This window comes from Paenibacillus apis, assembly GCF_018333295.1.
Lineage (GTDB): Bacteria > Bacillota > Bacilli > Paenibacillales > Paenibacillaceae > Fontibacillus > Fontibacillus antibioticophila.
This window is the reverse complement of record NZ_BORS01000014.1, coordinates 57,428-150,277: the sequence shown is the minus strand read 5'-3', so window position 1 is coordinate 150,277 and position 92,850 is coordinate 57,428. Positions and strand designations below refer to the sequence as shown.

Annotated in this window: 85 protein-coding genes, 1 tRNA gene and 3 riboswitches (1 of these 89 running past the window's edge); of the genes, 24 read left to right on the top strand and 62 right to left on the bottom strand. The window is 50.5% G+C overall.

Annotated elements, in window-relative coordinates; translation table 11 throughout:
• Positions 1–176 precede the first annotated feature (176 nt).
• A complete protein-coding gene (locus KI362_RS19460) occupies positions 177–464 on the bottom strand; it encodes a hypothetical protein (protein ID WP_301629619.1) in 288 nt (95 codons plus the stop codon).
• A 140-nt stretch (positions 465–604) separates the two neighbouring features.
• Between KI362_RS19460 and KI362_RS19455 the strand changes: the two genes are divergently transcribed.
• Complete coding sequence (locus tag KI362_RS19455) at positions 605–1,105, top strand: GAF domain-containing protein (RefSeq protein WP_301629617.1); 501 nt, start codon at positions 605–607, stop codon at positions 1,103–1,105.
• 1,191 nt (positions 1,106–2,296) lie between these two features.
• Here KI362_RS19455 and KI362_RS19450 read toward each other — a convergent pair.
• Complete coding sequence (locus KI362_RS19450; RefSeq protein WP_301629615.1) at positions 2,297–4,333, bottom strand: endonuclease MutS2; 2,037 nt, start codon at positions 4,331–4,333, stop codon at positions 2,297–2,299.
• A gap of 554 nt (positions 4,334–4,887) precedes the next feature.
• Here KI362_RS19450 and KI362_RS19445 point away from each other — a divergent pair.
• Complete coding sequence (locus tag KI362_RS19445; RefSeq protein ID WP_301629614.1) at positions 4,888–6,768, top strand: LTA synthase family protein; 1,881 nt, start codon at positions 4,888–4,890, stop codon at positions 6,766–6,768.
• Positions 6,769–6,867: 99 nt separating this feature from the next.
• Here KI362_RS19445 and KI362_RS19440 read toward each other — a convergent pair whose 3' ends face one another.
• Positions 6,868–8,283, bottom strand: a complete 1,416-nt coding sequence (locus KI362_RS19440; RefSeq protein WP_301629629.1) for an MATE family efflux transporter — start codon at positions 8,281–8,283, stop codon at positions 6,868–6,870.
• 396 nt (positions 8,284–8,679) lie between these two features.
• On the opposite strand from KI362_RS19440, the gene KI362_RS19435 reads away from it, so the two are divergent.
• From KI362_RS19435 to KI362_RS19420, 4 genes are all read left to right on the top strand, one after another.
• Positions 8,680–9,579: a helix-turn-helix domain-containing protein gene (locus KI362_RS19435; RefSeq protein ID WP_233500755.1), complete on the top strand. Its 900-nt coding sequence runs from the start codon at positions 8,680–8,682 to the stop codon at positions 9,577–9,579.
• 118 nt (positions 9,580–9,697) lie between these two features.
• Complete coding sequence (locus KI362_RS19430) at positions 9,698–10,567, top strand: DegV family protein (RefSeq protein ID WP_301629612.1); 870 nt, start codon at positions 9,698–9,700, stop codon at positions 10,565–10,567.
• 165 nt (positions 10,568–10,732) lie between these two features.
• The gene (locus KI362_RS19425) at positions 10,733–11,155 is read left to right on the top strand and encodes a hypothetical protein (protein ID WP_301629610.1); all 423 of its coding nucleotides are present in this window, start codon (positions 10,733–10,735) and stop codon (positions 11,153–11,155) included.
• Positions 11,156–11,221: 66 nt separating this feature from the next.
• On the top strand, positions 11,222–11,929 hold the full coding sequence (locus KI362_RS19420) for an AIM24 family protein (RefSeq protein WP_301629608.1): 708 nt from the start codon (positions 11,222–11,224) through the stop codon (positions 11,927–11,929).
• Between the two features lie 596 nt (positions 11,930–12,525).
• Here KI362_RS19420 and KI362_RS19415 read toward each other — a convergent pair.
• From KI362_RS19415 to KI362_RS19395, 4 genes are all read right to left on the bottom strand, one after another.
• Positions 12,526–13,683 (bottom strand): phosphodiester glycosidase family protein, encoded by a 1,158-nt coding sequence (locus KI362_RS19415; protein WP_374705685.1) that lies wholly within the window; start codon positions 13,681–13,683, stop codon positions 12,526–12,528.
• Positions 13,684–14,093: 410 nt separating this feature from the next.
• Positions 14,094–14,408, bottom strand: a complete 315-nt coding sequence (locus KI362_RS19405) for a rhodanese-like domain-containing protein (RefSeq protein WP_374705684.1) — start codon at positions 14,406–14,408, stop codon at positions 14,094–14,096.
• A 104-nt stretch (positions 14,409–14,512) separates the two neighbouring features.
• Positions 14,513–15,691 (bottom strand): glycoside hydrolase family 130 protein, encoded by a 1,179-nt coding sequence (locus KI362_RS19400; RefSeq protein WP_301629604.1) that lies wholly within the window; start codon positions 15,689–15,691, stop codon positions 14,513–14,515.
• A gap of 206 nt (positions 15,692–15,897) precedes the next feature.
• On the bottom strand, positions 15,898–17,055 hold the full coding sequence (locus tag KI362_RS19395) for an AGE family epimerase/isomerase (protein ID WP_301629602.1): 1,158 nt from the start codon (positions 17,053–17,055) through the stop codon (positions 15,898–15,900).
• 184 nt (positions 17,056–17,239) lie between these two features.
• On the opposite strand from KI362_RS19395, the gene KI362_RS19390 reads away from it, so the two are divergent.
• On the top strand, positions 17,240–18,313 hold the full coding sequence (locus tag KI362_RS19390) for a LacI family DNA-binding transcriptional regulator (RefSeq protein WP_301629600.1): 1,074 nt from the start codon (positions 17,240–17,242) through the stop codon (positions 18,311–18,313).
• A 61-nt stretch (positions 18,314–18,374) separates the two neighbouring features.
• On the opposite strand, the gene KI362_RS19385 is transcribed toward KI362_RS19390, so the two are convergent.
• The 15 genes from KI362_RS19385 to KI362_RS19315 all read right to left on the bottom strand — a co-directional run bounded on the left by KI362_RS19385 (position 18,375) and on the right by KI362_RS19315 (position 32,207).
• On the bottom strand, positions 18,375–18,866 hold the full coding sequence (locus KI362_RS19385) for a low molecular weight protein-tyrosine-phosphatase (RefSeq protein WP_301629598.1): 492 nt from the start codon (positions 18,864–18,866) through the stop codon (positions 18,375–18,377).
• Positions 18,866–20,092 carry a TraB/GumN family protein gene (locus KI362_RS19380; RefSeq protein ID WP_301629597.1) on the bottom strand — a complete coding sequence of 409 codons (1,227 nt, stop codon included), beginning with the start codon at positions 20,090–20,092 and terminating at the stop codon, positions 18,866–18,868. Before KI362_RS19380 ends, KI362_RS19385 begins: the two co-directional genes overlap by 1 nt.
• A gap of 26 nt (positions 20,093–20,118) precedes the next feature.
• Positions 20,119–21,408, bottom strand: a complete 1,290-nt coding sequence (locus tag KI362_RS19375) for an ABC transporter permease (protein ID WP_301629595.1) — start codon at positions 21,406–21,408, stop codon at positions 20,119–20,121.
• Positions 21,401–22,309 carry an ABC transporter ATP-binding protein gene (locus KI362_RS19370; RefSeq protein ID WP_301629593.1) on the bottom strand — a complete coding sequence of 303 codons (909 nt, stop codon included), beginning with the start codon at positions 22,307–22,309 and terminating at the stop codon, positions 21,401–21,403. Before KI362_RS19370 ends, KI362_RS19375 begins: the two co-directional genes overlap by 8 nt.
• Positions 22,310–22,324: 15 nt before the next feature.
• A complete protein-coding gene (locus KI362_RS19365) occupies positions 22,325–23,257 on the bottom strand; it encodes an ATP-binding cassette domain-containing protein (protein ID WP_301629591.1) in 933 nt (310 codons plus the stop codon).
• On the bottom strand, positions 23,254–23,667 hold the full coding sequence (locus KI362_RS19360; protein ID WP_301629589.1) for a GntR family transcriptional regulator: 414 nt from the start codon (positions 23,665–23,667) through the stop codon (positions 23,254–23,256). Before KI362_RS19360 ends, KI362_RS19365 begins: the two co-directional genes overlap by 4 nt.
• Positions 23,668–23,708: 41 nt before the next feature.
• Entirely contained in the window at positions 23,709–24,422 is a 714-nt protein-coding gene (locus tag KI362_RS19355) for a hypothetical protein (RefSeq protein ID WP_301629588.1), read from the bottom strand.
• A gap of 219 nt (positions 24,423–24,641) precedes the next feature.
• Complete coding sequence (locus tag KI362_RS19350; RefSeq protein WP_301629586.1) at positions 24,642–25,106, bottom strand: DUF420 domain-containing protein; 465 nt, start codon at positions 25,104–25,106, stop codon at positions 24,642–24,644.
• 13 nt (positions 25,107–25,119) lie between these two features.
• Entirely contained in the window at positions 25,120–26,031 is a 912-nt protein-coding gene (gene ctaG / locus KI362_RS19345) for a cytochrome c oxidase assembly factor CtaG (protein ID WP_301629585.1), read from the bottom strand.
• A gap of 99 nt (positions 26,032–26,130) precedes the next feature.
• Positions 26,131–26,451: a cytochrome C oxidase subunit IV family protein gene (locus tag KI362_RS19340; protein ID WP_044480235.1), complete on the bottom strand. Its 321-nt coding sequence runs from the start codon at positions 26,449–26,451 to the stop codon at positions 26,131–26,133.
• Positions 26,452–26,456: 5 nt separating this feature from the next.
• A complete protein-coding gene (locus tag KI362_RS19335; protein ID WP_212940125.1) occupies positions 26,457–27,083 on the bottom strand; it encodes a cytochrome (ubi)quinol oxidase subunit III in 627 nt (208 codons plus the stop codon).
• Complete coding sequence (ctaD, locus tag KI362_RS19330; RefSeq protein WP_301629626.1) at positions 27,080–28,930, bottom strand: cytochrome c oxidase subunit I; 1,851 nt, start codon at positions 28,928–28,930, stop codon at positions 27,080–27,082. Before ctaD ends, KI362_RS19335 begins: the two co-directional genes overlap by 4 nt.
• A 111-nt stretch (positions 28,931–29,041) precedes the next feature.
• Positions 29,042–30,100: a cytochrome c oxidase subunit II gene (gene coxB, locus KI362_RS19325; RefSeq protein WP_044480237.1), complete on the bottom strand. Its 1,059-nt coding sequence runs from the start codon at positions 30,098–30,100 to the stop codon at positions 29,042–29,044.
• A 1,031-nt stretch (positions 30,101–31,131) separates the two neighbouring features.
• On the bottom strand, positions 31,132–31,881 hold the full coding sequence (gene map / locus KI362_RS19320) for a type I methionyl aminopeptidase (protein WP_187375163.1): 750 nt from the start codon (positions 31,879–31,881) through the stop codon (positions 31,132–31,134).
• A gap of 137 nt (positions 31,882–32,018) precedes the next feature.
• Positions 32,019–32,207, bottom strand: coding sequence for a hypothetical protein (locus KI362_RS19315; RefSeq protein WP_044480239.1), 189 nt, complete (start codon positions 32,205–32,207; stop codon positions 32,019–32,021).
• Positions 32,208–32,563: 356 nt separating this feature from the next.
• Here KI362_RS19315 and KI362_RS19310 point away from each other — a divergent pair, with 356 nt between their 5' ends.
• Entirely contained in the window at positions 32,564–33,538 is a 975-nt protein-coding gene (locus KI362_RS19310; RefSeq protein WP_301629580.1) for a serine hydrolase domain-containing protein, read from the top strand.
• A gap of 342 nt (positions 33,539–33,880) precedes the next feature.
• The gene (locus tag KI362_RS19305) at positions 33,881–34,219 is read left to right on the top strand and encodes a DUF4870 domain-containing protein (protein WP_044480240.1); all 339 of its coding nucleotides are present in this window, start codon (positions 33,881–33,883) and stop codon (positions 34,217–34,219) included.
• 5 nt (positions 34,220–34,224) lie between these two features.
• Here the strand turns inward: KI362_RS19305 and KI362_RS19300 are convergent, their stop codons facing one another.
• The 4 genes from KI362_RS19300 to KI362_RS19285 form a co-directional block, all read right to left on the bottom strand.
• Positions 34,225–35,589, bottom strand: coding sequence for a nucleobase:cation symporter-2 family protein (locus tag KI362_RS19300; protein WP_301629578.1), 1,365 nt, complete (start codon positions 35,587–35,589; stop codon positions 34,225–34,227).
• A 74-nt stretch (positions 35,590–35,663) separates the two neighbouring features.
• A complete protein-coding gene (locus tag KI362_RS19295; protein ID WP_301629575.1) occupies positions 35,664–36,251 on the bottom strand; it encodes a xanthine phosphoribosyltransferase in 588 nt (195 codons plus the stop codon).
• Between the two features lie 162 nt (positions 36,252–36,413).
• Positions 36,414–36,513, bottom strand: a riboswitch (purine riboswitch).
• A 63-nt stretch (positions 36,514–36,576) separates the two neighbouring features.
• Positions 36,577–36,924: a hypothetical protein gene (locus KI362_RS19290; RefSeq protein ID WP_306432850.1), complete on the bottom strand. Its 348-nt coding sequence runs from the start codon at positions 36,922–36,924 to the stop codon at positions 36,577–36,579.
• Between the two features lie 96 nt (positions 36,925–37,020).
• The gene (locus KI362_RS19285; protein ID WP_301629573.1) at positions 37,021–37,833 is read right to left on the bottom strand and encodes a zinc ribbon domain-containing protein; all 813 of its coding nucleotides are present in this window, start codon (positions 37,831–37,833) and stop codon (positions 37,021–37,023) included.
• 167 nt (positions 37,834–38,000) lie between these two features.
• Here KI362_RS19285 and KI362_RS19280 point away from each other — a divergent pair, with 167 nt between their 5' ends.
• A complete protein-coding gene (locus KI362_RS19280) occupies positions 38,001–38,375 on the top strand; it encodes a hypothetical protein (RefSeq protein WP_301629571.1) in 375 nt (124 codons plus the stop codon).
• Positions 38,376–38,685: 310 nt separating this feature from the next.
• Here the strand turns inward: KI362_RS19280 and KI362_RS19275 are convergent, their stop codons facing one another.
• Complete coding sequence (locus KI362_RS19275; protein WP_301629569.1) at positions 38,686–38,934, bottom strand: hypothetical protein; 249 nt, start codon at positions 38,932–38,934, stop codon at positions 38,686–38,688.
• A 201-nt stretch (positions 38,935–39,135) separates the two neighbouring features.
• Here KI362_RS19275 and KI362_RS19270 point away from each other — a divergent pair, with 201 nt between their 5' ends.
• Positions 39,136–39,537, top strand: coding sequence for a hypothetical protein (locus tag KI362_RS19270; protein WP_301629567.1), 402 nt, complete (start codon positions 39,136–39,138; stop codon positions 39,535–39,537).
• Here KI362_RS19270 and KI362_RS19265 read toward each other — a convergent pair.
• The 4 genes from KI362_RS19265 to KI362_RS19250 form a co-directional block, all read right to left on the bottom strand.
• Positions 39,494–42,649, bottom strand: coding sequence for a DEAD/DEAH box helicase (locus KI362_RS19265; protein ID WP_301629565.1), 3,156 nt, complete (start codon positions 42,647–42,649; stop codon positions 39,494–39,496). The genes KI362_RS19270 and KI362_RS19265 overlap by 44 nt on opposite strands.
• 164 nt (positions 42,650–42,813) lie before the next feature.
• Positions 42,814–43,191, bottom strand: coding sequence for a RidA family protein (locus tag KI362_RS19260; RefSeq protein WP_301629563.1), 378 nt, complete (start codon positions 43,189–43,191; stop codon positions 42,814–42,816).
• 103 nt (positions 43,192–43,294) lie between these two features.
• Positions 43,295–44,764: a sensor histidine kinase gene (locus KI362_RS19255; RefSeq protein WP_301629561.1), complete on the bottom strand. Its 1,470-nt coding sequence runs from the start codon at positions 44,762–44,764 to the stop codon at positions 43,295–43,297.
• Positions 44,765–44,861: 97 nt separating this feature from the next.
• Positions 44,862–46,403, bottom strand: a complete 1,542-nt coding sequence (locus KI362_RS19250) for an HD-GYP domain-containing protein (RefSeq protein WP_301629559.1) — start codon at positions 46,401–46,403, stop codon at positions 44,862–44,864.
• Between the two features lie 477 nt (positions 46,404–46,880).
• On the opposite strand from KI362_RS19250, the gene KI362_RS19245 reads away from it, so the two are divergent.
• From KI362_RS19245 to KI362_RS19230, 4 genes are all read left to right on the top strand, one after another.
• Positions 46,881–47,786: an FMN-binding protein gene (locus KI362_RS19245; protein WP_301629557.1), complete on the top strand. Its 906-nt coding sequence runs from the start codon at positions 46,881–46,883 to the stop codon at positions 47,784–47,786.
• A 62-nt stretch (positions 47,787–47,848) separates the two neighbouring features.
• The gene (locus KI362_RS19240) at positions 47,849–49,723 is read left to right on the top strand and encodes an FAD-dependent oxidoreductase (RefSeq protein WP_301629555.1); all 1,875 of its coding nucleotides are present in this window, start codon (positions 47,849–47,851) and stop codon (positions 49,721–49,723) included.
• Positions 49,724–49,860: 137 nt separating this feature from the next.
• The gene (locus tag KI362_RS19235) at positions 49,861–50,316 is read left to right on the top strand and encodes a hypothetical protein (protein WP_301629553.1); all 456 of its coding nucleotides are present in this window, start codon (positions 49,861–49,863) and stop codon (positions 50,314–50,316) included.
• Between the two features lie 162 nt (positions 50,317–50,478).
• Positions 50,479–51,462 carry a polyprenyl synthetase family protein gene (locus KI362_RS19230; protein ID WP_301629552.1) on the top strand — a complete coding sequence of 328 codons (984 nt, stop codon included), beginning with the start codon at positions 50,479–50,481 and terminating at the stop codon, positions 51,460–51,462.
• A gap of 1,099 nt (positions 51,463–52,561) precedes the next feature.
• Here KI362_RS19230 and KI362_RS19225 read toward each other — a convergent pair.
• From KI362_RS19225 to KI362_RS19190, 8 genes are all read right to left on the bottom strand, one after another.
• Positions 52,562–53,437 carry a UbiA-like polyprenyltransferase gene (locus KI362_RS19225; RefSeq protein ID WP_044480260.1) on the bottom strand — a complete coding sequence of 292 codons (876 nt, stop codon included), beginning with the start codon at positions 53,435–53,437 and terminating at the stop codon, positions 52,562–52,564.
• Complete coding sequence (locus KI362_RS19220) at positions 53,421–54,761, bottom strand: aspartate aminotransferase family protein (RefSeq protein WP_301629624.1); 1,341 nt, start codon at positions 54,759–54,761, stop codon at positions 53,421–53,423. Before KI362_RS19220 ends, KI362_RS19225 begins: the two co-directional genes overlap by 17 nt.
• Before the next feature lie 108 nt (positions 54,762–54,869).
• The gene (locus tag KI362_RS19215) at positions 54,870–56,867 is read right to left on the bottom strand and encodes a peptidase U32 family protein (RefSeq protein WP_301629549.1); all 1,998 of its coding nucleotides are present in this window, start codon (positions 56,865–56,867) and stop codon (positions 54,870–54,872) included.
• Between the two features lie 85 nt (positions 56,868–56,952).
• A complete protein-coding gene (locus KI362_RS19210) occupies positions 56,953–57,759 on the bottom strand; it encodes an energy-coupling factor transporter transmembrane component T family protein (protein WP_044480263.1) in 807 nt (268 codons plus the stop codon).
• A gap of 3 nt (positions 57,760–57,762) precedes the next feature.
• Complete coding sequence (locus KI362_RS19205; protein ID WP_301629548.1) at positions 57,763–58,647, bottom strand: energy-coupling factor transporter ATPase; 885 nt, start codon at positions 58,645–58,647, stop codon at positions 57,763–57,765.
• Positions 58,623–59,465 carry an energy-coupling factor transporter ATPase gene (locus KI362_RS19200; protein ID WP_301629546.1) on the bottom strand — a complete coding sequence of 281 codons (843 nt, stop codon included), beginning with the start codon at positions 59,463–59,465 and terminating at the stop codon, positions 58,623–58,625. Before KI362_RS19200 ends, KI362_RS19205 begins: the two co-directional genes overlap by 25 nt.
• A 25-nt stretch (positions 59,466–59,490) precedes the next feature.
• Complete coding sequence (locus KI362_RS19195) at positions 59,491–60,045, bottom strand: Gx transporter family protein (protein WP_044480265.1); 555 nt, start codon at positions 60,043–60,045, stop codon at positions 59,491–59,493.
• The gene (locus KI362_RS19190) at positions 60,029–60,421 is read right to left on the bottom strand and encodes a NusG domain II-containing protein (protein ID WP_044480266.1); all 393 of its coding nucleotides are present in this window, start codon (positions 60,419–60,421) and stop codon (positions 60,029–60,031) included. Before KI362_RS19190 ends, KI362_RS19195 begins: the two co-directional genes overlap by 17 nt.
• Positions 60,422–60,651: 230 nt before the next feature.
• Here KI362_RS19190 and KI362_RS19185 point away from each other — a divergent pair, with 230 nt between their 5' ends.
• From KI362_RS19185 to nrdF, 5 genes are all read left to right on the top strand, one after another.
• On the top strand, positions 60,652–61,740 hold the full coding sequence (locus tag KI362_RS19185; RefSeq protein WP_301629543.1) for an FAD:protein FMN transferase: 1,089 nt from the start codon (positions 60,652–60,654) through the stop codon (positions 61,738–61,740).
• A gap of 958 nt (positions 61,741–62,698) precedes the next feature.
• Positions 62,699–62,857 (top strand): hypothetical protein, encoded by a 159-nt coding sequence (locus tag KI362_RS19180; protein WP_044480269.1) that lies wholly within the window; start codon positions 62,699–62,701, stop codon positions 62,855–62,857.
• A gap of 337 nt (positions 62,858–63,194) precedes the next feature.
• Positions 63,195–63,554 carry a class Ib ribonucleoside-diphosphate reductase assembly flavoprotein NrdI gene (gene nrdI / locus KI362_RS19175; RefSeq protein ID WP_301629540.1) on the top strand — a complete coding sequence of 120 codons (360 nt, stop codon included), beginning with the start codon at positions 63,195–63,197 and terminating at the stop codon, positions 63,552–63,554.
• On the top strand, positions 63,541–65,625 hold the full coding sequence (nrdE, locus tag KI362_RS19170; protein WP_301629538.1) for a class 1b ribonucleoside-diphosphate reductase subunit alpha: 2,085 nt from the start codon (positions 63,541–63,543) through the stop codon (positions 65,623–65,625). The genes nrdI and nrdE overlap by 14 nt, the downstream gene beginning before the upstream one ends.
• A 43-nt stretch (positions 65,626–65,668) precedes the next feature.
• A complete protein-coding gene (gene nrdF / locus KI362_RS19165; protein ID WP_301629537.1) occupies positions 65,669–66,628 on the top strand; it encodes a class 1b ribonucleoside-diphosphate reductase subunit beta in 960 nt (319 codons plus the stop codon).
• Between the two features lie 100 nt (positions 66,629–66,728).
• Here the strand turns inward: nrdF and KI362_RS19160 are convergent, their stop codons facing one another.
• The 8 genes from KI362_RS19160 to KI362_RS19125 form a co-directional block, all read right to left on the bottom strand.
• Positions 66,729–67,535, bottom strand: a complete 807-nt coding sequence (locus KI362_RS19160) for a glycosyltransferase family 8 protein (protein ID WP_301629535.1) — start codon at positions 67,533–67,535, stop codon at positions 66,729–66,731.
• A 166-nt stretch (positions 67,536–67,701) separates the two neighbouring features.
• A complete protein-coding gene (gene cysK / locus KI362_RS19155) occupies positions 67,702–68,631 on the bottom strand; it encodes a cysteine synthase A (RefSeq protein WP_044480275.1) in 930 nt (309 codons plus the stop codon).
• Between the two features lie 6 nt (positions 68,632–68,637).
• The gene (locus tag KI362_RS19150) at positions 68,638–69,759 is read right to left on the bottom strand and encodes a YeeE/YedE family protein (protein ID WP_301629532.1); all 1,122 of its coding nucleotides are present in this window, start codon (positions 69,757–69,759) and stop codon (positions 68,638–68,640) included.
• A 56-nt stretch (positions 69,760–69,815) separates the two neighbouring features.
• Positions 69,816–70,523, bottom strand: a complete 708-nt coding sequence (locus tag KI362_RS19145; protein ID WP_301629530.1) for a cytochrome c biogenesis CcdA family protein — start codon at positions 70,521–70,523, stop codon at positions 69,816–69,818.
• 18 nt (positions 70,524–70,541) lie between these two features.
• The gene (locus KI362_RS19140) at positions 70,542–71,090 is read right to left on the bottom strand and encodes a TlpA family protein disulfide reductase (RefSeq protein WP_301629529.1); all 549 of its coding nucleotides are present in this window, start codon (positions 71,088–71,090) and stop codon (positions 70,542–70,544) included.
• A 20-nt stretch (positions 71,091–71,110) separates the two neighbouring features.
• On the bottom strand, positions 71,111–71,371 hold the full coding sequence (locus KI362_RS19135) for a sulfurtransferase TusA family protein (protein WP_049894977.1): 261 nt from the start codon (positions 71,369–71,371) through the stop codon (positions 71,111–71,113).
• Positions 71,368–71,757: a rhodanese-like domain-containing protein gene (locus KI362_RS19130; RefSeq protein ID WP_301629526.1), complete on the bottom strand. Its 390-nt coding sequence runs from the start codon at positions 71,755–71,757 to the stop codon at positions 71,368–71,370. The genes KI362_RS19135 and KI362_RS19130 overlap by 4 nt, the downstream gene beginning before the upstream one ends.
• 20 nt (positions 71,758–71,777) lie before the next feature.
• A complete protein-coding gene (locus KI362_RS19125) occupies positions 71,778–72,794 on the bottom strand; it encodes a sulfurtransferase (protein ID WP_301629525.1) in 1,017 nt (338 codons plus the stop codon).
• Positions 72,795–72,955: 161 nt separating this feature from the next.
• Here KI362_RS19125 and KI362_RS19120 point away from each other — a divergent pair, with 161 nt between their 5' ends.
• Positions 72,956–74,017 (top strand): YVTN family beta-propeller repeat protein, encoded by a 1,062-nt coding sequence (locus tag KI362_RS19120; RefSeq protein WP_301629523.1) that lies wholly within the window; start codon positions 72,956–72,958, stop codon positions 74,015–74,017.
• Between the two features lie 34 nt (positions 74,018–74,051).
• Here the strand turns inward: KI362_RS19120 and KI362_RS19115 are convergent, their stop codons facing one another.
• The 8 genes from KI362_RS19115 to KI362_RS19080 form a co-directional block, all read right to left on the bottom strand.
• Positions 74,052–75,008 carry an EamA family transporter gene (locus KI362_RS19115; protein WP_301629521.1) on the bottom strand — a complete coding sequence of 319 codons (957 nt, stop codon included), beginning with the start codon at positions 75,006–75,008 and terminating at the stop codon, positions 74,052–74,054.
• Between the two features lie 105 nt (positions 75,009–75,113).
• Positions 75,114–75,215: riboswitch (purine riboswitch) on the bottom strand.
• A gap of 101 nt (positions 75,216–75,316) precedes the next feature.
• Complete coding sequence (gene pgmB, locus KI362_RS19110; RefSeq protein ID WP_044480281.1) at positions 75,317–75,985, bottom strand: beta-phosphoglucomutase; 669 nt, start codon at positions 75,983–75,985, stop codon at positions 75,317–75,319.
• A gap of 4 nt (positions 75,986–75,989) precedes the next feature.
• Entirely contained in the window at positions 75,990–76,868 is an 879-nt protein-coding gene (locus tag KI362_RS19105) for an alpha/beta hydrolase (RefSeq protein WP_301629519.1), read from the bottom strand.
• Between the two features lie 15 nt (positions 76,869–76,883).
• Positions 76,884–78,587 carry a glycoside hydrolase family 3 protein gene (locus KI362_RS19100; protein ID WP_301629517.1) on the bottom strand — a complete coding sequence of 568 codons (1,704 nt, stop codon included), beginning with the start codon at positions 78,585–78,587 and terminating at the stop codon, positions 76,884–76,886.
• A 36-nt stretch (positions 78,588–78,623) separates the two neighbouring features.
• Complete coding sequence (locus tag KI362_RS19095; protein ID WP_158297333.1) at positions 78,624–79,604, bottom strand: ABC transporter permease; 981 nt, start codon at positions 79,602–79,604, stop codon at positions 78,624–78,626.
• A 67-nt stretch (positions 79,605–79,671) separates the two neighbouring features.
• The gene (locus KI362_RS19090) at positions 79,672–80,826 is read right to left on the bottom strand and encodes a sugar ABC transporter substrate-binding protein (protein WP_301629515.1); all 1,155 of its coding nucleotides are present in this window, start codon (positions 80,824–80,826) and stop codon (positions 79,672–79,674) included.
• Positions 80,827–80,861: 35 nt separating this feature from the next.
• Positions 80,862–81,815, bottom strand: a complete 954-nt coding sequence (locus tag KI362_RS19085) for an ABC transporter permease (RefSeq protein WP_301629513.1) — start codon at positions 81,813–81,815, stop codon at positions 80,862–80,864.
• Between the two features lie 21 nt (positions 81,816–81,836).
• Positions 81,837–83,363, bottom strand: a complete 1,527-nt coding sequence (locus KI362_RS19080) for a sugar ABC transporter ATP-binding protein (protein WP_301629511.1) — start codon at positions 83,361–83,363, stop codon at positions 81,837–81,839.
• Between the two features lie 615 nt (positions 83,364–83,978).
• Between KI362_RS19080 and KI362_RS19075 the strand changes: the two genes are divergently transcribed.
• Both KI362_RS19075 and KI362_RS19070 read left to right on the top strand, forming a co-directional pair.
• Positions 83,979–86,507, top strand: coding sequence for a GH39 family glycosyl hydrolase (locus tag KI362_RS19075; RefSeq protein ID WP_301629509.1), 2,529 nt, complete (start codon positions 83,979–83,981; stop codon positions 86,505–86,507).
• Positions 86,500–88,599 carry a methyl-accepting chemotaxis protein gene (locus KI362_RS19070; RefSeq protein WP_301629507.1) on the top strand — a complete coding sequence of 700 codons (2,100 nt, stop codon included), beginning with the start codon at positions 86,500–86,502 and terminating at the stop codon, positions 88,597–88,599. Before KI362_RS19075 ends, KI362_RS19070 begins: the two co-directional genes overlap by 8 nt.
• A 355-nt stretch (positions 88,600–88,954) precedes the next feature.
• On the opposite strand, the gene KI362_RS19065 is transcribed toward KI362_RS19070, so the two are convergent.
• From KI362_RS19065 to KI362_RS19035, 7 genes are all read right to left on the bottom strand, one after another.
• The gene (locus KI362_RS19065; RefSeq protein ID WP_301629505.1) at positions 88,955–89,266 is read right to left on the bottom strand and encodes a hypothetical protein; all 312 of its coding nucleotides are present in this window, start codon (positions 89,264–89,266) and stop codon (positions 88,955–88,957) included.
• A gap of 12 nt (positions 89,267–89,278) precedes the next feature.
• Positions 89,279–89,515, bottom strand: coding sequence for a hypothetical protein (locus tag KI362_RS19060; protein WP_301629503.1), 237 nt, complete (start codon positions 89,513–89,515; stop codon positions 89,279–89,281).
• 201 nt (positions 89,516–89,716) lie between these two features.
• Entirely contained in the window at positions 89,717–90,025 is a 309-nt protein-coding gene (locus KI362_RS19055; protein ID WP_301629501.1) for a hypothetical protein, read from the bottom strand.
• Positions 90,026–90,258: 233 nt separating this feature from the next.
• Positions 90,259–90,331, bottom strand: a tRNA-Thr gene (locus KI362_RS19050).
• A gap of 496 nt (positions 90,332–90,827) precedes the next feature.
• Entirely contained in the window at positions 90,828–91,169 is a 342-nt protein-coding gene (locus tag KI362_RS19045) for a hypothetical protein (RefSeq protein ID WP_301629500.1), read from the bottom strand.
• Between the two features lie 260 nt (positions 91,170–91,429).
• Complete coding sequence (locus tag KI362_RS19040) at positions 91,430–91,564, bottom strand: hypothetical protein (protein ID WP_301629499.1); 135 nt, start codon at positions 91,562–91,564, stop codon at positions 91,430–91,432.
• Between the two features lie 13 nt (positions 91,565–91,577).
• The gene (locus KI362_RS19035) at positions 91,578–91,889 is read right to left on the bottom strand and encodes an MTH1187 family thiamine-binding protein (protein WP_044480293.1); all 312 of its coding nucleotides are present in this window, start codon (positions 91,887–91,889) and stop codon (positions 91,578–91,580) included.
• Between the two features lie 342 nt (positions 91,890–92,231).
• A riboswitch (cobalamin riboswitch) is annotated at positions 92,232–92,557 on the top strand.
• A gap of 174 nt (positions 92,558–92,731) precedes the next feature.
• Between KI362_RS19035 and KI362_RS19030 the strand changes: the two genes are divergently transcribed.
• A protein-coding gene (locus KI362_RS19030) for an anaerobic ribonucleoside triphosphate reductase (RefSeq protein ID WP_301629497.1) crosses the window boundary here: on the top strand, positions 92,732–92,850 show its start. It continues 1,858 nt past the right edge of the window; 119 of the gene's 1,977 nt are visible here — the first part of the coding sequence; it begins with the start codon at positions 92,732–92,734; the stop codon falls past the right edge of the window.

Genomic DNA, 92,850 nt, shown 5'->3' with positions numbered 1-92,850 from the left:
TCCTGTTGTTCGATAAATTCGGTTGGCGAACCAAATTTATTGTAACATCGGGAGGAATTTTTTTGGTACATCGCTGGAAGCTCTCCTGAACCATACGCATAGCGTATGGTTTTCTTTTGACAAAAAATGCCTGGCACCACCTTCAGGTGTTGTCAGGCATTTTGCATCAAAGTCAGTCAGTCTCTCTGGGGTGTCTGTTTGACCGTCTTGCATAAATGATCCAGCACACCCCGAATTTCCTTCATTTCTTCCATACCGGCCCCGGTGATGGAATAGTTATCCTCGTACGAGGTAAGAAAATTCGCGTCTGTCAGCTGCTCCAGCTCCTGCTTGACCTCCCGTTCTCCTACCTTGTAGCCTTGCGATTCGAGAAGAGCCAATGTACCACTGACCGTGAGCTTCTCCAGCGTAGCCTGGTTCAGCATATGAATACGAATGAACAAATTTTGCACGTCGGCACGCATGCCTGTTCCCCCTTCCCTTTTCGGCTTCAATGCTTCGACCTTACGCTACAAATTTACCCTTGAAAAAGTTTTGGGAAACAGCCAAGAGAGCCCGAATAGCGTTATAATGGTAGTTGTACACAAAGGAGGTTCATTCGATTATGTTTCACGCCAGCACTTATGAAGGTACGCGCGAGGAGCGGGAGCAAGCCGCCTTATCCCAGCTTCACGCATTAATTGAAGGCGAGAGCAGCACGGCCGCCAATCTGGCCAATGCCTCCGCTCTCCTTAACTTTTATTTACAGGATATTAACTGGGTCGGCTTCTATTTGTTCGACGGAACAGAGCTTGTGCTTGGCCCGTTCCAGGGGCTTCCTGCCTGCATCCGGATTCCGCTCGGCAAGGGCGTCTGCGGTACGAGCGCAGCACGCAAGGAGACGCTGCGGATCGAAGATGTCCATGCCTTCCCCGGCCATATAGCCTGCGATGCCGCTTCAAACAGCGAGATCGTCATTCCTCTAGTGAAAGACGGGCAACTCCTCGGTGTCCTTGATATCGACAGTCCGCTAAAGGGGCGCTTTAGTGCTGAGGATCAAGTCTTTCTGGAGCGGTTTACCGACCGTTTGACTGAGGCTTTACAATCTCCGCTGTCATTGTTTTAGCCTAAGGGCAAGTATGATGTCATAAGCTGACATTTTCGTGCTTGCGTCTGTGGCATGCGAGCAGGAAAACAGTTAAACGTAATAGAGCGAGTTAGATGGGCAACGTGTGAAGAGTTGCTACGATCGCTGTTGTTCGCGGATTTCTATGATTGGACTAAGTTCTAACAAGGAAGAAATCCGCTCACAAAGGCGAACGCTCCGCTTCTTCACAACCCTTCACACTTTTGCCCTGGCTACTTCGCTTTTGCAGTTCAACTGATACGACAGATTGCACCATGGCTGTGCCACATGTTTCATTACAGTAATCTGGCCACCTATGGCATGCAAGTAGGATACTCCGCGCAAGCCTCCCCCCAACTCCCCCTTGCTATCAGGATCGCCTTAGTCATTACGAATGGAAGCCAGCACGATTCACTTTACGCACAGCCCAATGGAACACTGGCGCCTGGAGTTGCACCCACTCGCACGTCGTTTCGGCCTTGCGCAGAACGCGGAACTTCGTTATCTGACTAGGTATTCTTGTTCCGAACTTCACTCATCCAGCTTATTCAGCCTCATTCCGGCTACGCTCCAGTGAAATTACTTCCCTTAAAATCTTCGTTCGACGCACAAACCCACTTTTAGTGAAAAAACTTACCTTAGATCGCCAGTAATTAGCCAAACCCGCATTTTAGCCAACTTTAAGCGCAAAAATTTCACTATATCCTCTTCCCAACCAATTCTCTTGAATTTAAGGTAACTTTGTTCACTAAATTCATGTGAACTACATTTAGTGTGCACGAATTGTACTTGGTCGGATTTTGCAGAATCTGCGGGAGTTGTATTTGCTCTGCAGGTTTAGTTGCAATTCAGGCATCTAACTGATGGAGGTGCGATATTGTCTATTTTCTGTTTGTGATGCATCAGTTTCATCCGGCACCTCACATGCGGATGACAAGCCAGTTTGTACATGCCGATGGATTCAAGTGCTTGCTCTGCACGAAGGGCCGTGTGAGAGCATCCGGCACTATAAAGCTGAACTAAGTAGCCTGCGTAATAAGGGCATAAGTGTGAAGTGTGTTGAAGAAATGGAGTGTTCGCCTTTGTGAGCGGATTTCTACCCTACTATTTCAATCAGAGAAATCCGTGAACAACAGCGATCGTAAGCACACTTCACACGTTGCCCCCCGGCACGCAGATTCCGCAGGCAGATTATTCTCCCGGCTTGCGGATAATTTCCATCCCTTCGATATGGCGTTTTCCCATAAGATGCCGTTTCTTCCGATTTTCCTTCGTATCGAAGATGATGTCCATGTCATAATCCTCCGGATACAGCGCCTCCTTCTTCAGATAAGGCTTCAGCCGCTTCCAGTTCATCTTCATGCGCTGCCGCTGAACCATGATCCCCACCATTCCGCGATGATCCTCTGCTTCGGTCACGATTCCGATCTTTCCCAGGGCAGGGATCTGTACCGCATCCCCCACTTCAAAGACCGGTCTGACCACCGACTCATGAACAGCGGGTTGGAGCTCCTGATCCGCTTGCTCCTGCTCACGATCTTGCACACGCTCTCCCTCTTGCTCCTCCGCCCGATCATCTCGTTGAAGACGGGGACGATTGGTTTCTTCTAGGTCCGTATCTGTGTCCGTATCTGTGTCCGCATCCCTATTCGTCTCTGTCTCCAAGTCCACGCGCAGCGGGTTATGCGAAGGACTGCTCTGAACAGGCGTCATAACAAGCTCACGGGAACGAGTGATAATTCCCTCCGGAATTCCCAGCTTGCAGGCAATATCGATCGCATAGCTCTGGCCGGCCAGCCCGATTGTCAGCCGGTACAGCGGCATTAGCGTCTCCGCATCAAATTCCATACGGGCATTCTCAAAGCCTGACGCACGGGAAGCAAAGGTCTTCAGCTCATTAAAATGGGTCGTAACCAAAACTGTGGACCCTTTACGCCTGAACTCTTCAAGAATAGCAACCGATAAGGCAATGCCCTCACCGGGATCGGTTCCCGCGGCGAGTTCATCAATGAGCAACAGACTGCCCGGTCCAGCCTCCTGAAGCATCGCCGCCAAGCTGTGAATTTGAGCCGAGAAGGTGCTCAGCGATTGCTCGAGATTCTGCCCGTCGCCGATTACCGCCATGACCTCGCGATAGACTGAGAAGCGACTGCCAGGCAGGACCGGGACCAGCAGTCCGGATTGCACCATCAGTGCAAGCAGGCCCAAGGTCTTTAGAACAACCGTCTTTCCGCCGGTATTCGGTCCGGTAATAATGAGCGCTTTATAGTGCTTCCCAATGGAGAGATCCAGCGGAACCATGACATCGAGAAGCTTTGGATGCCTTGCCCCGCGCAGCACCGTCTCTCCAGAATCATTCAGGATGACTGGCACCGCATCCATGGATGCAGCATACCTCGCCTTAGCGAAGATAAAGTCATACAGGCTTGTAATCTCAATATTATGCTTAATCGTATCTGCCTCCTGCTCTACCAGCTCCGTCAGCATCCCGAGAACCTTTGCTTCCTCGCGCGCTTCCTCCCCAAGCAGAACCTCCAACTCTCCTTGAAGCACAGCGATTTCATCGGGCTCAATGAATACGGTCTGCCCGCTCGTAGACTGGTCGAGCATTCTTCCCTTTACTTGCTTGTAGAATTCCCGCTTGATCGGCACCACATATCTTCCGCCCCGCTGACTGATGATGTTCTCTTGAAGAATGGAGGCATAGCGCGACATGAAGCCCTGAATCTTCCTGCTGATCTTCTCCTTCGCCATCTCCATCCTGCGCCTTACCTTCTCAAGCTCTCTGCTCGCTTCATTGGTTACTTCTCCATGCCGGATACATCGATTAATTTCTTGTCTAAGAGCAGGCAGGTCGCGTAGAGAAGCCGCGTGAATACCGATCTGCCAGGCTGCATCCCCCTTGGACTCTATATATTTCCGTAAATGTCCGCAGCTCTGGAGGAATACCTGGACGGCGGTCAGATCCTGCTCTGAAAAAAGGTAACCTGTGCCGAGGAGCGACGCAACCACCTCTATGCCTTCAAGCGAGGGGAGAGGAACACTCGAACCCCGCTTCACGAGAAGCAGCGCCTCGGCGGTCTCTTGCATTTCTCGCTCGATCCTCCTTCTGTCACTCATGGGAGCAAGCTTAGCGATTCTATCCCGACCGGCGTAAGTGACCGCAAAGGTCATTAAGTCCTGCTTCATACTTTCATACTCAAGCATGTGTAATGTAAAATTCTCCATTTGTATTCCCTCCTAAGGGTATAAAAATAGGGCAAAAGACAGCACGAATGCCATCCTTTGCCCTTGTGTCTCCTGTATATGCTTCATTCCGGACGCTTGCAGCAACAAAAAAAGCCGTGCTGGAAACAGCACGGCTTCGGATATCGGTCCGAACAAGCATACAGCGATCAAGCGCTATTCGATGCTTTGCGTGTGTTCTTAACTAATCACAGAACCGAAATTGGGTAATACAAAACAAGGCTGCCTGATTCCTTTTCAAAAAAAGAAGCCCTGCCTCGCTATTTGCTCCAAAATCAGCTCATATGAAATTGCTTAGTTAAGAACGCTCACCGTCATCAATAGCTCTCCCTATCACTTAGGATACATTAAATTTACCAAATATTGAGACCACATGTCAATAACCCCGTAAGATCAGGGTATAGCATAGTTTTTCTTGGAATAACTTGCTAAATATGTGATTTGGTTTATTTTATTCTTCGTTTGATTTCATGTATTATATGAGAAGTGTTTACTTAGAGTTTACGTAGAGATAAAACGAAAGGATGGGACATACTGTGATCGCATCAAATCGAACCTGGCTTGGAAATACGAAGCCCTTTGTCTTTTTTACAATAATCATGATTTTAAAAACCTATCTTACCTGGATCTCCATCTTTGACGGAGTGCCGCCATGGGGACCGCTGCTGAGAGAACTGCCCTTTATCTGGGTGCTCTTCTGCCTGATCGAAATGTTCTCGTCCAAGCGCAAGATCGGAATTTATGTGGCCGTTAATTTAACAGTAACCGCCATTTTCTTTGCAGCAATTATGTATCATAAATACTACGGCGTTATTGTTACCTTTCACGCCCTCCAGCAGGTCAATCAGGTGACCGCGGTCAAGAACAGTGTATTCTCGCTGCTGGCTCCTTATTATTTGCTGATCTTTCTGGATATCGTCGTTCTCTCCTTCTGGTTGTTCCGTAAGAAACGGGCCGAGAAGCTGAGAGCCTTCTTCAATCTGAAGAAACTGAATAAAGGCTTTATCGCAGTTGTGTTTGCAGCTTCCCTGGCACTTTGCCTATTTAATGTATGGCCGAACCGGGCAAGCATGAACGAAATCAAGCAGGCCGAACAAATGGGGATCCTGAATTATGAAACCTATGCGATTGTATCCGCAACGAAGCAAGAGGATCTGGTAGACAAGAATCAAATTACCCAGGCGAAAATTGATAAGATTAAGGCAACCGCCCCGGATGCCGAGGTAAAGTATGCCGGGGCCGGTCAAGGCAAGAACCTGATCATCATTCAAATGGAGTCCTTTCAGAATTTCCTGATCAATTTAAAAATCGACGGTCAGGAAATTACGCCGGTCATGAATTCGCTTGTGAAGGATAATTTGTATTTCAAGCACTTCTACCAGATGGTCGGACAGGGAAATACATCAGATGCTGAATTTGTAGTGAACACCTCTTACTATATTCCATATAATGAGGCGGCAACCCAGAACTATCCCGACAAGGATCTTCCAAGTCTACCGAAGCTGATGAAATCAGCCGGATATGATACAGCAACCTTCCATACCAATGTCGTTGATTTCTGGAATCGGGGCGCGCTCTATGAAGCTTTGGGATTTGACCGTTATTACGATCAAGCGTTCTTCGGCGATGAAGACACGATCTTCTTCGGGCCTTCTGACGAGGTCTTGTATAAAAAGACTGCTGAGGAACTGGGCAAAATGCAGGATACGGGCACACCATTCTACTCTCATGTCATTTCCATGACGGCACATCATCCATTTACGCTGCCGCATGAGAAGGATTTGATTGAAATGCCTGAACGTTATCAGGACAACATGGTCGGCGACTATATCCGTGCCCAGAACTATGCGGATCATGCGCTTGGCGAATTCATTCAGGACCTGAAAGACCGCGGTATCTGGGATAACAGCGTAGTCCTCATTTACGGGGATCATCTTGGCTTGCCGATGTACTCCCTTGATAAACAGGGTCTGGAGCTGATGAAAGAGATTTACGGCCGGGATTATGGCTATATCGACATGATCAACATCCCGCTCATCGTCTCGATTCCAGGCGCAGAGCCTGCCGAACTGGATCATGTTGGCGGTCAGGTCGACATTCTTCCTACCGTAGCCAACATTATGGGATTATCGCTGGATCAGCATCTGCATTTCGGGCAGGATATCCTGAATCATACTTATAACCTGCTGCCACAACGCTATTACTTGCCTTCAGGCTCCTTCCTGAACAATAAAGCACTGTTCATGCCAGGAATCTGGTATGAGGACGGCACGCAATATCCGTTCACCGAGGAGGCTGTCAGTCAGGCTCTCACAACCGAGAACGAATATAACAGAGCGCTTGAGCTGCTCCGGATGTCCGATAGCTATGTGCAACAGCTGCCGGATCGGGTCAAGGATGAAGAGGCCGCAGAATAAGGTATAGGCGGAAAGCCGCAAAACAACAAAGTTGGACGGAAAACACTGCGTTTTCTCGTCCAACTTTTATTTTGGGAATTATTAGACAACCCTATTTATTCAGATAGCAGGGCTTGGGGTACACTCCGTATTGCAGGCATCATCTTTTTCATACTCCCGCTCCCGCTGCAAATCTGCTTCCTTCACCCGAAGGCATTTTCGCTGTCTCCAGCGGAAATACGACAACACACCGCGAATATATTCATCACTGATCATGCTGAGATAAATCGCCACGATCCCAAACCCGAACCAGACGCCGAACAGATAAGAACATCCGGTCGCAACCACCCACATGAAAATGAGGGAAATGTTCATGGTATAGCGGGTATCTCCGACGGCATTCAAGGAGTTCCCGATCGCCATATTCACCATTTTACCCGGCTGAAGCAGCAGATTGAGCCATAAAAGCACCGTACAAAGGCTTAAAATATCCTGATCCCGGGTAAACAGCTTCATAATATGCTCTCCGAACAATACAAGCAGAAAAGCATTCACGATAACTAAGGGAAGTCCGACCTTAAGCACCCTGAAGACAGCGCTGTAGGCCTCCTTGGTCTTTCCTGCTCCATAGAGATGCGCAATCTGGATTTGTACAGCCAGAGCCAGCGAGAAGCCGAGCAGGAAGCAGAAGGATTCTAATGTATTCATGTAGGTCCGCGCAGTCAGTTCGGTCGTCCCGAGGATCGAGAGAAATGAAAAGATCGCCAATTGAGAGAATACCCAACTTGCCGAGTTCACCCCCAGCGGCCAGCCGATCACCAGTATTTCTTTGAACAGCCGCCGATCAAAGACGGAGAAGTCGCGCGGCAGGATTTTCCGGACAAAGGACCCAAGGAAAATGAACAGCAGCACAAGCGTCGCAAGCAAGCGGCAGACCACAGTCGAAATGGCAACACCTGTCAGCCCCAGCTGAGGTAATCCCAGCTCTCCGAAAATAAAACCATAGTTCAGGATGATATGAAGCACGTTCATCCCAATAGCTGTCATCATCGGCCCTTTTGTATTGCCGGTATTCCGAATCGCCGTGCTGAGGACCGCCATCATCGCGGTCAGGATCATGCCGCCGCCAACAATAGAGATATAAACCTCTGCCAACGGAAGCAATTCTGTCGGCAATTGCAGCATTGCCGCAATTTGGCGCGGTGCCACAACTAGTATCAGGCTGAGAAAAAGACCGATTGCCGCGGTCACGTTAAAGGCGATGATCGCCACGGTACGTGCTTCCTCTTCCTTGCGGGAACCGATTTTCTGGGCGATAACAATCCCGGCCCCGCTTGCCACAGTTGCAAACAGCGTCATAAGCGCATTAAACAGCTGATTGGAGAAGCCGACTACCGCTACTGCGTTATCAGAAATCCGGCTGACCATCAATGTATCGACGGCCCCCAGCAAAAATTGCAAAAATTGTTCGATAAAAATCGGCCATGCAAGCATCCATAGGGAAAATCTGTTACCCTTTCCTTCTTGCTGTTCCATCACAATTTCAACCTCCTGTGAAAACGGTAAGACATTCCCTGCCGTATCTTTCTTATCTTATTATATAAGTTGAACTATTGAATTTTACGTTTTGAGGGCAACGTGCGAAGTGTGCTTACGATCGCTGTTGTTCGCGAATTTCTCTAATTGAACTAAGTTATTATAAGGTAGAAATCCACTCACAAAGGCGAACGCTTCCGCTTAATGCTTCCGAAGCAGCTTTCTTACAGAAAGCTTGTAACACTTCACACTTATGCCCTTTCTACGTAGTTTATATAGTTCAACTTATATAACATGAATCACATTATAGATTGAAAAATGTTTTTATTGTATCATTGAAGCAACTCAATCTTTCAATATTCCAACCTCATCATGGCATGAATGGAGTTGTAAACGTTGTCAAACATTATTGAATTCACCGCACCCCCGCTGCCTCATTTCATTATGAGCGGTCTGGCTGCTCTCCCCCCGGGAGGCAAGCATCCCAGCCGGAAAAATATCGGGGCATTCGACCTGCTTGTCGTGCGGAAAGGAACCCTGTTCGTCGGTGAAGAGGGAAAGGACTATGTCATCTCTGAGGGCCATGCGCTCATCCTTCGTCCAGACTGTCACCATTATGCCTATGAAGGCTGTCCGGACGAGTCAGCGCATTACTGGCTCCATTTTCAACTGCTTGGAGACTGGAAGGTCATTAATGAATATCCGGTTGCGGGGCAGCGGCTGATCGACCATGAGTCCAAGGGCTTCCTTTCTCCCGATCCCTTCGAAGTTACGCCCTATTCGGTCTTTCTCCCTCAATTTACCAAGCTGGTTCAGCCGCAAAAAATGTTCGACACTTTGCATGAGCTGGACTCTTTGAATCAAAGCACACATATGTCCAGTGCCAGGCTAAAGCAGCAGGCCTTGTTCCAGGAGATCATAATGCTTCTATCCGCTTCACTGGAGGCGAAGAATAACTCCCCCCAATCTGCTTGTGCCGAGAAGGCCGCAATATATCTAAAAGCGCATTATCGCGAACCCTTCTCGGCTTCCCGGCTCGGGGAGGCCATTAACTTCCATCCGGTGTATATCGCCCGCTGTATGCATAACGTGTTCGGATGCTCTCCTTCCGCTTACCTGCTCCGGTTTCGCATAGATCAAGCCAAGCTGCTGCTGCTGCAGACCGATTGGCCGGTGGAACGGATTGCGGAGGAGGTCGGATTCAATCAGGCGGCCTACTTTACCTCCAGCTTCACCCGGATCGAGGGCTTGGCTCCACGCAAATATCGTCAACGCTTCAGCTGGAATAGAGGTTAACCGATCGGAGCATGCCGCTAGGAAGCCGAACAGACTTTTTTGCGTAAGCCGCCCCCCTTGCTCTATAATCAAAGTTACAGGACTTTATATCTAATACTCATTAACTGGGGGAGAAGCGTTGACACAAGTCAAAATATTTGCCGACAGCATATCGGATGTTCCGGAACGTTGGATGGAGGAGTACGATATCGGAATCATTCCGCTCTATGTTGTATTTAGCGGAACAGCCTATAAGGACAGACATGAGATAACTACGGATGAAATTTACCGCCGTGTAGATGAGACCGGGGAGCTGCCGCATACGACTGCCCCTTCTCCGGCTGACTTTATCAGCGCTTTTGCTCCTTATATCGATAAAGGCGACACTATTGTATTCATTAGCATGTCATCAAAGCTATCTTCAACTTATCAAAATGCGCTGATCGCCGCAGACGATTTCCCTGCAGGCAGTATCTTTGTCGTGGATTCCCTGAATGTCTCCGGCGGAATCGCGTTGCTGGCTCGAAAGGCTGCCGAGGCAGTACGTGAGGGCAAAACGGCCGAGCAAGTCGTGACCATGCTTGAGGAGCTTCGCGAACGGGTTGAAATTGAAGTGCTCGTCGACAGCCTGGACTATCTTCATCGGGGCGGCAGAGTATCCAATGTCCAGCACATGCTGGGCAGCCTGCTCAAGATTCGCCCTGTGCTCCGTATTAAAGAAGGTAACGTCATCTCTGCCGATAAATACCGCGGCAAGAAAGAGAAGGCCGTGGAGCGAATGCTTCATCATTTCACCGAAAATATTCATAAGGTGGACCGCGAGCTGATTATTGTAGCTCAGACACTGGCGGAGCGGGCTGCCGATTATATCAAGTCAACCTTGCTTGAGAGGACTGACACGAAGGAAGTTGCCATTATTGAGGGCGGCTGCGCCATCTCTTGTCATTGCGGTCCGCGTACAGTTGCGATTATGTATTTACGCCGACCTGGCTGCCAGATGTACGCTTGACCAGGATTATTGAATTATGCCGTTCTGTCCGATGCTGATGCATCCCGCAGAGCGGCCTTTTTTTCACATTGACTCATGTCGTTTAAGGATAGAATAAGAAACTTTATAGACTTTTCAATCGTATTGTAGAGTACAATTGTCGAGACATGTTATGGAGGTGGCGGGATGCAAATTCAACGATGGTGCCAGAGAGCTTTACTGCTGGCCGTTGCTGCGGCAGCAGGATGGAGCAGTCTGTATACCCCTGCTGCACCGCATGCCCAGGCCGGTTTTTTTAGCGATATGTATCAAGGTATCAAGGATATTACGGAACTGCCCAGTGAAGTAAATGAACTGAAGGAGAGCTACCAGCAGACACAGGACAAGCTTGAAGAGGCGAACGCCACCCTGGAGGCTTACCGTCAGCAGAACGAGGCTTTACTTGAGCAAAATCGGGAGCTTACGGAATCCGTCGCTGCATTGACAACGGCTCAGCAAATCCGGGAGAATCAGTCGCGCAAGCTGAGGATAATGATCATTACAGGGGTACTGCTCATTGCAGGTTATTTTGTAGTGCTGCGGTTGATCCGGGTGCTGCTCAGACGCTAGCTGGCCCATTCAATCCGCTGTACAATAAGCCGATCAGGAGCCCGGCATGAAGGGATAGATCCATAGATGAATATCGAGAATCAACATCAACCGGGCGGCGGCTATGGCGGACAAGCCGTCAAGTTCTTCCTGGACGAAGGGGAGCAGCTTCATATACTGCACCCTGCCCAGGTGATCGCCTACCGCGGCGCTACGGCCAACCGGGTAGACAAGCTAATGAATATCAAGGGGATGTACCGCAAACGGAAGCTGGTTCGGGCTGATTTTACCGGCCCTTGCGAATTAGCAGCCTCCCTTCCTCCCGGCATCAGTCTTAAAGCTATTTCTCTTAGCGGGGGCAGCGATCTGCTGTATGATTTCCGCCATCTCTTCTTCTATACAGATCACATAACTATGGAATCGCGCATTCTGAGCATCAAAAATATGATGATCACCCGGGATGCTGTGAAAATGAAATTTTCCGGCGAAGGAGAAATCGGTATTTTGACCCAAGGCCAGGTGCTCGAGCTGGAGCTGCATCCTGTTGAGCCGCTATATGTAGAGGCGGGCTGTGTAGTTGCCTACCCCGAGTCCGCGCGAATGGAACTGGCTGTGTACGGCAATCATCTGGCCAGCCAGCATATGCGCTACCAGTGGAAAATTACGGGCCAAGGCTCCGTACTGGTACAGGCCACTGGCGGCAGCCGTCTCCAGCAGGAGCTGGAGAGCGGCGATGGAATCGTAAAGCGGTTCTTGCGAGAAGCAATTCCCTTTGGGGGCGTGATTATTAAGTAGCGCAAACCTGTTTATGAGCTGGCGAATACTCAGGTGAGTCAAACAGGAAAGTGTGCAGCTAAACAAAAAAAGGCGCGTTAGAGGGGCAACGTGTGAAGTGTACTTTCGATCGCTGTTGTTCACGGATTTCTTCAATTGGACTAAGTTCTAACAAGGGAGAAATCCGTTCACAAAGGCGAACGCTTTCGCTTCTACAGTACACTTCACACTTATGCCCTGACTACTTCGCCGTAGAGTTTAACTACACCCTGTTTGCACATGGCTACGCCTAAGCTACACAGCAAATAAGCTTGCTGCTTGCGGCTTATCCGTTAGGGGCAATGCTGCATACGTAATGCATCAGTGCATCCGGCACTATAAAGCCGAGCTGAAGAGCCTTCGTAATAAGGGTATAAGTGTGAAGTTTGCTGTAGTAAAAGCTTTCTGAAAAGAAAGCTTCTTCGGGAGCATATGCTCGGAGTGTTCGTCTTTGTGAGTGGATTTCTACCCTGCTATGGTTTATTCAATCAAGAAATCCGCGAGCAATAGCGATCGTAAGCACACTTCACACCTTGCCCACAACACGCAGAATCATTATTCTCCCTTTTGGAAATATATCACTTTTTGCCGGCATCGATATCCTGGGGACGCAGCCCCTCCCAAATATTCGGAATCTCCACTTGGTCCGGATCCTCAAAGACAAGAAAGGCCGTTGGTAAATACCGTTCTCCGTATTCGGATGACGGCTTATTGGCGATCTCTCCGCCTTCCGTGACCAGCACAGTCGAGGAACCGCCGTCCAGATTGGCAGCAATCACCGCTCCGTGATCCAGCATGATCTGCTGAACATCGTAAAGACTAGCCCCGATGCTATAGCCGGGCTGGCGTCCATCGATTACGACGAAGAGAATCGCGCCGTCCTCCCGCTGTCCCATTGCCGTTCTTGGAGCAATCCCCCAGCCTTCCTTCTGGCTCTTGATCTGTCCCTTCCCATTCACAATAATACGGGGCTGGAAGGTGACCGCCTCCTGAATGCCCAGCTCGGACAGCTCGGTTAACGTATATTTGCCGGCGATCATCTTGCCCTTCTTATCGATACCGACAATTTGGGTCGCATCCTTGGCTCCGATTCCATTATAGTAAAGCTTCCCTTTGGAAATGACGACTCCGATCGGCTTGAAGCCGTTCCCCTTCCAGTTCGGATCCGCGAAGCCGCCGCCATTGACCCCGGCAACCGCCCCGGTGCGCGCCACCATGCTGGATACCTTCTCCCCCTTGCCGATCTTGGCTGGAACGCCTAACCGGATCTTGGTCGGATCGTTGACTGTCAGAACATAACCATGATAACCCGTACCGGAGACCTCTTCGATTTCAATTAAGGGCTTTTCCTCCTCGGCTACCTCTTCCTCTTCGCCAGTTGGAAGGTTAATCGTATGCGTATCCTCCTCGGTTCCCATGGCATCAAATTGAGCCTGGTAGGCAGCAACACGCTTATCCAGTTCGGCTTGTCCGATAATATACTTAGCCCAGTGACGGTGCTGCGTCGTGATCAGCGTATCCGCCATCAGATAACGCATACTGTTGCCTGACGGAGTTAGAAACAGCCAAAGTGTGGCCAAAACCCCAATGACCATAAAGGTCACGACTAAACGGCCGATAAACCGTAAAAATACACCCTTCTTTTTTCGTCGCGGCTTTCGCGTTGTCTTCTTTTTTTGCTGCCCCTGATTCTTGCGTGCCGTAGAACGGCTGGGCAATGATGATGGAGTAGGCATGCTTGATCTCCTTATCTTGCTTATTCACTTGCTCTTCTTCATGTTAACGACTTAAGCCTGAGAAAAGTTTCGCCTAAAAAATGAGGGGGGCCCGAAGTCATCGCAGATGGTTAGGGACACCTTTTTCAAAGTAACGTCATGCCGTGCGTTGCGGAACAAGTGCCATTAAGCATTAAAATTGTTGGCGGGAGGCGAAATAAGTGCCGAAAGGCATTAAATTGCTGGCGTGGGTGCTCGCGAGGCCATGATAATGTGGATTTCCCTCGCTCCTTATTTGATCAAGAAAGCCGCAGTGGACGCAAGAAACCAAGGAATCAAGCGAGAAAAGGCCGCTTAGCTCCTTGGTTTCTATATGAAGATCACTCTATTTTGTTATTAAGGGTGTACATTTTGGGGGACACCCTCGTGTGTTATTCGATCTCGCCTTCCCAAAACATCATTCCGCCCATGACATTGACGGCTCTGAAGCCTTGCTCCTCCAGCCATTCACAGGCCAGCGCGCTTCTTCCCCCGCTATGGCAGATAACGAACCATTCTTCCTGCGGGTCCAGTTCGTCCATTCTATGTGGAAGCTGCCCTAATGGAATGTGCCTTGCACTCGGGATATGACCCTGGAACCATTCATGAGGCTCCCGCACGTCAACAATATGCAGGCTCTCTCCCCGCTCCAGCCGATCATTCAGCTCTTTGGAAGATATTTCTTCAAAGGGTAAACCATTATGCACCGCTATCATCTCCTTCGTGAGAGTACCTCTGGTGCATAAGCATAGGGGAAGCATAGCGGCTTGTCAAATGGCCGCCCGCTCTCTGAATCTCCTCTTTCTCTTCTTTAGCTCAAAAACTCCAAATTACGGTTTATCAATTCAATTCGCTGCTGCACACAGGCATAGGAGCGAAGCGGGTCCTCCGGCGTGTTCAGCACATAGTCAAGCAGACGGTCAACCGTAGTGGTAGCCACATGGCAGCGCGTGTCAGAGGATGCATAGTACAAGTAGACGTCCCCATTTTCTCTGGCGATCAAACCGTTAATGAACACAACGTTAGAGACATCGCCGATTCTTTCTTCTCCTTCCGGGGCAATCAGATGACCGGCCGGAGCATGCAGCAGCTTCGACGGATCCTGCAGATCGGTCAGGAAGGCATACACGACATAGCGCAGGCCTGACGCTGTATTTCTTACGCCGTGCGCAATATGAAGCCACCCCTTCTCCGTCTTGATCGGAGCCGGGCCTTGGCCGTTCTTCACTTCTTTGATCGTATGATAATAACGGCGGTCAATCATCGCCTCACTCTCAATAACAGCAGGATTCATACTGTCGGACAGGCCCCATCCGATTCCTCCGCCGGAACCGGCATCGATGAATCCGTCCTGCGGGCGGGTATAGAATGCATACTTCCCGTCTACGAATTCGGGATGAAGCACCACATTGCGCTGCTGGGCCGAGCTGGTCTTCAGATCCGGGAGCCGCTCCCATGTCTTCAAATCCCTTGTACGAGCTATGCCAGCCTGAGCCACTGCACTCGAGAGATCCCCTGGAGCTGCATCGGGATCTTTCCTCTCGGTGCAGAACACACCATAAATCCAGCCGTCTTCATGCTTGGTCAGACGCATATCATATACGTTTGTGTCTTCCTCTTCGGTCTCCGGCATCACAACTGGATGATCCCACAAACGGAAGCCGTCAACCCCGCTATCACTCTCGGCAACGGCAAAAAACGACTTCCGGTCCACACCTTCCATACGCGCAACCAGATAGAACTTTCCATCAAGCTCAATAGCCCCTGGATTAAAGGCCGCATTGACACCGATCCGTTCCATGAAATACGGGTTCGTCTCCGGATTAAAGTCATAACGCCACACAAGCGGAGCATGGGCATGGGTCAATACAGGATTGGCATACCGCTCATAGATCCCGTTCTCGGAGAACAAAGCTTCATTTTTACGGGAAATTAATGCCTCATAGTGCTCCTCAATCTGTTTCTTGCGCTGTTCGAACAATGTACTCATCTGTTATGCACAGCCCTCCACAAATTTAATATAATTAACGATTTATACCATTAAATAAGCGATCAAAAGTTAACCTTTCAGCACCGAGAAGGTTGGATGAAGTTAGGGACAGAGTAGCGGAGCGTAGGCAGAACCTACGTGAGCAACGGAAGGCCCGGCTGAATTCAAGATTCGATGCCGAGTCACTTCAAGATTTTGCTTCGTGATCAAAGGTTAATACGTTCGATAATTTCAAAACAGGCCCGACCGTTATGATACGGACACTTCCACTCGTTGACCTTCGGATCGTTGAGGTCCGGATTACCGGCCCGGTCTGTCTTCCAATACCACTCTCCGTGGATCGGATCAACAATATGCTTACGGGTGAATTCCCAGCATCCCGTAGCTGCCTTCAGGAAGCGCTCTTCTCCGGTCATTTGCCAAGCATTCACGAATCCTACGATCGCTTCAGCCTGCCCCCACCAGTGCTTATCTGTGTCGAAGACGCCATTGGCATCCCCTTCCCACATAATCGCTCCATCAGCATCCATTCCTTCCGTCAACACGGCATCCGCCATTCGCACCGCCGCATTCCGGGTCCGCTCAAGCAGCTCAGCGTCTCCGTACAGCTCTGCTGCCTCCATGAGCAGCCAGCTTCCTTCGATATCATGGCCATAAGAGACATGGCTGGACTTCAAGCTCCAATCTTCATCGAAGTACAAATGAAAATGACCGCCCTCTTCATCAACAATCCGATCGAGCATGTCTCCTATTAATCTCCTGAATTGCTTCTCCAGCTTTGGAGCTCTGGCAATGCGGAAATAGTTCGTGTAGGCCTCCAGAACATGAAGGTGGGTATTCATCGACTTCTTATCATTCTGATCATGAATACCAAGGCGCATATCCCCTTCATCCGTCCAATCTCTCGCATAGGCTTCAACATACCCTCCGTGAACCGGATCAAAGCCTTTCTCAACTACTTCGAATACTTCCTCGGCAAGGGGAAGAAGATCCTTACGTCCACTGGCAAGGATAAATTCGGATAGCGCATAAAGGTAAAATGCCTGTCCATAAATCTGCTTTTTGGTCTGCAGGGGACGTCCACGATAATCGACCATCCAGAAATACCCCGGATACTCCGGGTCTCGGAAGTGAGCTTCAAGATAATGCAGCGCCCTTTCTGCCATTTCCATATATTCCGGCTTCGGTTCATGCCGATAAGCACGGGCGAAGGTCCAGAGAATCCGGGCGTTCAGCACCAAGCCCTTCGGGGCGTCCGGCACCACGGTCATATCGCTGTTGATCTGTCCGACAAATCCTCCATGCTTAACGTCAATGGAATGCTTTAACCAAAAGCCAAGAATATCATGCAGCTCTTTGTTCATTTCCTGTTTAAGCTGTAATGGTCCCAATTTTTATCACCTCTATTTTGTTAGCTAACAATTACAATTGTAAACTAACAAAATAACAAGGTCAACTTGTTTCGCTAACAAAATGCCTTGTAAACCTAATCGTAATCCGATAGTATAGATTTCGATACTTCCAGGAGAAAAAGGGGCCTTATAAGAGATGAAAAAAGTGACCATGCAGCAAATTGCCGATGCGCTTGGGCTTTCCAAATATGCTGTTTCAAAAGCGTTAGCCGGTAAAGAGGGGGTCTCCCCTCAAACCCGTGAAAAAATAATCGATACCGCCACCCGGCTGGGATATTTCAAACAACAGCGCACCGTCAGAGGTCATGAGGAAAAAAGCAGGCCCAGTACAACAGAGCAAGAGGTATGGGGACGAGATAAGCAGACCGTCGCCGTGCTGATGCCTAATATTAGACTCCAGACCATGGACTCAACCTTCTGGAGCATGATTGTGTACGGAATCGGCAACGCGCTCTCCCGCCGCGGACTCGGCATGCTCATCCTGACGGAGCAGACTCCTGAGGGGTTTGAGCGGCTGCTGAAGCCGGACAGCCTGCTCGGCGTCATCGGTGTTGGAGAAGTGACGACATCCATGCTGCTGGAGATCAAGCGGCTGGGACTACCCTTTGTCCTAACAGATCACGAGGATCCTCTCGTCCCATCCGATACGGTGTTCGCCTCCAATATCGACAGCATGTCGATGATTACCGGACACCTCTGGGCATTAGGGCATCGTTCCTTCTGGTTTCTGGGAGAGATGCGCTACTCGCGAAGCTTCACGGACCGCTGGATTGGTTTTCGCAAAGCGCTGGAGGACAATGGTCTCGATATCCGCCCGGCAAACAACCAGTTAGCTTTAACCAGCACGGATCACAGCGCCAATTTCGCACTGCTGCAGGAGAAGATAAGCGAATATACCGATAACGGCGAACCGCTTCCGACCGCCTGGGTCTGTGCCAATGACGAGATTGCCCTCGCCGCATTAGAGGCGCTTCAAGCAAGCGGCATGTCTGTGCCGAACGTCATATCGGTTACCGGCTTCGACAATATTGAGGAATCCGGGCGTGCCGCTATTCCGCTGACGACCGTTAATGTAGACAAGGAGCGGCTGGGAGAACGTGCGGTTTCCGCTCTGCTGGACCGGATTAGCGAGCCTGGCAGACCCTTCGAGAAGATCAACCTGGCATGCGATCTGGTCATAAGATCATCAACGGGAAGTCCTAACAAATAAAGGCCGGACGAGGAGTTTATCTCCAGTCCGGCCTTCGGCATGCTATGGATACTAATTTACATTACAGCCCCTTTTCCCGCCGAATCAATTCCAGCAAGGCACTGCACCCTGCAGTAAGCAGGTCATAAACCTCTTCAAAATTTCCGGTATAATACGGATCAGGAACGTCCTTAAGCAGGGATTCCGGCACAAGGTCCATCAGCTTGATAATCCGGGCATCTGCCCGGGAGGCCAGCGTGCGGAGATCCTGTTCATTTTGACCATCCATAGCGACAATATAGTCAAACCGGGTAAAGTCATCCCCGGCAACCTGTCTTGCCTTCTGGCCTTCATACGAGATTCCGTACTGGTCAAGGATACGCCGTGTGCCCTCATGAGGGGGCTTGCCGGTATGCCAATTGCCGGTTCCCGCCGAATCAATCGTGATGAGCTCTTGCAATTGCGCCTTGATCACCCGATGGCGGAAGACCGCTTCCGCCATCGGAGAACGGCAGATGTTACCCAGACAAACAAACAGGACACCGACTCTATTTTCATGATCTATCCTTTTCATTATTTCCGCACCACCGTATAACCCTTATCTTCAAGCAGTTTAATGATTCCGTGTTCTCCCAAATAATGAGCTGCGCCAACTACGATCATATACTCTTCGTTCTTTCCGCTCTTCAGGTAGCCGTCGATCTTCTCTGCCATTCCAAGATTCCGGTCAATCAGCATAGCCTGATTGTACTCCTCATCTTCGGAGAAGCTGTTAGTCAGCTCCAGAAGCTGCTCATCATTTCCTGTCTTCCACATTTCAGCCATCGCATTCACGCTATCTTCCACCACATCTATATTGTCTAGCGTTGTGTTCAGGTTTCTCTCCTGCAGCTCTTTAGAAAAATTGTTGAACATACTCAGCTGAGACTCGTAAGACTCCAGCTCGATGATCGGCAGCTGACGCTCAAGCGCCTTCTGGATAAAATACAGATCCACCCCTGCCGATGCTTCATAGCCGGTCGCCGCAGTTTTCAGCGATGCAAGTGTAGAATCCACAACCCACGGCTTATAAGCATCGAGGATATCGGGCTCCAAGCCGTTTTGCTTCAGAACGCCGCCCAGCTTGCCATACGTCTCGGCCGAGATATGATCCTTCAAGGTTGATCCGTCCTGATACGTTCCCATGCTCAGAATCAAATTCTGCTGCGCTTCGTCCGCCGCTTTGCTGATATCGATCTCTACGCCCAAATAGTCCGCTTCTGTAAAAGCTTCTTCAAACTCATCGCGCAGCGGATAAAAGCTGTCATCTGCGATGTGCATGGAGCCTACCAGATATACCGTCGTGCCGTTGTTTTCAACTTCCCACAGGAAGCCCCGTCCTCCGGTCTGGGAGACAGCTTCAGGCGCCGCTGCCTTGGTTACCAGTTGGACCGTACGTGTCGCCTGGTCCCAACTGACTACATAGCCGGCAACATCCCCGATGATGCGAATCGGCGCATAGGTTACGCCATGAATGCGCTCCAGCTTGCTTTTCAGCGTAATCGTCCGGCCCTCCACCACAACAGTGATGGTATCGTCCGCAGTTCCGGCAAGCTTCGCATTCAAAGCCTCCAGCGTAGTGCGCAAAGGCACCAGCGTGGTTCCATCCTGGGCAATCGGCGCGGTCTCGGCCGCATATTCGATGGCTTGGTCGTTCACTTTAATCCATGGTTGTTGCGGCGCTGCCGCAGCCGGGACCGCCGATGCAAGCAGACCGGTCGAAAGAGCAAGTGATAAGAGCATGTATTTCCAGTTTTTCATAGGTCGAATTCTCCTCTACTCCTGAATTAAATTTTGTAAGCACGCATTGCTTTACGCAGCTCTTTCATGGTTGGACGTTTGCCGTAGAGCAGCACGCCCGTACGATAAATCTTCGCGGCAAGCCAGCCAAAGAACAGGATCGAGACTGCCAGAATGACTAGAGAAGCCGCAATTTCCCAGACCGGGGTATCCCCTAAGCCCGCCCGCACAATCATGGAGACCGGCGAGAAGAACGGAATGAAATTACTGATCTTGAGCAGCAGCGAATTGGGCGCGCTCAAGCTGAAGATGCCGATGTAGAAAGCAGCCAGCGACAGCATGGTAATCGGCATAATCGCCTGGCCCAATTCCTCCGTCCGGCTTACCAGCGAGCCGATGGCGGCAAACAATGTGGCATACAACAGGTAACCCAGCACAAAGTAAATCAGGCCCAGTACAAGCACTGTCAAATTGATATCCGCCAGGTTCAGATTCAGACTTCCAAGAACCGACTGGTTGTGCGGAAGCGACATGTTAATGCCGATTACGCCCGCGAAGATAAAGATTTGCAACAGTCCAATGTACAGCATTCCGATAATTTTGCCAAACATCTGTGTCAGCGGCGAGACGCTGGTAATCAATATTTCCATGATTCGGGAGCTCTTCTCGGCCGTTACCTCCGCCGCAATCATATTCCCGGTCATCATAATAATCATGAAGAACAGAATGACCAGAGCGTACACAACAATGTAATTAATCGGCGCAGGACCTGCCTCTGTCTCTGCTTCATTTGCGGATGCATTTGCTCCCGAAGCATCCAGCTTAACCGGATCGATAAATACCGGAGCTGTCAGGGCAGCCAGCTGCTCCTCGCTCAGCGTCCCCTTTGTAATAACCTCTGCCTTTACACTCTGAAGAGCGGCCTGGAGCGAGCTGTTCACGCTTTGAGGAATGTCGTCTTTATTCGAAATGTAGGAAACCGTCGGAAATGCGGATTGTCCATCCTGATTGAATTTTAGATACCCGTCGATATTCCCCGCTTTAAGCTCCGCACGAAGAGCTTCTTCATTCTCTCCCGCAAACTTTTGCAAGGTGAATCCGAATTCGCCTTGCTTCTGAAGATAGGCCTCCAGCGAAGCAACGATCTCGGGCTGGCTGGCCTCCATCACTCCGACACTCGCCGGCCCCTGCTCCCCGCCTGAAAATTTATCTATGAAATAAGGAATATTCATACCGATCGACACAAGCAGGACCAGCACCAGCGTTGTAATGAGAAATGATTTGGTCTTGATCTTGTTCAAAAATGTAAACCGGATCACCGTATTTAATTTACTCATTCGACTCACCCACTTCCTTAATAAAGATCTGATTGAGCGTCGGTTCCTTAATTTCAAAGCGTTCAACCTCGCCCTGCTCCATCGCCGTCTTCAAAATTAACTTCGCGGCAGCTACATCCGAAATGGAGATGTCATATCCTCTCTCCTGTCGGCTGACCTTCTTCACACCCGGAATCCGGTCAAGCCCTTCAACCTCTCCCGCGGTATAGAGCAGCACCTCTTCACGCGGATACTTCTTTTTGATCTCTCGTAAATCTCCTTGAAGCACGGTGCGGGAACGGTCCAAAATCGTAATATTACGGCACAGCTCCTCAACATGCTCCATCCGGTGCGTCGAGAACAGGATGCTCGTTCCTTGATCGCGAAGCTCCTTGACGGTTGCCTTAAGCAGCTCCACATTGACCGGGTCCAGGCCGCTGAAGGCCTCATCCATAATCACAATCTGCGGCTTGTGCACCACGGCGGCGACAAAGCCCATCTTCTGCTGATTTCCCTTGGAAAGCTCCTCGATTTTCTTATCGTAATACTCCGGCACCTCAAAGCGATCGAGCCAATATTTCAGACTCTTATCGGCTTCTGCGGCGGACATGCCCCGTAGACGGGCCAGATAAATGATCTGTTCGCTAACCTTCACCTTAGGATAGAGACCGCGCTCTTCCGGCAGGTAGCCCATCTGCGACTGCAGTTCCGGGCCGTATGGCTTCCCATTATATAGAATCCGCCCGCTATCCGGATAGATCAGACCGAGCACCATCCGCATGGTTGTCGTCTTCCCTGCTCCGTTAGCGCCCAGCAATCCGTAAATTTCGCCCTCTTCAACCTGCAGCGTAATTTGATCCACCGCTCTTTTCTCTCCAAATTCCTTTACAACCTGTTCCAGTCCCAGTCTCTTTGCCACCATAATCCGCCTCCATTCCTAGTTTGAATCGATTAATCCATCAGGTGCATTTCCCTGCATCCATAGCTGAAGTATCTCTTCCAGCTCCAACACGCGGCTCTTGATAATCTGCGTAGTTCCGCCTGATGATGCTATTCTTTTCTCCAGCTCCGCCTCGTCCTTCAATACCATACGCAATATGGAGGGGCCGTCCGGCTCGCATTTGATCACGCCGTTCATGCCAGTCAAGAAGCTGCTTTCCGCCCCGCGAACCCAATACTCCTTCCAGCTTCCGAGCAGCGCGTCCTTTTCAGCCATGCCTCGCAGCTCCCCACGCTGAACAAGAACAACAAAATCCGCAAGCCGCTTGATCTCTTCCACAATGTGTGTGGACAGGACGATGGTCGATGCGTCCTCATCCAGGCTTCTCCTCAGTTCCTCGATCATATCCTTCCAGGCAAATGGATCAAGTCCGGCCGATGGCTCATCGAGCAGCATCAGCTTTGGCCTTGCGGCCATCACAGCTGCGATTTCAAATTTACGGCGTTCCCCCTTGGACATTCGGTTCAGCTTCTCTTTACGGGGCACCTCAAATCGGTCCATCAGTCTTTCATAACGCTGCCAGTCCCAGGCCGGATACCAGTGCGATCTGAACCTTGCCGCCTGGTCGGCGGTCATAATATACTCTTCGGCTGCGGGGTGCTCAGGAACATAACCCATCTGCTGGCGAATCTCCAACGGAATTGGGCCTTCGAACCCTCTGCCATACCATCGCACACTGCCTGTATCCGGAATCAGGGTTTGCAGCATCATATTCAGCAATGTTGTCTTACCGGATCCATTAGGGCCGACTAATGCAACTACATAGCCCTGAGGAATCTTGAGCTGAAACGGCCCAATCTGTCCCCGGGGGCTCTTTTTCACCGCATTCAGAAGCTCGACTGCTGCTACTCCGCTATCCGGTTGCATCATTCCTGGTCACCCCCTTTTCCTGCATCCTTATATTTAATCTGTAAAATATCCAGAAACAGCTTCTTCAGCTCCTGGCTGCTGTACTGCACGGAAATCCCCGTATCTACTGCCGCCTCAACCGCCTTCTGAACTACCGCACGTTTATATTCATCACGCTCGTCAGCCGCAACATTTGCTACAAAGGTCCCTGTCCCCTGCTTGGTACGCAGCAATCCTTCATTTTCAAGGTCCTGATACACTCTTCTCACCGTGATGACACTGCAGTTCAGACTGCTTGCGAACTCCCGGATGGAAGGAAGCAGCGTTCCCTCCTCAAGCTGTCCGCTTACGATAAGCGACTTCAATTGAGTCTCAATCTGATGATAGAGCGGCTCCGCACTATTCTCATTAATCTGAATGGGAATCCACACCTTCCGTTCACCTCCAACCCAAGATCACCTTGAATGCTCCTTTATCCCCTAAGACTTCTCCGGCTCAACTTGCGTGTAGCAAGAGTAGAGAAGCCTGCAAGCAGAAGCCCGCCTCCCAGCAGCGTTCCCCACATCAGAGGAGACAGCATTCCGTGCTTTTTGCTCATTTGCATCGAATGTTCAGTCAGACCGAAACCAGAAATTGCGGATATCGCAGCAGTAAGTCCGAACAGCAGGACCAGCAAAATCGTAAACCACATGTAAGTTCGGCCGCTGGTGGTGAACTCGAAGAAAATGAAGATTCCATTTACCGCTATTGCATAGCCTAGCCAAGTCAATATAAATACGGCATACTGAAGCCCGTTCATATTCATATCAAAAATCAACCGGATGGCAGTGAACAGGATTACACCATTAAAAAGGAAGGCAGCAATCATATGAAGAAATCTGCTCTTCATCACCGTTTCAACCGGAATCGGCAATGTACGATAATAGAACAACATTCGTGTATAGGTGTCATCCTTGATATAGTTGAATGAGCGCCTGGAGAACAGAATGCCGGCCAACGGAAGAACGCTAAGCATGAGGAAATCCGCAACTGGATTCAGGTACTCCCCTTGCTTCATGGGGCCATACATCATCAGACCGATCATCGCTCCTGCATACGCCATGAAGAGCGGACCCCAGATCAGATACACCCTATCGGTGCTAAGCTCTTTCTTGATAATTACCCAAGCATCCCGCCACTTGTTCAAGCGTCATCACCTTTCCCGTCTTGCGCAGGTTTTCGGTTCGAAATCACTGTGCTTACTGTTTATATCTTTATACACAGTATAATCTCTGACCTTATGTACGTCAACCCTAATCCTGGGAAAAATACAACCGCTCGCTTGACGCTCATGCATAGCAAAAAGGCTCCAAAGTCCGTCTTGCATGACTTCAGAGCCCTTTTTGCTGAGAATAAATATAAATGACTACAATCCAAAAATCACTTCCCATACTGGCCGGGTATGACCGCCTGGATAGAGCAGATACAGCAGCACGTATACCGTTATCCCGGTAATTGCCGTGGCAAACCAGATGAGCGAAGTGATCTTGCCCCATTTCCGGTGCTTGGCGTATTTCTCCTTGAAGCCCAGCACCAGGGTTGTAATGCCGAAGACAGCCGCCACGCTCGCCAGTACAATATGGAAGATGAGGAAGACGCGATAATACACTTCCAGATCCTCCGGGCCGCCCCATGACGTATTGCCGATAAATATGGTGCGCGACATGTAGATGATAAAAAAGAGGATGGCCGCGATCGCCGCAGCTATCATTGTCTTCTTATGGGCTTCCCGTTTCCCCTTGATAATCAGTGCCCAACCGACGGCAACCAGCACGGCGCTTAGGGCAATAAAACCTGTACTGATCGTAGGGAATATAAAATACCAATCCATGAATATCCTCCAATCACGTAAGATTCATCTTCGCCTCGTCCCCGGAAAGCTCGTCATCCTCCCGATTCTCCCGCTTGTACCAATTGTAGAACACATAAGCAAGCATCGATGCAAAGATAATCTCCTGAATAAACTTCATTATAATGCCTCCTACCTGCTGGTCAATAGCAGGCTCCAGATAACCGAAGAATTCAGGTCCCCCGAAGCGGGATAGCAGCATTCCCGGATCACCGGACACACAATACCCCATCGCTTGAGCCCAGACCGCCGGATCACTATAGGTCGCATAGAGCGGTTCAGGCGCAAAAATAATCAGGCCGCAAGCCGGAGTAAGCAGCACCATGTTCAGAAAAATAAAGCCCATTTGCTTCAGACCATGCACTTCCAAATGATCCGGTAAAGGCTTTACCAGCGTCCACCACATCAGAATGGCTGCTATGAACAGAACCGCATAGTACAGACGGTGAATAGCAAAATGGAGCATGACATAATCATGAATGGCAGGGAAATGATAGAGCGAGAACAGTCCGTTAAATACCACAGCCGCGACAATCGGATGCGTCAGAAAGCGCAGGCGTGACAACGGACTGCGGGACAACTGCTCTGCAAGTCTGCGCCAAATCCAATCCGGCAATCCCAGCATCAGAAGCGGCGGAGCAATCAGGTACGATAGCGCCATACTAACCATGTGGAAGCTGAACATGATATGCCCCAGCAGCTCCACAGGGCCTCCCTGGGCAGCATAAAGCACAGTCATACCCAGTAAAAACAGGGCCTTACGTCCAGCTCTCACCGGCTTCCCCTTATGCAAGCGATCATGGACAGGACCGGTCAGTACGAGATAAGCCGCTGTAATCAATAACATAACCGCCAGAAAAACAGGACTCCAAATTTCTTCCCACTTAAAATAGGCTAATCCAAACACCACATATCCCCCTTGCACTGCCAATCAATTGTCCAAATTGTGAACACGGCTCTAACAAGACGAAAGAGGCGGCTTATTCCAAGCCCGCCTCTCCTTATTTTACCACCACATCCAGTATAGCGCCGCTATAATAGCCAATCCGGCGACAAAAAAGCCTCCGGCCATGAACAGAATCGGGATCATATGCCCCTTATCCTTCATGTGCATCCAGTAGCCGAGCTGGATCAGCACCTGCAGAATGGCCATCACCAGCAGCAGAATGACCGTAAATGCTGTATTCACGCCTCCCGCTGCAACCGCTGCAAAGGCGATCAAGGTCAGGATGATCGAAAAGATGAACGCAATCACATGCTTCTGCGGCCCTTCCTGGCGATGCCGATGCTTCACCGCCCCGTCTTCGTTCAGATCATGGGTGCTCATTCCCGTCAGACCACCTTTCCAAGCAAATAGACCACCGTGAAAATAAATACCCATACCACATCTATAAAGTGCCAGTACATGGCGGATACATAGATTTTAGGAGCCGTAACGACCGTAAGCCCCTTCTTCATCAGTTGTCCGATCAGGATCGAAATCCACAGAATCCCGAACAGCACGTGTGCTCCGTGAAATCCAACCAGCGTATAGAAAGCTGAACTGAATGCGCTGGTCGTCATCCCGTAGTCATCATGAACGATGTACTCATAAAACTCGTAAATTTCAAGCAGGAGGAACGCAAGACCGAGCACGACTGTCACTCCGAGCCAGGTAGCCAGCGACTTCCTGTTGCCGCGATGCATCGCCTGAATAGCGAACACACTCGTCAAGCTGCTGACCAGCAGGATGAAGGTGGCTGCCGCCGTGATCGGCAAGCTGAACAACTCCGCCGCAGAAGGGCCGTCCGCAACTTGATCCCGCAAGGCCAGGAAGGTGGCGAACAGCGTTCCGAACAGCACCGCCTCCCCGCCAAGGAACAACCAGAAACCGAGCACCTTATTGCGTCCTTCCAGCGTCGCCTTCTCCGGTTCATGGGGAAGCGTATCACTCACTTGCTGTGCATGTGGTGTTGTCATGCCTGAACCCCCCCATCCTTCAATTCTTCCTCTTCAATATGCCAGCCGTGATCATCGTACAACGATCTTAGCAGCATGCAGAGAAAGGTCAGTCCAAGACCAATAGCAACTACAATATATTTATTGAACATAAAGTTCAGGAAGCTATTTCCAAAGTCATCATTCGTGAACATAAAGCCCAGGCCGGCAATGAATAATCCCACGGACATGAGGAATGGTAATATTGTCGGTGAAGGCATATGAATCGGGCCTACAGGCTCTGCTGGCGTCATCTCTTGATGTCCTGCCATCTTTTCCTTCCAGAATGCATCGATCCCGCGAACCAGCGGAATTTGCTTAAAGTTGTACTCCGGAGGCGGCGACGGAATAGCCCATTCCAGCGTCCGGCCATCCCCCCATACATCCCCGGCAACTCCCTTCTTCTCCCGGAAGGAGAGAATGACGTTCGCCAGGAAGATCAGCACGCCTACACCCATCAAAAACGCGCCAATGGTACTGATCAGATTCATCAGATCAAAGCCCTGATTCGGCAAATAAGTAAATACGCGGCGCTGCATCCCGATAAGTCCCAGGAAGTGCTGTATGAAGAAGGTCATATGGAAGCCGATAATAAAAGTCCAGAATTCCCATTTGCCCAGCCGTTCGCTTAGAACGCGTCCGAACATTTTAGGCCACCAGTAATGCAGACCGGCGAACAGGCCAAGCACCAGACCTCCGACAATTACGTAATGGAAATGCGCTACGACAAAGTAGGTGTCATGGTACTGATAATCCGCTGGCGCCGAGGCCAGCATAACGCCAGTAACCCCGCCCATGACAAAGGTCGGTATGAAGCCGGCGGCAAATAAATTTGCTGTGGTGAACGTAATTTGTCCTCCCCACATCGTAAATAACCAGTTGAAGATTTTGATGCCGGTCGGAACCGCGATAAGCATCGTCGCAATCGAGAACAAGGCATTGGCGATCGGCCCCATCCCTGTCGTGAACATATGGTGGGCCCAGACCATGAAGCCGAGGAAGGCAATCAGAATGGTCGCAAACACCATGGAGCTGTATCCGAACAAGCGCTTCCGCGAGAAGGTACTGACCACCTCGGAGATCACGCCGAACGCCGGGAGAATCAATATGTACACCTCAGGGTGGCCAAAGATCCAGAAGATATGCTGCCACAGCACCGGGTTGCCCCCAAGTTCAACATTGAAGAAATTCGCGCCCAGAATCCGATCAAAGGTTAACAATACGAGCCCGACGGTAATCGCCGGAAAAGCAAACAGAATCATGGCCGAGGTTACGAAGGTCGTCCACGTAAACATCGGCATCCGCATAAAAGACATGCCTGGCGCCCGCATCGTAATAATCGTTGCCAAAAAGTTAATCCCGCCGATCAGCGTCCCTAAACCGGCGATCTGCAAGCCGATAGTATAGAAATCCACACCATGAGTGGCGCTGAACTGCGAGGATGACAATGGTGTATAAGCAGTCCAGCCTGCATCCGGCGCTCCGCCCATCACCCAGCTCAGATTCAGCAGCAAGCCGCCAAACAGAAACGTCCAGAAGCCCAGCGAGTTCAGAAAAGGAAAAGCCACGTCCCGCGCACCGATCTGCAAAGGAATTACCGCGTTCATCAAAGCAAAGATCACCGGCATCACGCCGAGAAAAATCATCGTTGTACCGTGCATTGTAATTAATTCGTTGAATTGCTGGGCCGTTACGAAGTCATTCATCGGCTTGGCGAGCTGAACCCGGATCAAGAGCGCTTCAATACCGCCGATTCCGAAGAAAAATCCGCCTGCCAGCAAATATAATACCGCTATTTTTTTGTGGTCAACTGTTGTGATCCAATCCATGAATCCCTTGTACCGCTTGACACTATGAGCGTGAGCCAAGGCTGTGTACCCCCTTATCGTTGCTGCGGCTTCACACCGCGCCAGTCAGTGAGCTCGAAGAATCACCATCCCTTATTCATACGATAGCTTGTAATCGGCCAGATATTTGGCGATCGCTTCGATTTCCGCATCCGTCAGCCCCAGATCCTCCTTGGGATCCGGCATCCGGTTACCCGGCTTCCACTTCTGAGGGTCCTTGAGCCATGCCTCCATATTCTCCTGGACAGGCCGGGTATCAACCGCATTGCCCGAGCCTTCGGCATTCAGAAGAATACTTGCTACCGTCTCTCTGCTGCCTACCCCCGTTAAATTCGGCCCTACCGGAACTCCTTGATCGCCAACGGCATGGCATGACAGACATTGCGTCCGGAAGACTTCGGCCACCGCCGGATCTTCCGGCAATACAGCAGGCGCTTTCATAGACTCTACCCAAGCATTGAACGATTCTTCACTGACCGATTTAACCTTAAATTCCATAAAGGCATGGGACTGTCCGCATAGCTCCGCACATTTCCCTAGATAGACACCCTCCTGCTCCGCTTCAATCCAGGCTTTGTTCACGGTCCCATCTGTATTGGTATCCGTCTTGCCCGCCAGCGAAGGCACCCAGAAGGAATGCAGTACATCAGCCGTCTTAAGCTCCAGCGCAATTTTCTTCCCAGTAGGAATAATCATGTCTTGCGCTGTTGTTATTCCATAATCCGGATACGAGAACTCCCACCAGAACAGATGGGCCGTCACCTGAACCCTAACAGCGTTCTTATCGTTCCAGTAATCTTCTCCATAGGCGAAGATCTTCTGAACCGTGAACACACCAAGGATCAGCACCAGTACGAGCGGAATTGCCGTCCAGACAACCTCCAGCTTGAAATTGCCTTCAACTTGCTTGGGAACTTCCTGTTGTCCTGGCTTGCGCCGGAAGCGGATCCAGACATAGGCCGCGATCGCAAACACAACGAGCATTACTACAACCATGATTGATATGGACAATATAATCAGATCGAATTGGCCTTGTGCCACGGTTCCTTGCGGTCTGAGCACCGACAGATCCTCCCGTCCGCATGCGGACAACAAGAGAGACATCGCGAGCAGAGGCAACAGACGCTTGATACCCTTCCACGGTTTCATCATTGATCAACCCCACTTTTCCGTTTAGTTACCAGTTTATGTACAGGCTTGAGCATAAAAAACGGATTCATGTATCACGGATTTTATCCCCTGTCAATTACAGTTATCACCTATTAAATATATGATTGAACCCATGTTTTGTCAACGTTCACAACTTAGTTCACAAATTGTTCAAATATCTGAAATCCCGCTTGAAACAAGGGTTTGCGAACGTTTTCACATGTTTTTTAATCTTTGAAAACGACGCTTGAACCCGCCTCCCCCCTTCCTTTTCCGGCTTCTTTCTTAGAATATTCATTTTTGACATTTCTCAAAACTTTTACGATTGGAAAATCATAACCCCCCGCCCGCCAACGGTGGTTTGCTCTTGGGGTATAACCCCCTCTGCCAAACTGCGCCAACGCTAGCCTGACCCCAAATCTGTTCAGGCTCATTTGTTGCCTTCACTTACCAGTTAAACGGGTTTACCTCTTTTTGTTCCTTTTCTCGCTGATTGGATCTTCATCATATATTGGACCTGTTGGGTACTTCAGCTCATTTGAGCCTATTGTGGCTGATCGTTGGATCATCTTGTCGATGAATTGTATAAAGTGCAATTAAAATCACGCCATTTCTAAACTCCACAGGTTTAAGTGTACTCCCTGCAGCTAAATGCCTGTTTTTTTTCAGAGCAGCTGCGTTTTTTGCGAATCTAAATGCACTCTATACAGCTATTCTTAAATTCAGAGCCCAAGTTCAGAAATTAGGTGTATCTTTTACACTTAAACCACCACCCTAGGTTCAATATAAACTGGAGCAATGATCTTGTTGGTTCAACCTTTGTTTCTCCACCCGCATAGCGGATGGTTTTCTTGTCGCACGCTTCGCGTACTCAACTGGCTAAAAGCCTAAATAAAAAACCAAGCCCCTTCCCTTTGCAGGGATCAGACTTGGTTCTAAATAATGAGATTGATCAGTCTAAATTAAGTTGAACTAAAGACATGATTTAGAAAGGGTTGCCACAGCACGTACAATTATCAGTTCAACTTATCTAGTCAGCAAGTCAAGATGACGGGGCCTTCCTCCGTGATAGCTAGCGTATGCTCGTAATGAGCTCCAAGGCTTCCGTCTGCTGAACGGATCGTCCAGCCATCCTGATCCCAGAACACCGCTCCGGTGTCTCCCAGCGTCAAGATCGGCTCAATGGTTATAACCATTCCCGCCTGCAGCTTTGGACCTGAACGAGGGCGCCCAAAGTTGGGGACATCCGGCGGTTCATGCATATTGCGCCCGATTCCATGACCGATGAGCGGCTTTACAATGCCAAGCCCGGCCTTGCGGGCGACTTCCTGAACCGCGTAGCTGATATCCCCTACCCGGTTCCCAATGCGTGCTGCTTCAATGCCGGCTGCAAGAGCCCTCTCCGTTACCTGCAACAGTCTCTCCGCTTCCTGCGATACATTTCCGACCCGATAGGACCAGGCCGAATCCGCCATCCAGCCGCTTTTATTCACGACAATGTCAATGGTGACAATATCCCCCTCCTGAAGCGGAACGGTCCCTGGAAACCCATGACATACTACTTCATTCACTGAGGCGCAGATCGCAAAAGGAAACCCTCTGTAGCCCTTCTGAGCAGGGGTCGCCCCGCGGCTTGCCAGATAGACCTCTACCAGTCTGTCAATCTCCGCCGTCGTGACTCCCGGCTTGATCACCTTGGCAATTTCCTTATGGCAGTCAGCCAAAATAGCTCCGGCCATTCTGATACGCTCAATTTCTTCCTTCGATTTCAACTGAATCTTCAAATTGCTAGCCCCTTTCATGATGACTGTTCGGCTCTGTGGCTATTATATGCCGCATACCAAGAAAAAACGCCCGAGCGATCTGCCAGGCGTTCGTTATTAACAGCTATTATAGTGAATTCTGTTTATATGCAATCTCCTCAGGAGACCGAAGAGTCGAGCTTGTCGAGCTCCATTTCAACCAGATGAGTCAATTCTTCCTCATACCCACCTGTAATCCGGTACTTGCGGACATACTCCTTCACAAATTTCTTAGGATCCTTCGGCTTGAATATTCGCGTCATTTCCCGCAAACTTTCTTTCACCTCATTGTGACCTTTCGTTGCCATACCATATTCCCTCCCAGAACGATTCTAGTTCAATGCTCCGATTTCGAGAATGCCGAAAAGCTAGTATGTCGTGAAGTTAGATGTTGCTGATGCCTCTTTTCAGCGGGTGCATGACACTATACATACCCTCACCCATTCTCGATGAATCAGGCATGATCAAATCAAGCGTCCTTGCAGCTGTATGCCGGTCTTAGAGAATCATCCATGCGGAAAAAGACCTCTACCTCCTATATTGTAACATATTCATCTCCCCGGTACAGCTTTCTTCCAAAATCAATCATCCTTTTAATTTTATTCCTTGTTACTTATATCGGTCTGTGCGGGTAAAAATACAAGTAAAAAAACTAGGAGGCTTTATGAATTTCACAACGCCGACTGCCCCCGCCCTCCATGCTGCCGACCGGACAATTCGTGCCCAATATCCTGGAATTCGCTGCTTTTTGCTTGCCCAGCATGGACAGATGCGGCATGAGCAATACTTTCAGCAATCCCATCCGGCAGTACTTCATGATCTTAGATCGGCAACAAAAAGCGTCCTCTCCCTTCTGCTTGGCATCGCTCAGTATCAAGAGCTATTACCCGAACTGGACAAGCCGGTATGGGACGATGTGAAGGAGTATGCCCCGAGCAGACCCGACTCCTATTGGCCCGAGATGACGCTGAGACAGCTCCTTTCCATGACGGGCGGGCTGTATTGGGAGACCGGCCCCAAGCTCGGCGAACGATTCATACATCGCTTACACCGCAGTAAAAACTGGACCGGCTTTGTCTTGCGGCTGCCTGTCATACCGGAGCAACGCGGACATTTTCAATACTGCAGCGCCTATTCCCATCTCCTTGCTTGTCTACTGTCCAAATGGAGCGGCACCCCTGTCAGAGATTATGCAGACCGTTACCTGTTCAGTCCGCTTGAGATTAAAGATTATCACTGGGAAACCGCTCCGGACGGCGGCGCCTGCGGGCATGTCGGTCTCTATATGAAAGCTATCGACATGATGAAGCTTGGCCAGCTTTGTCTTGCGGGAGGCACCTTCCGAGGGAACCGCCTGCTTCAGGAAGAATGGCTTCACGAATCAATGACGCCGCGTGGAGAAGCATTTTCCGAATACGGGCAATACGGATACCATTGGTGGACCAGTGAATTCCACGGTCTCCGTTACGCTTATGCTCATGGTCATGGCGGCCAGCAAATTTATGTGCTCCCCGAGCTGGAAGCCGTGGCGGTATTCGCCTCCGCCTGCAACGTCAAGCGCTGTAAAAATCCCAAGCGGCTGATGGAGGAGCAGATATTGCCAGTCCTGCTTGCTGACCGCGGAACGGGCTCTGAATAAGCAAAAGCGCGGACGCCGCCCCTTTGACAAGGTGCTGCGCGCCCGCGCTTCAATCCGGTTCTGCCCGTCCCGTGTATGACATAGTATGAAAATATATAAGTTAATTGTTCAAAAAAACCGGCTTTTCAGCACCGAGAAGGTTGCGAGAACCCGAAGAAGGAGGAACGGAGTGTAGGCAAAACCTACATGAGTGAAATGCTTCCAAAGGAAGCATACCTCGTAAGCATCCGCTCGGACTTCTAGGGTGAACGCAAGATTCGATGTCGAATCAACCACTTGAAATACTTCGTGATCAAAAGTCGGCTTTTTGAACTACCTCTATAACGGAAAGCAGGTGCCTGTATGTCTCCATTCCGATCATCAACCGGACTTTATGAGAATGTCGCAGCCTTTCTATGTTACTTATTCGCTTTCGTAGGAGGCGTTGTCTTCCTCCTGATCGAGCGCAGAAGCCGCTTTGTCCTGTTTCACGCCCTGCAATCGGTCATCCTGTTCGCCGGCTTGATGGTATTTCATGCCGCCGCAGGCTTCCTTCCGATCATCGGCGTCATTGTCGGTATGCTTCTCTCCCTGCTGAGCCTTGTACTCTGGATCGTCCTTATGCTGGCCGCCCTTCAAGGAAAATGGCTCAAGCTGCCCTGGATCGGCGAGTTCGCCGAGCGGCAGCTGAACCGGATGTAAGGCGGTTAAGCGGTAAGTTCCGCTGCTGCCGGTTCTTCCTCTTCCTCGGTGCGGGACGCTTTAGTGCTGTCTCCGCGCAGGCCGTTAAAGAGCAGATTCATGACAATGGCTGTAAAGCTCCCGGCTACGATGCCGTTGTCCACCAGAATCCGCAGCCAGGCCGGCAATGCGTCAAAAATCTGGGGAACAACAGTCACGCCAAGACCCATGCCTACCGAGCAGGCAATGATAAGCAGGTTCTCATGACGGTTCAGATCCACCTGGTCTCCAAGCATCCGGATACCCGAGGAGAGCACCAGACCAAACAAGGCAATCATCGCTCCGCCCAAGACGGAGGTAGGAACAAGCTGTGTTAATGCTGCAATTTTAGGAACAAAGCCAATGAGGATAAGCAGGCTTCCCGCTACAACGATAACGTCGCGGGTTTTGACCCGGCTCATTTGGACGAGCCCGACATTTTGCGAATAGGTCGTATACGGGAAGGAATTGAACACGCCGCCCAGCATAATGGCCAGTCCTTCCGCACGGTAGCCGCGTTCAAGATCCTTGGAGGTAATATCTTTATCCACGATTTTGCCCAGAGCCATAAATACGCCGGTGGATTCCGCAACACTCACGATCGCTACAAGAATCATTGTCAAAATAGCCGAAGCATGGAAGGTCGGCTTGCCGAAGTAGAAGGGCTCAATCATGTGGAACCAGCCGGCTTCCTTTAACGGTGTCAGGTCAACCAGGCCCATGAAGCCGGCAACGATTGTCCCCGCGAGCAGGCCCAGCAGCACGGAGATGGAACGAAGAAATCCGGTGGCGAACCGGTTCATCAGAATGACGAAGATCAGAACCCCAAAGCCCAGCATCAGATTGGCAGGACTTCCGAAATTCGGGTCAGCCGTGTTGCCGCCGCCCAGATCCGTAAGAGCTACCGGAATAAGCGTGACGCCAATAATCGTGACGACCGAGCCGGTTACAACCGGCGGGAACAAAGCGATCAGCTTGCCGAACAAGCCTGAGAACAGGAAGACAAACAGGCCTGAAGCGATGATCGCCCCGTAAATGGCGCTCACACCCATTCCATCCTCAAGGCCGATCGCGATCATCGGAGATACCGCTTGAAATGCACAGCCCAGCATCACCGGCAGACCGATCCCGAAGTAGCGGTTCCCGAAAACTTGAAGCAGTGTTGCGATCCCGCAGGCGAGCAGGTCAATGGCGATCAGATACGTCAAATCCTGATGCGATAGTCCTAGAGCCCCGCCTACAATCAGCGGTACGATGACCGCGCCGGCATACATGGCCAGTACATGCTGCAAGCCTAGTGAAAAAGTCTTAAACGGATGCCGGTTTCTTTGAAATATTGCCTCGCGTTCCATGTGAATCTATTCCTCCCCGTATGGTTACCCTCTAAATTCTCAAGTTATCTCTCTGTGTAGTACTCTAGATCTAATTATTGCCCGTGCACTTCTTCTACGAAGCTGACGGTTCCATTTTCTAGCGAAGCAATCCGTACCAGCGAATCAACCCGGTATCCTGCTTCTTGCAGCAGCCCTGCACCGGGCTGGAAAGACTTCTCGATCACAATTCCGATCCCCGCAACGCTTGCGCCGGCTTGTTCCGCAATTCGAGCCAAACCGAACGCCGCCTCGCCATTCGCCAGAAAATCATCGATAATCAGGATTCGATCGCCTTCCTGCAAAAACTTTTTGGATACGGTGATCTCATTGCTCTCACGCTTGGTGAACGAATATACCTTCTCCACGTAGATGTTGTCCTTCAGCGTAAGCGACTTATGCTTTCTTGCGAAAATCATGGGCACGCCGAGCTCCATTGCCGTCATGATGGCCGGAGCGATTCCTGAAGATTCGATCGTTAAGATCCGGGTAATCCCTTCGTCTTGAAATCTCCGGGCGAACTCTCGTCCAATTTCCTTCATCAGCAGCGGGTCCATTTGGTGGTTGAGAAAAGAATCCACCTTCAGCACCTGGTCTCCCAGCACGATCCCCTCAGTCATTACCTTGTCTCTAAGCAGCTTCATGTCTCTCTCCCCCTGTGAATTCTATTCGGACATGCATCTCCGGACACAAAAAAGTCCGTCTCCCGGCCGGGAAACGGACTGAAATTGCGGAAAACCATACACGCTTAAACCCAAAAGAAGCCCGGCCCGCTCAAAGAACAGGCCGACTTCCCTTAGTTTGAATACATATCATGGTTTCCCCGTAGTCCAATCATTCCGGTGATCGGGTAGAAACATGCAGGCCCATTCCTGCACATATACGAGAAAAATGCCGAACTCAAAAGCAATGTTAGCAGTATAACGCACAACCTGATAGAAAATAAAGAGGAATTTTTGTGCAGTCCCGTTAGATCGGACGCGATTCACCCGGAAGCAGGTGAGTTAACAGGGATCTCAGCTCCTGATCCTCTTTATAAGTCTTCTCCCCGGTATCCAGTCTGCGAATCCGGATCAAGCTGTAAGCAGCTCCAGCCTCGGCCGGTTTAAAGACCAACTCCTCGCGGTCCTCTATTTTCAGCTTGAAGCCCATCGACTGAAACATGTCCAGAAAGTCGCGCTCCGAGGGCTTTTCCCCCTCGTTTAAAAAAATCAAACCCCTTAATTCCTTGCTTTCATGAGGATAGACGACCTCAAAGTGAACAATGCATTCCAATGTTGCCAGCTCCCTTCCGTAATCGTTGCTGTAAGTATTCATAATCAGATTAGACCAAGTCGCAACCAATATACTATTTACTACGGATGAGTTCACGAGGGACCAGCTGGACTTTGCAACATTTTAGTGAACGATGCTCTAAATTTGCTCGGAGCCGCAATGCGGACACCACTTGGTTCCTTTCACCAGCTCAACGGAACAGACTTGACATTGCACAACCGGAATTGCCGTCGCCAGAGGATCCGAAGACTTCTCTCTGGCATTAGCCACCTCCTGCCACGAACGGATTCGCTGATCCATCTCCTCCTGACGTCTCCGCTCCCGCTCAAGCTCCTCCTGGCGCCTTTGCTCCCGTCCAAGCTCCTGCTGTCTGCGCGCCTCATGCTCCTCATCTTCGGGGTAATCCGTTTGCGGCTCCGGTTCTACCTCGAGGGAAGCCATCGCCTCTTCGCGCGAAGCGGAAGGGATCAGGAAATCCAAGGGATCGGCTGGCAGAACAGGAAGATGCTCCTGCTCCTGCTCCGGTTCCTTTGCCCTGACCGGAATCTTCTCTTCGGCTTGTTTCGGATTCTCTCTGACAGGCGCCGCCACCTTCGGTCTATGCAGCTTATGTCCGCAATACTGGCAATACAGTCCATCCTCAGCAACCGTTCTGCCGCACGCGCCGCACAGCCGCTCATTTTTCAACTCAGCGATCTTGGCCCGAATCTCATCCCGTTCTTCGACAAGAAGATCACATGTCTTCGCCAGCTCCAGCATTTCTTTCTCTGCTTCTGACATATCCTTTTGACGGTACCCGTCATAGAAGACTTCACCCATTTTTTGATGGTACAGTCCCATCTCGCGTTCAATAGTTGTTATTTGTGTGTTCAACCGCCCGATTTCCACGGCATTTTGCGCTCGGTCGGATACCTTTCCCGCCCCGTCTTTTATACGCTGAAAAAAATTCATGACAGTAGTCCTCCATTCCTGACGGTGTGAATTTGGTTCGATTATAACTGCTATCATACCACTTTTGGAATCCCGGTGAAAATCGGACTTGATTCACATTCGACAAGCGCGTGTAAACAAAAAATAGGGCTTCTCTGCCACGCTCTGTCACGGAAAGGAAGATGCATATGGAACATGAAAAGCAGACTTACTATGTATCTGTCGCCCATCGTCTTATTCAGGAGTCCCCTAATGATTCCGCCGAATTCGAAGTCCTGCTGGATGAAGAAGAATTGTCGTTGCTGCAGGACAAGCTGAACGCTTTAACAGCCGAAGATGACTACACGTTCCGGCGCGCGCCGGTTCCCTATAAATCGGCAGACCATGATGCTGCTCCGGAGCAATTCAACAAGCAGCTCTCCGAGCTGTATGTGCTTCTCTACCGCTCCGGAACGGCCAAGACCCGTACCATGCTCATGGAGTCGGGTATTCTCAGCCGGCTGGGCAATACGGATTATCACCACCCCGGCTATGGCGAGCATGGATCGCCGCTGAATAAGTAATATGAGGGGCTGTTCAAATAAGTAAGTTCATAGGAACTGTTTCATTTGAAGTCCCCAACAAAAGACGGGCGAGAAAACGCGAGGTTTTCTTGCCCAGTTTTTGACCGTTCGCATATGTGGGCGGCACTTGCTTCGCCGCATGAGTGCCCTCGCTAGTAATTTTAGTGCCTTTTGGCACTTGTTTCGCGCGCATGAGTGCCCTCGACACAGCAACGGACGCCCGGGAGTTAAACGGGCGTCCGTTGTGCTCTACCGCCGGATCTTGCCGTTTGGCGATCCGGCTGCTCTTGGAGGCGGGCCGGCGGCGAGCTCAGCCGCCCGCTCCCTCACGCGGGCGGCGACCAGCTCCAGCCCCTTCGCCGCCCCGGACACGCCCGGCAGCAGCGCTGCCCATGGGGCCGCCTCCGGCCCGGGCTCGCGGTCCAGCCGCGGTTGTGCGGCGGAGGCGGACCCGGGAGGAGTTCCATGCCGGAACTCCTCCTGCAGTCCTGCCGCCACATCGTGGAACCGCGGCCCGGGCAAGTGCAGATGCCCTTGCCCGGCCATATCCGCGAGCCACTCGGCGAGGTGCGGCCCCTCCCCGCGCGCGCTGCGCTGCGGGGCGCCCGGCCCTCCCGCGTATGCGCGGAGGGCCGCCTCCGGCTCGGGCAGCGGCTGTGCGGCTGCCCAGCAGGCCAGCGCAGCGTCGGCCAGCGCCTCCGGCGCCCAGCCGACGAGCGCGAGCCGCAGGCCGGCGTCCGTGGCCCAGGCGGCTTCGCCGATGGCCATAGCCTCAGGCAAATGGCCGCAAGCGGCTTCGCCGCAGGAGCACGCCGCCGCCAACGGAGCACCGGCGGCTGCCGAATCCTCCTCCGCCGCCATGCGCCATGGCGGCGAAGCTGGCAGCAGGTCGCCAAGCGCGCCTGCGCCTTCCTCAAGCAGCCGCGCCAGCAACAGCGGCTGCCGGCTCACCTGCAGCGGGAGCTCCAGCCGCTCCCGCATGGCGGTGCTGCACGCCCGGAGCAGCACCCGCGCTCCTTCCTTCCCGTCACTACCTCCGGGAAGCTCAACCCTCAGCCCTTCCGGCACCAGCTCCACTCGGGCTTTGTCTGCTTCTCCGCGGCTTTCTTGTCTCCGCTTCATTTCCGGTCCACCTCCAGATAGCCGCCGGTCTGCAGCATAATCAGATCGGCCAGCTCTTGATCGGACATCTCGGTAAGCCACTGCTCGCCCGCGCCGACAACCTGCTCGGAGAGCGCCTTTTTCCGTTCAATCAGCTCGTCGATTCTCTCTTCCAGCGTGCCTTGTGTAATCAGCTTATGGACCTCGACATTTTTCTGTTGTCCAATTCGGAATACCCGATCTGTAGCCTGATTCTCCACCGCCGGATTCCACCAGCGGTCATAGTGAATCACGTGGTTGGCCCGGGTCAGATTGAGACCGACGCCGCCAGCCTTAAGCGACAGCACGAAAATCGGCGCGGCCGTCCCTTTTTGAAACGCCTCCACCAGCTCATCCCGTTCTTTTCGCGGCATGCCTCCGTGCAGAAAGCCAGGAGCCTCGCCATACCGCTCAGCCAGCCGCTCCTTAAGCAGTTCACCCATTTGCACATATTGGGTGAAGATCAGCGCTGCCTCTCCATTATCCATAATCAAATCGAGCAGCTCATACAGCCGGTCCAGCTTCCCGGATCGTCCGCCGCCCGCACGTCCTCTGCTCGGAACAAGCTGCGGATGGTCACAGATTTGCTTCAGTCGGGTCAAGGAGGACAGCACATGTCCCTTCCGGGCAATGCCGCTCATTCCGTCCAGCGAGGAAATCAGTTCCTCAGTGACGGCCTCATACAGAGCCGCTTGCTCCACCGTAAGTGAACAGTAGGATTTGAGCTCAATTTTCTCCGGCAAATCCTTGCGGATATCCGGATCGCTCTTCAATCTGCGCATCAGAAAAGGAGCAACCAGCTTCCTCAGCTTCTCCAGTTCTCCTCCCTGGGAATCTGCAGCACTTCCGTAACGGGCACGGAATGCGGCATGGGTCCCCAAGTAGCCTGGATTTAAAAACTGGAAGATGGACCACAGCTCACTGAGCCGATTTTCCACCGGTGTACCGGTCATTGCGATCCGCTGCGGCGCTTGAAGCTTCATGACGCTTTGCGCCTGCTTCGTGCCGAAGTTCTTAATATATTGAGCCTCATCGAGAACAATCGTCTTCCACTCCATATCCCGCAGATCCTTTGCATCCCGGCCGGCCAGCTGATAGGTCGTCAGCACAATGTCGCTGCCGCGGCAAGCCTTAATGAACTTCTCCTCATGAAGACGATCTCCGCCGTGATGAATATACAACCGGAGTCCCGGAGCAAATCGGACGATCTCTCGCTGCCAGTTCCCTAGCAGAGAGGTAGGACAGATGATTAGGCTTGGTTCTGATGACTCCCGTTGACCATCCAGCAATTCTGTAATGACCTGGACCGTCTTTCCCAGTCCCATATCATCGGCAAGCAGCGCGCCGAAGCCCAGCTCGCGCATGGCGGCCAGCCATTGGAACCCCCGTTCCTGATACGGCCTTAACGTGCCGTTCAGGGATTCGGGCACCGGACGAGGGTTTGAAGCATGCAGCACGCCGCCTTCCAGGAAGGCGGCCAGCATCCCTTCGGCCTCGACATGCTCCACCTGCAGTCCTTCGGGCAGAAGCGATTCGGTGCCCGCTGCAAGGGCCATGAACTCACGGAAGCTCATCTCCCCTTGCTCCTGCTTCTTGAGGAGCTTCAGCACCTGCCGAAGCTCCTTGCTGTCAATCTCGATCCACTCTCCACGGAACCACACCAGAGGGGACTTCGAGGCGGCAAGCTTTGCAAGCTCCTCCCTGCTTAACGGTTCTCCATCCAGGAGCGCTTCTATTTCAAACGAGATCAACTGCTGAACACCCAGCCCTTGAGACTCTCTCCACGAGCCATGCTCCATTCCATTCGCGGAAGCAGCGGCTGCCTTCCAGTTAAGCGCCTTGATTTTTACCCCGGCCGACCTCCGTCCCTCTCCTGTCCAGCGGGACGGCATTTGCACGGTTACTCCGTGCTTTCTAAGCGGTGCAACAGAGCGGCGCAGAAATTGATACACATCCTCCGGCTTCAGCGTGAGGGCCTCCGGACGCGGCAACATCAGAAGCTCTTCAAGCTCCCGGCTGTACTCGGCAGCCTTAGCCAGCCGGATCAGCAAGCTCCGCTGTATGCCTTTATACCTTCGGCCCCGCAGTTCCATATCCGGCTCGGGATAACTCCAGATGATACCGGCAGGCAGCAGAACAGCAGGATCTTCAACGCCTTCTCCCCAGCAAGAGAGTCTCCAGCGAAGAAGCGACCTGTCCTCCGCTAATTCATCTCCATGCTCTGCAAGCGGCTCAATTCTCAGGCATAACCGAATTGAGCCCGGCTCGAGCCCGTCGTCGTAATCCGCCTCGAGCCCTTCCGGGCCACGGGGCTTGCCTTGCACGCGCTCAATTTCCGCAGTTAACTGCTCGATCTCGGCACTGCTTCCCTGGATGTCCGGCGGTATAGAAGCGCTGAGCAGATGGTTCCACCACAATTCGGCAAGCGGTGAATAGCCCCGGCTGTAGCCGGCTCTTGCCGGGTTCAGCTTTCTGCCAAGCTCCCCTACCGCCAGCCGGGTCTCCCGATCAATCATCGCAGTAAGAAAGGAGCGCAGCACGGCGGCTTGCCGCTCCTCCAGCGAACCCTCCTCGGCAGTTGACTGCACTGCAGCCAGGGCGATTGGCGGCATCGATGCAGCCAGACTATGAAATCTGTCCAGATCGTCCCCCTTAAGCTCCGGCCCCCATTCGGCTGCAGCCGATGACTGATTGGTGCGCCGGCGCCCAAGCGGGTTTGCACCTGCCCTGATGCCCGGCGCAATTCTGCCCTTAGCCAGCAGACTACGAGCAAATTGCGCCGCGATGCTCCAATATTCAAATTCTCCGCCCGGTTGAATCCCCTTGGATTTATAATAGCTCTCATCCCAATTCAGCAAGAGCTGCCAGGTTTCCGTAACAGACAGCGCGACACCCTCCAGCGTCCTGCCGATCAGACCTCTCCGTTCACCAGCCCCCGACCATTTCCGACCGCCATAAACCGGATATCTGACCTCGGCAAGCCGTAAGGCAGCGTGCTGAAACGGACGCAGTCCCTGGACGGGCTCCAGAGGACGGATTGCAGCCGTCCATGCATCCACCTTCATTTCCGATATTTCACCAGAGAAGCAGAACATTACCTCTCCAAGCCAAATTCCATATAGACGTTGATTCATGTTGATCTCCCGTCATGCAAGCATGCTTCGAATTATGAAAAACCGCAATAATTACTATCTTATACGAAACCGTCCCGATATAAAACTGCAGCTGCGGGCAAATCAAAAGGAGCGTCCTGCCTTTTCAGGCCGGAGCGCTCCCGGTGGTCCCCATCATTTTTGTCCTATTTCGCCGCTATAACCTCAATCTCTACAAGTCCATCCTTCGGCAGTCTTGCTACCTGTACCGCACTTCTGGCCGGATAGGGCTGTGAGAAGAACCCGCCGTAAATCTCGTTTACCTTGGCGAAGTCATTCATATCAGCCAAGAAGACCGTTGTTTTGACTACGTGCTCAAGACCCAAGCCGGCTTCCGACAGAATCGCCTTCACATTGTTCAACGCCTGAGCGGTTTGTGCCTCGACCCCCTCAGCCAGCTGTCCCGTTTCCGGAATAAGCCCCAATTGCCCGGAAGCAAAGAGCAGATTTCCGATCTGTACAGCTTGAGAATACGGGCCAATCGCACCCGGTGCCTGTGTCGTTGATATTACTTGCTTGCTCATCATTATCTCTCCTTCATCTCTTGTTATCTGTTGCCATTCCTGCTTATGCCTTCTCTAAAAGCTTCTTTTGTTCAACTGCAATAAGAACTCGTCCAAATACCAGCTAGTCTGCACCTCCGGGAGCTTCGTTCTCTTCATCGGATAGGGCACCGCTGTTCTCTTTCTGTATTAGGGGAAGATAAAGATGGAATAGGCTCCCTGCTCCTTCGCGGCTATCAACCTGGATGAAGCCTCCCATTAAACGGGCCAGGTCTTGGCTGATGGGCAGGCCCAATCCTGTACCTCCATATTTCCGGCTAATCGAGCCATCCGCCTGCCGAAACATCTCAAAGATCGCTTCATGCTTGTCCTGCGGAATTCCTATTCCGGTATCCGCCACCGAAAATACAATCCATTCTCCTGATATCGAGCACGCTGAGCTGTCCTTATGAATCATCAGATCCACCCGTCCCTGATGCGTAAACTTGAAGGCATTGGATAACAGGTTGCGCAAAATCTGACATAGTCGCTGGGCATCCGATTGAATTGTACTCGGAAGCTCGGGCATCATCGTAACCTCGAATTCAATTCCTTTTTGCTCGGCATCATGCTCGAATTGCAGCTCCATCAGTTGAACAACTTCCGCAAGAACGACTTCTTCCTGGACGACTTCCAGTCTGCCCGCCTCTACCTTGCTCAAGTCGAGAATGTCATTGATTAGCTGGAGCAGCTCTCTTCCGGACTTATAAATGATAGTACCATAATTCGGAGTATCCTTCTCTAGCGGTTCCTCTTCTTGCCCCTCTTCGCTCTCTGAAATCATCTCGGCTAAATTAATAATGCTGTTGAGCGGGGTCCGGAGTTCATGCGACATATTAGCCAGGAATTCAGACTTGTATTGGGAAGCCTGTGTTAATTGGCGGGCCCGCTCTTCTAAAGAAAGCTTTGCCTGCCGCAGCTCTTCCGTCTGACGGGTCATCAATTCATTTGTGTGCAGCAGCTCCAGCTTCCGCCTTTGATCCAATTGAAAGTCGAGCAATATCAGGGCAAATATGCAGCTAAACAGCAGGGTGATCGGCAGTGTGGAGGGCATGATCGTAAGTATGTATTCCTTGAACGGGATTACTCCGAAGATGGCAATGTCCAATACATTGACGGTATTCAGCACCAGAATCGTCAGGATTCCCCGGGTGCTCTGCTTGAACTGCCTCTTGTTCATCCAGGTAATCATGAATGCGCATAAGATGCCTAGAATAACAAAATTGATCGTTCCCGCAATCGCAGCCTCGCTGATTCCAAAGGTTAATCGGCTAAAGCCGATCCCGAAAGAAATGATCATCACGACTACAGGCTTCGCATAAACAATCGCAGCAATAATTAGCGGGACAATCCGAAGATCAAAGAGGACATCGCCCTTCAGCTGGAATCCGAACTTCATGCAAATCCAGCCTGCAAAGATAAACCACAGAATAGATAAAATATAATTAATCTTGCCTGATATTTTCACAAGAACGTACTTATATAGAATATTGGCCAAGTATGCCATCGTAATCAATAGCGCCATGTTAAGCAAAAAGATTTTGCCAAAGCCCATATAGTCCCTCCCGCGGATGAGTTGGGTTGTAGCCTTCTGTTCCTTATTCTTCCTTCATTTTAACACAACCGCGGTCTTTTTCATTCAGACTTTAACCCTACTTCCGTTCATAGGGCAATGGTTTCTGCGGCGCCGATTCCGCCAGCATTTTCCGGTAGTCCTCCGTAAACAAACGGGAGAAATACGGATCCCATTGGGTGCCTCCGCCCTCCTCCAAAATAGCAATAGCCTTCTCTTCGTCCATTCCCTTACGATAAGGTCGATCCGAGGTCATCGCGTCAAAGGCGTCCGCAACGGCAATAATTCTGCCAAACAACGGGATGTCTTCTCCGGAGAGCCCGTCCGGATAGCCTGCCCCATCATACCGCTCATGGTGCGAGCGTACTCCCGGCAGGAAGGAAGCCATGGCGTCCACCGGCTCAATCTGCTTCAGAATGGCTTCTCCAAGCACAGGATGCTGTTTGATCTGATCCCACTCTTCCTCCGTCAATCGTCCCTCCTTTAATAGAACAGCGTCCTTAATTCCTATTTTTCCGATATCATGCAGCAGTGCCGACTTCCGCAAGTCCTGTATTTCCTTCTCCGGAAGATTCGCCAGCCGGCCGATTCTCACCGCGTATTCCGCAACCCGTTCGGAGTGCCCTGCCGTATAGGGATCCCGAGCGTCCAGTGCCGCCGCCAAAGTCGAGAAGTAGCTTTCCAGGAGCTGGTTATTTCGTTCGGCCTGAATTTTCAAGCCGCGCATCATATGATTGAAGCCGGATACGAGTCTGGAAAATTCGTCAGAGAAAAGATCGCCGACGCCGGACCGCAGATATCCGTTTTGCACTTCCGCCATTTTTTCATAGAAGAGCTGGATCGGCGTAACCGTATCCCGAGTCATTAATCTCGAGCCGATAAATGCAAAGGCTAATCCAACGCACAGGATGGCAGCGGCCCCTCTCCAAAAATAATCATTAATAAAAATGTCCCCTCCGTAGCGGTACTCGATCGCCATACTATAGAGCAGCAACGGGACAGCGACAATAACAAACAGGCTCCATCTGAGTTTGCTCTTAATCGAGATCAGTACTCGTCCATGAAGCGACAGCTCTTTCTCGTAGAGAACATAAGACCAGTTATTCAGCTCCAACAACACCGGATGGATACTGTTCGACGTCATATAAAACTCAATAAGTGCATGCATGCCGGTAACTAGAATCGCTGCAGCGGCTGTCAAGAACACCTGATAGTAGTTGATCGTGAGCTGTCCGGTGTGGGTAAACCAAAGGCATAGTGCAGTAGACGGAAGCAAATAGCCGATCAAATGAGGCCCCATAATCCGCTTTGCGACCAATGAGGGAAGCCGGTGGGTTCGAATGTATACACTTTGAAGATAACCGAAGCTCTCAATATTGTTGACGAAGCAATTACGGATCGGACGAAGCTGAATGTGATAGACCCCCCAGCCGAGCACAATCATAACGGCCCCCGAGAAAAGATGAATTCCTATAAATAGAAGTCGTTCTTCAGCGGGAATTTGAGGCGGCGATATCATAAGCAGAGCGACACCGGCCGTTCCTGCCATTAACATTCCCATACAGTAATTAACGATCAAGCTTGAAATAAACTTCTTATATATGGTCAACGGCGTAGTCATCCTTCCATGAAGTTCCGAATTTTCATATTTTCATCATTTTTGTCTTCCATCTTTATCGGCACGCAGTTGGGAAGATTATAGTTTTTGTTTTCATACAAAAATATTAATTTGCTTAAACTTTCATATGCGTATAAAATAAACTCTGGGTTTTCAGAATCCAAATGAAAATGAGAAGTTTGAATAAAAAATAAGATAAAATTTTAAAAATAAAATTAAAATTTTAAAGAATAGATTGAGGCTCAAACCCGCTGCCCGTCTGAATTTCAGCCTTTTTCGACAATATTTAAAATCACACCCCAAGTGATCTATTTCACATTATCACCTATTTTTATATGCTAAAATTCCATCGAACAATGGTTTTGAGACTCCCTCGAAACCGGAAGGCCTTGTCCCGCAACGATTTTCATTCTTCCTGTCGTTATTAAAATGTCTGCACATTTTAATATATATATTTTATCTAACTGGAGGTCATTTAACATGAAAAAAGCATCTATTCTACTCTGCACCGCCCTGTTGATTGGCGTTCTTGCCGGCTGCGGCTCCAACAACAGTAAAGACAATGCAGCCCCTGCAAACAACACATCAACAGAAGCACCGGCAACGAACAGCACTAACAGCGAAAATACCGCTGCTGAGCAAGGTCAATACCAAGACGGCGTTTACTATGCAATCGGTGAAGCAGACGCAAAATCCGGCTGGCAATATTATGTTACTTTGAAGGTTGACGGCGGCAAAATTACTGAAGCAAACTGGAACGGCATCAACGCTACTGTTGGTCCTGACAAGGTTTCCTACTCCGAATCGGGCAAGTATGGCATGAAAGCCGGCGGCGCTCAAGCTGAATGGCATGAACAGGCTGCACTTGTTGAGCAATACCTGCTTGAAAAGCAAGATCCAAAGGATATCACTTTGGGTGAGGATGGCAAGACCGACGCAATCTCCGGCGTATCTGTACACGTAAACGAGTTCTTCGATCTGGCTGACAAGGCCCTTGCCGCTGGTCCGGTTGAACTGGGCGTATACAAAGACGGTTACTACCATGCTGAAGGCGCTGAATTCGATGCAAACTCCGGCTGGAAGGAAACTGCTGACGTTGTTATCGCTGCAGGCAAGATCATCCACGTTAACTTCAGCGGTGTGAACGCAGCTGGCGAAGACAAGAAGCAAAACTCCATCGACGGCAAATACGGCATGAAGGCTGGCGGCGCATCGTCCGAATGGCATGAGCAAGCAGCAGTGGCTGAAGCTAACCTTGTAGAATCTCAAGATCCTACTGCCCTTACATTTGGCGAAGATGGCAAGACCGATGCTCTGAGCGGCGTATCGATCTCCCTGCAAAGTTACTTTGATCTTGTATCAAAAGCGCTTGAAGGTGCAAAATAGGTTTAAATAGAAAGTATAAATAAACTCTCAGTCCCACCACCCTATTTAAGAAGGTGAATCTTTTGAAGAAAATTGTCGTTCTTGGCGGAGGCTACGGCGGTGTCGTTACTTCCAAACACCTCGCCAAATTGTTCAAAAAGGATAAGGATGTTTCGATCCAGCTGATCGACCGCAATCCTTACCATACGCTCCTGACGGAGCTGCATGAGGTCGCGGCTAACCGCGCTCCTGAAGATTCGGTTAAAATCGAGCTTAAAAAGATTTTTGCCGGTCAAAAGGTTGACGTTGTTCTGGACTCTATCGATAATATCGATTTTGCATCCAAAGAGCTTCGTTCCGCTAAATCAACCTACAAATATGACTACCTGGTTATCGGTACGGGCTGTAAGCCGACTTTCTTCGGGATTCCAGGTGCAGAAGAGCACTCTTTGACGCTCTGGTCCTATGAGGATGCAGTTCGTCTCAAGGAGCAAATCCGCGACAAGTTCGGCAAGGCTGCGAAAGAAACCGATCCGGTTAAACGCTCGAAGATGCTTTCCTTCGTTGTAGTAGGTGCCGGCTTTACGGGTGTCGAGCTGGTTGGCGAGATGGCTGAGTTCCGGGATGAGCTCTGCAAGGAATTCTATATCGATCCTAGCGAGGTACGCCTTGTTGTGGCGGATATGGCTCCGAAAATCCTGCCGATTCTGCCCGACAAGTTGATTGAGAAGGCTGCTAAGCGCCTGAACAAGATGAATGTCGAAATTGTTACTAGCGCAAAAATCACCGGTGTTACGCCGTCTGGCGTCGTACTCGGCGACAAGTCGCTGGAAGCTGACACCGTTGTATGGACAGCCGGTGTTGAAGGCTCCGATCTCGTTGGCAAGCTGGATGTTAAACAAGAAGGCCGCAAACGGATCGTAACGAACGACAAGCTCCAAAGCGTAGACCATGACGATGTATACATCGTTGGCGATAACATCTTCTTTATTCCTGAAGGCGAGACTCGTCCGGTTCCGCAAATGGTTGAAAATGCCGAGCAGGCCGGCCCGCTTATTGCGCACAATATCTATGCTGACGTTCATAACAAGCCTAAGAAGCCCTACAAACCAGGCTTCCACGGCACTATGGTATGTATCGGCAGCCGTTATGGTGTAGCGAATGTCGGTCTTCCGAATAAAATGTTCATGCTGACCGGATTCATGGCTATGTTCTCCAAGCATTTGATCAATATGTATTACCTGTTCACCGTAGCAGGCTTCCATAAGGTATGGACATACATGATGCATGAATTCTTCCATGTGAACAACCGCAGAAGCTTTGTCGGCGGACACTTTGCCAAGCGTTCTCCGAACTTCTGGCTGCTGCCGCTGCGCATCTTCGTCGGTTACAAATGGCTGGAAGAAGGGATTGATAAGCTTCCTAAGATCCTGAAGGATCCTTCGAATATCTTCCTGATTCCTCCTTCACCGCACGCCGACGTTGTTACTGCAGCGAGTCAGGCGGCTGAGGAAGTTAAGACGACGGTTGACGCTTCTTCCGCAGCATCGGCTGTAGAGAGCGCTTCGACTTCCGTAACGGCTCTGCCGGTTCCGGGATTCATAAAGAGTATTGTGAACTGGTTCATGGACATCTTCTTCTATACTTCAGATGGCGGTTATACCGCTTTGGCGACTGTATTCCAATTCTTCATGGTATTCATGGAAATCGCAGTCGGTGTGATGATCATTGTAGGTCTGTTCACTGCTGTATCGTCCGCAATAACAGTCGCACTCGGCGTCATGATCTGGTCCTCCAGCATGGCTTCGACAGAAATGCTTTGGTACATGACTGCAGGTGTCGCGTTGATCGGCGGATCCGGCAGTGCGTTCGGACTTGACTACTATGTTCTTCCTTGGCTCAGAAAGCAATGGAAGAAGATCCCTCTCGTTCGAAGATGGTACTTGTACACAGACTGACGCAGTATCTTCGTCAAGCATAGAGTCTCTTATTTCATAATTTCATTAGAGTAATGCACGCCCGTGTGCATTACTCTAATTTTTACTACTTTTCATCTTTACTTGCCCGGCAATACGCCTCAAGGAGTGTGCCATCATTGAATAAATATGAGCTGATCCAGGACGCATTTCAAACGTTGCAGAGAGAGATTTCGCCCGATACGGGAATTCAACTGGATATGCCTTGTGAAGAAGCGGAAGAGATGGCGAATCTGCTGTTTGAGTATGGCCTTCCCACGCTCCGTTCCACCCGGCTGTTGTCCATTTACATCGCAATCAAGCTCGCCTTGCTTCGCCATTCGGATTTCAGTAACTCCCTTCATGGAGAGAATCTGACCCGCAAGGTACTGGACGGCGACTATCTATACAGCTTCTATGTACAGCTCTGCCTGCAATGGAACGAATATGATCTGCTGGCTCATCTGGCCCCGGTCATCAAGCAGATTCAAATCCGCAGAATCGAAGGCGCCTCTTACCATGACGTACTGCTTCAATGCTGGGAGCTGTTTTTCGAGCTGGAAAAAGAGTCTGTACGCAAAAGCCGTGCTATGTAAGACCTATATAAGTTGAACTAAAGAAGCTACGTAGAAAAGGTAGAAGTATAGGTGCAAAAGCTTTATGCAAGAAGGACACACTACACTCTTCGCCTCCAATGTACAATCTTTAGTTCAACTTATATGGTAGTGTATATTAACATTCATCGGGAGAGGATCCATATGACAAGACTGGATGAGGAACTAGGGATCTCGCTTCGCTCCGTTGATCGTGCAATCGAGAATATGGTTAAATTCGATAAGGATATTCCCCGCTCTTCCCCGCTTGCCCAGCATATTCTTCAATTGATTCATTCCGGCGGCAAAAGAGTTCGCCCGCTCATGGTTATCGTAGGCTCCCGTTTCGGACCTTCCAAGGATGAGAAAAAGACAATGAGACTTGCGGCGGCGGCTGAATTTATCCACGCAGCTTCTCTGATTCACGATGATATTATCGATGATTCTCCGCTTCGGCGAGGCGAGCCTGCGCTGCACGTTAAGCTGGGTGTTCACGATGCACTGCATGTCGGTAATTATATGTCGGCACGGGTTGTAGAATTGATCTCCGAATACTCTGCGGAACGGGAGCGTTTTGCTTACGACCTGTCTTCCCTTGTTACCACACAGCTATGCTTGGGCGAATACCAGCAATTATCCCATTTATACGATTACGACGTTCATATTGAGGAGTATTTGGAGAAATCCCGGAACAAAACGGCACAGCTGATGGCTTCTTGTCTGAAAATAGGAGCGTTGGCCGGTGGTGCTGAGGAGAATACCGCTGATTTGCTCTACTCCTTCGGAGAGAAGCTGGGCATCGCCTTCCAGATTCGCGATGATATCCTGGACTTTACCCAATCGGCCCAGAAGCTTGGAAAGCCTGCGGGAAGCGATCTGCGCAAGGGTCAGGTGACCTTGCCCGTGCTGTTCGCGTTAGAGGTAGATGCGCTGGCTTCCCGGATACGTTCTATCGGCCCCGATACCCCATCAGAGCAAGTGGATGCCGTTGTTGCTTCTATTCAGCAATCCGACGCGCTCCGCCAAAGCGAGCTGGTGAGTGAGCAATATCTGGATGAAGCCCGGGAGTTGATCTGTCAATTGGAAGCCTATCCCGCCCATCAGGACTTGAATGTTCTATTGAATTACTTTAGCGGCCGCGACAACTGAATGACACAAAGGGCTATCCCCAAGACTTGATCTACGGGATAGCCCTTGTTTGTATTAAGAGGCCCGCATGGCAGCGATTTTCTTGGCTGAAGGATCGAATGAGGATGTGGAATGAGCGGGAGAACAGCTATCAGAAAAGGACGCGTTAGAGGAGGCAACGTGTGGCATGCAAGCAGGAAAGTGTGCGATAGCAGTTATCAGGCTGAACCGCAGTTAGCACGTAGAGAAGGCAGCCGTGTGAATGGCTATGCCATAAGCTGCGCTGCAAAAAGCTTGCCGTCTGTGGCGACTATACCCGCTTAAAAGTAGCGTGCGCAACTCACTTTACGCCCAGTCCCAATGGCCTGGGCGCCTGGAGTTGAGCTCGCTCGCACGTTATTCTGGCCTTGGGAGTAACTTCGTTATCCGACTACGCATTCCAGTCTTGGTCTGAACTTTACTCGTCCTGCTTGATCAGCCTCGTTACGGTCGCGCTCCAGTGAAATTTCTTACCTTAAATTCTTCATTTGATGCTCGAACCCACTTTTAGTGAAAAAACTTACCTTAGATCGCCAGTAACTAGTTAAATCCAAGGAATAGCCGACTTTAAGCGAAAGAATTTCACTATATCCGTATTTCCACCAATTCACCTAAATTTAGAGTAACTTTTTTCACTAAATGTGTGTGATCCGTTTTGGCATGCGGTCGCCGGATCATCGTCATGCTGCGAAAACCACGTGCTGAAAGCCACGCTCGGTGCGAGGTGTACTTATGCGTACTTGGTCGGTATTTTGCAGAAGCTACCTAAGTGCATTCGGCGGCGCATACAATGCCGATCTAAAGTGCTGCGCTAAAAGGGTATAAGTGTGAAGGTTGGTGCAGAAACGGAGTGGTCGCCTTTGCGAGTGGATTTCTTCCTTGTCTGAACTTATTACAATAAGAGAAATCCGCGAGCAACAGCGATCGAAGGCAACCTTCACACGTTACCCCCAGAACGCAGAATCTTTTCCCTGCTTTATACTGCTGCGCTATTGCACGAAACTACGACGAAGGGAACGTTGGCATTAACGCTGAGACAGCTCTATATTTACTGCACCAGCCACTCATCCGGGCAAACAACCTACTTCAGCAGGAAAAAGTCTGCCATGGTGAAGAACAGGATGACCATGCTGATCACCTGGTTCAGATTGTACGAAGCGACCTTCATCACTCTGCGATTGGAGGGCTTGATGATCTTATGCTCGGTCATCAGGAGCAGGATGGCTAGGATCAGGCCTGCAATATATAGCCAACCGAGCCCGCGAATCGGGATCAGGACGATCAGCAGAAGCACCATAATCGAGTGTAATCCCGCAGCGATTCTCAGCCCGTTCTTCAGACCGAAGATGCTGGGAATGGACCATAATTTATGCTCGCGGTCAAATTCGATATCTTGGGATCCATAGATAATATCAAAGCCGGCAATCCACAGCATAACGATGGTTCCCAGGATGAACGGCGTGAAGGCAAATTTACCTGTGACCGCAAACCAGGCGCCGATCGGAGCCGAAGCAATGGTGAATCCGAGATACAGATGGCTCATGTAGGTGAAGCGCTTTGTATACGAATAGGATGAGATCAGAAAAATAGCTACCGGCGATAGAATTAAGCAGAGCGGATTCAACATCCCGGCGGCAAAAATGAAAATAGCATAATTAATCAAAACAAACAGGAGCACTTCCTTCTCTCCCAGCAGCATCCGCGGCAAATGCCGGTGCGCTGTACGGGGATTCTGGGCATCGAAGGTCCGGTCCACAACCCGGTTGAATGCATTAGCCCCATTGCGGGCGCCGATCAATGCGATCAGTCCCCACAGCATAATCCGCCAGGACGGGAACCCGCCTGCCGCCCAGATCATCGAGATGATTGCGAACGGCAGCGAAAATAGCGTATGCGAGAACATCACCAGTTCTCCGTAAAGCTTAATGCGGTGACCGATTTTACGCGCGATTTCCATCGCCTGCTCCCTCCTGTGTCCAGGATGCAGCTGCACGGTCGGCCTCTTCGAATACCTGACCAAGCGCAGTGAGCATCTCTGCGATATTCTGCTCTGTTATTACGAGCGGCGGCTGGAAGGCCAGTACATTCCGGCCCACGCCGTTCTTGCCGATGATGAACCCGCGATCCTTCATCGCCTCCAGCACATCATCGACAAGGCGGGCGCCAAGCTCTGGGGCGCCCGCACTCAGCTCGGCGCCGAGCATCAGGCCGGCGCCGCGCACCTCGGACAGCACGCGCGGATAGCGTGCTGCCAGGTCCTCCAGGCCGGCTCGGAGCTGGCCGCCCAGGCGCTCGGCGCGTTCCGGCAGGCGGTGCGCTTCGATGTAATCGAGCACCGCGAGCGCCGTGACGGACGAGACCGGATTGCCGCCAAAGGTGGAGGCCGAAGGCCGGTTGAAGCTGGCGGCAATCGCGTCCGTCGAAGCGAACGCAGCGATCGGAACACCACTGCCGAGCGCTTTCGCCATGGAGATAATATCGGGCGTCACGCCCCAGCGATCCATGGCGAACATGCGGCCTGTGCGGCCAAAGCCGGTCTGAATCTCGTCGGAGATGAGCAGTACGCCGTACTGCTCCAGAAGCGCCTTCACTTCAGGGAAGTACCAATCCGGAGGCACGATGATGCCTGCGTTGCCCTGGATCGGCTCTGCGATCATCGCTGCAATCTCGCCGCCCCTCTCCTCGAGCACTGTCTTCAGCGCGTCGATGGAGCGTCTTGCTGCATCATCAGCGCTCATTCCCTGTGCATACGGCCGCGGAATAAAGGTAACATCCTCAGCACCCGGCACAGCCAGTTGCGGGTCTGTCCGCCACATTTGGAGCCCTGTAACGCTCATCGTCAAATAGGTCCGTCCATGCAGGCCTTGCTCCAATGCGATGAATCCCCGGCGTCCGGTGTGCAGGCGGGCAAGCAGCAGGGCTCCTTCATTCGCTTCGGAGCCGCTGTTAACAAAGAAGGTGCGGCGCAGATCTCCAGGCAGCACCTCTGCCAGCCGCTCCGCCAGATCCACATTAGGCTGCGTTAAGTAAATGGTGCAGGTATGCTGCAGCGTTCTTAGCTGCTCTGCGGTTCTCTCCACAATTTCCGGATTGCAGTGACCGCTGGCGACCACAGAAACCCCGGCAAAAAAGTCGGTGTATCTCTTGCCGTCATGTCCGTATAAATATTGCATATCCCCCCGGACAAGCTGCGGCGGATTCCGATAGAAGTAACTGGTGCAAGGATAAAAATATTGGCTGCGCTTCTCTAAGATACCTTCCGGTCCGATGTATGGACTCATGCTCATTCGCCTCTCTTCCCTATTTGCTGCTCTCTATTCACTTCATTATTGAACTTTGTCAGTTATGAACCTCGCCAGGCACTTGTACGGCACCAGGTCTATCTATGCTTACCTTTGCCCTGCTGGCTCTGCTTGCAAGGTACTTAATGTAGTATTAGCCTGAGCTGCTCCACCGTCAAACTGAAGCGCCCCCAGCGTATACCCGGCATAGACCGGCTGAAGAGAAGCGAACAGCTCCTCTGCACGGTCCGGCTCATTCAGCGCCGCCTTATAGGCTGCAATGATCGTCGCCAATTGTTCCGGGCTATAGGTGGTGCCTTCAATCCGGAACACCTCCAGCCCGGCTTCCTTCAGCTCACGCACAAGCGGCAGAAGACATAGCTCCTTGGCCAAGGTGAGATGATTGCGTCCATGCACATCGCGGTATACCGGGCTTTCGCCCTTATCTGTCTTGAGCACCAGTATCGAATTAGCGACATAAGTATTATCCTCTTCGCCAACCGGTTCGAATACTTCAGTATTTTCGTACAGATCGTGCTCCATATACATCAAGGCCGGAGAGCCATGCACGAGGGCCTCCATCGGTGCCGGCGCTTCAGCCAGCAGCGCGCGCAAATCGATCGCAGGCAGCTCCATGGAAGCTGTGAGCCGTGTTACTCCCATATTGTGATAGAAGCCCGCAGAGAGCTTGTTATACACATTTAAATTGAAATCCCCTACGAGCGGGTAGCCCTTCCCTGCAAATTTACGCACGGCCCCCAGATTCGTTACCATAACCCCATCAATCGGCAGACGTTCACCGGAGAGTAAACCGTCGTAAATTTCAAATTGCAGTTCCGTCATCATCCGCGGCAAGCAAACATATAGCTTCACATCGCCCTTTTGCGCGGCAAGCTGCTTAATCTCTTCTTTGGTAAACGCATGATCGGGCTCATATACATCTCCTGAAAGGTAAATGTGATCTGCCCCGGCCTTCATCGCCGCCTCCGCCTGTGTGACATTATTCACATGAACAGAGAGCTCAAGACGGCTGGTCCCCGATTTCCTGGACGGTGAAAATTCAGACCAGATCTCCTTAATCTCGTTCAGCCGCTTCTCCCCAAGCTCCCGTTCTTCCGTCGGTGTACTGAACACCTTGCCCGTGCTGTAGAACTTGCCGGTTCCCTCATACCGCTTATTCATGTTGGATAGCCCGGGACGGCCAAAGGCATAGGCGGTAGAAAAGTCACGCTTCCGGTTCTCGTACAGCAGATCGCGATCCTTGGCCCGCTCAAATCCGACCGGATCGGCAATATAACGGTCAATTGCGTCTCCGTAAGCATTGATCAGCATCAGCACAAAGGCAGTGTCCCGCATCCGGCCTTCAATCTTGAAGGACGTAATTCCGCCATGAATCAGTTCCGGAATATGCTCATACATGTACATATCCTTCACCGCCAGCGGATACTCCGAAGGATAGACGAAGCCGTCCTTTTTAACCCGGTAATCCCAGCGGCAAGGCTTCAGGCATTTTCCCCGGTTGCTGCTCATCCCGAAGACCATGGAGCTGAAATAGCAATTCGCCCCGTGGACAGAGCACATATCGCCATGGATGAAGTACTCCAGCTCCATTCCTGTTTGTGCCTTTAAATAACGGGTTGAAGCCAAATCCATCTCGCGCGAGGTTACGACTCGAGTGACGCCCAGCTCCTTCAGGGCCTCTACCATTTCAATATTATGCACATTCATCATCACCGAGGAATGCACCGGGATCGAGAGGCCTAACTGCCGAATCAGCTCCAGCACGGCAAAGTCCTGGACAATAATCGCATCCGGAGCCGCGCTCTCCAGAAACCCCAAATAGTCAGCCGCTTCCTCAAGCTCTCCCTCATTCAGCAAATTATTTACGGTCACATAAGCTCTTTTTCCTAAAGCGCGGGCAATTTGCACCGCCTCGGTGATCTGTTCATGGGTAAAGTTATACCCTTTGCGCATCATGCGCATATTCAGACTTGGTCCGCCGAAGTAGACCGCATCACAGTTGGCTTTGATAACCTCCTCGAAGATTTCAAAGGTTCCCGCCGGCGCAAGCAGTTCGACTTCTTTTCCATTAAAATAGCGTGCCACAGTGTTTCTCCTCCCCAGGTACCGCAAATAACTGCGTTATTTAACGGATTTTATCTTCCTCTATATGTTTTCGTGATTTAAAGAATCAAGTTAAAACCAGCTTAAGCACAAGCACGATAGCAATCAGGACAACAAAGGACAGGACGAACCCCGTAGCCTTTGTACTCCAGACCAGCTTATGGTACTCCGAGCGCGGCTCCCCAATAATAAATCCCCGGGCTTCCATGGATAGCACCAGCTCCTCCGCACGGCGAAAGGCACTTACCGTTACCGGTACGAGCAATGAGACGAGCAGCTTGCCCTTCTCCAGCCAAGGCAGCTCTTTCAAGTCTGCCCCCCGCGCCGCTTGTGCTTTAAGAATCTTGTGAGTCTCATCCAAAATTGTTGGAATAAAACGCAGCGCAATCCCCATCATCAAGGTCAGCCGATCTGCGGACACCCCGATTTTTTTCAGGGGAGCAAGCACGCCGCCAAGCCCCTGGTTCAGCAGCCCCGGCGTGGTTGTGAAGGTCAGCATCGCCGTAAATGACACTAACAGCAGCATCCGGCTTGCCGAGATCAATCCTCGTGATAATCCCCCGGCGTATACCGTCACATTGCCGATTTCCAGCAGCAGTCTTCCCTCATCCACGGTCAGCGTCTGCACGACAAAAATAAAAACCATCAGCACCCACAAGGGTTTGGCGGCTTTGGCGTAATATTTAAGCGGGATCAAGGTCATCTTCATATAGATGAGCGAAAATATCGCCGCCGCAAGGAGCGGAATCCAGGAATCCACTAGAAGGAGTGCTGCCAAATAGAGGACCATTCCTGTCAGCTTGGCTCTCGGATCGATCGGATGAATCCAGGAGCCGGTCTCGATGCTCCGTCCGAACAATAGTCTGTTGCGCATCCTCTATCCGCCCCCTTTCCGCTCGATGTCTCCTGCTTCCAGCAATCGGCTGATGCGTGCAGCCGTCTGCTCCGCTGTCAGACAAGGCTCCTCTTGCTCTAACCCGTATTGCTCCGCAAGCCGGTTCCATACCTTGATGCAGGCTGGAACCGCCAGATGGTATTCACTTTCCAGCCTTGCAGCTTCATGGACAAGCTCGGCCGGACTTCCCTGAAATACCTTCTTGCCCTGGTGCATGACAATCCAAGTGCCGGCATAAGGAAGCATCTCTTCGATCCGGTGGGTCACGACGATCACCGTCTTGCCTTCCTCCTGCTGCATTCTTCCCAGCAATTCGGCCAGCTCTGCCCGACTCTCCGGGTCCAGCGTGGCCGTCGGCTCATCGAGAACGATGACCTCCGGATCCATGGCCAGCACAGAGGCTATCGCCACCTTACGCATCTGTCCTCCGCTGAGATGAAAGGGATTCCGGGGCAGGAAGGATTCATCCAGACCCACTTGCCGCAAAGCACGGATTGCACTTTGGCGCGCAGCTTCCCGGTCCATTCCGAAATTCAGCGGGCCAAACATCACATCCTTCTCCACCGTATCTTCAAACAGCTGCTGCTCAGGGAACTGAAAGACAAGTCCTACTCTGCGCCTCAATTCCTGCAGCAGCGGCTTGCCGCCTGCTTCAAGCGTAAAGTCCAGCACGCGAACCTTGCCTTCCGTCGGCTTCAGCAAGCCGTTGAAATGCTGCAGCAGCGTGGACTTTCCCGAGCCCGTAGCCCCCGCGATACCGGCAAACACGCCCTCCTCCAGGCGGAGGCTCACCTCATGAAGGGCGGAATGACTCCACATATTTCTGGCATCGTAGGCAAAGCTTACTTTTTCAAAATCAACGGCCATATCCGATCCTCCACTTCCCCGCTCAGCCGGATCTCTTGCGGCACGGTAATTCCCAGCTTGTTCAATTCCTTCTCCAGCCTGACAGGGTAAGGGGCAATAAGACGGCAGGCTTGCAGCAGTTGATCATCCTGGAACAGCTCCCAGGGAGTCAAATCTGCGGCAATCCCGCCGTCGCTCAATACGATGGCCCGGTCCGAGGCCATGATCTCCTCCGCGTCGTGCGTGATCGAGATCATGGTGTACCTGCCTTCTTCCTTCATTCCTCGCAGAATATCCAGCAGTTCTCCTCGTGATCGCTCGTCCAGCATGGACGATGCTTCGTCAAAAATGATAATGTCCGGCTCCAGCGCCAGGATTGCAGCAATGGCGACCCGTTGCTTCTGTCCTCCTGACAGCTCTGCCGGATGCTTCGACAACAGATGGCCGATCTCCAGCTTCTCTGCATAGCTATGTACCCGTTCCTTCATTTCTTCCCGCGGAATACAGCGGCTTTCCAGCCCGAAGGCAATATCCTCTTCTACGGTCGAGCCGATAAACTGATTGTCCGGGTTCTGGAATACCATTCCGATATGAGAGCGCAGCTTCCCGATGGTGGCGCTGGAGAGATGAATGCCCTTCACCTCGATCATCCCCTCATTGACTGCCAGCAATCCCCCGAGCAGCTTGGCCAGCGTGGATTTGCCGCAACCGTTCGGGCCTACCAGCGATACCCAGCTTCCCGGAAGGATGCTGAATGACAGATCGCTCAATACCGGCTGCTCCGGTGAATACGCGAAAGAAACATGCTGAACATGATAAGCGGGTTGCTCTTCTGTCATCCTTACCCCTCCTGTCTATTAATATCTACACCGGCTTTGTCAAGAACCCCTCAAACAAGGATAACTTCGACAAGGAAGGGATCAGATATCGTACCGCAAGCCCGACTGCAATACCGGTCAATACGCCGGCAATTAACAATACCGGCAAATAGGACATGATTTTGGTTGTTTTCAAATATACCGCCGCAGCTCCAAGCTGCCCGACATTATGAGAAATGCCCCCAACAATACTAACGCTGACCATACTGAAATTTTCACGTCCGAAGCTGAGCAGTCCCCACATCGCAAGAAAGCTCAACAGGGCTCCGCTGATGCTGAACAACAAACTGGAGAAGGTCCCCAGCATGAACGAACTGAGTAAGGTTTTCAATATAACAACCATGAGGGCGTCTCTTCCTCTGAGGAAGTACAGGCATGTAAGCACCATAATATTAGCCAGGCCCAGCTTGGCGCCCGGGACCCCCATATTCACAGGAATCGAAGCCTCGATCAGACTGAGAACAACGGCTACCGCTGCAAAAATCGCCACGATGACCGTCCTCTTCAGAGAGAGATTGGCCTGCTCATTTAACGATGGCATCGATGTCATCTCCTTCTGAAGGCGCGCCCTCGATCTCTACTAATAATTTATGAGGCAGGCAGACAATCGTACCTCCATTGCGCTCAATAAATCCGAAGGTAAGACATACCTTGTCCGGGCAATCCGCATCGATCATTTCAATACCGTAATCATGAACTTTAAGTAAATTATACCCATGTTCCGTATTTATCTCGATTTCCTGTTCTTCACCGGTCAGTTCTACCGTGCGGAACAGTTTGCCATCCACCGTAATTTTAGCGATGCGTTGTGTGTTGTGATTGTTTTCACTAGGGCTGTCGCCAAACCATCTGGGCACTAGAAATGCAGCAGCAATGACGACGACCAAACCGATGAGTATGATATCTCCGCGCTTCATGACAAACTCCCTTATTTTTTAATTATATAAATCTTAGATGAAACCATTATACCTGTTAGGCTCCAATCATCCGTGTGATAAATGTATCATTTTTTGCCGCATTTCACAAAATCATCACTTAGGAAGGGTATAATGCAGGAAGGAGCCTCTGTGAGGATTGATACTTTTAGTGCAGTTTCTTTTCTGCTACAATCAAGGTCGACATGAATGAGAAATGAGGATGCATACCTATGTTCAAAAATAAAGCGGTCGTCCTGCTGCTATCCGCAGCTCTTCTGACAGGCCTGCTCAGCGGCTGTGGCAGCACTTCAAGCAAAAGCACAAAGGAAGGCAGCGCAGTCAACGCTAACGGACAAGCTCAGACCGTCACGCCTGTAAGCGAAACCTTCTTCATCTTCGATACCGTCGTGACCATTAAAATTTATGATAACCGTGCGACTACGAAAAACTTTGAAGAGCTCGAAGACTTGATGAAGGATATCGATTATAAAATTAACCGTTCCAACGAGGACAGTGAAATCTATGCTGTGAATGCCAACGCCGGCATTACCCCGGTTAAGGTGTCCCAAGAGACCTTCGATCTGGTCAAGATTGCGGTCGACTATGCCGAGCAGACCAATGGTCTGCTCGATCCCTCGATCGGACCGCTCGTCAGCCTCTGGAATATCGGCCACGAGGACGCCCATGTTCCACCTGCCGAGGATATTGCCGCAGCTCAGAAGCTGATCGATTACCGGAAGGTGGAGTTAAATGAAGATACGCTTGAAATTTACCTTCAGGACAAGGGAATGGATCTCGACCTTGGCTCCTACGGCAAGGGCTACGCGGCTGACCTGATCTACGATAAATTGAAAGAACAGGGCTTTGACAGTGCTATCATTGATCTCGGCGGCAACGTCTTCGCCATGGGCAGCAAGCCCGGTAATCTGGAATGGACGGTCGGCATTCAGGATCCGACTCAGGAACGAGGCAATGATATTGGCACCGTCAAGGTGATCGATAAGACCGTCGTAACCGCAGGCATTTATGAACGCTATTTCGTAGAGAACGGCAAGTTCTACATGCATATTCTTGATCCGCGGACCGGCTATCCGGCAGATAACAATATCAGCAGTGTCACGATCATTGCCGATTCCTCTACGGCTGCCGATACGATGGACACTTCGCTGCTCATTATGGGCATCGAGGATGGCTTGAAGTTTGCCGAGGAGAACAACACGGAAGCCTTGTTCATTACGAAGGACAAGCAGCTCTATGCCACTCCGGGCTTTAAAGAATTGCTCAATAAGAGCAATGACGATTATAGCTACGCTAATTAATCGAGGTTATCCATCCCCTTTTCCTGCACTCCAAGCTGCGGGATAAGGGGATTTTTCGTCATGCCGCAGCTTTGCGTTAGTCTTCTTTATGTTGGGCATCTTTGCGCTGGGCACTGCGTTAGGCATCCTTCACCTTGGAGAGCGGCTATTTCACTTTTGTACGGATTATCGTACAAAAAGTTGTTGTTACAGTCGAAGACAAGCCACTTTGTACGAAAAAACATATAAAAAGTTTCATTTATGCCTTGGATAGGCAATTTTTGTACGAATAATCGTATAAAATGCTTCCATCCGTGCTTAGACAGATTTTTTTATATGGAATATCGTACAAACCCACCTCATTTGACATTGATAATGATTCGTTTATGATGATTCGTTGATGTCGTTAATGACTCTTAGTTAATGACTCTTACTAGGTATAGGAGAATAGTAATATTAGCTCGAAGCAACAACAAAAAAAGGACGTTTTCTTGACTTTTCATGAAAATTCCTGTAATATTACAAATTAGATTGTAAACCCCATATCATGTTCCTCAAATGATTATAACCCTCACATACCATTCCGGTATGAAAATTCCTTATTTATGACCCTAAGAGTAAGAATGTTGGCAGTATTCGAGTATTTCTGATTCAAGCTGGCGCGGTCATCGGAGCCGCAAGGACAATTGAGAGGTAGGGCTTTTGTTGTATTAGAAACCGTAGATACGGTTGTAGTCTGAGCAGGAACATCCCATGGTTCTTCAATGCAAGCTAGAAGGCCGGGTTACAATATTATTCCCGCTGATTCGGGAACCCAAATGCAAGCGTCCCACGGATTTTGCGATCCGGCGGACGCTTGCGTCCATTTTGGGGAGAAACGGGCATAAGCTTGTTCCAGGTAAAGCAGCATGCATATTCTCCTTCCCTCCGTCCCACACTACAGATGTCTTTCCAATTCAGTCCAAAGGGGTGTTGAACAATGCGTGAAGGGTTAATTCCTGCTGTTCTTGGAACGGTCGTCACTGCATCAGCCGCATCACTGCTTGGAAGCAAGTACAAGCTTGCTGCAACCGGAGTTCTTGGATTTGGTCTGGCCCACATTGTGCTGGGCGCGATCGACCTGATTGAGCACCGCTAGCCTAACGAGAAGGACAGAGCTATTCTGCAGACTTTCGGGTCTGTCGGGATAGCTTTTTTAGTATTTGCTGTTATACTTAAAAATCTATGAAAAAAATATGTACAAAATTTGTACAAAACAACCGTTTAGCCTGCATCCTCCCGCTCTTTCAGGGTTTTCAACGTGTTTTCAGAGGAAAATTTCTAGGACTATCGTCTATTGACTTTCCAACATATAGTAGTAAAATTGATTAGGCATAACTAAATGTAGTGTATATAGTAAATACAGGCGTGTTTATGACAAAAATCATTGTATTTAGTTACTAGACACATAACAAGAGTCCAGGAGGATCAGGGCCATGCTTATTGCGTACGATTCGAAGACCGGAAACGTCCGGCGGTTCATTAACAAATTGAAACTTCCAGCGGTTCAGATCGAGGAGACTATGACGATAGACGAGCCCTATGTGCTTGTTACATATACCACCGGTTTTGGCCAAATTCCGGCGAAGGTATCCGCCTTTCTGGAGAAGAATCACTCCAGCTTGAAGGGCATTGCCGCCAGCGGCAATAAAAATTGGGGCCAACTGTTCGCGCACAGCGCTGACTTGATCTCGGAGCGATACAATGTCCCGGTGATCGGTAAGTTCGAGCTGTCGGGAACCTTTGGCGACGTACAACGCATAAAACAGGAGGTGGATCGGATTGCGGCACATTGAGTTAAACAATATGTTGATGAAACGGGATGAAACGGGCTTTTTCCAACTGGAAAAGGATCGGGAGGCCGTCGTAGAATTTATGCAGGACGTGGAGCGGCGCAGTCTGAGCTTCCCGAATACAAAGGCTAAGGTCGATTACATGATCGACAATGATTATTACGAGAATCTGTACGACCGTTATACCATCGATGTAATCGAAGATATATATCGAATTGCTCATGAATACAATTTTCAATTCCCTTCATATATGGCAGCATCCAAGTTCTATACGGACTATGCCGTCAAGAGCAATGACCGGAAGCAATACCTGGAGCATTATCCGGACCGGGTAGCGGTAGTGGCGCTGTACCTGGCACGCGGTAATGCCGATGCAGCACGTATTCTCGTTCGCTCCATGATGGAGCAGCGGCTTCAACCGGCTACGCCGACCTTCCTGAACGCCGGAAAAAGCCGGCGCGGCGAAATGGTCTCCTGCTTCCTGCTGGAAATGGACGATTCGCTTAACTCGATTAACTATGTGCTTAACACTTGCATGCAGCTGTCCAAGATCGGCGGCGGGGTTGCTGTCAATCTGTCGAAGCTGCGGGCGCGCGGCGAGACCATCAAGGGCGTAGAAGGCGCGGCTAAAGGAATCATGCCTGTTCTGAAGCTGATGGAGGATGGCTTCACCTATGCAGACCAAATGGGTCAGCGCAAAGGCTCCGGAGCGGCTTACTATAATATTTTTGGCTGGGATGTACTGGAATTGCTGGACAGCAAGAAGATCAATGCCGACGAGAAGACGCGGCTTAAGACGCTATCGATCGGTCTGATCGTTCCTAACCGCTTCTATAAGCTGGCTCAGGACAATGAACCCTTGCATGTCTTTGCTCCGTACACCGTCTACAAGGCTTATGGCGCCCACCTGGATGACATGGACCTGGATGAAATGTACGATACCCTGCTCGCTGATCCCCGCGTGAAGAAGAGAGTAGCGATGAGCGCGCGCGATATGCTGACCAAAATTGCGATTACCCAGCTCGAATCGGGCTATCCATATATTATGAACAAGAGCAACGCGAATGCCGCACATGCTTTGAAAAATGTAGGACAGATCAAGATGTCGAATCTGTGCACCGAGATTTTCCAGGTACAGGAGACATCCGAAATCGCCGATTATGGCCAATCAGACACGATCCGCCGGGACATCAGCTGTAATCTTGCATCTTTAAATATTGTTAATGTGATGCAGCATAAGAAGATCCGCGAGTCCGTGCATGAAGGTATGCTCGCCCTGACTTCGGTCAGCGATATGACTCATATCTCCAACGCCCCTGGCGTGGCCAAGGCTAATGAGGAGATGCACTCCGTTGGCCTGGGCGTTATGAATTTGCACGGCTTTTTCGCCAAGAACAAGATTTCCTACGAAAGCGAGCAGGCCCGCGACTTTGCCCGTACCTTCTTCATGACGATGAACTACCACTCCATCGAGAAGAGTATGGAGATCGCCAAAGAGACAGGCAGAACGTTCCAGGGATTCGAGGAATCCGAATATGCCACCGGGGTATATTTCGAGCGTTACCTAACGACAGATTACCGTCCGGTTACAGCCAAGGTTCAGGAGCTGTTTGAAGGCATCTACATCCCGACGCCAGAGGACTGGAAGAATCTGCGCGATGCGGTGATGAAGCATGGTCTGTATCACGCCTATCGTCTCGCCATTGCGCCGACGGCAAGTATTTCGTATATCCAGAATGCCACGTCCAGCGTCATGCCGATTGTCGAGCAAATCGAGACTCGGACTTATGCAAACTCGACGACTTACTATCCGATGCCTTACCTGCAGCCGGACAATGTGTTCTATTATAAATCAGCTTATCAAATGAACCAGTTCAAGGTTATTGATCTGATCGCAGAGATTCAGCCTCATATCGACCAAGGCATTTCGACGGTCTTGCACGTCAACAGTGACGTAACAACCCGGGAATTGGCCCGCTGCTACCTGTATGCGGCACATAAAGGGCTGAAATCCCTGTATTACACCCGGACGAACAAGCTGTCCGTTGAAGAATGCCTGACCTGCTCCATCTAAGGAAAAGGCGCACTGCAGCAACAGAGGGGAGAATTGAACGATAATGAATGCCATTCAAGCCGTGAATTGGAATCGTCCGGACGATGATTATTCGTTGATGTTCTGGAACCAGAATATTATGCAGTTCTGGACGGATGATGAAATTCCGCTATCTGATGATAAAATGTCCTGGCTGACGCTGAGCGATCAGGAGAAGGACGCCTATATGAAGGTGCTCGGCGGTCTGACCCTGCTCGATACGATTCAGGGCGGCGTAGGCATGCCGCAAATTATGGAGCATGTCGGCGGATTGCAGCGCAAAGCCGTGCTCGGCTTCATGGGCATGATGGAACAGATTCATGCGAAATCCTATAGCAGTATTTTTACTACCCTGGCTACTACGGAGGAGATCGATAGCATTTTCCGCTGGGTAGAGGACAATCCGTTCCTCCAGTACAAGGCATCGACGATCTCTGATTATTACGAGAGCATCAAGACAACGAAGGACCTCTATCTGGCTATGGCGGCTTCTGTCCTGCTGGAGAGCTACCTGTTCTATAGCGGCTTCTTCTATCCTCTTTATCTGGCTGGTCAAGGCAAAATGACCTGCAGCGGCGAGATCATCGATTTGATTCTTCGGGATGAGAGCATTCACGGCGTCTATGTCGGCGTGCTGGCCCAGGAAATTTTCGATGAACTGTCCGAGGATGAGCAGCATGATACGTACGAGACCCTCGTAGGTCTGCTGCGCTTGCTGCATGCGAATGAAGAGAAGTATACCGAACAAATCTATACCTCTATTGGACTGGTCGATGAGGTGAAGTCATTCCTTCGCTACAATGCCAACAAGGCGATGATGAACCTGGGTCACGATCCGTTGTTCCCGGACGAAGAGATTAATCCGATCGTCCAGAACGGCATCAGCACGCACACCAAGCAGCATGATTTCTTCTCCAAGAAGGGCAACGGTTATGTTCGCGCCATGAAGGTCGAGCCGTTAACGGATGAAGACTTTGTCTTCTAAATAAAACAATAAATGTCCGGCAGTCGGGTTTATCCCTTCCGCCGGACATTTTTTATGATCATGCGTGTAGTAGGCGAACCCTGCGTGAGCAGACTACCTCTTATACCTTTGCTAATTTTTCGTAATGCTTGTACAGAGAATGAAAGTAGCCGGAGTAGTTCTTGTTCCATGGTTTTCTTTTCCCGCAAAAGTGAATGATCGAGCTGTTCTTGATGACATAATCCATGTCATACTTGCCGTTGCTCACCAGCTTATAATATTTAAAGTAGCGCGGATCATAGTTGTAGCGTACTTCATCCACCGACTTAATACTCTTGGAGTACAGGGCGTTGATGATATCCTGATCCGGCAAAATCAGCTTGATCCGGTGCTCCTCCACAAAGCTGAATAGTTCCCGCTCCTTTATGCTCTGGCGCTGCAGCGCCAGATCCATCAGCAGCACGCCTGTATTATAATAAGCCTCAATCTCATAAGGTAGCAGGCGAAGCTTGTTCACCTCTTTGACCGATAGCCGGTCATGATAGGCGGCTCCGAACATGCAGCCTTCCAGATCTGTATCATACAGACTGCGAATTTCGTTAATTATGATCAGATCCGGATCAAGATACAATATTTTCTCTACTTCCGGCGGCAAAAATTTAAAGGCAAGAATCCGGTAATACATTTCCTTGGAGTAATGCTTCACCACCGGCGCATCCGCAAAAACATCCTCTTCCACGGCAACAACAGACAACTGCTGTCCCCTCTGCCCGACATATCGGTCCAGATCTGCCAACTCCTCATCCGATATGCTCGAATGCATAAGATAAATATGAAACGATTCTTCCGGATTACTTAGAAACAGAGATGTCAGCATCACCTTTAGCGCCTTGATGTACCTGGAATTTAAAGTGACCAGAATGTTCATAAGCCGCCTCGCTTCTTCTATGGAATAGTTCTGTTCTCCGATAGCTTCCCTACCGGTGCGCCATCTATATCTATTGTATGAGAGGCTGCAGCCTGTCCGCAACTATTCCTGCACGCAAAGGAGAGCGCCTCTGGACAAGACGCCCCCCCTTCATAGCACACGTTCTCTATTCCCCGAACAAGCCTGGCATACTTAAATAGCGCTCTCCCGTATCCGGGGCTATGCAAAGCACCCGTTTACCCGGGCCGAGCCGTCTCGCTTCCTGAAGCGCCGCCCAGACCGAGGCTCCCGAGGAGGGGCCGACCAGAATGCCCTCGTGTCTGGCCAAGTCGCGGGTAGTCTGCAGCGCGTTGTCATCTGCAACCTGAATAATCTCATCATAAATGTCTGTATTCAAAATGCCAGGAATAAATCCAGGGCTGGTTCCTACCAGCTTATGGGGGCCCGGTTCTCCCCCGGACAATACAGGAGACCCCTGCGGCTCCACTACAAGAATACGGATATCCGGAAGATGCTGCCGCAGCACTTCTCCGGTTCCGGTTATCGTCCCTCCGGTTCCGGCGGTAGCAACGAACGCATCCAGCTTCCCGTCCAGCTGTTCCAAGATTTCCGGCGCTGTAGTCACACGATGGATTTGCGGATTGGCTTCATTCTCAAATTGCTGCGGGATGAAGCTGCCGGGAATGGATTCATGCAATTCCAAAGCTTTTTTTATCGCTCCGGGCATACGCTCGGCTGCAGGAGTGAGCACGACTTGCGCGCCATAGGCCTTAAGCAAATTGATTCGCTCCTTGGTCATATTATCGGGCATGACCAGAATCGCAGGATAGCCCTTCGCGGCTGCATTCATGGCAAGCCCGATGCCCGTATTCCCGCTTGTTGGTTCAATAATGACGGAGCCAGGCTGAAGCTTCCCCTGCCGTTCCGCTTCCGCAATCAGATTGAACGCAGCCCGATCCTTGACGCTCCCGCTTGGATTGAAGTATTCCAGCTTGACATATACCTCCGCATCCTGCTCGCCAACCAGACGGTTCAGCTTCACGGCAGGGGTATCCCCTATCAGCTCATAGATAGAGGCAACGACTTTTCTCCCCATCTTCTGTCATCCCTCCAGGTCTGTATCCCGATAAAAGAGCATCATCGGCATCTTGTAAACATACGCAATAACGACAAATATACCAAGCATCATACCGACAATCACAAGCAGGCTGCTTACGGATAAGCCGCCAATCCCTGTTATAACGTTGGCAATGTTGCACCCCGGCGCAATGCGGGAAGCTACGCCCATTAACAGGCCGCCAATGACGGCATGCGGTATTCTTTCAAGCTTCGGTATACGAAGCTTGAAAGAACGACTAAGCAAGGCGGCCGTAAATGCACCAACAACGAGGAATATGATCAGGATCTCCTCCGGCCCGATTCCGATTCTCGGAAAATTGGCAAACAAGCCGTTCAGATAGGTATTGTTGAGCACGACCTCCTCACCTGCAACCAGCGATAATGCCGTTGCTGCGACACGGGTCTGCGGGCCGGTAATTCCGAAGTTGGACAGCACTGCGAATTGGATGGTTGCAAGGAGCCCGATCAGCACCGCAACCAGACGAATGTCCCAATGCGACTGTCTTAAAGGGTTCTTCTTCCAATCGGTGAAGGTATCCTTGAACCCTTGAAAGAAGGCCTTGATCCCATACTTTTTGAAAGCGATCAGAACCATGCCGCCTACGAGCAGCAGCGGAATCACCGCTGGAGGAAGCGGCAAGGAGAAGAAGGTATAGCCGGACTCCGAGACAGTCAGAGGCTGAATGAAGTAATCCCTGGCCCAAGGATCATAGATAAAGGCAAAGATTAAATTGCCGATCATGGCAAACAGCAGCACAATCCAGAACTGAACATACCCCATTCCACAGCGGTACAACGTACCCGAGCCGCATCCCCCGGCCATGGTCATGCCGATCCCGAACAGGAGTCCGCCGATCAGGTTGGTTCCCCCGATAGGCACCGTCCACACATCTGCGACCCCGCGGATTCCCAGACTAAGCACAGTCGCCCAGCCTACCAGGGAGACAGCGATCAGAACGAGCACTCCGTGTAAAATCCGGGTGTCCCGTACCGTGATCCAATCCCGAATGGAAGCCGTGAAGCAAAAATCAGCCTTTTGCAGCAGGAATCCATATAGAAAGCCGAAGATTCCGGCTATGATAAACGTGTCGATGGTAAAGGTCATAATGATCATCCATTTCGTGTAAAAGTTTGAATTGCCGGGAAGAGCTGAAGTTCAGTTCAGATGATCGGCTGAAAGCTAAACCACTCATTGAGCCAAAGTGACAGCACAGACAGCTTGTCTAAGAGCAGGAGCACTCCGAACACGATAAATATCCCTCCGCCGACTCTGGACAATACCCCGGTCATTTTGGACCACTTTTTAAAGAAAGAATAGAACAAGGCGAAGCCCAGAAAAGGAATCGTAAAGCCGGCTATGTACACCAGCATAAGCAGCATCCCCGTTTCCGGCTCGGAGGCGGACAGACCGACGATGGAACTCAGCATCGGACCGATGCACGGCGTCCAGCCGGCGGCAAAGCCGATGCCCAGGATAAAAGAACCGGCATAGCTTCCGGTCCTTCCGGTTATATTCAGACGGCGCTCGCGCAAAAGCCACGAGGGAGAGATCAGTCCGAGCAAGACAAGTCCCATAACAAGCATTAATAGTCCGCTGCCGATCCGGAGTTCCTTCTGGTATTCGATGAATAGACGTCCTATAAAGCTGGCCGAATAACCTAAAGCCAAATAGATGACCGAAATTCCGCATACGAACAGCAAGGTATGGAAAATAACTTTAATCCTTAAGCCGCTGCGCTGTCCCCCTTGAAGTAAGCTTGCCTCCAAACCGGTAATTCTGGAGAGGTAGACAGGAACGAGAGGGAGCATGCAAGGCGAAAAAAAGGAGAGCAGCCCGGCGGTTCCTGCTAAAGCCAGTTGAACAATCACCAGCCATCTCCCCCTTCCTTAGTTCTTGCCTATCTGAATCAACGATTCCAGCTTCCCGACGAACTCCTCTTCGGATTGCATCGCACTGGGTCCGATCAGTTTCTCAACAATACGGCCCTGCCGATCCACCAGGACAACCGTAGGCACGGCGAGCACTCCCAGTGAACTGCTGGCTATTCCGTCAAGATCAAAGTAAGCCGGCATCTGCAAATCGTACTGTTCAATAAAGCCTCTGGCTCCATCCACAGAGTCGTCCGGTGTGACATTCACAGAAATAAACGAGATTTCATCGCTGTATTCCGAATACAGACTATCGATATACGGAATTTCCTTCTGGCAGTAATTGCACCACGAAGCCCAGAAACTGTACAGAATGGGGCCGTCGATGTCAGAGGTATTCAGCAACTCTTCACCGCTCCGGATCGCGGCCAACTCAAAGCCTGGCACGGCTTCCACCTGTTCCTTGGCAACATCTGCAACGGGTGTCGGGGAACTACCGGAACAGCCCGAAATGATCACCGCAACAAGTGATAAGCCGGCGAAAAAGCACTTTATGTTCTTCTTCATTTCTTTATCCTCGCTGGGTATCAGTTTTTCTTCAGATAGATATGATAATTGCCATCCTCTTCAATAATGCCGAGAAATTCGGCTAACTTGTTCATCTTTACAGCAGCGGGGATCGTCTTCGTGGCGATCGTATGGTCGGTCACCTCAACGACAATTTCGCCAGGCTCGGCTTTCTTCAACCCCTTCAATGCCAAATCCAGGGTATGGGGGCATACCTCCCCGATGGCGTCGATGACATGGTCTTTTTTCAACTTGCTCAAGTCTTCTTGGGTATAGCTCATTTCGCCAACTTCCTCTCCAGATTTTTCATAGAAAATGATGTAATGACATGCTCCAGCCCGTCAACAACGTCCGCCTCCCAAGCCAGCATGCCTCCGGCATAATTGTGCACCTTCTGAATACCTTCCGATTGAAAGTATTTGGAGACCTCAAGGCTTCTTCTGCCGCTACGGCAAACCAGGATATATTCCGCTTCTTTGTCGAACTGGTCGATAAGCTCCGGAATTTCTCCCATAGGGAGGAGCGGAATGCCCGGAATATGGGCTTCCTGGTATTCCTCGGGCTCGCGAACATCGATGATATAAATATTCCGCTGCTCCGGATCATTCCATATTTCTGCGAGCTCTGCGGCACTTACATGGGAGACTCCTTCAATGGTTTCAGGCATTGCTGTTCGCAACTCCTCTCTTATATTTCAATATCTGTATCCGCCGAGTTCCCCCATTCTGCCCAGGAACCTTCATAAGGTCTGATATCCGAATAACCGAGCAGCCGAAGGGAGAAATAGGAGTGGGAACCCCGCACATTCGTCTGGCAGTATGGAATGACTGTTTTATCTTCCACAACGCCAATCGCCTCAAACTGCTGCTTCAATTGCTCATAGCTTAAAAATTTCTCCAGGCCTTCTTCGTTCTCGGCTACCGCCGTGGTCCATTCCTTGTGAACCGCTCCGGGAAGATGACCGCCTCGTTGATTTTCTCTCAAATCAGTGCCTTCATATTCCTCTGCAGAGCGCGTGTCGAGAAAGACGACATCAGCTGTACCGATCGCTTGCTCCACCTGAGCTTTTGTGGAAACGAGATTCTCGTTGGCTTTGGCTACGAAGTTGCCCTTTTCCGGCGCGGCCGGATCGATGTCGATATCGTGCCCCTCCGTCAACCATGCGGCATAGCCGCCGTTCAGCACCTTTACCTGATCCTGCAGGCCATAATATTCAAGCGTATAGAAGACGCGCGTTGCGCTCAGGGCGTTGCCGTCATCATAGACGACAATCGTCGAATCCTGATTGACTCCGGCATTCTGGACGACTTCCGTATACTTATCCTCCGGCAAAATAAAGCCGGCAATCTCATTGTCAGAGTCATTCAGTTGCCCGCTGCTCAACGATACAGCTCCCGGAATATGGCCTTCCTCGTAGCCCTTAGACCGGGCATCAATGATCACTACGGCGGGATCATTCAGATGCTCCGCCACCCAGGAGACATCCGCCAACAGATGGGCATTCGGATAATCAGAAGGAGATTGCGTTCCCTCATCACTATCCTTCACCTGGCTGTCATTTGTGCGGGAAGCATTCACGGCGCTTGAGTTCGTGTCTTCTGCCACAGAATTTCCGCCGCTGTTGCAAGCCGTCAGGACCAGAATAAATGAAAATACAAGCAGAGCTAAGCTTGTATAGCGACGGTTAGTGTTAGTTTTATTCATGTAGCCTCTCTCCTTTTACTTTAAAATTTTGTATTTCAAGCTTGATTTAACTTGATTTGAAACATATACTAGCATTATTCCTATCGAATAACAATGATTATTTTTAGCGAACTATTTTTACCGATTGTACAATGAGTTTTATACACAAGGAGAGTATAATTATGCAGATTGGACGAACTTCAAATATGGGCCGGAAATGGCTGATTTATTGGAGTGTATTAGCGTTGTTTAGCGCCATCCTTACGTCTTGCGCACTGGAGACGAAAGAAGAGGCTGAAAAGAGGTTGAGGGACACTGGATCAGCAGGAAAGCTGACATCCGTACAGTTCTATGTTCCTGTGGAGAATGAGAATAAAGTTGCTATCGTAGATATAGCTGATGCCTCTGTCGTTGGAGAGATTGAGGTTGGCGAAGGACCGATGAATACGGTCTTTTCCAGTACTATGCGGCAGGCCTATGTGACCAACCATCTGAGCAGTACGGTTTCCTTTATCGACACGATGAATCTGAAGCAGACGGCAGAGGTAGAAGTCGGGCCCATGCCTCACGGGCTCGTGTTGTCACCGGATAACAAGACTCTCTATGTCGCTACGGTGGCCGATCAATATCTTTACGTTCTGGATACCCAAAAGGCAGAAGTCACGCAAACCATCGACATGGGAGAAGGCGCCAAGACAAACTATATTGCCTCTTACGGCAAAACGATTTATGTCAGCGACCATGAAAATGACAAGGTTTATATCGTCGATATGACGAAAAACTCCTTGGAGCGAGCCCTTTCTACAGGAAGCCTGCCCCGCGCAGTCAAAGTGTCTGGCGATGGCAGCAAGCTCTTTGTTCCGACCGCGAATGACGGCAATCTGGAAATCTATGATACGGCTACGGGAGAGCTGCTTCAGGTCATAGCCGCTGTGGAAGGAGCAACGGATATCGTCATTACAGAAGACGAATCTGTAGCAGTAATCAGCGGTGTGGAGGGAAATGCAATAGCCTTCCTCGATTTGAAGGAAGGCCATGCGCTTGCTATTATAGAAGACCTGCCGGGAGCCAAGCATCTGGCCTTCAACCGGCTGGAGAGCAGGGTTTATGTTACATTAAGCGAATCCGATGAAGTCGCTGTGATTGATATGGAGAGCCGCAAGGTGGAATACAAGCTTGAAGTAGGCGTACGCCCGCACGGCATTCAGTTAAAGGCGCTTCCCGGCATTGGCGGCAGCTGCTAATATGGGGGGGGGCCATTAAAGCCCCCTCCCCGCTTTATTCGGTCTGCCAAATGCGCGCTCCCCGTCTTAACTTCAGGCGCTTGTAAAGCTCTGGCAGTGCGACCCCGAGCAGCACCAGCAGAACCCCGAACCACTGGATCAGGCTGACATGCTCATGCAGCACAACACTGGATAGCATTACCGCAACCGGCAGCTCTGAGGCGCCAAGGATGGCGGCCATACCCTCTCCGGTATGAGGAACACTAATGGCGAACAGCAGCGGCGGCAGGAAGGCGCCGAGCAGCCCCAAGAAGAAGCCGTAAGGAAGCAGACCCGAGAACAAGGTTCCATCAAATAGGAATGTCGGCGGGAATAAGATAAATACAAGCACCATACCCCCGCTGATCATCCAGCCGCTGCGGTACACCGGATTGGCATTCGGAACCGCCTTTCCGCTTAACAGAACGAATAAAGAGTAGCTGACGGCTGCCAGAAGTCCGAATACGATTCCCCGCCAGTCATAGCCCCCATCCATGCCCCGCTCAAAGACACCTGCTGCAAGCAGGGTTCCAACGAACAGAACGAGCAAGGTGAACATGACGATTTTTTGCGGTCCTTTGCGCTGAATCATCGTCTGAATAAGCACGCCCATCCAGGTGAACTGGAACAGCAGCACGATAGCGAGTGAATTCTCAATATAATGCAGAGATTGATAATATAATAGCCCGGTTACCGCCGTGGGCGCACCGGCTGCAAGCAGAATCAACCGCTTCTTCCACGTTAATGCCTCTGTAGTACGCTGAACCGCCGTATTTGAAGCAGCCCGGCTTCCTAATCGTTTCTCCCTTAACTTGACGACCAAGACAAGCAGCCAGATCAGAACAAATCCGGTCAGAAGCTGACTTCCCACAACCTCGCCAAGCGAATATCCTTGTCCATAAGCCTTGGTGACAATCGTTGACAGCACGCCATAACTGATTGCACCTGATAATAAAAGCAGTTTATTTTTCATTACCTGTTTTGTCCTCCTTGATGACATAATGGCATAAGTCCCTCCGACCAAGAGATAAGGCTGGACGCAAAAAAACTTCCTTACACGGAATATTGATCGTCCATCGCTTCTCGATCAGATATTCGTAGTAAGGAAGTATAGGCTTCCTGTAGAGACCCCCGCCCCTATCTTTGGCAGAGTTATACGAATGAAAATTGTTATGCTTAGCTTTCAAACCAGCACGTCATATTATGCAACAAGTATCAGCGCTAGTCAAGCGGTTGGTATAATTATCATTCGCCTTCCGGGCCATTTAGTAAACAAACCGATTACGTAATGTTCAAATAAGCCTTCAATATTTCATCCAGCTTGAGCCGTGAGGTATCCGGCACCAAATAATTCGCTTCATGCAGAAATGCCGGTGCGCCAACTCCCACCGAGAACATCCCGGCCTGATTGATCGCCTCGATCCCCGCCTCGGAATCCTCTACGCCGATGCAAGCCGCATAAGGAACACCCAGAACATCGGCGGCATTCAGGAAAGTCTCCGGATGAGGCTTGCCAAAGGCAATGCGCCCTGGGTCCACAATATACTCGAACGCTTCGGTAAGTCCCAGCTTGTCCAAGACGAAGGTCGCATTCTTACTGGCCGATCCCAGAGCGATTCGCAGCTTGCTTGCCTGAATCGCCTCAATCAGTTCCGTGATTCCGGGAAGGATATCGCTGGGGCGAATCGCTTCAATTAGCTCACGGTAATGATTATTTTTTCGAGTCGCCAACTGCTCCTTCTCCGCATCGGACAGGCTTAGGGGACGCGGGCTGGCGGACAGAATCCGTTCCAGCGATTCCAGCCGGCTCACTCCCTTAAGCTGCTCGTTCAGTTCCCTGTCCACGGGAATACCAAGCTCTTCTCCAATTTGCTTCCAGGCCAAATAATGAAATTCGGCGGTATCCGTAATGACTCCGTCCAAATCGAAGATAAAGGCTTGCGGCTGCATTTTGTTACCCCCCTCTTCCTTGTTCAAGCCATTTCCGGCTTAGCTCCACCCAGGCTCCCAGGCTTAGTTCTTTCACTTGGTCCTCGGGCTTAACGGTGGCATCGCCAAGTGACATGCCGTGAGGTCCCTTCTCGAACAGATGCAATTCACAAGGCACTTGATGCTCATGGAGCTTAGTGGCGAGTCCAAGCAGATCCGTTGGCAGAATCACCGTATCCTCATAGGTTCCCCAGATAAAGGTGCGAGGAGTGTCGCCATTTACAAGGGGTAGAAGATTAAGTGACTGCTCCTCTTCCTCAGTGAGATTCTCCTTGCCCATCAGGATTTCCCGAATATTCGGGCCACGGAAATCCGGCATCAATCCCTTGTCCATCAGCTCGATGAGGAAGGGAGGAGTCTCTGTCGAACGCGGCTCCAAGGTGACCGCGGGATAACCCAGAATCAACTGATTGGGCTTGATCTGCTCCGAAGTCAACCCGATTTCTTCCGTGATCATCGCATTATGGTAGTGAACCCCCAGGCTTAGGGCCAAATTGCCCCCGGCCGAGAAGCCGGCCACGGTAATATCATTCGTATCCACCCGCCACTCGCCAGCCCGCATCCGGATGATGGACATCGCTTGAGCCAACTCGCGCAAGGCGGTTGGGAACGGATTGTCAATTTTAACCGAATACGTCAGGACAAAGGCATGGTAGCCCATTCTGGCAAATGCCAGCGCCACCGGCTCTCCCTCATTTTGAGAGATGAAGGCATAACCTCCCCCGGGGCAGATCAGAATGGCCGGACGAAGCAAGCCTTTCCGGTCATACTCCCCGTCCTGCTGCACGTAAGTCGTCAAGGTTGCCGAGGAATGTTCAAACAGTTGTATCGTTTCATGAATCACATGAGTTCCTTCTTTCTATAATCGAGTATCCCATTTTCCGCAGAATGGATCTACAGGACTCTTGCCCTTGAATGCCGACTTCCCTGTCAGCTTGCGAACCAGCAAAGGCAAAGTATAATCGTTAACTCCGTAGGTATTAATAAAGGTCTTGACCCGAGGAACATCCAGCAGATGATATGGATTCTCTGTCGAAATAAAGATCGTCGGGATGGACTGCATATAGATCGGCACATTAATCCCCATCGGGTTAATCCATTCAATGCGCACGGCGGTCTGGTTCGATTTGGTCGCCAGATTGCACAGGTAGAGGATCAAATCGTAGCGATCCTGCATGTCCTGGAACGAGCCTTGAAGTCCTTCGTAAATGCCGCTGGGCTCGAAGCGCGTCACCTCAAAGCCCTCCGCTTCCAATAATGGAATGAAGGAAGCGGCCAGTCCGCTTGATTTGTTGTAGCCCAGGGCATTGGCTTCACTTTCGATATCATAGAGCAATACCCGCTTGAAGCGCTGGCTGGTGATAGGCAATACGCCCTGCTCCTCCTTCACGAGCGTGATGGATCGATCAGCCACCTGCTCGGCGATATTCAAATGGCGCTCATGTCTAAGTGTGTTCTCCGCCGTTTCCGGCGAGGGGATATTATTGGACTTATGCAGAGCTAGCGAGGCCTTCAACCCGAGAATACGCAGCACCGCTTCATCCAGTCTCTCCGCTGACAGCAGGCCATTCTCCAGCCCCTGCTTCATGAAGGCAACGTCCTCGTCCAGATTCTTGGTGAACAGGAACATGTCGCACCCGTTCTCAATCGAGCGCGGAACCAATTCATTTCTCGGCATCGGGATATTCATCCCCGCCATGGTGGTGGCATCGGTCAAGATCAGGCCATTGAAGCCGAGCTGCTCCCGAAGCAATCCAAAGAGCAGTTCCTTGGCCACCGAAGCCGGCAATATTTCCTCGTCCTTCAGCGATGGATCAAGCTTCTTGGAGTATTCGGGCAACGCGATGTGCCCGATCATGACTGTCTTGGCTCCCTCGTCAATCAAATGACGGTAGATGCTGCCGAAGCTGCGGTCCCATTCCTCTGTAGTTAGTGTATTGACGGAGGTCACAAGATGCTGATCCCGTTCGTCTACACCATCCCCGGGGAAATGCTTGATCGAGGTCGCTATCCCCTGCTCCTGGGCTCCCCGGACATAGGCAGCACCCATAGTTTTTACCCGCTCCGGGTCACTGCCAAAGGTTCGGGTATTGGTAATCGGATTACGGAAGTTATAATCCACGTCGACCACAGGGGCAAACGCATAATTGGCGCCAACGCTCTTCCCTTCCAGGGCACAGATTTCTCCAAGTTCGTAAGCCATCTGAGGATCGTCGGTTGCGGCAACCGCCATGTTGGAGCCAATCTTCGTCCCATCCTTGGTGATGCCTTGGCCTCCGGCCTCCAGATTGGCTGCGATCAACAGCGGAATTCTGGCGGCAGATTGCAAGGTAGAGACGGTGGCCATCACACTCTCCTTGTCCATCGAACGGCACATCAGCCCTCCTATGCCAAGCTCTCCCGCCAGCCGGGTCAGAAATGGCTCGTCCTGCTTATATCCAACCATGAAGAACAACTGTCCGATTTTCTCATCGGTTGTCAGCCCCTCGAAGGTAGATATCACCCATTGCATATCCTCATCCTGTAAATTAAACGGCTTCTGCCGCAACAAATTGATGTCCATTGGCTTATCTCTCTCCTCTCCAGATGCTCGTCCTCTCTATGCGCTTGCCTTTCTCCCTGCCTTGGTTCGGTTAAGATAGGTGCGAATGCGCTCCTGATTAGTCGTATAGGCCATGAAGACCACAATGAACACCCCGATAACCACGGTTTGCAGGGAACTGTTGATGCCCATAACAACCATCCCGTAGGACAAGGCATTCATCCCCAGCGCCCCTGCAAAAATGCCCAACGGCAAGTTTGTGAATTGCGCAAGGTGCAGACCCATCAATACCGGAGCCATGGAAGAGAACATCAAGGCGGTGGAGCTGAGATTTCCGGCTGGCGATACTAAGACGGTTGAGGCGTTGATAACAGCCGAGATGCCAAGAAGACCCCCCACGACCAGATAGGTCAGCAGAATATTCTTCTTCTCCTTCACGCCCATGTTGACCGCAAGCCTCGGATTGGCGGACAACGATCTCGTATCATAGCCGAATTTAGTGTGACCCAGAAGGTAATAGAACGACACCATCACCACGGCCAGCAGGATATAGATCCATGGGGATCTGGCAAAGATCGTCAGGTTGGCATGCATGAATAGCTGTGTCCCCGAGCCCCCGTAGACCACGCCGGATATCGCTTCATACATCATCACCACGCCAAGCGAGACAATGATGGTAGGCACCCGGATCCACACATAAAGGAGCCCTTCAAATAAACTCAGCAAAATGGCAACCGCCATTGTAATTGCAAGCAGCATCACCGGACCCAGCCCCAGGTCAATTGTCAAATTACTGCCAATGATGCCGGCAAGCATGATAATGATCCCTGGCGCAAAGTCCCATCTCCCTCCGGATAGAGGCAAGGCAATCGCGTAAGCCGTAATTGTTGTCAGCACACTGCCCCGCACAATCCGGTCGAAGGCACCGAAGGATACATATCCTGTCTTGCTCATGAGCAGGGTTATAATCAGAATGCTGAGATACACAGCAATCGGAAACATGAACGTCTTCAGCAGATTCACTGCCCATTTCAACATTGAGGCTTGCATAGTTTCACTCCAATATCCGCTTGCCCGTCAGACTTCTTTCCCAAGCAAGCAAGGTTTAATTTCTAGCCGCCTTAATCTCGGCAAGCGTACGGTTCGTCAGCTCCTGCAACGATTCCCAAGTGGCTGCGTCATTGTACGTCAGCATGACGTTCTTCAATTCCTCTGCCGTCACAGGACCTTGAGATTGATCCTCAGGAATCACGTATTTCTTGAAATCCTGCACCTCTTCGATGGAAGTCATGGTGACATAACTGATATAGCCGTTGGCCTTCCAATCCGTATACGTCTTGCCATTCAGCCGATCATAGAGCTGGGCGAAGGAGCCCGCGATAAGCTGACCATAGTTGTTTGTTCCGGCCATCAGCACCTTGCCGCTGGCAAAGCCATCCTCCGTGCTATCGTTATAACCAAGCGCCAGCAAAGGAATATCCGGCTTCGTGCTGTTAAGAATGGCTGGATACACATAATCCATACCGGAGCCCAAGCCTACAATGGCATCGACCTCGGGATGATCGGAGATCACCTTGGTCACGGCATCGGCCGCATTTTCCGGAGCAAAGGAATGGAATTCTGTCGGATACACGGTTACCTCTCCTTGCGTATCCAATTCGTTCATCTTATCCGTAAAGCCCTTGATAATGGCTGGAGCGTCGACAAAGGCAAACTCCAGGAACGACGTCATGCCGATATGCTTCGCCCCGGACGCATAAGCTTGTTCCGCATACTTGGCGCCCAGTTCCTCAGGATTCTCGCCAAATTGCTTGATCCCGCCGACAAAATAATCACTGGATACGTTCTCGTCCACCTCACCCAGAGCAACGACATAATATACACCCGCTTCTTCCGTCAGGCTGACGCTTTGCTCCAGCGCGGTATCATAACCGCTAATGATCGCATCCACGCCGGAGGCAAGCAGGTTCTCCAGACCGCTGATATGTCCTTCTTCACTAGGCCCTACAGTTGCAAAGTTGAATTTCACATTGAAATTCTTCTCCAGATACGAGCAGTAGGCTTTAATTTGCTGTCCTTGGATATCGGTATAATTGTAGAGCATGACTCCAATAGTATAATTGTCTTGCGCCTTGCCGCCTTCATTGCCGTTTGCGCTATTGCTGTTCGCACTATTACCGTTTCCGCCGCAGCCGGACAGAACCACACTGAACAGAAGCATCAACGCTGCCAAAGAGAAGATCCACTGTTTTCTTTTCATCTGAATGTACCCCTTTTCTTATCTATTATTGTTGTTTATCTCGGCATGACCTCAGTGGCCGGTCTCCGCAGAAGCAGGAACACGACAGCGAGGAAAATCACACCCTTCACCAGCGATACCACCTCAGGCGGAACGCCCACCATCACCAAGCCGTTGTTCAGCAATACTAATGTAATGCCCCCCACGAAGGCCGAGCTCATTCTGGAGCGGCTGCCCCCGTTGAGCGCCATGCCGCCCAGGATCAGTGCGACGATCACATCCATCTCCAGCCCCATCCCGGTATTCTCGCTAATGACCGCCGAACGGGACAAAGAGAGAACGGAAGCGAAGCCCACCAGAATACCTGCCAGCAGATAGGCAATCACCTTGGTTCTCTTGACTCGCACACCGCTCTGGGACGCGGCCAGCGGGTTATCGCCTATCGCTTTGTTTTGCTTGCCCATTTTCGTCAAATGAAACAATACATAACCAACCACGCCAACCAGCACGATAATGGTCATAATCAGGGGCATGTTTCTCCCCAATTCCCTTAAAGGCTTGGCATCCGCCAGAGCAATCTTGGTCACAGAGGTTGACACCTGATAGGTGACGATCCCGCGGGACACAATCATGATCGCTAGTGAGGCAATTGCGGCCATGAGGCCAAACTGGTTGGCAATCAGCACATTGACCATATAACAGATGACCGATACCAATACAGCCACCAGAATGCCTAGCGCAAGCGGCGCCCCTGCATTCATCGTGTAGATAGCCGCCATCGAGCTTAACGCCAGCACCGCCCCTACGGAAATATCCATCCCGCCATGCGAGAAGATGAAGATCATGCCCACCGTTATCGTAAATAAAATGACCAGCTGCTTGAGTATTGTTCGAACGTTGAACTCAGATAACAGAGCTCCATCTGTCATGAGCGTAAACACAAGCAATACGAGCGCCAGTCCGGCATACTGGATCAGCGTATGTTGATGCTTTTTGAAAAATAGTTTCATGGTTGTTTCTCACCGCCTTGCCTAAATCATGTAGTCGATCAGCATAGATTCGCTTAAATGCTCGTCCCGCCGGAATTCCTTATTGATTCTCCCGTCCTTCATCATCAGAATCCGGTCGCTCATCCCGATTAATTCGGGGAGCTCCTCCGAGATAATCAAGATCGCATAGCCCTGCTGCTTCAGCGAGTAGAGCAGCTGATACATCGTCGTCTTCACGCCAACGTCAACGCCGCGGGTTGGACTGTCGAGGATCAGAATTTTGGAATCGTTGCCGATCCATTTACCGAAAGACACCTTTTGTTTGTTGCCTCCCGACAATTCCCCTACCCGCTGATTCATCCCGCTGGCCTTGATATTCAGCCCCTCGATCTGCTTACGGGCGAACTTCTTCTCCGCTCCAGGCAGGACGAGACCGAATTGAGTCAGCTTCCCGAGAGCCGACAGTACGAGGTTCTCTTTGATTGAGGCTTCCATGATCAAGGTCTCCCGGTCCCGGTCCTTGGACACGTATCCGACCCGGTTGGCAATCGCAGTCTGAACATTTCTTACCTTGTTGGGATATAGTTCTCCCCCGGCCTGCTTCCCGTGCCCGTATACGATAACCTCTCCCTGATCGGGCTTGAGCTCACCGAAAATGACCTTCCCTACCTCATGCATACCGCTGCCGGACAATCCGCCGATTCCGAGAATCTCACCTTGATACAGATCAAGATGAATATCGTGAAGCATGTCCGTATGAACACCCTTCACTTGAATCATGGCCTGCTCTCCACGCGAAGCAACATCATCACTTCGATAGTAGTCCCCCTCGATCACTCTGCCGACCATAGACTGCTTGATATGATTCTCTTCAAAGTCTTCGCGGTCAATTGTCGTAATTAAATCACCGTCCCGCATGATCGTCAGCGCATCGCAGACCTCCATTAACTCGGGAAGGTCATGGGAGATAAATAAGACTGCTTTATTCAGATCACGCAGCTTGTGCATCAACCGATGAATCAGAAGTCTTCCGTCATGCGACAATGCGGTGGTCGTCTCGTCTACAATGAACAATTCCGGCTCGTGATATAACGCTCTCGCAATTTCGATCAGCTTCCGCTGCTCGAAGTTCAAGGTGAAGGCGGGCTTCGTTACATCTACCGGACCAAACTCAACAAGCTCCAGCGCCTTCTCCGCTTCCTCAAGCATTCGCTTGCGATCCACAAAGCCTCTGCGCAGGAATCGAGCCTCATCTCCCAGAAAGATGTTCTCCGCAATGGATAGAGGACCGATGGTTCCGGTCTCCTGCACGATCATGGAGATTTTTCTGGCCCGGGCATCCAGCGGGTTCCTGGGAGCATAAGGATTACCCTCGACATAGATGTCTCCATCCGTCTTCGGCAACAAGCCGCTGATCATGGCGGAGATCGTTGATTTACCGGAACCGTTCTCACCGATCAGCCCGCGAATCTCCCCGCGATAAATCTTCATGCTCACCTTGTTCACGGCCAAAACCTCATTAAATCTCTTCACGATGTTTCTGGTTTCTAAAAAAACGGGTTTGTCCATGTCAACCTTCCTTCAAGTACGTGTTGTTCAAAAAGTCGGGTTTTCAGGACCAAGAAGGTTGGATGAAGCTAGGGACTGAGGAGCGGAGCGTACGTAGTGGGTACGTGAGCACCGGAAGTCCCGGGTGAATTCAAGATTCGATGTCGAATCCACTTCTTGAACAGCTTCGTCCTGGGAAGACGACTTTTTGAACATCCTTTTTAATTGATATCGCTTTCTTCCCGTGGCCCAAGTGTAACATGATTGAGAATGAGCGATAACTGCTTCTTTTATCTTCATTAGGGCAATAATTTAACCAATCATAATCGCCAAATCCTAGAAATGCTGACACAAAGTTAAAAATCTCCCCCTTATGAGAGCCGCAGACAACAAAAAAGCACACTTTCTTCTGAAAGCGTCCCGAATCTACTCTCCGAGGATCCTATATCCTGGGAAACTAAATATCTTAGCATAGGAGGGGTTAAAAATTAACTGTACTTTTTGTCATTCATAGAGCAAATATTTAACCTAAATCCCCATTTTCCAACATTTCACTCTTTAGTATTGTGGATTGAATTAATATTTAGTACACTCTGGAAAAAGCATGGAATTAACAAACCAACCATCAAGGAGTGCTTGAGCTTGGAATTTCGCCATGAGATTATCAACTTCCCAAAAAAGCTGCCCATCAAGTTTTTCCTGCACCGGATCGGCAATGTTAGCCGACATTGGCATCAGTCCTTAGAGCTTATTGTAACCATGAAAGGACAGGTCGATATCAATGTCAATAATGTCTCCTATCAGCTAGGCGCCGGAGATCTGATTCTCATTAACTCCAACGAGGTGCATGAGCTGCATTCCGAGGACGCGACCATGGTTGCCTTGCAAATCAAGCTTGAGCTGCTCAAGGAAGTGGTCGTGGATCTCAAGAAGATGTACTTTGACTGCAATACGGCCAAGACAAACCAACCTGAAATGTTCAGGAACATCAAACGGATCGTCGCTCAAATCCTCCAGCATAACATCAATACTTCAGAGTTTATTGATCTCAAGAATGCCTCCCTCGTCTATGAATTGATATACGAGCTATGCACCCATTTCAGCAGTGAGGAACAGGGAGGCACCCGCCAGCCCAAGGAAGCCCTGGATCGGCTGCGCCGCATTCTGGATTATGTGAACAGTCATTACAATCAACCGTTGTCCTTGCAAGAGGTGGCAAAGCAAGAATTTCTGTCCGTTCCTTATTTGTCCAAGTATTTCAAGAAGAAGCTTGGTTTATCTTTCAGTGAGTATTTAAAGGACCTGCGCCTGCACTATGCGGTGAACGATTTGTTGAATGAGTCTTTGACAATCGACAAGATTGCCGCCAAGAACGGCTTTCCCAATGTACGTTCCTTCGTGACGGCCTTCAGCGAGAAATACGGAGAGCTTCCTAGCATATGGCGCAAGAAGCATGCGGAAGAAGTATCGGGAAGCATCGAGACGACCAAGGAGAAGTCCGTCAATTATTATCAGGACGAGCCCCACTCCTATCATGAGGAAATCTCCCTGTTCATCGAGAATAATTTGGGGGAGCCCTTGGTCGCAGCACCACCACAGACTTATTTGCAGCAGCTCTCCACCATATGCCAGGTTGATGTGAACAAGCCGACCGTAGAGCTGAAGCACCACTTCAAGAACTTCATCGGCGTGAGCCGGGTGAAGGAAGTGCTATTTGCCGATGTCCAGGAAGCCTTGCGTACGGCGCAACAGGAGATCGGGTTCCGTTATATCAAGATGCATGGGCTATTGGATGATGATCTTATGGTGTACGGCGAGGATTCTGAGGGGAAGGCCATCTATAATTTCCGGCTCATCGACAAGGCGTTCGATTTTCTGCTGTCCGTTGGACTGAAGCCGTTGGTCCAATTTTCATTCATGCCCGGCAAGCTGGCCAGCGATTTGTCCAAAACCGTCTTCTATGCCAACATGAACACCAGCCCGCCCAAGGATATGGACAAGTGGAACCGTCTGGTCGAGACGCTGACGCGGCACTTGATCGGACGATACGGCATCAGGGAAGTGCGAAGCTGGATGTTCTGCGTATGGAACGAGCCCAGCTCGTCCAATCTGCTATTCGGCTTTAAGCAGGACGAGACGTTCTTCTCCCTCTACAAGAATACCTACGATACGGTGAAGAGCATCGACCCGCTGCTAGCCTTCGGCGGACCTGCCGCATTCTCGACCTACAACAAAAGCGAGGATTGGCTGTTCTCTTTCCTGTCCTTCAGCCGGGATCATGCCTGTCTGCCCGACTTTATCACCGTCCATTATTACGATATCGACCTTGTGCCGCAGAACAACCATCTCAGCATGGACAAGCAGCTTAATCTCAGCCCGGTGACCGATTCCTTCCAGCAATTCATCGACCGGCTTCAGGAGCGGCTTCTGGAAGAGAGCTTGTCCGATCTGCCGGTGTATATGACGGAGTGGAACTCCACCGTATCTCACAAGGACTTGATGAGCGATACCTGCTTCAAATCCTCCTATGTGATCAAGAATATTACCGAAAACTATGACCGCCTGAACTCCTTCGGCTACTGGCTCCTGACCGACATGCATGAGGAGAACCGGTTGCCGCAGCAATTGTTCCATGGCGGGCTGGGCCTATTTACGTATAACAACATCAAGAAGCCGGCCTATCATGCCTTTTGCTTCTTGAATCGGCTTGGGGATGAGCTGGTGGAACGGGGAGAGGGCTATTTCATTACCCGGCAAGGGAGAAATTACCAAATTCTGCTACATAACTACCACCATTATGATGATATTTACGCCAATGGCATCTCAATCAGCATCTCACACAAGGAGCGTTACTCGCATTTTCCCAACAAAACCAAACGTGAGCTTCGGCTGGAGCTTGCCCCCTTGGCCGGGCATTACGAGATCAAGCATTCCATCGTCAACCGCAGCTACGGCAGCGCGTATGATAACGCCTTGAATCTGGGTCAGGCCGCCGATTGGTCCGCTAGCGATGTAGATTACTTGCGTCAAATATCCATTCCCAGGATTGAAAAAGAACTGTGCTTCACCAGCGACATATTAACGATCCACACGGTGTTGGAGCCCTTTGAAATCCGCTTGATCGAAATTTCCGAAATTTATGAGGGGGAGACCTTCCATGTTTAAATGGTTTAGAAATCAGAAGGTGATCGTCAAGTTCATCGCCTTATCTACTGTGATTCTCGTGGCTGCTTTTACTGTTCTGATTAGCTGGAACTTGACGCTTCTAAATAAAGTGAGTATGGACCTGGGGATGCTGGAGGCCCAAAATACAGGACAAAACTTCGCGGATAATCATACCAAAATTGTGCAGAACACTGTGGCCTCACTGGCATCCTTACGTTCCACCTTTCTTGATGAGGTGTCCCAAGGGAATCCTGATCGCCAGCGAATGGTTCGTCTACTTGGAAGTCTGTTGAACGATAACGACTCCGTCAGTTCTATATTTACGGTTTGGGAGCCGAACGCATACGGCAAGGATCTGGACTATACCGCCGACCCGCTGTATGCCGTGAATGGTGGCCGGATGGCAACCCTCGCCATTCGGTTCGATGATGGGCAGATCATGCCTGTCCCCTTCGGCGGCCTGGATACCTTTACCGCCTATGAGCAAGCCAAATCAGAAAAGCAAGCCATCGTCATGGAGCCTTATAATGCCTCCACCGAGGATGGCAATTCCGAACTGCTCACGATGATCGTATTGCCGGTTCTGGATCAGGACGGGCAATTTCTTGGCGTGATCGGGGGCGCCTTCCTTCTCGATACATTTCAGCAATCGGCAGAGCAAGAGCACCCGCTTGGCGGCAATGTCTCTTTGCTGTCCCAAGGGGGGCTATACATAGCCAATGGAGAGAATGCGGAGGATGCCGGGAACTCCTTCCTCGCTTCCGAACATAACCATCAGGTATTCGAAAAGGTACAGCAGGGACAATTGGTTCATCAAAGTATAGATGCCAGCGGCACAGCGATCATCCGGGCGTTCAAGCCTATTCCTATTATCGATGATGAGTTATGGTATGTGCAGACGGCAATTCCTAAATCCGAAATTTTAAAAGCCTATACCGCTAACCGGAATGAATCTGTGGTTATCGGGATTGTAGCTCTGCTACTGCTGGGAGCAGGCATTTGGCTGCTGGCCCGGATCATCGTCATCAGTAATATTCAGCGGATGGTTCATGCCTTGCAGGGCATGGCTAAGGGAGATTTGACCCAAACCGTGGATATCCGGGCCAAAGATGAATTTGGCCAAATGGCGGTTCATCTGAATGAGGCCTCCACTAACCTGCGGCACATGCTGAAACAAACCTCGGAAATCGCCCTCACCGTGAGCGCGACCTCCGAGCAATTGACTTCCAGCGCAGAGCAGACCGCGTTGGCCGCCCAGACGATATCCGAATCCATGGAGATGGCGGCAGAGGGAATGCAGGAGCAGCATAGCGAGGCCTCCCAGGCCGCCAGCATGATGCAGGAGATGACGGAAAGCGTCGGGCGAGTCTCTACCTCGGCCGAAGCCGTATCGGTATCCGCTGAGGATGTTATCAGGCAAACCGAGCACGGGAATCAGGTTGTACAACGAGCCGTTGGAGAGATGAACATGATCTCCACCTCTATGGAAGCTTCCAATGAAGCCATGAAGCGGCTCGGGATGCGCTCCGGCGAGATAGAATCGTTGGTCGGATTGATCTCCGGTATTTCCAACCAGACGAAAATTCTCGCCCTGAATGCCTCTGTCGAGGCCGCCCGTGCCGGGGAGCAAGGCCGAGGCTTCGCCGTAGTCGCTGCGGAAATCCGCAAATTGGCGGAGCAGACGAAGGATGCCGTCGACCTGGTACAAGCTGGGATTTCCGAGATCAGTGCCGATACTGAACAGGCAGAGCAATTGATCGACCGCACCGCGCTTGAGGTTGAGAAGGGACTGATCAGCGTCACAGAAAGCGGGCGGCTATTCTCCTCGATCATGGAAGAGATGAAACTCGTCGGTATTCGTGCTCAGGAGGTATCGTCCGAGGTGCATGACATGTCGACAGGTGCCCTCCGTGTGGCCGAAGCCGTTGAACTGGTGTCCGGCATTACAGAGAAATCGACGTCCCAAACGGCGCAAGCCGCAGCCGCTTCCGAGCAGCAGCTATCCACGATGCAAGAAATCTCGGCGGCTGCGGCTCATCTCAGCACGCTTGTTCAAGAGCTGACGGTTAAGATGGCTCTTTTCAAAGTGTAAAACAAAAAGTCGAGCGAGCTTGGTCCAGTGAACTTGGAACCAAGGCTCGCTTGACTTTGTATGGAGGAACCTCACTAACACATGCACGGACCGCAAGTAAGTCTAGATAAAATAGTACATTTAGTCTCCGCTTGTGAGCCAGAAACTCAAGTTAAGCTTGAAATAGCTGCCACCGACTAAGAAGCTATCGATTCTAATAAAGGTAAAATAGATTCATTTGTATCTGGCGCGTCCGTCAATAGCATTTTATCCTTTGAATCCATTCGCGTCGATGTATCCCTCTCTCACCCAAAATCCGTACATTGTTTGCAAAGCTCGAAGCCGCAACTTTAACCGGGCCAGCGACAACTTTCTATCATCCTTCTTCGGTAATTATCGTTTCTATATCGCTTATAGACGAACGATATGTACTCAACCATACTTGCACATGATGGAAGCAGAGAAAGGGTGTTCTCGTCAATATCCGGATGTGCTTCGGCCAACCATTCACGGAAATAGCGCAATAGCTTTTATAATCCGCGAGAGTCCGGTCCCGAACCTGCACCGCTCGTTTCGCGCTATAGAATAAGTCGAACACCATGTCAAGCGGCATCGATTGCGGATCGCTCACCCGGACAGCGCGATTCATATCGATTCTTTTCTTGCCTTTGCGTGGATCAATCGACATAACAAAAACCCCCTACTTTATCGTAGAGGGCCTCGTATGGATACCGACGCACATCCGTTTTCGCGTCCGGAATGCGTAGCCCTTCCGCTGCCTTACCGTGACATGAGGCTTGCCAAAGGCAATGCGCCCAGGGTCGGCAATGTACTCGAACGCTTCGGTAAGTCCCAACTTGTCCAAGACGAAGGTCGCGTTCCGACTGGCCGATCCCAGGGCGATCCGCAGCTTCCTTGCCTGAATCTCCTCAAACAATTCCGTGATACCGGGGCTTCTGTATGGAAATTTTGATTCCTGTAATCCTTTGCTTAAGTCGCAGTCGGAGCTCCAGACAGATTCTCAATATCGGTGGATCCGAATATTAATAATGTAATGACAATAATTAAGAGAATATTGTTAGCAAATTGTTCTCCATCAAATTCACTCATCTCTTTCACCCTCTCTTGAAGTTTTCATCTAACTATTACCCGTCTTCTTTTTCAACGCCTCCATAAAGTCGTTTAAAGTGATATCCCCATTTTCATTCATAAAACTAACAAGTTTATCGACAGTGTCATTGCTCAATGTTTTAAATTTGCCCACGAGGCTGACGAATAATGATGAATCTGTATACAACTGGACTGAATCCACCTTAAGCCTTCCCGATAAAAGTAAGGCTGCAACGACGAGCTCAAGTTTTTTGTTTCCTTGAAAAATAGGGAGTACACTTTGTTTGTTTTTCTGTATCTGCTTAGTCCGCTTATTTTTTTGGGTTCGAGTGGCCATTCTTTCTTCCCCCGTAACAATGAACCGTAGTGATCAATATTACCGCAACATATTTTATTCATTGAAGGTCATTTTAGTGAGGGGCTGAAGACTAAGAATCATTAAATCTATAATGAAAGTAAAAGGCTCCCTCCCGAAGGTAAAGAGAAGAATGTTAGAAGCCCCGCATAATGTATACAAAAACGCAGCCCCCGAAAACCTCGGAAGCCGCGTCACGCTTGCATTATCAAGTATGCTGGTGAAGGGATTCGAACCCCCGACCTACGCATTACGAATGCGTTGCTCTACCAGCTGAGCTACACCAGCGTTTCACTAAAAGTGAACGAAAATTATTATAACTCGTTTTTAGAATTTTGCAAGCCTCAAAACGTGGATCAAAACATGGATATGTCGCAAAATCCTTTCGGACTACGCCAGGACTGTGATCATTGGGATCATTGGGATCATTCCGGTTACCGCGATAATATCGCCCTATAATTGTTCGGGACCACAGCTCCTATGGGACAGGGCGATCAGAATCGATCCGGTATCCCACCCCCATTTTCTGTTGAAGAGGCTGGAACATCTATACGAAATTTCGTACAAATCCATAAATTCATACGGTAAACGATTATGTTTTGTATGGTTTATCGTATAAAATTCTTCATTCTAGGTGAAATCGGGCCGAATTTGTACGATATTTCGTACATGCCTCTACATTATGTGCAGAATTGGCCGTAGTTTATCCGATATTTCGTATAAAAGGTGCTTTTTCAAGGTAATCAGGCAGGACTTATACGATATTTCGCGCAAATCCTTCCATTCAAAAAAGTCTAAATATAGAATTAATTGTCAATATAAAGCCTCCAATCAATCCAATCAGCCCCCAGTTTTGCATAGGAATAAAATAAAAGCTATGCAGAACTCCCAATCGATATTGTTGCCCCGTCTCTTGATCAACCAGCACTTTGTTCGAGTCAGCGTTAAGCTTCTTCCCTAAATGCCACACGATAACTCCTCCAACAATTAGGCTGAAGGCCAGTGGCAGCTGAGCATCAATCCTAGAAGTGTCAAACTCAAATAGATTGAAAACAATGGTGATTACAGCAAAAACCGCCGCTGGAATGAAAATACTTAAAAAGCCTAAGCCTCTCCAAAAAATCACGCACTCTCCCCCTTTCCTTGTTGTATAAAAACGAGATTCCATTTTTCTATTATTATTTCGACATAATCATATTTTTCTTTATAGCAGATTACGTCGTATTATGTATTCCCTCCTCTAGAGCAATGAGCTGCGATGTATGACAGGAGCTTGAAACACTGTACTAAAAAACGCGGCCCCAAAAACCTCGGAGGCCACGCCCTGCTTGAGTCTTGATGTGTCATTAGGTTAAAATAAATACAGCCATTTTATTCTCATTATGCTCATAATGGGCAATTCAAGTATGAGCCATCTTTGATTTTTTCTATTCCCAAATGACTATACCAGATTTTCGCAACTGTTCTTTTTTTGTGAAAATCTTTCCTTATTTTTTCGCTCCAATGTACTTTTTTTTCCACCAGCTGGGCTACACTAGCCCAACTCCCCCAGCTTCTCCTGAACCGAACGCAGCTTCTGGGCGGACGAGCCTGCCTTATCCCGGCGGTCGTCAATCTTAAGCGAGGTCGATACCCGCTGGGCTCCGGAATGGAACGGGGCTTCGTGAATGGCACGGACGGCGGAGAAAATATCGTCCAGCGATCCTTCTATAATGGTGCTCATTGAGGTCAGTGTAAAGGTAATCCCCGGCTGCTGCTCCAGCACCTTCTGGAGATCAGCCACATAGCTGCTGAGACTGGTTGAGCCTGTACCGATCGGAATGACGGTCACTTCGGCAATGGCCACTTGAATCCCTCCTCTTTTCTGAAAGCTCTGCTTCTTCTCCCTTCATTGTATCACGCAAGGACAGATACCATCTAATCTGATTTAACCTGACCTGATCCAATCTCGTTTCATTTCATCTCATCATAATCTCATCTAATCTCGTCGAATATAAACGTCCATTTTAAAATCATGGATCACTCATAATCATGGAAACAGTTTCCAATATTTCTACAATTTCTTCATAAACTCTCGGCGCCGCATCCCTCTTGCTTTCTCATTTTTTTCAATGGATTTTCATAGTGAAGTGGGCCATTAGTCCGTTTACAAACACTACATCTTGGGCTATTCTTAGAAACATCAACCAAATATAGTATCCAGAGAGGTGTTCCGGCAATATCTATTACCGGAGCTTAATAGGGAAACGCGGTGCAAATCCGCTGCGGTCCCGCCACTGTAACCGGAGAGCTTGGCAACACGATTTGAATCGGTCTTGATGCGATCAAGGCTGAAAATCATGAATTCCCAAGTGAACCTGCATCGTCCTGATGCCCCATCGGCTAATCTGCAGCAATGCTATATGCAGCAATGCTATATGCAGCAATGCCACTGCAGCATGCGTGAGTAACGCTTAGCGGGAAGGCGCCGAACGGGCCGGAAGCCAGGAGACCTGCCTCTTTGCAGTTTGACACCGTTATGACCCTGCGAGGAACAGGACAAGGTGTCCGATAACCGCGAATACATACACATCATTGCTTTGCCGTTATGGCAAGCTGTTCAGCTGCGGAAATGGGCATCATTTGATCGATACGGGGTCAAAAAGATGCCTTTTTATTTTTATATTATCGGGTCGGAGGGAAATGAGGATGGCACTATTAAATCACGCCAGTCACGGTTTGGAACAAATGCTGGATGAGGTCATTCAGCTCGGAGAAGAGATTGTCTCGTCCAGCAATCTTGAAGTGCTGCGCGAGAATGCGAATTT

Excerpts from the sequence above, each read along its gene's own strand:
- KI362_RS19120 (WP_301629523.1), top strand. The coding sequence starts at position 72,956 with ATGCAGATTGGACGAACTTCAAATATGGGCCGGAAATGGCTGATTTAT.
- KI362_RS19160 (WP_301629535.1), bottom strand. The coding sequence starts at position 67,535 with ATGAACATTCTGGTCACTTTAAATTCCAGGTACATCAAGGCGCTAAAG.
- KI362_RS19285 (WP_301629573.1), bottom strand. The coding sequence starts at position 37,833 with ATGAATTTTTTTCAGCGTATAAAAGACGGGGCGGGAAAGGTATCCGAC.
- KI362_RS19340 (WP_044480235.1), bottom strand. The coding sequence starts at position 26,451 with ATGAGCACCCATGATCTGAACGAAGACGGGGCGGTGAAGCATCGGCAT.
- KI362_RS19130 (WP_301629526.1), bottom strand. The coding sequence starts at position 71,757 with ATGCCTGAAACCATTGAAGGAGTCTCCCATGTAAGTGCCGCAGAGCTC.
- KI362_RS19370 (WP_301629593.1), bottom strand. The coding sequence starts at position 22,309 with ATGGTGGCAAAGAGACTGGGACTGGAACAGGTTGTAAAGGAATTTGGA.
- KI362_RS19450 (WP_301629615.1), bottom strand. The coding sequence starts at position 4,333 with ATGGAGAATTTTACATTACACATGCTTGAGTATGAAAGTATGAAGCAG.
- KI362_RS19420 (WP_301629608.1), top strand. The coding sequence starts at position 11,222 with ATGAATATCGAGAATCAACATCAACCGGGCGGCGGCTATGGCGGACAA.
- KI362_RS19385 (WP_301629598.1), bottom strand. The coding sequence starts at position 18,866 with ATGAAAAGGATAGATCATGAAAATAGAGTCGGTGTCCTGTTTGTTTGT.
- KI362_RS19380 (WP_301629597.1), bottom strand. The coding sequence starts at position 20,092 with ATGAAAAACTGGAAATACATGCTCTTATCACTTGCTCTTTCGACCGGT.
- KI362_RS19230 (WP_301629552.1), top strand. The coding sequence starts at position 50,479 with ATGACAAGACTGGATGAGGAACTAGGGATCTCGCTTCGCTCCGTTGAT.
- KI362_RS19460 (WP_301629619.1), bottom strand. The coding sequence starts at position 464 with ATGCGTGCCGACGTGCAAAATTTGTTCATTCGTATTCATATGCTGAAC.
- KI362_RS19135 (WP_049894977.1), bottom strand. The coding sequence starts at position 71,371 with ATGAGCTATACCCAAGAAGACTTGAGCAAGTTGAAAAAAGACCATGTC.
- KI362_RS19400 (WP_301629604.1), bottom strand. The coding sequence starts at position 15,691 with ATGAGTACATTGTTCGAACAGCGCAAGAAACAGATTGAGGAGCACTAT.
- KI362_RS19205 (WP_301629548.1), bottom strand. The coding sequence starts at position 58,647 with ATGGCCGTTGATTTTGAAAAAGTAAGCTTTGCCTACGATGCCAGAAAT.
- KI362_RS19295 (WP_301629575.1), bottom strand. The coding sequence starts at position 36,251 with ATGAAGCTGCTTAGAGACAAGGTAATGACTGAGGGGATCGTGCTGGGA.
- KI362_RS19260 (WP_301629563.1), bottom strand. The coding sequence starts at position 43,191 with ATGAGCAAGCAAGTAATATCAACGACACAGGCACCGGGTGCGATTGGC.
- KI362_RS19290 (WP_306432850.1), bottom strand. The coding sequence starts at position 36,924 with ATGAATACTTACAGCAACGATTACGGAAGGGAGCTGGCAACATTGGAA.
- KI362_RS19425 (WP_301629610.1), top strand. The coding sequence starts at position 10,733 with ATGCAAATTCAACGATGGTGCCAGAGAGCTTTACTGCTGGCCGTTGCT.
- KI362_RS19265 (WP_301629565.1), bottom strand. The coding sequence starts at position 42,649 with ATGAATCAACGTCTATATGGAATTTGGCTTGGAGAGGTAATGTTCTGC.
- KI362_RS19090 (WP_301629515.1), bottom strand. The coding sequence starts at position 80,826 with ATGAAAAGAAAACAGTGGATCTTCTCTTTGGCAGCGTTGATGCTTCTG.
- KI362_RS19245 (WP_301629557.1), top strand. The coding sequence starts at position 46,881 with ATGAAAAAAGCATCTATTCTACTCTGCACCGCCCTGTTGATTGGCGTT.
- KI362_RS19335 (WP_212940125.1), bottom strand. The coding sequence starts at position 27,083 with ATGACAACACCACATGCACAGCAAGTGAGTGATACGCTTCCCCATGAA.
- KI362_RS19440 (WP_301629629.1), bottom strand. The coding sequence starts at position 8,283 with ATGGAACAGCAAGAAGGAAAGGGTAACAGATTTTCCCTATGGATGCTT.
- KI362_RS19200 (WP_301629546.1), bottom strand. The coding sequence starts at position 59,465 with ATGACAGAAGAGCAACCCGCTTATCATGTTCAGCATGTTTCTTTCGCG.
- KI362_RS19190 (WP_044480266.1), bottom strand. The coding sequence starts at position 60,421 with ATGAAGCGCGGAGATATCATACTCATCGGTTTGGTCGTCGTCATTGCT.
- KI362_RS19185 (WP_301629543.1), top strand. The coding sequence starts at position 60,652 with ATGTTCAAAAATAAAGCGGTCGTCCTGCTGCTATCCGCAGCTCTTCTG.
- KI362_RS19305 (WP_044480240.1), top strand. The coding sequence starts at position 33,881 with ATGTCTCCATTCCGATCATCAACCGGACTTTATGAGAATGTCGCAGCC.
- KI362_RS19365 (WP_301629591.1), bottom strand. The coding sequence starts at position 23,257 with ATGATGCAACCGGATAGCGGAGTAGCAGCAGTCGAGCTTCTGAATGCG.
- KI362_RS19390 (WP_301629600.1), top strand. The coding sequence starts at position 17,240 with ATGAAAAAAGTGACCATGCAGCAAATTGCCGATGCGCTTGGGCTTTCC.
- KI362_RS19180 (WP_044480269.1), top strand. The coding sequence starts at position 62,699 with ATGCGTGAAGGGTTAATTCCTGCTGTTCTTGGAACGGTCGTCACTGCA.
- KI362_RS19085 (WP_301629513.1), bottom strand. The coding sequence starts at position 81,815 with ATGAAACTATTTTTCAAAAAGCATCAACATACGCTGATCCAGTATGCC.
- KI362_RS19220 (WP_301629624.1), bottom strand. The coding sequence starts at position 54,761 with ATGAGTCCATACATCGGACCGGAAGGTATCTTAGAGAAGCGCAGCCAA.
- KI362_RS19250 (WP_301629559.1), bottom strand. The coding sequence starts at position 46,403 with ATGACTACGCCGTTGACCATATATAAGAAGTTTATTTCAAGCTTGATC.
- KI362_RS19350 (WP_301629586.1), bottom strand. The coding sequence starts at position 25,106 with ATGGATTGGTATTTTATATTCCCTACGATCAGTACAGGTTTTATTGCC.
- KI362_RS19415 (WP_374705685.1), bottom strand. The coding sequence starts at position 13,683 with ATGCCTACTCCATCATCATTGCCCAGCCGTTCTACGGCACGCAAGAAT.
- KI362_RS19300 (WP_301629578.1), bottom strand. The coding sequence starts at position 35,589 with ATGGAACGCGAGGCAATATTTCAAAGAAACCGGCATCCGTTTAAGACT.
- KI362_RS19080 (WP_301629511.1), bottom strand. The coding sequence starts at position 83,363 with ATGGACAAACCCGTTTTTTTAGAAACCAGAAACATCGTGAAGAGATTT.
- KI362_RS19115 (WP_301629521.1), bottom strand. The coding sequence starts at position 75,008 with ATGAAAAATAAACTGCTTTTATTATCAGGTGCAATCAGTTATGGCGTG.
- cysK (WP_044480275.1), bottom strand. The coding sequence starts at position 68,631 with ATGGGGAGAAAAGTCGTTGCCTCTATCTATGAGCTGATAGGGGATACC.
- pgmB (WP_044480281.1), bottom strand. The coding sequence starts at position 75,985 with ATGCAGCCGCAAGCCTTTATCTTCGATTTGGACGGAGTCATTACGGAT.
- KI362_RS19125 (WP_301629525.1), bottom strand. The coding sequence starts at position 72,794 with ATGAATAAAACTAACACTAACCGTCGCTATACAAGCTTAGCTCTGCTT.
- coxB (WP_044480237.1), bottom strand. The coding sequence starts at position 30,100 with ATGATGAAACCGTGGAAGGGTATCAAGCGTCTGTTGCCTCTGCTCGCG.
- KI362_RS19315 (WP_044480239.1), bottom strand. The coding sequence starts at position 32,207 with ATGGCAACGAAAGGTCACAATGAGGTGAAAGAAAGTTTGCGGGAAATG.
- KI362_RS19195 (WP_044480265.1), bottom strand. The coding sequence starts at position 60,045 with ATGCCATCGTTAAATGAGCAGGCCAATCTCTCTCTGAAGAGGACGGTC.
- KI362_RS19095 (WP_158297333.1), bottom strand. The coding sequence starts at position 79,604 with ATGTTGAAATGGGCAGTGAATCTGCTGAAGACGTTCATGTTTCCGATT.
- nrdF (WP_301629537.1), top strand. The coding sequence starts at position 65,669 with ATGAATGCCATTCAAGCCGTGAATTGGAATCGTCCGGACGATGATTAT.
- ctaD (WP_301629626.1), bottom strand. The coding sequence starts at position 28,930 with ATGGATTGGATCACAACAGTTGACCACAAAAAAATAGCGGTATTATAT.
- nrdI (WP_301629540.1), top strand. The coding sequence starts at position 63,195 with ATGCTTATTGCGTACGATTCGAAGACCGGAAACGTCCGGCGGTTCATT.
- KI362_RS19375 (WP_301629595.1), bottom strand. The coding sequence starts at position 21,408 with ATGAGTAAATTAAATACGGTGATCCGGTTTACATTTTTGAACAAGATC.
- KI362_RS19255 (WP_301629561.1), bottom strand. The coding sequence starts at position 44,764 with ATGGGCTTTGGCAAAATCTTTTTGCTTAACATGGCGCTATTGATTACG.
- KI362_RS19140 (WP_301629529.1), bottom strand. The coding sequence starts at position 71,090 with ATGAAGAAGAACATAAAGTGCTTTTTCGCCGGCTTATCACTTGTTGCG.
- KI362_RS19055 (WP_301629501.1), bottom strand. The coding sequence starts at position 90,025 with ATGGCCACTCGAACCCAAAAAAATAAGCGGACTAAGCAGATACAGAAA.
- KI362_RS19455 (WP_301629617.1), top strand. The coding sequence starts at position 605 with ATGTTTCACGCCAGCACTTATGAAGGTACGCGCGAGGAGCGGGAGCAA.
- KI362_RS19070 (WP_301629507.1), top strand. The coding sequence starts at position 86,500 with ATGTTTAAATGGTTTAGAAATCAGAAGGTGATCGTCAAGTTCATCGCC.
- KI362_RS19150 (WP_301629532.1), bottom strand. The coding sequence starts at position 69,759 with ATGACCTTTACCATCGACACGTTTATCATAGCCGGAATCTTCGGCTTT.
- KI362_RS19280 (WP_301629571.1), top strand. The coding sequence starts at position 38,001 with ATGGAACATGAAAAGCAGACTTACTATGTATCTGTCGCCCATCGTCTT.
- KI362_RS19310 (WP_301629580.1), top strand. The coding sequence starts at position 32,564 with ATGAATTTCACAACGCCGACTGCCCCCGCCCTCCATGCTGCCGACCGG.
- KI362_RS19395 (WP_301629602.1), bottom strand. The coding sequence starts at position 17,055 with ATGAACAAAGAGCTGCATGATATTCTTGGCTTTTGGTTAAAGCATTCC.
- KI362_RS19225 (WP_044480260.1), bottom strand. The coding sequence starts at position 53,437 with ATGGAAATCGCGCGTAAAATCGGTCACCGCATTAAGCTTTACGGAGAA.
- KI362_RS19270 (WP_301629567.1), top strand. The coding sequence starts at position 39,136 with ATGGCCATAGCCTCAGGCAAATGGCCGCAAGCGGCTTCGCCGCAGGAG.
- KI362_RS19210 (WP_044480263.1), bottom strand. The coding sequence starts at position 57,759 with ATGCGCAACAGACTATTGTTCGGACGGAGCATCGAGACCGGCTCCTGG.
- KI362_RS19100 (WP_301629517.1), bottom strand. The coding sequence starts at position 78,587 with ATGGACATCAATTTGTTGCGGCAGAAGCCGTTTAATTTACAGGATGAG.
- KI362_RS19065 (WP_301629505.1), bottom strand. The coding sequence starts at position 89,266 with ATGTCGATTGATCCACGCAAAGGCAAGAAAAGAATCGATATGAATCGC.